Below are 97,348 nucleotides of genomic sequence, written 5' to 3'. Positions count from 1 at the left end.
ACCATCCAGATGAAATTATCTATGAAATCATAGAGTAATGCATTTTTTCTGTTACAAATTCGATCAATTATTTGTAGCAAAAAATTGCTACTATATTGCTACGCCATGCTACATTTCAAATGCTGAAAAAACACATCCCGAAATATACAAAAGAGGATGTCATGAGGAGTGGTCTGAGTTATCTGGTGTTGCTTATTTTTGTACGCCGCCATTTTTTGTAAAGAGTTCCTAATTTAAAATATTCTTATATAAAAAAGGAAAATGATAAAAAATGAAATAGCACGTGCATTTTATTTTTGGTTGCAATATGTAGCAAATAGTAGTGTCTATGTAGCATGGTTATTGCTACATATTTGTGGGGTATCTTGATGCAGGGATAGTGATATAATCCTTTTACACAGGCAACTTACAAGGCAATATAGATCTTTCATCAATAAGATGTAGCAAATGTAGCGATATATGGAAACCTCTCAGAGGTGATGCGCGATCAGCTAAATATTGAGTATCCATCAAAAGGGACATTGATAAACTAAGAAAAATTATTGATATCAGGATTATGAGTGAGAAAAAACATAAATTATTTAGGTTACAATAAAAATATATTCATCTTAATAATTGTATTGAGAAAAGAAAATACTATTCATTAATAGAACATGAAAGTTATCTGATAACAGAATGTAACTTAAAATTTATATGGTCAATAGCATGTCAACTAAGATTGAAACAGCTCGAATGATTTTGCGTTTAATTAACGAAGATGATTTAAAAGAGGTTGCTGAACTTAATTCTGATCCAGAAGTAAGGAAATTTTTTCCTGATGGAGTCCAAGACACAGATCAAACTGCGAAAAGAATAAAAGAATTCGTTAGTTTTTATAAAGAAAAAGGACTTCCTTGTTTTGTTATTTTTGATAATTCTTTAAAAGAGTTCATAGGACGTTGTGGATTTGGTCCAATTGAAACCGGAGAAATAGAAGTAGGTTATCTGTTGCATAAAAAATTTTGGGGGAAAGGATATGCTTCAGAGGCCTTGGAAGCACTATTGAAATGGGCTAGTACAAATATCGACTCAGAATATATTATTGCTTTTGCACCAGAAGGTCATATTGCGTCACAACGTGTTATGGAAAAGTGTGGTATGGAATATTACAAAGATGGGTATGGCCATGGTGTTATGTGCAAATTCTATCGTATGAAAAATAAATAGCATTATGCAGTACAAGAAATTGAGATTTACCAATAAGAGTTGATAGTTTATAGAACCTTATGGAATGTAAAAATATTGGATTCCTTCCTGCTAAAAGGTGGGGAAATGAAGAATAAAAATCGCAATGTAATTAAGGTATAATTTAATGGAATTAACACAGCAAAAACGGCTTCTATCGCATGTAATTTCTCCAGAAAAAATGGAACATATAATTCAAAAAATTACTGAGAGAATCAAATGCGAAGGAGATAAACCCTCGTTTTTGTTACTGAATTAATGTTTCATAAAAGAAGTAACAAAATGTCATTACAATAATAAATATGTATTTTTAAAAAATGACAAAAATTGATGTAATTACTAGTAGTTATGGGGAGTTATTCAAAAATGGCGTTTAGAATTAGGAATTTTATTGTTGGAGATGAAGTAGAAATTTATAAACTATTTCATGATGCAGTTCATTCTATTAACTCTAAAGATTATGATGAAGTGCAGCTAAATACATGGGCTCCGAAGGAAGCTGATTTGGAAAAATGGAGAGAGTCTTTAGAAAGAAATTATACTCTTGTGGCTGTAGAAGAACAAACAAACGTGATTGTTGGCTTTGCTGATTTAGAGAAAAATGGACATATTGACCGTGGATATGTTAATAAAGATTATCAAGCAAGAGGTGTTGGTCTTGCTCTTCTCAAAGCATTAGAACAAAAAGCTATTGAGTTAGGGATGAAAGAGCTATATGCGGATGTGAGCATCACGGCAAAGAAATTCTTGGAATTCAAAGGATATGTCACTGAAAAAGAACAAACTGTCTCTATAAACGGCGTAAAGTTTATTAATTATTTAATGAGGAAAAAACTATAAGCAAGTGATGGAAAAATGCAGATTCTTACCACCGCCGATGAGAGAAAAAAATATTTTTATTAATATTAATACTGACATGGTTAATTAAACTGAGATTTGATAACTTTTTACCAGGATCGGGGCCGTACCCCAACTTTAACCGATCATGTACGTAGTAGGTGTGGCGAAGTCAGAACACTTGGTGTTTCACCTCATTATAGAGGACAGGGTATTGGAAAGATCTTACTTCCCTATAGCTTAAATTATTTTTCAGATAAAAACTACCAAAACTGTTATCGGACTGTTGCGACACAAAATAATAGCGCGCTTCGTATCTATCAAAACCTTGGTTTTTCAATTGCAAAGCATTTTCAAGTTTACTGTTGGAAATTTCTTAACAATAGTTAAACCTCAGGTTTGGGGCTAGTCTAGCGAATTGTAAAAAGACCTAAAGAGAAATAGAAGTTTTTTAGTAAGTAATCGTTCATCATTGTTTATATCATCTCAACCCGAAACGCTTGATAAGAGGGTGATTCATAGGGATGAGCTTTCTTTAAGGCTGCAACAGCAGCTTTGATTTGCTCTTCAGTACAGATAATTTCTACTTTATATTCAGGCACTCTCTCAAGTTGATTGATTGTTCCAATAAAAGCATGGCTGCCAGGTAATGGCATAAACTGCCCCTCGCCTAATGTTTGCCACGCACAATGCTGATAATGATCCACACTTCCTGCCCCTGTATCAAAAATAGCATTTTTAACAATTTCTAAATGTGTTTCTGGAACACAAAAACAAAGCATGTACATGATATCACCTATGGGGAAATTAATTCTGTTTTCCAAGAGTTGCTTATCTTCGTATAACGAATTACCTCAGAAAAAGAAATGGAGCCGACTGTGTAAAAAATCCATGTTTTTGGGATGAAGCGGAAGCCAAAATAATCCTCACTCATAGGGATAGAAAGGCTTGCAAATTGATCACTCAATTCTTTTTTCCTTGTTTCCAATTGGCCTAAATCTTTAATGACAAGACCTGAAGTAGGGGCATAAGCAGAAAATCTTAATTGGCGTTCACGAGGAAGAGTTCTCCAAAAAGCTTCATTTTCTTCTTGGGAAATGGGTATTGCTGTTCCTTCTAAAATAACTTGTCGGCTCTGCATTGCAAATAAAAAATTTAAACAGGATTTAGGGTTATTTAATAATTCAGCAACCTTGCGTGTTTTTTGTTGAGTAAAAAATAATAGACTCTCGGTTTCAATTTCGCGAATGGCCACCACTCGACTATGAGGATCACCTAAGCTGCTACAAGTGCTTAAAACAGCACAGAAAGGATCCTCAATCCCTCGTTCTTTTTCCTTGTTCAACCATTCTTTTAGCATGTCAAAGGGCACAAATTTCTCCTGTTAATTGGTGTACTATGGTTAATGTATCAAGTTGAACTTATACTTTGAATGCACGAGGGTTCACTTCCACCATCGTTTTTGAACCTGATTTTACAATGCGTATTTGATTGTGTTCCACTAATAATTCAACTGCATGGTCGCGTTTTATTTTATCTCGCAACGGACTTAATTGTTGAATGGTTCGTAACGTTGTTGAACTAATATTCTTTTCAATAAACCAGCCCATAAGTTTTAGGGCATCGGAAAACTGCAAAGAAACGGTTTCGGTAGGCATAATTCGCCGTGCTTCTTGCAAATGCCAATTAATTATTTCAATAGCATTTTCGGTATGCTCTACACTAATATCCCCATCGCGTCCTTCAAAGAGATGAAAAAGTGCTGCAAGCCGCGCTGTATTTTCAGCCGCTTTTGATGCGAAATCAACGATATCGACCCACTGGCCTTGAGGTTTTAACCCTGCTTCTACCGCATTAAAAAATAAAATCCATTGTTGTTTTGCGGCCATACTCATTTTCAACAATGGAAGTTGAATACAACCTTGATGGCTTAATTGTTCTGACTGATTTAAGCAGGCAGTGACGCGTTGGTCATAATAGGTTAGAGAATGCAAAGAAGCAGGCGGTTCTTGGTAAAATCGATTTCCCATACTATTGGCAGGATAAGCCATGAGACAACGAGCTAAAAAACCGCTTTGTCGACTGATACCCGAAGCTTGCTTGGTAAGTTGTTGTAAGATAAGCGGTTGCATCATCAAGTTAAGTGTTAAGCGCCGATTTTCAATGGTAAATCCTTGCGTTGTTTTACGATGCGCGGTGAATGTCTTACCGTCCCACAAACGATTAAGCAAAGCTACAAAACGAGTCGGATTACCTTGCATGCTATGGCTACCTAAGATGATGCCTGCCTCATCAGACCAAAGGGAAGCGGAAGGCCAACCTTGAGCCAAATGAATGGCCAGTGCCTCTTGGGTCGCATCTTCAAAATAAAGAGTGGGTTGCAAAGGAATTTCCGGCTCTTGATGAATTAATTCATCAAGCATTTCTTTGGCATAATCAGAATCTTCCCCCGTATAAGTTGCACGTTTGATTTGAGAGAATAAACTATCTTTTTCCATTTGCCATACTTGATGTTGCGTTAGTGCTGATAACACTTCAGGCTCGCGCCTTTTACGAATCAATGTCTCCCAGTGACGCGCTGCTTTCGAAAAAACATTATCTGCAGCAGTTTTTCGGGTGCCAGAGCCGCTGGCAATTAAAAAATAAAGTGATACTGGACTAATTAAATAGTTGTCTCGCGCCACATTAGCAAGTGATTGGCATGATAGTGACATATTAGCCAAGGCGCTGCATGCAATCAAAGGCAGGGGTTGCTGTCCATATTGTTGATAGTCGATTACGGCTTTTCTTACAATTGGGGGAAGTGCCTCAACTGGATAAGGACAGTCAGGGGCTAAGATTGGAGAAAGTGGAATAGGTTGTCCCCATCCGACATTTTGGTGGACATTATTTTTGATCTCTAATTCATTCTGTTCAATAGTCATTGTGTTAGAAGATGAAGTTTTGGTTTCTGATTTTACCAGTAGCGTCTGTATGATGTAAAATTAGTGGCCTGGAATACAATATAGATGTCCTTTTATTATTGAGCATGAGATTTGAAGACGCTTTGATAAGTTTCTTTCCATTTTATCCTGGACAAAGTCGATTTTTTTGAGCAACCCAAACCGTTGCTTCTCCACACTCTGGGCCCCTAACGTTATGTACAAGGATTTTAAAATGGCACTCTAGAAGGATTTGAGTATATTCTTCGGAAGAAAGGGAGGCATGATATAAATCATATCCTCCATTATCACCCCAAACTTCTCCATACTCCGGTCCGGAAGTAAATATTAATAAACCATTTTGCTCCACTAAAGAGGCAAGGGATTTTAATGTTTTTCGTTGATCGTCATGAGGTAAGTGAAAGAAACTATGCCAGGCAATGACTGCATCGAATTTCTCTTGCAAATCTAAAGCCCTCATATCAGCAAGTAGCCATTTTGCATTTGGGAATCTTTTTTTGCATTGCTCAATCATTTTTTTACTTGCATCAATGCCTGTTACTTTATACCCTTGTTTCATTAAAAATTGGGCTATGGGTTCGCCCGTGCCACAGCCAACATCTAAAATAGTTCCTTTGGATGGAATCTGATTTTGTAGTAGTTCCAAATAAAATTGCTCCATTTTGAGCTCTTTATTGCGGTGACTATCAAACCACTCAGAAATTTCATCATAAATAAGGTAGACGTTGTTTTTATTTCTTTTCTTGATTGAGGGATTAGTTCGATATTTCAATTGAACAAAGCCACCGCCAATACATTTAGTTTCAATATGCTCCAGTTCGATGTCTTGTGCCAAAGGTCCAAATAACGAACGCCCAGAGCCGAGCAACACTGGTGCAATGGTTATTGTTAATTCATGTATTAAATGCGCGGCTATAAAATTCTGGACAGTTATACCGCCATCAATATAAAGATGTTTAAACCCTTCATCAGTTAAGCGCTTCACGAGCTCAATAGGTGTTTCGGAGGAGGTTGAAACATGTTTTAAATGAACAGGAATTTTTATGGGTTTGCTGCTCATCACTACAACTGGAAGCTCACCATAAGGCCAAGGATTAAATGATAATACTTTCTCAAAAGAATGCCTACCCATAATGAGTCCATCGACCGTAGATATGAACTCTTTATAACCACCATCCTCACCAGATGGCACAAGCTCATTTGCTTTGGTTAGCCAATCAATAGAACCATCATCTCTTGCAATAAAACCATTAAGACTTGTAGCAATAAAAACAGAACACTTAGCAAGCATAATCGTTTATCCTTTGTATACAGACTTATTGATTGAGTTCAGAGTCGATTCTTTTTGAAGTCAGATGAAGACTCTAGAAGTCCTAAACTTAAAGCTCCTGGAAAAACAGTATCATGATCCATATTATTTAGAACATTAAAAGCAGTGCTTAAATTCCTGTGAGGCTTGCTCATGATGGTTTCATTCAATAACTTTAAATCATCTATCATTTGGTAATCGCCTTTATTTTCTTGGTCGCCGATAATAAAGCAAACACGAGTATTTTCTTCAAGATTAAAATTTTGCTTTTTTTGAGCTGCTTTTAGCACCAAATGATTATCATACCAGAGAGAGGGGCTAACGATAATGTAACGATTAAATATTCCAGGATGGTGGACTAATAAATATACCCCAAATAATCCACCGTAAGAATGACCGACAAAAGTAGCGGTTTTATTAACTCTATATGTCTGGTGAAGATATGGAATAAGTTCTGAATGAATAAATCGATAAAATGATTCGGCACCACCCGAGTATTTTTGATATTCAGCTCCATATCCTCCTGATCCAACATAACTTGGTGTGTAATCTCTGGTTCTATTTTTCTTATACTCATTAGGATTTGCATAAGCTATCCCAACAATAATGGAGTCGTTGATTCTATTTCGGTCAGATAAATGCTCACTAATTTGTTTGGCTAATGCAAAGCTGTAATCAGCATCTAATAAGTAAATAGTTGGATAGTCTTTTTTGTTAGAATCATATTCTTTGGGGAGACTAATATATAAGTTATATTTGATTCCATTGATCTTTGAAGGAAACTCTTTGGTTAACGTATGATGTAAGCTAAATGTATTCGTGTATTTTTCCTCTAGCGGATTACTTTGTATCTTCGTCGATATGCTGGCTGCTGCCATAAGGCTTAAGGAAGATATTAAAATGAACAAGGTGAACATTTTTTTCATAAACTAGCCTCGCAAAGACTTTAAAATAAGAGCATTCATTTGTTTCTGAATTACCTCAGGCCCACGGTCACATAAATCAATATGTTTGGCTTCAGGTAGTGGAATAATTGTTATGGCTAATTGTTTTAACGACTCTTGAGAAGGCAGTACGCCTTCATCTGCCTTAGTATCATTTCCACGCAGCGATAAAATAGGTGTTAGCCCGGTACGTGGAAAAGGCATGCGCAAGCTATCCAATGATATAATTTTTTTCACAAATTGAGGATGGTTTCTTGCAAACAACATGGCAATATCACCACCATTCGAATGACCAATTAATGTCACTTTAGACAAGTTTAAACTGGGGTTGATCCGGCTAAGCTCTTTGATTACGTAAAGTATATTGGTACTTCCTCGTTCCCATAAGGGTTTGCGTCGCTCAAATAAATTGCCAGTTTGAGCTAATGGGGGATCTGATTTTAGATCATGCTGGATGCTTACAACAAAATAACCGTTTGCAGCAAGTGCATTGGCTAAGAATGAATATTCAGTATCGCGTACAGTGTATCCATGATTAATGATGGCAACGGGTAGTTTAATAATACCAGCATTTGCTTTCCCCTGTGATTCATTACTCACATAAATTTTAACTGGAATAAGTCGTTTGCGATCTTTATCATAAAATTTAATGGTCTTAGTTGAGATAAATGGATTGTTATCAGGCTCTGGATCCTGAGACCAATCAACCACTTTCCCGCGGGTAAAATCCCATCTATAAAGCCAAGAAACCCCAAAATGGGCATAGTAAGAATCAGCGGATAGATAGGCTTTATCCTGTAGTGCATCATCTAGGCTGATAAAATGATAACCGTATTCTTGGGCTATAGTTAAGAGTGATTCAATGGCTAATGAATTAACAAGATTGGCATGAAGTAGCCAAATCTGATTAATATTTCTACCAAACATTTGTTTAGATGCGCTTTCATAAAAGGCAAATTTAGCACGTGTATGTTTCAAGTAACTTTGAATGATTTTGTCTTTATTTTGAGGAAACTCATGTAATTGTTGGTTAAATTTCCAATCGTCAGTGTCTATAGTAACTGGAGCAACTAGGTATCCTTCATGTTTTAAAAACGACTCAAATTGAGAGCGAATCTTGAATGTTTCACCTGTATCAAGGTAGGGGTGCCTAAAGTAACGGTACTCTCTACCTGCACTTTGCATTAATTGTTTGGATATTTTAGAGCCATTAGTCACTTCGGCTTTAAATTGCTTGGTTGTGATGCTACTTAAGGACAGATGCGAATAAGTATGATTTCCCAAATCAAATCCGTTATCCACCCATAATTTTAGGAGATTTATTTTTTCTTGAGTTTCATTAGTGCGGTAGAGTTTCCCTTCATTCACAAATCCAATTGCAGGTACTCTATATTTGATAAGCGCATTTACTATTTGCTGATTTATTTGAGCTTGTTCCTCTATAGATTCTTCGATTGAAGCAGGTAAATCATCAAAAGTAATTGCTATTTCACTGGCGTAACCAAAAGCTTGATAGCAAAATAGGAATAGAGCTTGTGCTATTAATAAAGAAATGTTGGATTTCATGTATTATTTTTCCAATTCATTAATTAAGTAAAATAATTGATTCAGGGTCTCATTTTTCGCTCTGAAACTGGCGAAGGTTACATGTTTTTTACTATCTGCAATGTGTTTCGTAAAGGTAATCACACGACCATCTTTCTCAATCCAGCCGATGAACCATCCGTGTTGTAGTGATAGTTTTTGGCTTTTGTCTTTTGTTAACTGTCGACCATTCCCTGTTTTTCCATACAGTTTCCAACCACCCGCTAATTCTTGAATATATAGAATGTCTTTAGTCATAGTGAAAGCTTTGGGATTCACGGATAGTTTTTTATTGACTATTTTTTGCAGAAACTGAATTTGCTCACTTGGTGAGATGGCAAGCGAGCTTGATAGCCAGGAATGGGTTAATCCATTATTCTGACCTTTGTCGCCGGAAATATCCTGATTGCCATAGTGAAATGCATCAACATAATTCTTAAATCGAGTCATACCTAATTGTTGTGTTAGAACTTGTGAATACCAAACACAGGAATCTCTTATCCAGGTACGTGGATTATGAGGATATTTCCAAACATTAAGATAAAGTTCATATTCTTTTTTGTACGGCCATTCCGGATTGAGTGTGTCTTTTAATATTCCTGAATCAAAACCCATAAGACTCAAAGCAATTTTAAAGGTTGATTCTGGCGCAAAACGCTTATTGCAATCTTTACCCTCGTGCTTTAGCACAGTTTGATTTTCCTGTACCAAAAAGCAAGTACTTTGGGCCCAAATAGTTCCGCAATAAAATAGTGTCAACCATAGAAGTACGCTTAGTTTCTTCATAACAACTCCAACATCATGTGAATTTATATCGATATGGGTACGAGCTACACTGCTGTACCCACAGGTGATTTATAGCGTGGTATTACTTAGGCTATTTAGAGCAACCTTACGAAATACTGGAGCAGCCAATTCTCCACCGGAGGTTAAAGTCTTACCATTTTTTCTTGAATGACCGTCTTCTATTACAACCACCATGGCATAACGTGGCGCATCAACCGGTACAAAACCTGCAAACAAGGCAATATGCTCGCCTTCTGCAACATTAATATTTTCTGTAACAGTTCCTGTTTTACCCGCGACATGAACACCAGGAATCGCAGCAAGTTTTCCTGTGCCATTTATAACAACGTTCTCGAGGATATGATTTATTGAATTGGTTGTTGCTGCTGAAATGATAGGAGCCTCTTCTCCTTTGAATGGACGTCCAAAGTTTGCAAGAATGGCGTAGGATTTTGTTAATGAATCAATTGTGACCGGTATATTCTCCCCAAGAGAAACCATTGCAAGTTGCAAGTCATCACTTTGATTTGCTTGCCACCAAGTATTAATATCAAAACCAAATTCAGTGAGTTTTTTACGAATTACAGGTAGTCCAGTTTCTTGGGCGACTTTAATCATGCATACATTACTTGATCTTGCAACCGCTTGGGTCAATGAAGTAGGGCCTTGACTTACATAGTAATCTGTAAATGTTTTACCTTCTACGGAGTAAGGTGAGCGACAATCATATTTTTTGGTTTCAGAACTATTCCCAGCATCAATTGCTGCCGCCGCAATAAACGGTTTTATCGTAGAGCCAGGTGAAAAAACACGTGATTTCCAGCTATTCTGATTTTCATCATTACCGGACTCAGCAAAGGCAATGAGATTACCAGTTTGTGCATTGACGATTGCAATAACCCCCGATTTTGCATGATAGTTTTTTACCGCCATTTTAATTTCTTGCGCGGCAATTTGTTGCATTTTAGGATCTAAATGAGAGGTATCGATTTCTTGTGCCTTAGAACCGGTCAATGAACCGACTGCTGAATAGGCGACACAGATTGGTGCCAAAATAGAAACCCCCATAAATCCAACTGCTAACCATAATGATTTAGATGGTTTAAGTGGATAAGCTGATAACATTGAAATTCTCCTGATGATAAAAGTACAGTCTTCATTGTCTTTGCCCAAGGCCATACCTACCGTGCATGCAATTTCTAGGTCTGATGACAGAGAACATTGAGACACTGTCTGCACTACATGAAACAGACAGCTGCCATAGTCATGTGCCGAAATTTTTGGCTGGCCAACCAATACTTCATCACATGAACATTCTTGTAATTCGCTTAAAATACGACCCCATCGAATAACACCTGGATTACCCCAGAAAAGAATGCGCAGGGCTTCAATAAAATAGGCCCATAGACAATCACCATTACGATGATGTTGGCCCTCATGAGCAATGGCAATCTTCACATTTTTGGAGGAAGAAAATAGGGATACGGGTAATACGATATAAGCTTTGTTAAATAAAACGACGGAGAAAGGAATATGACAACGTCGAGAAACTTTAATGACCAATTTACCGGAAGTTCGATATGGAATTGCTTCAGCTAATAGTGCTCTTAAACTGCCCAAACTCAACAATACTTTATAACTGCGAAATAAGACGAGCAAACAAAATACGATATAAAAAATATGAAAATAACTCGTATTGCTTATTGAAAAAGAGGTTGCTGATTCAGGAGTCTCTTGGGAGTGTTTAGACTTTAAAATAGGTTGATTCACATACTCTTGCAAAGCATCAATGGATGCATAGTGATGCCGCTCCAATTTTTGATTGGTTTTAATACAATGAACCATTAATGGAGAAATCACACAGCTAATTAATAAAAAGCGAGCCAATTTGAGTTTAAATGATGGCTGATTTGAGAGCCAACGACCGCCAATAAACCATGAACTGACTAAAAGCAAGCAATGAATGCTCAATAAAATTTCCAGGAATAACATAATCATGCCTCTATTTTTTGTTCAGAGGTTACTAATTGTTTTAGTGCTTCCTCAATTGCTTGAATGTCATCATGTTGTAGCTTTTTGGCCATCAAGAGTCTTTGCACCAGTGCTACAGGTTCACCATCAAAAACATTAGTGACCATATGCTCAATGCACGTGCTTTCGTACTCAGCCTTGGTAACAATTGGAAGAAAAACATGGGCATAAGTATTTTTTTGGCATCCCAAAAATCCTTTTTGTTCAAGTACTTTTACTACAGTTGCCACAGTGGTATAAGCTAAAGGTCTTTCTTTGGGCAAATGTGAAACAATATCTTTAATGGTTACTTTATTAAGGCTCCAAATAATATTCATTAATTCAAGCTCTACCTCTGTAAGGAGGCGATCATGAGCAAAAGTGTTTTCCCCTCTTTTTATTGACATTTTTTCTCCAGAAACTAAGTAAAACATAATCTACTATATTTTTAGTAGATACTACTATAAAAATAGTAGCCTTGAAATAGTTTTGAAAGAAAATAAATTTGTTGAAGTTTTATTTAGTTAAGACATCTTATAGGGGCTCTGGGTGCAAACCCCAGAGCTCCTACTTAATGATCGACAAATTAAACGTATGCTGAACTATTGAATTGTGGTGGTTTGTACAAAACGCTGCGGTGCTTAGAACAGCCCTAAGTCAAAATGCTTTTGCTCTACCTCTTGTTGCCCTTTAGTAGCAACGCCTGTCGTTTTAATTTGTGTCTGCTCTTGTAAACGTGGGTTCATTTCTTGGGTGGGATTTTCTTTTAAACGCATATCAAGAGGCAATTCTTCTCGTATTGATAACCATTGCCCAATAGCACTTAGATCACCAACGATAGGCTCTGCAATTTCTCGAAAAACAGCGGGTCCATTCTCGCTATTAGTGAGACAAACAACTGCTTCATCAGTAGTAAGGTTGATCGCTGCTAAATTGCGTCCAGTTCCATTATCACCCCAATGAAAAGCGATACGGGTTCCATCGGTATTTTTCTGAATCCCAATTCCTAGACCCCAAGAGATTTGATCTAAAGTATCAGTAGAGACTCCTTGCTTCATTGCTTTAGTATCTTTATCTTTCAACGATGAAACAACCGGTTTAAACATTTCCCATCTAATATAGGGATCGTTAATACAGGCTTTTAGAAATTTTGCATAGTCAGAAGTCGTTGTATACAAGGATCCTGCCGGGTGAACCATATAAAATTTTTGCTTACGATTTACTGAGCCATCTTGATCATGGCCAATTGCTATTGTTGCAGCATGTTCTGGAGGATGACCAATAATTGTAGTCACAAGGGGTAACTCCCTTGCTTCAACAGGTATTGGCTTTGACCAAAAAAATGGTGGTATTTGAGCAAAGCGAGCTTTGATTTCTTGTAGGCTTTTTTCTTCAAGTTGGTTGGAATTTTTTTCAGTCATTTGTACGCTGCCGTCTACTGCCCTTTCAGCAACAAATAATTTATCCTTTTGTAGGATAATACTTAATTGACCATGTACATCTAAAGTATCTTTTAATAATTTTTTAATGCGTTCAGGAGTTGGTTCTTCCTCTTCATCTGGCAGTTTAATAAGACTGCAACCCGTTGGTGGCATGAAACTACTATCAGTCATACCTATCTTAGCAAACTCTTCTTGAGCTAAAGCTTCCAGTGATTTTGCAGTAATGTGTTCCACAATTTCACCTAGAAATTGATAAGCTACTCCTGAATAATCAAATTGTTTTCCTACTTCAGAGACATACTTTAGAGATTCTGGTGATGAAAATTCGTTAGGTAAGCCTGCTTGATGGGATAGGATCATACGGGCAGTTAATTTTTTATAATTTTTATCAGTTCGCATCTGTGGAGGACCAAAATCGCCGTATTCATGGAGTGGTTTGTCTAAATCAATGAGATCTTTTTGCGCTAGTTTCAATACAATATAAGCAAATACAGGTTTACTCAATGAAGCGGCTTCAAAAACAGTCGAACTAGTAACTTCTTCAGGTTTGCTGACATTAGTCACACCTACCTCTTCTGTAGTAACAACTCCGCGGTCAGAAATAATTGCTGTGGCAATACTTGGGATACTAGTTCTTTTTTGCAATTCACTTAAAGAACTTGTCCGTTCTTTAGATGGATTGGGTCTTGGAAGTGGATTGATGCCCCAATTATTAGTTTTACCCCCTAGCTCATCAATAGTTCTAGCAAAACCCCATTTTGGAAAAAAATAGTTCGAAGCCAGTTCTATTTGAATTGTCGAAGGGACAATTTGTTCCGCAAGAATATGTCCATTATGTGAATTAGCGAAAAATACCATGGCACTCTTATCCTTTAAATTGATTGCAACCCACGCTCTGCAATCATTCATGTCACCCGAATGATAGGCGGTAACAACCTCTTCTTTTTCATTGGTTTGTAACCCCCAACCTAAACCCCATGCAACATGGCTTAAAATGGAATCGCGTATCTTGTCTCTAGCAATTCCAATTGCTCCCGCCAAACCTCTATCGTGCGTCATGAAGGCATGCGGAATAAAAGGATTTTCAATCGAGCTGTCATGGCTTAGATGTTTGACAAACTGTGCATAATCTGATGCCGTAGTTCTTAGTGTATTGGCGGCACATGGTTTGGGTTCTTTACATCCATATTGTGAGACTACAGCTCCAATCAGCTCCGGATTGTTTGAAAGTTTACCTTTATCAGGTAACTGTTCAAGAATGCTTGAAACTACTCTTTCCGGAAAGGAGCGATTGACTATTTTTCCATTATCTAACCAATATGCTGTTAGTTGCTCATCTTCTTTTAGTATGACAATCTGACCAGGTTTCATTTCATCAAACAAGGGTTCTTTTTCAGCATGCAAAAGCGAGTGATAGGCCTTTAATGGCTCATAAGTGCTATGAGTCATGTCACAACGATCAAATACATGGTTTTTGGCCAATGTTTCTAGATTTGCTTCAGTCAATTTTTCAATCACTTGTTGTAAGTACACGATACCAACATTTGAGTATCCATGCATTTTTTCTTTAGAATCTTTTTCTTTAGGGTTAGGAATGAACTGAAACTTCATTTCACCATGAGCAAGGCCTGTTGTATGTGATAACACCATCCTTGCAGTGAGTGCTTTAGCACAGACAACAGCAGATTTGTCAGACATATCAAATTTCATTCCATCTATCTCAAATTCTTCTAATGGTAGAATATGAAAAAGAGGAGTATCTAAATCAAATTGACTCAGGTTGAATTTATCCAAATTAAATTTACCTGTCCCGCGCTTTGCTTGATTCGCCGCATTGGACTGCATCAATTTTTGTACTAAATAGGCAAATACGGGTTTGCTTAGCGAGGCTGCTCCAAAAACGGTTTCTGGTTGCACTTTTGTAGGTGGTGCAAGGCCTGTTAGAGTAGTTATTAATTCAGATTCTTGAGAATTGGCCAATTTATAAGTATCAGTACAACTTTCTCGTAACTTTTGATATGAGGATTGATTACTTTCATTTAACTGTATTTGATGAACGCTTTGTGTTGTTTGATTCACATAATAAAGTGTGTCGTCAAATAGAACTACAGCATCTTTAGTTCCTAATCCCAACTTATGAAAGGGATATTTGAGTGGATCAACAGGTATTGCAAAAAGGCCGCAACCATCTGTAAGCCCTTTTTCTTGAGTAGATATGATTCCATCACTGCTTATAAAGGCAATAGAAATTCCTGGAATTTGTGCTTTAGACATGACATCCAGCAAAAGTAATTCCGCCATTTTTGCATAAGACATACAATTGATCATAATAAAAACAAGTAAGTTAATTATACCCTATGCCGTAAAATTTATTCTCAATCAGTATTTTTTTACAAATTTTTAACATTGTCGGATGTTTAGATTAGCCGTTTTCTAGACGGAAAGAAGAACCTAAAATGGATTCCGTTGAGATTGGATCGGTAAAAACAAGACCGATCCAAAATTTATAGCTATTTTTTTACATGTTGTAAGCATCTACGATACTTTTGAGCCAAGTCTTTGCTTCTGGACTGACCTTTTCATCCTTCAAAGCAATATCACAAACAGCATATTTTCGTGAAGTTTCTTCGCCATACATATCATCTAATGCCTTATTCCAAAGCGTTAATATGTTGGAGTCTGGCGTTTTGCCTACTTGTTCAAGAATACCATAAAGCCTATGCTTCCAATAAGCGTCTAAAGCCTTCTCTAACCATGTCATAATCTCTGGTGTTAAACCAATTTCATCAAGACCTTTTCCTTCTCCAAATCCTTTTTCCCATTTTTTGGTTCTCAGATGGGCATATTTTTTACCGTATACGCTATTAACCCATTCCATGTAGTTTTTCCCTGTTTGGATACCTATAGTGGAATCAGGATCGTGTTTCATACTTTGTTTCAATTCATCTAAAAGTTGATGCCATTGTTTTTCAAACTCAGCCTTGTTATTTGTTTTCATTTCCTTTTCAAATGCTACGTATTGTTTGAGCTCATCAGGAGTAAATATTTCCTTAACCCAATCATGTTCAAGATGCTCTGCCATTTTATATACCTCAATCAGTTGTATAATGGTTTCCCATGGAATGGATTGATTGACATCAACAGAGTCTATAATGCTTCTTAAGGTTTTAGCTCCGGAAGTACATGCCAATGCTTTTTGTTCTAACACTTGAGCTTGGGCTTCAAAATGGTTTAGCGCGTGACGTTCTTCAGAGAGCAAGGTTTTGATTTGTGATAGCTCAAAACCAAAAAACTTTAAAGCAATAATCTGTTGTAATTTCAATAAATCCTTCTCGGAGTAAATACGATACCCATTGGACTGTCGTAATGAAGGTTTAAGTAAACCAATGCGATCATAATGATGCAATGTTTGCACCGAAACACCAGTTAATTTGCTTAAGTCTTTTACGAACCATTGAGTCATAGTATTACCTCCTTAAGAACAAAGGTAAGATATATAGTAACAATAGGGTCAAGCGGTTTTTTCATAAAATTGATATTTATTTTTTTATGCCTAACGTTTCAAGAACAAATTCACAGCGCTCTGTAATCGTTTTTTTAGGCATGAGCATGATTTCAAAACCAAACTCTTTATATACATCTATGTGAATTTGCTCAAAAATAAGGGCGTCTTCATAACTGATTTTGCGAGCTGAAGTTGGTTCAATAAACCCCAAGTTCTCAAAAAAGAATACTTTGCGTTGATAAATACTAGCTTTTAGGCAGTGGTCAACTTCAGCTAATAAGATAGGTGAGGGTGTAAAATCATTTTTATGCCAATGAGCGGAATAACGCCCCAATGCATAAGCACAAAATGGCGATCGGTCATAAAATTGCAACGCACCTTGAGCATTCAATTGCCTTAATTTTTGTGTTAAAACAATCTTATCTACAAAATCAGTCTCTTCCCATGGACGCATAATTCCCTTTGCCTGTTCCTCTGCAATGACATCTGTTGCAGACTCAGGAATCACTACATACCCTAATCTTTTCAATGCCAAAATAACAGAAGTTTTTCCACTGCCTGGGGTGCCAGTAAAGATAAAACGATTTGCTTGTTCTAATTTATTCATGTAATTCAAATCTTTTTTGGAGCTCACCATTTATCTCAATGTTTTCAAGGAACATTTTGAGAGGTCGAACCCATAGTTCAAAATCGCCGTAAAGCGCTCTGTAAACCACCATATCTTCTAAGCTTTCCGAATGCCTGGCAATATCAATCACTTCATACAGATTGCCTTTATAATGACGGTATATTCCTTTTTTAATAAAACTCATAGCACCTTCTTCATATAATAACGCTGATGACCTTTTGGACAGTCATCCAGAACCCCAAACTCTTCATAACCATGTTTGAGATAAAAATCTTTTGCTTGAAAATCAAAGGTATCGAGGTGAATTAAACTGACTCCTAATTCTTTTGCTTTCTCCTCAACTTTATTGAGTAAAAGGGTACCCAAACCTTGGTTCCGATATTTTTCCTCAACAAAAAAGACACTGATGTACAGGATATTCCATGTATAAACCTCCGAACAAATACCCGCTATTACCTCATCACCGTTTTTAATCGTAACGTTTATATCAATTAATTCCGGTTGTTGTGTTGCAGAGACACACAATTTATTAAACTCAAACAACTTTTGATCGATAATTTTAAATGAATCTTTGGCATTGAACTCCAATTTATATTTTGTGTTTGGTACATATACATCGCAGCTATCAGTTGTTTTTTTAGTTACAGTATCTCTTTCTACATGCAAATGTTTGGTTACTTTTTTGGTAAACCACAAAATTAAATCATCATCCAAGGGATATGTTTCCCCAGGAATGGTTGGTTTATAATGATAAGTTACCCCTAAACCATCAGGAATATAACCTCGGTTAGCATAAAGTCGTTGAGCTTGTCCATATCCGCCATCAGGACCACCATATAATCCAACACCAATTCCTACAACATCACACTGACTGGCTGCATTTTCTTCAGCAATAGTGAGCAAAGCACTGCCTATTCCACGCTTGCGGAAAGCAGGCAATACATTTAAGTCCATAATTTCTGGGATTCCTTTATGAGAAAAAGGTTTATAGTGTGAGGTCCATTTTAGAGTAACATAGCCCGCGATTTGGTCTTGAACATAGGCCACCCAAACGACTCGCTCAGACTGTTCTTGTTCTTGATAGTACCCTTCAAACAAAACGTAAGGTTTTTGCCAATTTGCTTTTTGAAACGCATCGACCAAAACGGGGATATCGCATAATTCTAGTGGCTTAATGGCAATTGACGATTGGTTTTCTGCTAAAGCTTCAAGCTGTTTCATCATGTACACCATATTCCACTCATATCCTGCTGGTTTTAAATCCAAAAGAGGGTTAAAACCAACGGACTGATAGAATCGGTAGGTTTTAAGGTAATTCTCTTCCAATTCAGAGGGGCTTAGGGTTTCAACGGTTATAGTTTTAGCACCTTGTGTTGCAGCAAAATGGCAAGCCGTTTTGATTAATTGCTTTCCTACACCTTGACGATGATAATCACGTTTTACAGCCATCCAGTAAATATTAGCATTATCAGGATAGGGAAAATCAATTGAAACAAGGCCAAACGTATTATCCCCATCTTTTGCCGCAAAATTAGTGCGTGTGGTCACACCTATTGCGTAGTGCTCGTTCGCTTCTGGCAAACCAAAGTATTCTGGCAAATCCTTTGTAATGGTTCGACATAAGGATTGAGCTAAATCTCCCGTTATTTTTTCGATTTGAATCATAGTATTTTCCCTACTGCAGTATCTCTCGCATCACCTTCATAGCCATCTGGATCATCAAATGGCATGTCGATGTAATCATTATTTCTATAAAATCTTAGCGCATCCGGTGAAGACTCCACGTGCAAGCTTTGATAGCCTTGTGTTTTTAGCCACTTTTCACATAACGCCAAGAATTGGCCACCATATTGGTGGTTTCTTTTTTCCTCATCAATCACAATGATGCGCAAAGCTGCTCTTTTGTGAGGCCATAATTGCAGATGGGCATAACCAATGATGTCGCTTCCTTGAGATAAAACAAAATGAACATGAGCTTCATGCTCAAAAGTCCAAGTATATGGATCAGAAAGCCCTGCCTTATCAAAAAAATAGAATTGTCTAAAATGGCGTACTTTATCCCATTCACGAGGTGTTAATGCCTTAACCACTCTTAATCCATTAAATCCTGCTTTTCTATCAATAGCTGCGATAAAATCCTCTTTACCCACGCAATAGGCAGTAATGTCATAGGGATGTTGATGTGCTAACTCTTGTTTTAAACGAGCATAGGCTACTCTATCTTCTGGATTTGCTCTCATCCAGTCCCTAAATTTTAAATGGCGCTCGATTTCTGGGTTTCCAAACTCAAAAATATGAGCATGATGAGTTCTTTGGTTATCTCCCTTTTGAAAATAGCGGCGAAATGGAATTCCGTATTCTCCTTTTGCTTCATAGCCCAGGGCTTTCATGGCAGCATTGGCACTATCTACTTTGCTTAGTTCCAAAACAACTGGAATCATATCGATGATTGGTTTTGCAGCCAAACCAGGTACTGAAGTGGAACCGATATGATGAATTTCAATGCAATTACTACCTAATGCTTTTTTAATTCGCTCTGCTTCCTGTTCAAATTGCATAGGCCAATTAGCATCATAAGAAACTACTTCGATAAGCCGTTGTTGTTGGTTGACTTCCATCATCTATTCTCTCTCTTGAATATGCTGAACCATTTCATCCACAAATGCGGTGACTTCTTGATAGGTTTCTTCGGTCAAGATATCGCTTGCATGATCTAGTTCCGCTTTAGTTAATGCTCGTTGAATTAAAGCTCGCCATTTTGGGAATTGATTTTTAGCCCACACTCCAGCTTTTAACTTAGAGCCTTGTTCCTGATGGTGGAGCACGTACAAAGCCCTGCACAGTGTTAATACAGCATAATATTGGTACCCTAAAGAATTTCTGGTATGAATAACCCAATCTTGCCATTCAATGCTCTGCTTTTTGACATGCTCTATAAACTCACTGCTTGATACAGGAGCAACAATCGACTTTGCTGATGGACCATATAGAATGAGGCTATTTGTTTGCAATAAATAATAATTAATAAGCCAGTCAGTTCCCGCCTGTTTGAGGTGAAACGGTTCTCCTGGGCTAATGACAGCAATTTGACCTTGCTCTGTCTTAAAATGTTGTAACATTCTATACGATGCATAAGCTACTTCAATTCGGTCATACCAATCTGGAAAATGCTGAACCAGATTGGTATGCAAATAATCTAAAGCCGCGAATTCTTCTGATGTCATTTCTTGGTTTAATGCCACAAGAACATCAATGTCGCTGGTTGTTTCATCAAAATCACCCCAGACGAATGAACCATACACGTAAACGCCCAGCAAATGTTCCTTTAAAATTGATTGCAAGCCGGACAGTAAGTCATTAAGCAAATGATTCACTTCCGAAAATTCTGTATGTAATTTACTCATCTAATACCCCGTTATTAACTGACTCTTCAGATTCTTCTTTTCGCTCATCAGGCAAGAATCCACCTACTTGCGCGTCCCACAGGGTTTTATACAAACCACCAAGATTCAACAGTTCAGTATGTGTGCCATCTTCAACAATATGGCCTTTATCAAATACTAAAATTCGGTCCATATGCAGCAGAGTCGATAAGCGATGCGCAACGACCAGGGTTGTTTTTCCCTGCATCAACTCCCAAAGACTGTCTTGAATGTTGGATTCTGTAATGGAGTCCAGCTGGGACGTGGCTTCGTCCAACATTAAAATGGGTGCATTTTTTAAAATCGCACGAGCAATGGCAATACGCTGGCGTTGCCCGCCTGAAAGCTTCACACCACGCTCACCGACCAATGTCTCATAGCCTTCTGGCAAAAGACTGATAAACTCATGCGCATGAGCCTTCTTGGAGGCTAAAATGACTTCCTCATCCGAGGCTTTTGTCCTACCATAACGAATATTATCCATTAAGCTTCGATGAAAAAGTGTAGGGTCTTGAGGAATCATAGCAATGGCTTGTCTTAAACTCTCTTGAGTCACTTCAGATAGGTTTTGATCATCGATTAGAATTTGTCCATCCACTACCTCATAAAGTCGCAAAATCAAATTAACAAAAGTGGACTTGCCGCTGCCTGAATAGCCCACTAACCCCACTTTTTGACCTGCTTCAATGGTTACCGACTTATTCTGGAACAAGGAGTAACCACCTTGGTAATGAAATTTTACCTTTGAAAATTCAATTTGCCCTTGCGTAACAATTAATTGGGATGCATTTTTTTTATCCTGTATCTCATGGGGGATGACCAATGCATTTAAACTTTGTCTTGCCTTGCCTAAGGCTTGGTTAAATTGGTCCACTTGGTACATGGTGTACCACATCATATGCCCCAATTCCATGGAAAGCCCAAGAATCAAAGCAAAATCACCAATGCTCACCAGTCCCTTGCCATACAAGTGAATTAAGGTAATCGATGCCAAACCCATCATTACCGCAATCATTCCACCTTGGGCGCAGCATAACAAAACAATAAACAGCTCTTTTCTTTGGAAAGCCCGTTGTACCGAGCGAAAAAAAGTATTCATACGCTCTACTTCAAAGCCTTTACGTGAAAAAATACGAATATTGGATTGATTCGCCAGGCTATCTACTAATTGCCCAGAAAGCTGCGATTCAGAATTTGCATGGTCATCCGATAACTGAACCAATCGCGCCGACATCCAAATACTAAATGAGGCAAAGGCAATGAACCATAAGAATAAAATATAAAAGAACAGGACATTAACAAAATAGGCTGTAATAAAGGAAACCAGCAACAATGAAGCACCACGTAGAAAATCGACAGATACGCGATGCAAAATAATCTCAAGATTATCAGCAAGAGTCGTAATTTGTGTGGCAATTCGCCCTGATAGGTTATCCTGAAAAAATTGCGTACTACTTCCCAACACATACTCAAACATTTGGCTAATAATTTGGTTTTTAATCACCGCTTCGTATTTATAGTTCAAGTACCCGATTGTTCGCCAGGTGATATTGTCAAAGATAATAAAGTTCAATACCAATAATCCAGCGATCCAATACAAAGCGGAGAGGTCTGTATTTGTCTTTGCCACTAAGGTATTAATGAAGGACTTAATCAATAAACTATTAAACGGTCCCCAAAATCCAGCCATTAAAGCAAGCAGGATAAATAAAAAAACCATGCGACGATACGGTTTTAAAAAATGCCACATAAAAGAGCTTATGTGGTTAGGCAAACGACTAGTCATGATGAACACCCTCTGCTTGTTCCCCATTGAAATGATGTATCTTCCCTTGATGAATGTGATACCTGGTTTCAATGTGAATGGATTCTAAAAAATCATGATCGTGAGAAATAACCAGTATCGCACCTGGAAATTCACGTAATACTCCGATGATATGATCGCGTGTTTCCAGATCTACATTGTTGGTTACCTCATCTAAAACAAGTAGTTTAGGCGGATTGGCAGCAATCAAGGCTAAAGAAAGCCTTGCCTTTTCACCACCAGAAAGATCTTTGACCTTTATTTCTACCTCTTCATTTTTGCGAAATAAAAAGTCATTTAAATGGGCACGAAGTTCAGCATGAGAAGCATGGGGCATCTGACTTTTCATCAAATCCAGAACTGTTTCGTCACAATCCAGATGTTGATAATGCTGATCGAGATACCCAACTGTATTGTACTGAGGAAGAGTCCACTCACCTGTTCTCTTAATGTGACTATCCTCCAAAATCGCTTTGGCAAAGGTGGACTTCCCTGATGCGTTGTCCCCATACAATGCCACTCGTTCGCAGCCATTTAAGTGAAAATGAATGTCTTCCAGAATCACAGCTCCTGATTCATAGGCAATAGAAGTGTCTTGAATCCTGATTAAGGGCTTATGGTGGTCAAGACCGTTTAATTTAAATTTGGGCTTAATCGTTTGCGGAAGGTTTAGAGAAGAAAGCTCTTCAAGCAAGTGTTCTTTTTTATGATTAATCTGACTTAATCGTTTATTTCCTGTTGTCATTGCATTGGCGAGCTTTGTATGAGACCGAATCGTTGGCCATTTGCGTTGGGCTATCTTTTTTTCACCTGAAACACGAGAACGTTTATTACGTTCTTGTTCTCTCATTAGAGCAAGATGTGATTCTTTCTTCTCACGTGCAATCCGTGATAATTCCTGTTCAATCGATGCTTTCTTGTTTTCAAGCATCTGCTGATACTCAAAATAAGCCCCTCTAAATAGAGTGAGCCTACCCAAATCAATATGCCATAGAGTATCTGCGACGGTATTGATGAGCTCCGTATCATGAGAAGCAATGACCAACGTCCCCGGATAATGCTCGAGCATCCGCATTAAAGAACGACGATTGCGTCTGTCCAGATGATTTGTGGGTTCATCTAACAACAAAACATTCGGATCTTCAGACAATATTTTGGTTAACGCCTGGTTTAATCGTTGACCACCACTTAAATCAGGACATTCTTCAATCAATTGGGGTAAGTAACCAAAACGAACATCCTGTGGCATTTGAATTTCGCCAGCAGAGGCTGAACAAAAACCAGCAAGCATTTTAAGTAAGGTAGATTTTCCCGAGCCATTTCTGCCAATCAGTGCAATACGCTCACCAAAATGGATTTCACCACTGAAGTTTTGAAAACAGATTTTATGCGAATAGATAAGACCTAGGTCTTTAAATTGAATCGGTTTATGGTGCATGATTTACTCTTAAGCATGTCTTTTAGGACAATAAAAAATAGAAAATCAACAATGATTTCCTCTATTCGCCCTATTAGATGGGCGTACTTAAGATGTAATTTTCATGGCGTTATAAACCTACGTTTTACGGTTTTTCATATTATTTCAAATTTTAATGCAAAATAGTTGCTGATGTCAATCTTTGTTTCGCTCTTTGGCCGCAAACCGAGTATTTAGAGTCTTTAAATCTTAAGCTAGAGAAAAAAGTTCATGAGCGAACACGAGCGCTTCATCGGGTTAATGAAACTTTTGAAGAAAGCGAAAAACGATTTCGTGCGGCTTTTGATTATGCAGACATCGGTATGGCTTTAGTTTCATTGGAAGGACGCTGGCTTAAGGTGAATAAATCGCTGTGCCAAATAACAGGTTACACAGAAGAAGAACTATTACAAATCGATTTTCAGCGGATAACCTATCCTGATGATTTGCAAACCGATTTAAATTATGTGCGCCAATTATTGAACGGCACAATAAGCTCCTACCAAATGGAAAAACGTTATATTTGTAAAAATGGCGCCATCGTTTGGATTTTATTGAGTGGTTCGTTAATTAGGGATGCACATAGTGCCCCGCTGTATTTTATTGCTCAAATTCAAAATATTGATGCTCAAAAAAAGGCTGAACATGAGTTGGTTAGGATGGCCTACCATGATGCATTGACAGGATTGGCAAACCGCAAGCAATTGGAGCAATCGTTTCTATTATTTATGGCGTATGCAAAGCGCCATCAATGCAGTATCGCCGTGCTGTTTATGGACTTGGATTACTTTAAGAAGATTAACGGTACGTTTGGCCATGATGCCGGTGATTTGTTATTAATAGAGGTTGCATCACGTCTAACAGCATCGGTGCGCTCTTCAGATATTGTGGGACGACAAGGTGGGGACGAATTCTTAATTATTCTTTCAGATATTGTTCATGAGGAAGAGGTACATACCGTGATTAATCATTTGTTTCATGCTATCCAACAGCCTATTCTTATAAAAGAACAGACCATTTCGATTTCGTTGAGTATCGGTGTGAGCCTTTATCCTCAAGATGGTTCTGATTTGGATACGTTGATTCAACATGCGGATGCCGCTTTATATCAAGTGAAATCCACAGGAAGAAATAATTTTAAGTTTTATACGCCTTTCCATTGAGTTGGGCTGTGATGGGTGAAATACTCTTATTTCACCTGAGTATTAGTGACAAGGAAACAAGGGATAGGTCATGGCAGCATTTACTAGTGTTACTCAAAACGAACTGCAGCAAATTATTTCACAACTAGAGCAAGCAATTTATAATCATCAACAATGGCACAATTCATTGATTAGAACCTTGATTTGCCGACTGCCTGGAGATAACAACGATTTGCAGCCTGACGCTCATACGCGTTGCCGATTTGGGCAATGGTATTACAGTGGCATCCCAAAAGAAATTCAAGAACATCCTGGAATCATTAATATAGGCGTGTCACACCAACGCATGCATCAATTAACCGCGCAGTTATTACAAAAGGCAAGTATGCCAGAAGGGATAGCCCCTATTGACTACAATCATTTTGCCAATGCCTTGGAGCAGATGCGACTTGAGCTCTCCGCTCTTAAAATGAGTTGGAATATCTGATTCACAGCCGAGATGCGTTGACTGGGGCACTGTCTCGCGTGACGATGCTGTCGACTTTGCGAGAGCAACAAGAAATTATTAAGCGCCAAGGGCAAAGTTGTTGCTTGGTTATGGTGGATTTAGATTACTTTAAAGAGATTAATGATCGGCACGGCCATCAGATGGGAGATCGTGTTTTGGCAACAGCTGTTCGTCTGTTTATTGAGAATCTAAGGGCCTATGATAAAGTTTTTCGTTATGGTGGTGAAGAATTTTTACTGTGTTTGCCATTTACCGATTTGGATATGGGGTTCGCAATGAGTGAACGTCTTCGGAAAGTGCTTGAGGCCATTACCATCGATGATGGCAAGGAGCACTTGATTCAAGTAACTGCCTCTTTTGGTCTGGCGCTGCTTGAGCCTAATAAACCGATAGAGGAGTCTATTGAACATGCAGACAAGGCATTGTATTTGGCTAAGTCCGAAGGACGAAACCGGGTGCGCGTTTGGAAATAGGTAATCCACTGGTTTTATTGAATTACTTAATGGAGAGCGTTAGGTTTAAAAGTTCCTTCCGGGTCACTTAAATCAACTCCATTTGGCATGGTTGCGCGTGGATTTTCAAGATGCAGGGCTTCTTTAATGACCATCGGATACCGTGGGGACATTAATGTATCAATTTATCTTTGGGGTTTTCAATTTAGCTTAATGTGCTTTCCAGATAATGGATAATTATTATCGCTTTTTCTTCACTGAATGGTTTTCTAAAACTACACAAGTGAGGGCTTCCCATTTCATTTTTTATCGGTGGATGTTCGCAGATTAGTGCAATCACTGGAGCTGTAGTAAATGGGTGGTGTTTTTTTATCAATGCAGTCCAATCATAGTCACCTTGTGAATAGTACAAGTAGCTATCAATTAAAAGCATATCATAGCTTTTAGATGTAATTTGCATCAGAGTGTCTTCAATTGAGGGAACGATATCCACGTGTTGTCCAAGCTGCATTAATTGATTTCGGATAATAATGCGAGCAGGAAAAGATGCTTCTGCAACAAGAAAACGAAAAGAATAATTCATTAGTCCTCTGTTCTTTGTTCAAATCCTATTAAAAAGTATAGTGTGTCCAAGGGGATGTTGCGATAATACAAGAAAAACAAGCCGCGTAGCGTCTTTACAAAGCGATTCAATACTTTTTTAGTGGGTCTTCACGCTCAATCTGCTGATTGGTCGATGCAAGACTTGCTAATAAACCTTCAATAAGAAAAGGGAGACATGCCGGCGGATAGTGCAATGAACCCGCCTTCTCCATAACCTGGTTTGCTCTCTTCTGCTGTTATGATGGTATCAATAGGAGCAAATAGTGTTTGATTAATTGCCTCTTCTGTAAAATGAATTTCATGAAGCAATTCAAGAATCTCGGATACTGAATAAAAGTGAGCATATTGAGAAAATGGGTTGTCTTGTTTTGTGGCTTCGTACTGCTGTCCAAGCATCGAATGTTTATCAATCATGCCTATGATAATCTTCCCATTAGGTTTTAAGACTCGTTTTGCTTCGAGAAGTGCTACTAACGGCAAGTCAACATAACATAACGCCGTATTGAATAAGACAAAATCAAATTGCTGTTCCTGGAAAGGCAATGATTCAGCAACCCCTTCGAATACATCAATACCTCTTAATTTAGCGAAATGACTTAATTGAACAGAAGGATCGATGCCTGTTTTTATACCCAATGCGGCAGCAAATCGTCCAGAACCAACGCCCACCTCAAGTCCTTCTCCTGATTGAGGGGTGACTTTCTTTAAGGCTTCAAGTTCCGATTGAAAAACACCTGGATGACTATCAAACCAACCATCATAATCTTCAGCCAATTGGTTAAACATTTTAACTGATTCAATTCCCATATTGACCCAATATTTTATGTTCACTCACGGTGTTGTTGCCCATCAAAAAACGTAAATCGTATGATTTACCTTATGAGCATAGCATTGACAAATAAATACGCAACACCAATATAAAATTTTTTTATTTGGACAGGAGGCAATCGATTGGTTGCTATGAAAAACACAGAACTCTATTTATAAAAAATCATGAAAATTCCGGAGGATATGAATGACCATGCATCACCAGAATCCTGATTAAAGAAAATGTTCTGCAGAATTGTATCGAACGACAACACCAAGTACACTTGGTTTTTAGTCACTTATACAATCAATTGATGAATAAATCGGATTCCTTTTATAACCTGGAAACTCTTGGTGGTATCCTATTATTTATTGCTGCAGTGCTTGCGATAATCGTTGCCAATTCCCCTTATCGTATTGGTTATGAGCATTTTTTGCATATTAATGGCAGTGTTTCTGTTGGGAATCTTTCCATAAAAAAACCGCTAATTCTATGGATCAATGATGGATTAATGGCTGTATATTTCTTATTGATTGGCCTTGAAATTAAACGGGAAATCAATCGGGGAATTTTGAGTAATAAAACCAATCTACTGGCTCCAGCCCTTACGGCATTAAGTGGCTTGCTCTTTCCCGCTTTAATCTTTGCTTTCTTTAATGCTCATAATCCAGTCTATCTAAAAGGATGGGCAATCCCTACCGCTACCGATATTGCATTTACTCTAGGAATCGTCTCTCTTTTAGGCTCACGTGTACCTTTTTCACTCAAAATTTTACTCACTGCCATCGCCATTTTTGATGATATGGCAGCCATTGTTATTATTGCGCTGTTTTATACTGCAAAGTTATCGCTTTTTTCTTTTTCACTGGCATTATTGTTTACCCTGATTTTGATTGGCTTAAATTATTTTAAATGTCGCCGCATTTCAGTATTCATGCTTTTTGGGGTAGCTCTGTGGATCGCCGTATTAAAATCTGGCGTTCATGCAACCCTTGCCGGGATTGTGATTGCCATGACCATCCCTGATGTAGGCAAGGAATCGATGCTGACGCGCCTAGAAGACGGTTTGCATCATTGGGTTGTCTTTTTCATTCTTCCCTTGTTTGCCTTTGCTAATGCAGGGATCACTTTTATAGGGCTTGATTTCTCAATATTTACCCACCCAGTGGTTTTAGGCGTTGGGCTAGGATTGTTTCTTGGAAAACAATTGGGTATTTTCTTATCTTTGGGCTATTTTGTTAAGTTCAAAAAACTTCTTAAGACAGATAAGGTGAATCTTGCTCAAGTTTATGGCATTGCACTTATTTGCGGCGTTGGCTTTACCATGAGTTTGTTTATTGGTTCTTTGGCTTACCAAAACAATGATTCAAGCTTAATGCCCATGGTTAAAATGGGCGTAGTGCTTGGTTCGTTTATATCAGGACTCACTGGATTTTTAATGTTAAAAATGGCCTCAATCAAACGATAACAAAGTATTTTTCTATAGGGACAAACCAATTTAATTAAGGAGAATAATCATGGAGAAAAAGATAGCAATTGTTACTGGTGGTACAGGAGGTATTGGTAGCGCTATTTGTCAACGATTAGCAACAGACTATTCTGTGATTGCCTGCTACTTCAAAAACGGCAATCATGAAGAAGCAATTCAATGGCAAAAAGAGCAACAACAAGCAGGATTTGAAATTGATATACTGTATGCGGATATTGCGCGGTTTAATGATTGTGAACAGCTGGTATCACTGGTTATGGAACGCTACGGTCGTATTGACGTATTGGTTAACAATGCAGGTGTGACTCAGGATTCCAGTTTAAAAAAGATGTCGCCAGAGCAATGGAAAAGTGTAGTGAATGCGAACCTCACCAGTGTATTTAACATGACGCGAAATACACTACCTGCCATGCTTGAGAAAGGGTATGGACGTATTATCTCTATTTCCTCAATTAATGGACGTAAGGGTCAGTTTGGGCAATGCAATTACGCAGCAACCAAGGCCGCATTGTTTGGCTTTACCAAAAGCCTGGCGCTTGAAGTAGCCAGCAAAGGCATTACGGTGAATACTATTTCGCCAGGCTATATTGAAACGCCCATGATTCGCAAAATGCGAGAAGACGTTTTAAATACTATAATTTCAGTCATACCGGTAGGGCGCTTGGGACTTCCGCAAGATGTTGCAGAGGCCGTTGCTTTTTTGGCATCCCCTGCATCGAGTTTTATCACTGGAGCTAATCTGGATGTCAATGGCGGCCAATACATGTAAAAAGCAAGGAGCAATTGCGGTTCAAATACGATTTTGAAACATTGCTCCAGCCCTTTCAAGGAGGAATAAGTAATGCACCGATTTCATAACATTTTATTCGTTAGCCATGGAATTAAGAACGAAACAGAAGCCTTACAGCTGGCGTTAAAATTAGCTTCTAAAAACGAGGCACAGCTTCATATTTTAATTACCTGCCCTCCTTTTCCTGATACGCTTAGTGAGTACAAAACTTCTTATGAAGCATCATTGATTGACAAAATGAACAAAGCCATTCAATTGGCCAAATCAGGGCTTGGGGTATCTAAAAAGAAAATTCCCATCGATATTGAAGTGGATTGTGGCACAACACCTGACATCCGAATCATTCGCCATGTCCTTAAAAATTCACATGATCTTCTCATCAAAGAAGCGGAAACACGAGAAGGTATGAAAGGCTTTAAAGCACTGGACATGGAACTATTGCGCAAATGCCCCTGTGCCTTGTTTCTTTATCGTCCGCTTAAGCACACGCAACAGGATATTCGCATTGCAGTGGCTATTGATCCCAAAGATGAAGAAGCAGAAGCCCTGGACCTTTCGCTTCGCTTATTAGAAGTTGCTCATTCATTAAACGTCCGTTATCAGGGTAAATTAAGTATTATTTCCTGTTGGGAATTTGCGCTGGAAAGTTACTTACGGGATAGTGTGTGGTTAAAAATATCTAAAGAAGAATTAGATAGAATAGTCGCTGAAGAAAAACATGTTCATGGATTGCTCTTGCAAGAGCTCATTAAACGGTCTCAAATTTCTGGAGCATACCAAATTGACCATCTGAAAGGACAACCAGAAGAGGTTATCCCCGCCATCATAACCCATAAAAGAATCGATATTTTGGTGATGGGCACCGTCGCACGCACCGGGATATCTGGATTTATGATTGGCAATACTGCGGAAAACATCTTGCAAGACATTGATTGCTCGTTACTGGCATTAAAACCACAAGGTTTTGTATCCCCAGTAAAAGCCTATTAATCAGGGAAAAGAGGACCATGGTGGAATCAAAAAACAACATCCCAGAGCTCTGCTGGCATGAGCAGTCAGCAGAAGCAATTCTCGCGACATTAAATACTACATCAGAATTCGGTTTAAGCGAGGACGAATCGAAAAACAGATTAAAACGTTATGACCTCAATTGTTTACCGGAACCTCAAAGAAAAAATGTTTATTTTCGCTTCTTGCTCCAGTTTCATAACATCCTCATCTATGTGTTACTAGGGGCTGCTCTGGTGACTTTACTCTTGCAACATTGGATAGATACTGGCGTTATTTTAGCAGTCGTCATCATCAATGCCCTAATCGGTTTTATCCAGGAAGGAAAAGCAGAAAAAGCACTGGACGCGATTCGGAAAATGCTGTCCCCTACGGCTACCGTATTACGGGATGGCGAACGACGGCGTATTGCTGGTGAGGAGCTTGTGCCAGGCGATATTGTTTTGCTGGAAGCAGGAGATAAAGTTCCTGCCGATGTACGCTTAATAAAATCTCATGGACTCACCATCCAGGAGGCCATCTTAACTGGTGAATCCATTCCGGTTGAAAAACACATTCATTCAGTCCCAAGAAATGCCGTATTAGGTGACAGGACTTGTATGGCATTTAGTGGGACCCTGGTAACCAATGGTCAGGGCAAAGGCATTGTGGTGGCCACAGGCTCATCCACTCAAATTGGACATATTAGTGGGCTATTGTCAAAAGTAGAGTCTTTAACCACACCCTTAGTCCTACAAATGGGGCTGTTTGCAAAATGGCTGACTTTGTTCATTTTATTGATTGCGGCACTCCTTCTTGCGTATGGGTATTTTGTTCAACATCACCCGTTTGTTGAATTGTTTATGGTCGTGGTTGGTTTATCGGTTGCGGCTATCCCGGAAGGTCTTCCTGCCGTTCTTTCAATTACCTTAGCTATTGGTGTGCAGGCTATGGCGCGACGACATACCATTGTACGTCGACTACCTGCCATTGAAACCTTAGGCGCGGTATCGGTTATCTGTACGGATAAAACAGGTACCCTCACTCTAAATGAGATGACCGTGTCTTCGGTTATAACCAGCAGCCACCTATTTACTCTCGACAGCACCGGTTACGAGCCGGTCGGTGCCCTGATGTTGAATGAACAAATCATTGATCATAACGAGCACCCTGTACTGAAAAAACTGGCCCATGCAGCAATTCTTTGCAATGACGCCATGCTTCGTGAACATGAAGGATGTTGGTCTGTGGATGGGGACCCTATGGAGGGCGCTTTGTTAACCTTTGCAGGTAAGACGGGACTTGTCCTTAAAGAGGAAAACGAATCCTGGAGGCGTACCGATATCATTCCTTTTGATGCCAAGCATCGCTTCATGGCAACTCTTCACCACGACCATTTCAATCATGCGATGGTCATGGTGAAGGGAGCTCCTGAGCAGATTTTGGGTATGTGTCAAGTTCAACAAACAGACTGGGGTGGAACAGAGCCATTAAATGAGTCTTACTGGAAAGAGCAGATGGAAATGATTGCAGCAAGTGGACAGCGCATCCTCGCTTTTGCTGTCAGAAAAATAAAGCCAGAACATATCGTTTTGGAGTTCGCTGATGTTGAAGGGAATCTCACGTTACTTGGGATGGTTGGACTGATTGATCCGCCCAGACCTGAAGCCATTGCAGCAGTGGCAGAATGCCATACAGCGGGCATTCAAGTAAAAATGATCACAGGCGATCATGCCAGTACAGCGGTTGCTATTGGCCGGCAAATAGGACTTAAAAATTTGGATAAGGTATTAACAGACATTGATTTGGATAACATGGATGACGCCGTACTCAGAAATGCTGTATTGCTAACCGATATTTTTGCCCGAACAAGTCCTGAACATAAACTAAGGCTGGTGATGGCATTGCAATCACATGGAATGACTGTGGCCATGACCGGCGATGGGGTCAATGATGCGCCTGCGTTAAAACGAGCAGATGCAGGAATTGCTATGGGGAGAAAAGGCAGTGAAGTCGCCAAAGAGGCGGCTGAATTTGTACTGGTGGATGATAATTTTGCTTCCATTGTAGCCGCTGTACGTGAAGGCCGTACTGTTTATGATAATCTTAAAAAAGTGATTAGCTGGACTTTACCCACCAATGCGGGTGAGTCAATGACGATTATCCTGGCTCTGCTGTTAGGTCTAAGCTTGCCGGTAACGCCGATTCAAATTTTATGGATCAACCTGATTACCGCAGTGACTCTTGGCATTGCCCTGGCCTTTGAGCCGACCGAAGAAGGGACCATGCAAAGACCACCACGCCCTCGAAACGAGCCTTTACTGACCGGCAGCTTGGTATGGCATATGCTTCTGGTTTCTATTCTCTTTATTTGTGGCGTCTTTGGACTCTATTTTTATGCGCTCGATCGCGGTTACTCGCTTGAGTTGGCACGCACAATCGCATTAAACACACTGGTTGTTCTTGAGATTTTTCATTTGTTTTATATTCGCAATATTTATGGAACATCACTCACATGGAACGCAGTACAAGGGACCAAAGTGGTTTGGATGGCGGTCATTGTGATTACTGTGGCACAGTTTGCAATCACCTATTTCGCTCCTTTACAAACCATATTTGTTACTGAAAGTATCCCCTTTGGGGATGGCGTACTCGTCGTTCTAACCGGCGCACTGTTTTTTGCTGTGCTTGAAATTGAAAAGCAACTGCGGTTAAAGCTGATTGCTGTTCGCAAGAGTTAGACTTAAAGAAAATCCATATGACTCATTTGCTTTTCTACAATATTTAATACATTAATAGTTGCTTTGATGTATTGACCATCGAGAAATGTTTTGTGTGCTTTATTAAAATCTGCAACAAACTCTCTTCCAAGACTTTTACATTCATCAAAGTTTGTTCGATTCATTGTCGCAGTTATTGTGCTATTAAAATCTTCTACATTATGACTAATGTATTTTTTGGTTAATTCTGCACATGCCGTGGAAATGTGAATAAAAATGAGTAAAGAAATAGTTAATATTCTGTCCATAGTGATCGTTATATACCCGAGTCATAACAGGGCGTGAATTATATACGAAGATGAACTGAATTCAGAGTATATTAAAGATTAAATATCCTTTACAGCGCATTCAACGGACTTTAGTAAAGCATGTTTCAATTCATTGGCGCAGATTGGGTTAATTTGTAGATGGCGGTAATAAATCATAGGTGACGTGGTCAAATCTATGAAACTACGTCATTTTTTATACATAATTTGCTTTAAAAAAGAGGATATTGAATGTCTACGGTGCCTATTTCGTTAATTAAATTATAATAGTTTTCATTTGTAGAGTATGTTAGCGTCAAGAAAGATGTATCTTGTTTGTGGTCTAAGCTAATTGTGGTATGTTCAAATCCTCCTGGAAATACAATTGAAGGTGTGTCTTTTTTTGTAAGTTTAGTATCGATTTCAAATCCAAGAAAAAGATAATAATTTTCATTTCCTTTTATAAAGGCATTTTCTATCATGACTCCCTTCAAGTCGGTGTCATTGTTTCTTTTAAAAAACATAACTGGTTCGCCTTTGGAATTGTATTCTCTTAAGTGTTGTTTTAAATAAGTATCATTGTACCAATATGCCGTAAACTTTAAATTTAAAAATTCAGGTATTTGGATGTCATAGAAAGTTTTTTTATCATTTGCATTGTGTGTGTCGATTGGTTTTTCTTAACTACGTGGGTATCAAGTACAGACTTATTATTTTAATCTAACAGAAGAATTAATTTTGGGAAAAATAGATGGTTTGGATTACATCTTAAGCAAATCAGCAACCCGCAATTCCTGCAAGTGGGGTTCGCCTATTGCCTCATAAGTGAATGTTACCGAAGGGTCTTTCGAATATCTAATTTTGAATATCTCATTTTATTAATATATTTTAAAATGGGCTATAATTGATTATTCGAAAGTTAAATTGAAATGACATTAGTATAATGAAAATTCAATCTTTTCAATACATCCAAAATCTGGGATGGAGCATTCAGAAATTTCCTGAACTGGACTCCGAAAGTACATTCGTTTTAGTTTTTGCCAGTCCAAACTTTAGAAATAATGCAAAACCAATTGAACAATTAGCCCAAGCTTATAAAAAATCAAAAATCATAGGTTGTTCCACCGCAGGGGAAATTTTGGGGCCTAATATTTTTGATAACAGTATTTCCGTTGCTGTGGTTCAATTTGAATCCACAAAACTACAGCTCGCAAAGGCTGAAGTAAAAAGAACTGAAGATTCTTACGAGGCCGGTGCCCAATTGGCAAAATTATTGCATCAACATCAGAAACCCAAGGGTATTTTTATTTTGTCTGACGGCTTACATGTTAATGGTTCCGAATTAATCAAGGGCTTAAACAAACACTCAGCTAAAGAAGTCATTATTACTGGAGGACTTGCTGGTGACGGTGCTGATTTTAAAAATACCTGGCTTATCTATGAAGGACAAATCGTTGACCACTGCATTGCAGCCATAGGGTTTTATGGCGAGCAAATCCACATAGGATATGGGTCGCAAGGCGGTTGGGATATTTTTGGTCCAGAAAGATTCATTACCCACTCTAAAGGAAATATTCTTTATGAATTAGACCATCAACCGGCATTAAAACTCTATAAAGCTTATCTTGGTGAGAGGGCTTCTGAATTACCGGCTTCTGGTTTGCTTTACCCACTTGCTATCCGTAATTATTTTGATCCAGATTCTCAGTATATTGTACGCACTATTTTGGGTATTGATGAAAACAGCCAATCCTTAGTTTTTGCTGGAGACGTACCTCAAGGATACCATGCTCGATTAATGCGTGCCAATTTTGATAGACTCATTGAAAGTGCGAATGATGCAAGTGAAAGCGCTAATAATCTTCTTTTTGAAAATAGGGACTTAAAAGAAGAGCCCGTTTTGGCAATTGATATTAGTTGTGTTGGCAGAAGACTACTATTAGGTGAGCGCACTGAGGAAGAAACAGAAACTACATTGCAATCAATGCCCAAGGGATCAACTCAAATTGGCTTTTACTCTTATGGTGAATTGTCACCATTGACCGTTGGCAATTGTGAATTACATAACCAAACAATGACCATTACTCTTTTATTAGAGAACCATAGGTAATGGACTATAAAAATATGTATCCAATTCCGCTTTTCAAAGCCATTTTGTTTGCTCACAATCAACGAAAGAGAAATGAGCCGCCTCACTCGCTGACAATAGAGGTAGCTGGCGAATTATTTTGTTTCAACAATAATACAAAAGGTAACATAATCAGAAAACTCCACATGATAAACGCGAATGTATTGATATAAGAGAGCATTAGCGATTGTTTACCTAGCTCATTCAATAATAAGGCAGCGGCTTGTGGATCCGTGGCTTTAAGATGCCAGGGGCGTAGGTATTCCATTAATGCTGGATTGTAGGGTTGAATTGAGCCTGCGATTTGATTCCAGGCCATTTGAGTGTGGCGACTTAAGAAGGTGATAGTAATGGAAATCCCTACAGAAGAGCCTATGGTACGTAATAGGCTGTACAGTCCAGCCGCTTCGGCACGAGAAGAAACCGGTAAGGTTGAAAATGCTACAGAGGATAATGGAACGAAAATCAAGCCCAATCCAAATCCTTGGAGTATTAATGGCCAAATGAGCCAGGCTAGACTAACCTCTTGGGAGTAATGAGTCGTGATATAAATCCCGGAAGCACTGAGTAACACTCCTATCGAAATTAACCAGCGAGGTTGAACTTGATTAATTAATTTACCAACAATCATCATGCTGAACATACTGGCAATCCCGCGGGGCGCCATGATTAATCCTGCGATTAAAACGGGATAATTCAGTAAACCTTGTAGCATTTGGGGTTGGATAACCATTGTTCCATACATACCCAATCCCAAGATGGCCAGTAATAGACTGGAAAGAACAAAATTACGATCTTGAAAAATAGAAAGGTCAAAGAGGGCATTGGATTTGTTTTTGATGCTGTACGCTATGAATCCACATAAACTGATGAGACCTAAAAATGTGGCAGTGCGAATATCCAAGGCGGCAAACCAATCCATTTGATTGCCGCGATCAAGAACATATTGAATGGAGCCTACTGCCAACGCAATGAGTATCATGCCAATCCAATCCATCTTGCGTTCCTTTTTAAGAGTATCCGGAACAAAATGGAATACCATCAGTGTTGCCGCAATCCCAAATGGAATATTGACATAAAATGTCCATCGCCAACTGGCAATGTCAGTAAGATACCCACCCAGCGACGGACCTAAGATAGGGCCTACCATGACGCCCATACCCCAAATGGCCATGGCTTTACCGCGTTCATTATCTGGAAAAATGTCAGTCAAAATGGCTTGGGATAAAGGAACCAACCCAGCACCAAAAATGCCTTGAAGCAATCTAAATACCACCATTTGTACGATAGAGGTTGCTGCACCACACAAAGCGGAGGTAAGGGTAAACCCTATAATTGATAAAAGAAGGTAGGCTTTTCGGCCAAACCTATCTGTAAAATAACCGGTTAAAGGCATGAAAATGGCAGAAGCTACTAAATAACTGGTTAAGGTCCAGGTTATTTCATCGGGGCTTGCGCCTAATGAACCCTGCATATGAGGCAGTGCGACATTAACTATGGTCGTGTCCAATACTTGCATCAGGGTAGCTGCCATGATGGCTACGGTAATTATCCAGCGTTGTGAGGCGGATAAAGAGTCCGAAGGATTATTCATGAGGTTTTACTCACTTGCTTGGACTGTAAATCGATGGATACCTTGGCTGAAGTGCCCAGGCGCAAAGGATATTGGGAGTCCGGTTTGATGATTTGCACGCGGACAGGGACGCGTTGTGTTACTTTGACCCAGTTTCCAGTGGCATTTTGTGGTGGCATTAATGAAAACGCCGTGCCGCTTCCACCGCTAATGCTGTTGACCACCCCAATGAATTGTTTATGGGGATACATGTCGATTTTAATGGTTGCTCGTTGATTTGGTTGGATGTGTTCCAGTTCTGTTTCTTTAAAATTAGCATCCACCCAAAAGGTGGTGTCATCAATCATCGCAAACAGGGGCTGGTTTTCTGAAACGACATTGCCCACCCTGAGAGACAGGTTGCTCACCCAACCACTTGTTGGAGCGAGCACACGGGCATAGGATAGTCTCAATTTGGCTTCTTTGAGTTTGGCTTCTGAAAGTCTCAAAGCTGCTTTGGCGCTTTTAAGTTTTGCTTTAACATCATCTCCGGCTTGACGAGACATCACTTCGCTTTTGACTAACTCTCGGGTTCGAATGGAAGTGGCTTCGGCATGTTGCAGATTGGTCTTATCAATGAGATATTGGGCCTCAGCTTGTTCCACTGCGACTTCAAAAGGCGTGCGGTCTAACTCAAACAGCAGTTGCCCTTTTTCAACAAATTGATTGTTCTCCACATAGAGGTGTTTTACCGGGCCGGTTACTCGGGATGCAATTTGGACTACATTTCCATTAATATAGGCATCTTCTGTACTGACATACCGTTGAGCAAGAGTCCAGAAATAAATGCTGGCTAAGGTGATTAATGTGAGACTTAAGACGATTAGAAAACGTTTCCATGAATGCGTTTTATTGCGCCACTTGTGCAGGATTGATTTCTTCAGAAGGGTTGGGTTATTCATAAGATTCCTCGGCGGTTTTCTTAATTTTTTGTAGTGTGGCAATACATGCTTCTAATTCTGCTTCAGATAAAGGAGCAAGTAATTCCTTAGAAAGTTCCTCTGCGGTATTTTGTATCTGGTCAAGAGTCAATGTGGCTTTTTCAGTAAGGCAGATGACTTTGACGCGGCGATCGTAGTCTGCATCTTGTCGAATCACCCATCCTTCTTTAGTGAGGCGATCGATTAAACCGACAATAGTCGGCGCCTCAATGCCTAGCTTTTTAGCAAGTTGGATTTGTGTCAATGGGTATTTCGTCATGGAGAGAAGGAGCAATGCCCGCCATTTTGCCTGGCTAAGGCCTAATGGTTTTAAGCGTTTATCAAGTAAATTTCGCCAAGTGGCTGCGGTTTCATATAATACCATAGGGAACGCGTTCATATTGTATAGCCCGTTGTTAACTAATGATTTGTAACTCATTTCATTTAATTCTAAAATTTTCTCTGACTTAGTTAAAAAAGGAAAAAGTATTTCAATTCATTCACAGAGCGAATGACCCCCATTTTTTGCACATTCCTTATTTTTGCTAGTTCATTAATCCACCTCATTGATTCCTAATAAACAAGGTGCACGAGGTTTAAGGATAGAGCCCTCCACCTAAAGCAAGATACAGTTGAATGGTGTCTTGATACCTTTGTGCTTGAGCATTGACATAGCCCAAACGCGATTGAGCATACAATCGTTCCGCATCAAGCACTTCTAAAACGCCAACCACGCCTGCAGTAAAGCTCAATCTGGCCACACGTAGAGACTCTTTGGCGGTCAGCACCGCTTTTTTCTGTAATGCAAGTTCCTCTGCATCGTGTTTTAAGGCATACAACAGGTCGCTCACTTGATAAAATGCTTTAAGTACTATGTGTTGGTATTGAGCCAAAACCGATTGGTAGGCATGGATGGAGGCTCGGCGTTGTGCACGCAATGTCCCTCCAGAAAAAACAGGAGTTGTTAAATTACTCAAAAGACTCCATGCATTAGGAGAAATACTTGATAGAGCGCTGGGAATTACTCCCTCCTGTAAGAGTGTGGCAGAAAGGGTGATGTTGGGATAAAGACGTGCCGTAGCGATTCCAACATCCGCACTGGCTGCATGCAAACTCGCTTCCGCAGCGAGGATATCCGGCCTTTTATGAGCAAGCGTTGATGGCAGTTCTAATGGCAGTTTTTTAGGCAAAGTAAAGTCTTTTAACTGAAAAACTAAATCCTTCTGTGAACGCGGTGGCAGTGTACCTAAAAGAACATTGAGTGTGTTTTGTGCAACACGAAGTTGTTGATAGAGAGAGGGCAATAAAGTTTCATCATTGGTTAACTGGCTTTGCGCGCTTAAAACATCACTTCGAGAAGACGAACCCACACTAAAGGATTTTTGAATCAGCTGTAGATTTTTCTTGTCATCCTGGATAATGTCCTTAAGTACATCGATGCGTGCTTTTATTGTCGCAAGGGTTAAAGACGTTGTGGCGATGTTACCGGTTAATGTCAAAAATGCGGCATCCAGCTCATGTTGTTGATATAAAGCTAATGCCTTTTGCTTTTCAATGGTGCGACGTGTTCCACCAAAGACATCGAGCGTATAAGAAGCATTAGGACCTATTTGATAATAGGAAAAGGGTTCAATTCGGAGATTAACGGGTCCAAATGTGGCAGGACCATATTGTTGCCTTCCGACGGTCGCATTGAGCCCGGCTTGAGGCCATAACTGGCCTTGGGAGGCCGCAACCAACTCTTTGGCTTGTGCCAAGGATTCTCGCATGGCCGCCAGAGAATAATTATGCTGGATGCCTTGCTCCATCAGGTGATTGAGCGCTGGGGAATGAAATTCTTTCCACCAGGTTCGTGACGTTTTATTCTTCAGTGCTACGTGTTGATTGCCCAATTGATATGTTGATTTAGAGGTGTAGGCTTGGTTTCTTAATGGTGAGGGTCTTACAAAATCAGGCCCAACAGTGCATGAGCATAAAGCCATTGCCCCTGTTAACCCAATCAACTTGTGGTAAGCGGATTTCATATGCTTCTCCATTTCAATCTGGAGGACACAGGGTGGATAGGGATTCTCTTACAATCAAGGGATGTTGCCCCAGCAGGTTTTAAGTACGATTTATTCATGACCTGCCCTACTCTGAGTCGCTTAATTGACGTCTCAAAGAGGGTAGGATGCTGCGTAAGGAGCAATGGATTTTTTACCCTTAAGAAGGGGAATAGCCAGGCTCGATGGGCCTGACCAAAATTCAACTGTTTTGAGATTGTATCGAGCAAATAGAGCCAACCAAGGCTAATTTCATGCACTAACAGAGTGAAGCGCCTCATTTCCAAAAACCAATTAACAAACTAATAATTAGCATGCTAACATAAATTAAAATCAAGCGATAGAGGATAAGCGCTTAAAATATTATCTCAATTAGTGAATTAGAGCGGATGGCTTCTTCTTTCTCCGCAAAGCTTTATTTATTTGGATTAAGTAAGCTATGATGCAAGGTGGCTGCGATTAGAGAATTTATTCACAAGTTGCAGTGATAGAACAAGAATTAACTCTTTATTTTCTCGAAAAGGCAACACCTAATTCCATTGCTGGAGCAACAAATTGAATATTTTTCTGGCCATAGGGCTCTTTATCATAGGACTTCTATTGGTGATTTGTTTTGCTGAGAAACTGGTGAAAGGAGCCGTGGGAACTTCGGCCAGTTTTGGAGTTTCTACTTTTTTCATCAGCGTTGTTTTTATTGGTTTCGACCCAGAAAACTTAGCCATTGGAGCCGTCGGTGCGTTTAACGAAATGGCAGGCATTGCCTTAGGTTCAATCATCGGTGCCACCATGGTCGCGATTGCACTAGCCTTTGGCATCACCGCATTAATTGCACCGATGACATTTAAGCAAACACCAAAACGTATTCTTATTTTACCTAACCTAGCTATTCTTCTATGGGGGCTATTCGCATTAGATGGGGAACTTTCGAGAATCGATGGCTTGATTTTATTTGTAAGCTTTATCCTTTCAGTCTTTTACCTCTTATGGCTCCATAAAAAAGGGTATGACATCAAGCCATCTCATGAACTTTCTGAAACCATAGACTCGGTCAAAAAAGAAGAACGGTGGAAATCTTTAGGATTACTTCTCTTCTCTCTAGTAGCCATTCTTGTGGGGAGTGAGCTCATCGTTATGGCATCTAAAACCATGATTCGATATTTTGGACTTTCCGGCACCTTTTTCGGAATGATTATTCTTGCTTTTTTAGTCAGTATTGAGGAAATAGCCAGGGAATTGCCTGCAGCACTTAAAGGAAGAGCGGAAATTAGTTTTGGTAATGTGGTCGGTTCAATTTTTGCATTTTTTTTATTTAATGCAGGTATTATTGCCATGATAAAACCCGTGAAGGTCAATCAGCAAACATTAATTTTCTATCTGCCTTTTTGCTTGTTCACCATGGTCATAATCTCTCTTTTTATGTTAACACAGCGGATATCACGATGGATGGGCGGCGTCTTGGTTTTTTTATATCTCATCTTCGCTGTAGGAGGATATTTTCTTTTTTAAATTTCTACTTGATTATTAATCAATGTTATTTGTCATGGGTTATCAGTCAAGAAATGAAGAGGTCATGTTGTCATCGACCCAAATGGTATTGCCATGATTTTTTTTAGCCTTGTAGCAGGCGTCGTCCGCTTTTTTTAGCACGCTATTGATGGATAACGAGTTCTTGGTTAATTGGGTGATGCCCACAGAACAACCAAGTGATGAATGATTAGGGAGTTTTTCTTTGGTAATCCGAGAAGTCGTTTGAATGATTTTCTGTCCGATAGACTTGGCTTTAGTTAAGGGGATGTTTTCAACCAATACCACAAATTCATCGCCACCATAGCGGGCAATGATGTCTTCTTCTCGAAGTTGTTGTTTTAATAATTGACCAAAGCGCTGTAAGATTTGGTCCCCGAAATCATGGCCATATTCATCATTGATTTTCTTAAACCCATCTAAATCAACAAACATGACCGTTAACTGTCCAGTGTTTAATTTGATTTTTCTAAAGCGATTGTCCAAAATTTCCATTAAATAATGACGATTGAAGCATCCGGTGAGTTTATCGTGTTCTGCATTATAACGAATTTTTTCATATTCTAACTTCAAATTATCCATGGTTTTGATTTTTTCAATCGTTTTTGAACTCAAATAACTCATCCAAAACACATAAAAACCCCCTAATAAAAAAAGGGTGGCGTAAAAATAATTCGTAAAAAACTCATTAATCAAAAGGGTGTAGACAATGGCAAAAAGAAAACTGCCTATAAAAAAACAAATAAGCACAAGATTGGCTATCCATTGGTAATGATAATACGATGCTTTTTTGATAAGCGGCCAAACCACGATGGCTCCTCCTAAAAGGAAAAAAATCCCTATAATAATCATAATGAGTGTAAAATACATTTGTCTTAAATCATTAAGTGAATTAATTTTAATATAGCAAAAATAACTTAAATCAGTTTTATGCCAAACAACGTGCGGACTTTGGAATGCACCTCATACCGGTACATTAAAAGAGATTATTGAAAATAAGGATGAACATGGCCGTCGGAAGGAAACAAAAATGGTTATGGGGAATTGTTATTGGCGGTTTATGCCTTATGCTAATACCCATTTTTTGGTATTATTATCACCCCAATCCAATGGGAGAAGGTTTTGCCAGTGGTAATGGGCGTATTGAAGCCGTAGAGATTGATATTGCAACCAAAATTCCTGGACGAATAGAAACCATCCTGGTGGATGAAGGTGACTTTGTAAAATCAGGTCAAGTTCTGGCTAAAATGGATACGGAAGTATTAGAAGCACAGCTTAGAGAAGCCAAAGCACAGAATAAAGAAGCCAAGAGCAAAGTCATTAGTGCCAAAAATCAGGTCATTCAACGAAAAAGTGAAAAAGAAGCCGCATTAGCTACCGTTGCTCAACGCGAAGCAGAGCTCGATTTGGCGCAAAAACGCCTTTCCCGTACTGAAAAATTGGTCACTAAAGGGGCTGCGTCACTGGATAGTCTTGATGAGGCCCGTGCTCATTTCTATAGCGCACAAGCCACTCTCCATGCTGCCAAAGCGCATGTTGCTTCCGCTGATGCATCGATTGCAACTGCTGAGGCAGAAGTTGTCGCCGTAGAGTCCTCTGTCGATGCGACCCAAGCGACCATCGAGCGTATATCAGCAGATATCAACGACAGCACTTTAATCGCTCCCTGTGATGGACGTATCCAGTTTCGGGTTGCGCAACCAGGAGAAGTGCTCAGCGCAGGAGGCAGAGTATTGAACATGGTTGACTTAAGTGATGTGTATATGGTTTTTTTTCTTCCAACAGAGCAAGCAGGTAAAGTACAAATCGGCGCACCAGTTCATTTAATTCTTGATGCGGCACCCAACTATGTGATACCGGCTAAGGTGACTTTTGTCGCCAGTGTGGCGCAATTCACACCTAAAGCCGTAGAAACGGCCAGTGAACGAGAAAAACTGATGTTCCGTGTTAAAGCCCGTATTGCACCTGAATTGCTGAAAAAATATATCGCCTTAGTCAAGACAGGGCTGCCAGGGATGGCTTATGTTCAATTAGATCCCAAAAGCAAATGGCCCGCGGCGTTGGAAGTTAAAATAAATGTCAAATAACAAGGCCTCCAATAATGGGGTTGAAAAACCGGTTTGTGAAATCAATAACCTGAGTTTGTGGTATGGTAAAACTTGTGCCCTGGATAACATTACTCTTAAACTGCCTTCTGGTTGTATTGTTGGCTTCATTGGGCCAGATGGTGTTGGAAAATCCAGTCTGTTTTCACTCATTGCTGGAGCCCGCGTCATTCAACGCGGACAAATTTTTGTTCTTGGTGGCAATATGGCGAGTAGCTCTCATCGTGAAGCCCTCTGCACGCGCATTGCTTATATGCCTCAAGGCTTGGGGAAAAATCTGTATCCTACCCTTTCAGTATTTGAAAACATCGATTTCTTTGGGAGTCTTTTTGGCCATAGCCGTGAAGTGCGACAATACTACATTACCCGTTTGTTGGATAGAACAGGGTTATTCCCTTTTCGAGACAGGCCAGCAGGTAAGCTGTCTGGAGGGATGAAGCAGAAACTTGGATTATGTTGTGCTCTGATTCACACTCCCGATCTGTTAATTCTGGATGAGCCTACGACAGGAGTGGATCCCCTTTCAAGGCGTCAATTCTGGGAGCTCATTGAGACGTTGCGTGCTGAAATGCCGAAAATGAGTGTTCTGGTGGCCACTGCATACATGGAGGAAGCGGCGTGTTTTGATTGGCTGGTTGCAATGAATGCTGGAAAAGTCTTGGCTTCAGGGACTATGAGTGACCTGTTGAGGCAAAGTCGTACTCATTCTCTGGAAGAAGCGTTTGTTGCCCTCTTACCCGAGCAGCAGCGACAAATGCACCCCATGGTAATAGAACCCCGCTCATCCACTCAAAAATCGGAAGTAGCTATTGAAGCAACCGGTTTGACCAAACGCTTTGGTGATTTTGTCGCAGTAGACCACGTCAATTTTTGTATAGAGCGTGGCGAAATTTTTGGGTTTCTTGGCTCGAATGGTTGTGGCAAAACAACGGTTATGAAAATATTAACCGGTCTGCTTCCTGCCAGCGAGGGTCAAGCTTCGCTATTTGGACAATCTGTTGATTCAAACGATCTGATGATACGTCAACGCATTGGCTATATGTCCCAATCTTTTTCGCTGTACACGGAATTAACGGTTCATCAAAATCTCATGTTGCATGCCAAATTGTTTCGTTTGCCCGCCCATAGCATTCCCAAACGCATCAAACAATTGCTCGAAAAATTCTCTTTGTCTGACTATGAAAATGAACGGCCTGACTCATTACCACTAGGTCTTCGTCAAAGGCTTTCTCTTGCTGTAGCCATTATCCATCAACCCGATATACTCATTCTTGATGAACCGACTTCTGGTGTTGATCCGGTTGCTCGCGATATATTTTGGCAATTAATGCTTGATTTATCCCGACAGGATAAAGTAACCATTTTTATTTCTACCCATTTCATGAATGAGGCAGAACGTTGCGATCGCATTTCGCTGATGCATGCCGGTAAAGTATTGGTTAGTGAAAATCCAGTCAAACTCATCCAACAAAGACAAGCCTCTTCGCTAGAAGAAGCCTTTATCAGCTATCTAGAAGAGGCCATGAAGAAGAAGGAGGTGAATCCTTCAGGGCAACATCCTGCAAAACCAATCATGAGCTCTTTATCTGAACACCCCAAAATCATTCCTGCAAAAAAATATTTCAACATCAGACGCATGTTCAGCTACAGCCGTCGTGAAGCGCTCGAACTGATACGCGATCCAATTCGTGCAACTCTTGCGCTTTTGGGAAGCATTCTACTGATGATCATTATGAGTTATGGAGTTACTCTGGATATCGAACAGTTAACCTTTGCAGTTCTTGATCGGGATCAAACGAATGCCAGCCACGCTTATGTTCTTAATATAGCCAGCTCGCACTATTTTAAAGAACTCCCTCCCATCTTGGATTATAAAGAAATGGATCAACGTATGCGAAGCGGAAAATTAAGCTTGGCATTGGAAATCCCAAGTGGGTTTGCCCGTGACATCAATAAAGAGACTCCCGTACAAGTTGGGGCATGGATTGATGGAGCAATGCCTACCCGTGCAGAAACCATTCAGAGTTATGTGTATGGAATGCATCAGCATTGGTTAGTGAATAGTTGGCCTTATTTGACTCATCAAAAATCGGAGGAGTTCTTCAATATTGAGCCTCGTTTTCGTTATAACCCGGATGTGAAAAGTTTACCTGCCATGGTTCCAGCCGTCATTCCTATCCTATTGATGTTAATCCCGGCGATGTTGATGGCACTTTCTGTGGTGCGAGAAAAAGAGCTGGGATCCATCGTTAATTTATACGTGACGCCCATTACTAAACTTGAGTTTCTTTTGGGAAAATTGATACCTTATGTGATTTTGGCCGTATTTAATTTTCTATTGCTAATCGCCTTGTCCATTTATTTATTTGATGTACCGATCAAAGGAAGTTTTTCCATCCTTTTCTTTAGTGCTTTAATCTACGTTACTCTTTCCACTTCGATGGGATTTCTAATCTCCACTTTTATGAAAAGCCAAGTGGCGGCATTGTTTGGAACTGCAATACTGACGCTTCTTCCAGCCACCCAGTTTTCTGGCATGATAGAGCCGGTATCCTCTTTGGAAGGATTGGGAGCAATGATAGGCCAAATCTATCCGGTAACGCATTTTCTTACGATTTCGCGAGGTACTTTTTCCAAGGCACTGAGTTTTCAAGATTTGCTCCATCCTTTTTTATATTTACTCATCACCTTGCCGGTATTGCTTGGGTGTTGTCTTTTATTTTTAAAAAAACAGGAGCGCTAAGTGACAATAAGTAATATTGTGCAACTTGGGTTTAAGGAATATCGAAGTTTGCTTCGTGACCCAATTATGATAGCACTGATCGTCTTTGCATTTACTGTACAAATCTATACAACAGCCACAGCCATGCCCGAAATGCTGCACAAAGCACCGATTGTCATTGTTGATCTCGATCAATCCGCTGTTTCACAACGTATCAGGGATGCTTTTTATCCCCCACAATTTATAAAATACGTGACCACCTCACAAGCAAAGATGGATTCGGGCATGGATGAAGGCTTATATACCTTTGGTTTAAATATCCCGCCTGATTTTCAACGGAATCTTTTGTCCGGGCGAAAGCCAACCCTTCAACTGAATATTGATGCTACACGCATGAGTCAGGCGTTCACAGGAACAGCCTACATTCAAACTATTATTGAGAGGGAGATCAATGAATTTGTCGAACATTATCGTTCTGTGGAAACTCCGCCTGTTGATCTTGCAGTCCGCGTTCGATTTAACCCGACATTAACTAAGATCTGGTTTGGTGCCTTAATGGAGTTGATTAATAATGTAACGATGTTATCCATTGTGCTAACGGGTGCCGCATTACTTCGGGAGCGCGAACATGGAACAATTGAACATTTATTAGTGATGCCAGTCACGCCATTTGAAATCATGGCCAGCAAAATTTGGGCAATGGCTTCCATTGTACTCATCGTTTGTGCTGTTTCGCTTATTACAGTGGTACAAGGGTTACTCTCTGCCCCCATTGAGGGTTCAATTCTTCTGTTTTTGCTTGGTGCGGCAATCAATTTGTTCGCTACAACGTCAATAGGTATTTTTATGGGAACCATCACCCGCTCCATGCCTCAATTTGGTATCTTATTGATTCTGGTACTTCTCCCGCTAGAAATGCTTTCAGGTGGATTGACCCCTCGTGAGAGCATGCCTGAATTTGTCCAGACCATGATGCTGGTTGCGCCTAACACTCACTTTGTGATGCTTGCTCAATCGATTTTATTTAGAGGGGCAGGGTTTGGTATCGTGTGGCCGCAATTTCTGACGCTTGCAATAATAGGCTCTATTTTTTTCATGACCACATTAATGTATTTTCGCAAAAGGATTGTCCTTCTTTCTACATGAAATAACATTGCATTTTTTCCAATAAAAATTTGGGTTAATGCCATGTCCTAAGGACAATCCGCGCTTGCGCGCCATGGTTATTGGTCCATGATTGCCTTCTTTGAAATAACAATCAATGAAATTTGATAATTCGATTTTTTACATCTCCTGACATACAGCTGTATCAATACTACCTGTTCCGATGGTAACTAAAGCAACTTACTCGTCCATTTCTTCCTACTTGATTATTTCAAATGATAAAAAATAGATTTATTCACCACAAGGCTTGAATATTTTCATGTCTATTGGCCAATTAGAAACCCTGAGACAAACACCTGCTAACCAAATCAAATATAATGTTACAGGCGAAACTCGACTTGAAGCTAACCAAAGATTCCCTCAAGAATTACAAAGAAACGGGTATAATGTTGAGTTAATATCACTACCAAGTGGGCATAATGAATTATCAACAATTCATGTTATAACTAACCAGGCACTTCCATTTGTTTGCGCTGATAAACCATACAATAAAGATGAGCAAAGTCAGTTGTCATCGGTTACACTGCAACCATCAGAGGAAGAATTATTAGCAGCACGTGAAAGAATGCAAAATTTTAAAACAACAATGCGACATAACGCTCTTGATCTTACTGCAAATCAGGAGGAAATGAAAAAAGATGATAGTTCTACCCCATTGACAATCACACCAAAGCCACCATGGGAGCAGTAATAGTTTACTCTAATTTTTATCTTAAAAACCATTTCTATGGCAAAAGGCTACAACCCATACACGGCAAGGGTTATGGGTCTCTATAAAAATGAAGTGACCCATTTTGCACACGTATCCTGACTTACCCCATACTGCATTCTCAATCAATCTGCGAGCTCTTGACTGGTTTGTTAAACCGCCGATTCCTTGACGAATATCTGATTAAACAAATAGGACAAGCAAAACGTATCAAAACATCTCAACGAGCACCCCAACTAGGCTATAATTTATAATAAGATTTTGCTTAAAAGAAGGTCTTTCAAGATGAAATTGTGAAATGGATTTATTGAGCAATATCTTGAATGGAGAATGAGATATGAATCAACAATATACCGCACGAATTTATTCCAATGAGAAAATAATACAATATAAGTCTGGCGATGATATTGAGAAATTATATATTTGGATGTTAGCCGAAGTTAGTGATACACCCGGCGACATTAGAGGCGAAATAATTGACAATGCGACGACAAAGGTAGTTCGACATTTTAAAAAAGCACCCGTAGAATAATGAACAAATGCCTATAGTCGCCTCAAAATACGCCACATTTGATCTTTCCTCGAAAAAACAGGACACCAACATTATGCAACCAACCCAAAGTCATTCGGGGTCTGAAACCCTAAAGTTGAATGGATGCGCTGACGATTGTAAAACACTTCAATGTAATCGAATAGAGCTAATCGAGCATCCTTTCTAGTTTTATATTGTTCCCCATAAATCATTTCGACTTTCAAAGTATGATAGAAACTTTCCATAACTGCATTGTCATAACAGTTACCCGAGCCACTCATGGAGCAAATAAAATCATGTTCTTTGAGAAGCGATTGATAAGCATTACTGCAATATTGAGATCCTATATCAGAATGATGAATAACGCCATTAGGTGGGTTATTGCGGTGAATCGCCATGATAAGAGCATCTTCAATAAGGCTTGTAACCAACCGAGTTCCCATGCTCCAACCGACAATCTGTCGATTGAATAAATCTATGCTAGATAAAGCCAGCCCTCATCAGTTTGAATGTAGGTTATATCAGACGCCCAAACGGTGTTAATAGCAACAGGATTAAATGGTCTTCCCAAGATATTTTCGGCCACATGCTTTGAGTGGCGACTATCTGTTGTCACTTTAAAACGCCTTGCCGCTTTAGGTTTGAGTTCTTCCTGCTGCATTAAGCGTTTGATCCTCGCTTTCCCATGATATTTACCCAACTTACGCAATGCCTGTTGTAATCGCTACTGGATACGCCTAATGCCTAACAAAGCTTTTGTACACGATGAAAAGCCGATTGTTCTTTTATTACCGCATATTTCGCTGGCCTTCCTTGGCGAAAAACGCTGCCGCCTTTTTTAAGATTTCTCGCTCTTCTTCCAGCTCCGCTACACGCGCTTTCAATCGCTTTAATTCTAAGTCTTTTTCATTTAATTGAGATTGATTTGGGAATACTTTCTCTTGTTTGAGAAGGTATTGTTTGCGCCAGTTATATAGGTTATTTTCTGCTACAACAAGCTCTCTGGCTACTTGTCTTAAGGGCTTATTACTTGATTCCAGTAGTTCAATAGCTTTAATTTTGAACTCTTTTGTATAAACTTGTCTTACCATGATTACTCCTTGTTGATGAGATTATATCTCTTAAACAAGGTGTCCGGCTATTCGAGAGAAGATCACTTTCACTCTTAGTGATCATAACATTCACTCAGAAGTACAAGCATATTAAAAATAAATCAGGGGCTTCTAAAATATCAATATGATGTGGGAAGTTATTTAGAAGTCCTTAAAAATAAGTTCATAAAATAATTTAAATTTTTTAATATTATTTGTATATCGTATTAGATATCACATGGAAAATAAAAAGAACTTATTGGCCTTCGCATAATTAATTCTGCAACAGTTAATAAATAAAAATCTCTCAAATACATCAATAAATATAAGAAAAGTAAGGTAATTGAGTTTCTTGTTCTTTTCTGATGATGTTTTCTTTGAGATTTGTTGATTTCTAGATCAATAAGGAAGAAAGGATAATTTCTCTTTATAAGGAAATTCTTATGAGCAATACAAATCATGCAATCATTGAACGCATTGGCAATGAAAAAAAATAAATGTCAATTTTCTAAATAAAAACCAAGACGTCGATGAAAAAAGCAAATATATGTATACTGCACTGGAAGAAGAGGAGTATGATGTAATCCGCTCAAGGTGTTGCCCTGTTAGCTACAGGGCCAATAGACTACGCTTTTTCTACTTTGATATCACGAGTACTTTTTTTAGCCTCTTCTTTTTTCGGCAACTCAATGCAAAGTGTTCCTTTTTTAAAAGTTGCCTTAGCCTTATCAACATCTATTGTTGAAGGCAATGAAATAGAACGCTCATACTTCCCATAGCTAATTTCTCGAGAAAGATATTTTTTGTCTTCATTCTTTTTAGAAGTCGACTTTTCACCAGAAATGGTCAATATATTATCCGCTAAAGAAACCTTGATATCTTTTTCATCCATACCGGGCATCTCAAGCTCAATACTGTAATGATCTTTATCTTCCACAACATCCATTGATGGGGCAAGATTTAGATTATCAAATTCCCAATTGAATCGAGAGGGCGAAAAAAAATCATTAAAATCATGAAATACACGATCTATTTCATTTTGAAGTCTTAAGAACGGATTATGTGTATGCTCAATGGCAATCGGGGTTTCTTTTTTCCATTTTATTAATTTACTCATCGTTTCACTCCTTAAATTGATACGTTTGTCATTTCTGACTGATTATAAAGTTGGACTCACAACCTCATTTTGTCAAGTCAATTACATTACAAAACAATCATCTGCAAAATCGATATGTGGCGTTACAACGCTTAAAATCTCAATCCCTTAGAGTATTGAAGATGTCGAAAGTGATTTTTTAAATGTCACAATTAAATTTGAATCTTTCACTTTTGAGCTCATAGAATTGGGATCATAGCCCTGTGGTAATTGGAATGTTTGACTGTAATTACTCTGAGAATAGCTTACACTTTTACTATTATCCTGTTCACGAGTGATTTTTTGCGTTATATTTGAACTAACCACTAATTGTCCCTCTTTAACAGAAACATCAACTTTACTATCCCCACCTTTAGGTAATTTTATTTTATAAACAAGCTCATTTTTACTTTCTTTAATTTCAACATTATTTGTATTACCAAAGAGCATTTGATTGGGTTGTTTTAGAAGGTTAGTGTGCATTTGTGAGAATTGACTCTTCATAAACTGGTCCATAGCCTGTTGCATTTTTTCCATTTGCTTCAAAACATCATAAGGTGATTGAAAAAAGGGATCGTTATCAAATGGATCTAAGGCTAATAAATCTTTACTCTTTTGTACTTGATTATTTTGTTTCGCTTCAAGTGCTATGGCTCCTGCTGACATCATAGTGATAAGAGGAACAGAGATTAAAATAGGAAGTAGTTTCTTTTTCATCTAAATCTCCTTTCAAGATTGGCTTATCAAAAACTCTAGTCACCGTTTTACACAAAGTTTCATAGCTCTAATTTTATTACTTAATAGCCAATATCGGGGCAAATTACGCAGTTTTCAAGGCGCTTCGCTCAGAGCCAAATGCGTTGGCAGGGGTAAAGAAGCATTGGAGTTCTAATCATCATAAGACCGTAAATTATTATTCATCTCTCAGCGCAATAAAATCCTTCTTTAGAATTCATTACAAAATGACATTATAAAACTGTTCATACAAAGGATGCTTTTTAATTGCTTCATTGAACTCATCAGGATCAATAAACCCACATAATCCGATGTTTACGAGCCGTCTTATTTTTTCATGACAACATTAGCTTGTGACTTGCAAACGCCCTATAGAATCATAACCAGTCCAGGTATAAGATGCAAAGTCATCACCAAAGTCTATTTTACATATGGAGCAGCGCCCTTGATTTTTTGCATGGAGTTTATCGATTTGCTTTTGTGGTTTCTTTTGAGTCTTCATTATAGAGCGATTAAGGATAGATAGATGAATGATTATATCAGGATAATTTATTAAGAGGTTGGCCTTTGTAAATGCTTTATGCTGTAAGTAAAAAAGAGTTGGACTGCGAACAAAAGAGAAGCCTGAAGGACTTGTTGCTCAAAGATAACTCCTGGTATCACTATTTCCAGAAGTATAAAGACACGCTACGCCATGAGGTTTTGGAAACAATCTCGAACATTTTAAGTTGCGGGAGCACCTTGCGAGGATTTTCCTGTTATGACTGCCCCAACCCTAAATGCACTCATAGCAAAAAAGTTGCGTTTACCTGCCATAATCGGTTTTGCTCGAAGTGTGGGAAGAAAGCCACCGAGAATTGGATAAGCAAACAAATTCATCTGTTACCCAGTTGTGACTGGCAGCATATTACGTTTACGATGCCACGGGAATTATGGAGGTTTTTCAAAGAAAACTGGATTTTGTTAGGTTGGCTGCTGCCAGTAGCAGCTTCTATTTTGCTGCGGTTAGCGAGTCATAAAGGAGTCTTACCCGGAATGTTTGCAGCGCTTCATAGCTTTGGCTGAGATTTAAAGTTCAATCCGCACGTGCATATCTCGACTACCCAAGGAGGGATAAATGATAAAGAGACACGTTTTGTCACGTTCTACTTCAAAAAGAAAGTGATTATGGAGATGTGGCGTTATCGTGTGATACAGATGTTGAAAAAAGCCTATAGAGAAGGAGTTCTTGTTCTTCCTGAAGTATTAAATGCCCTATGCCCGACACAGGGTCATTTTAGCGCTTGGCTCAATCGTAGACTCAACAAACCGTGGATAGTTCATGTGGCCAAACCACAAAAAAACCCACAGGCGTCAATTAATTATCTTGGGCGTTATATTCGTAGGCCACCGATTGGCCACAGCAGGTTACGGCATTACAATGGCCAAAATGTAACCTTTAACTTCCTGAATCATAAGACGAATCAACACGAAGATTTTCACTGCTCTACGGAGGAGTTTATCCGTAGACTGGTACAACATATCCCTAAAAAGCATTTCAGGATGTTGCGCTATTATGGATTTCTTGTAAATAGAGTACGGAGAGAGAAATTACCATTAGTTCGTGCTTTATTGGGGTAAGAACCTGAGCCCAAAACCTACAATCTCAAATACCCATAGTTGATGCAAAAGACCTTTGGGATTAATCCTAAGGAATGCATTCTATGTCATAGCGAAATGGAACTTGCTTATCGCAAAATTGGTGCTAACGCTGCGTTTTTTATGAAAATCACGAGAAACTGGCACAAAGAAAAAGGCTGGTTGCATAGGCGTTCCCAGGATAGATCTATCTAAAATTTGGAATTATTTTATAACTTTAAGCGTATTGACTTAATTTAATCCGACATAGTGTGTCTCGAAATAGCATCCAGTGTCACCTTAGCACCTTGGTTGTTTATATTTTACCAACACTCCTGTCCCGATTTAACATTGAGATTCCTAAGTATGAACAACAATTTGATTTTGTCTTATTCAATACAGTATTGTGTTTTTTGAATTTACCTTTAGTAGCACTTCTTGAAGCAAAACGGGTTTTAAAGCCCAATGGTAAGCTTATTATTGGTATGATTGATAAACATTCGATGATTGGACAGCAATATGAGGCCACCAAGCAAGATAATCTGTTTTATCGATACGCTCATTTTTATTCGGTACAGGAGGTCTTTGAATTGCTTCATGAAATTAATTTTAAAGAAGAAGCAATTTATCAAACTTTATTCTCTCCTGTTGATACTATATTAACGCCAGAGGAGAGTAAACCAGGCTATGGGGAAGGAGGGTTTGTTGTTCTTTCTGCTTATGTTAAACCCAATCGATTTTCCTATTTAGATTTTATTTGATAGACGTTCTAGTTAAATCAAGTAAGCCGATAATTGAGCAAACTATTTAAAATTTAATTACTCTGTATATTAAGATTGATTTTCTTAACAGTTACACTAGGAAAACTCTAATTTGCAGTGGCGTTGAGATAAATTACCTATTTTTTAAATTGCCTGATTGCTTGATGAGTTCTCCCGACTTGCTATCAATTTTTCTTGGATTCAAGATGTGCTTTATGAGTTTCACCCAGAATTTCAAATGTTTCTTTTATTACATACAGAGCACCTTTCTATCTGCTCCGATAGCAGCTTGATAGCATTCGCAACCCATGTCATTTCCTTTTAAGTGGTTGCTTAGAATCCTTATCAGTCTCTCTGGTATTGGTGCAAGGTTATTTTATGAGTTCATGACAGAATAACGGCGTAACATTAAAGGTTTGGAGTAGATTAAGTTTTAATCAAAGGCATAAAACTTGTCGTAACCCATCATCCAAGGCATTTAAATCTTTATCTGAAAGGTTTCCTGCCACTTTTTTTAAACGACTTTTATCAATCGTTCTTATTTGATCACAAACTGCGGTAACTTGTTTGCCAAGACAAGAAACAGTGATGGTAATTGGTGGTCTGGCTGTAGCAGAGCTTGAAAGAGGAACGACGACAACAGTGCGTCTTGCTTGATTAATCGGTGTTGCTCCAACTAAAACGCAAGGTCTGAGTTTGTTGATTTCAGAGCCTGTAGTAGGGTCGAGGTTTACCCAATATACATCACCACGATTCATCAGTTAATCCATCTTGAACCGTTATATCCCAATCGTTCATTTCATTTTGTAAACCATGATCATTTTCAACAGCTAAAGCGCATTCATAGAGCGCTTTTTCACGTCGTTCAATTTCTTTTTCAATAAGATGAGCAATCACCTTGCTGCGTTGTCGCTGAGGTATTGCTGCTCTCATTCTAGAAGCGATTTGATCGGGTATTGATATTAAAACTTTATTCATCATTATCTCCATCTATATATAATATAATATATCCTATATCTAAAGACAAATTATTCTGATTGTGGAAAATAATTATTCTCTTTTTTTATAATTGGAAGGTGGTACTCGTTAAAAAATAAGCAGCATTTGCTGAGAGTCCTGAGATTGGGATTGAATGGTTGAGTTTTGATTCAGCAATGATCGAACTTGCTTTTTCCGAGGTCTCTTTTTCATAGGTGCTGGATCCTCCATAAAGCAGGCCCATGGTAGTATTTGTTGGTATAGAACATCATGGGTTTGATAAGAGATCAGATAATAACCGCGTTGGTTTCGTTCTTTCACCATGACGCAAAAGTGCTTCAAGGCATCAGAAAAACTTGCAAAGGCAATAATATGGCTTTGCCCAAATCTGGACTTGATACGTCCATTGGATGCGCAGAGTGTCCAGTCACCCAATAAATCCTGTTCCAGGCGAATGACGTAATAGCGCGTTGCCTTTTCAAAACGGACGGCATGATAACATTCCTTGGGTTTAAAATTAAGGTAATGAACCCATGGCAGGGTGGTGAACCAGGGGAATCATCACCAAGATTTACCGGTTGCAGGTTCCGTGATACTCATTTCTGTAAATCCATTGCGACAGCCGGCAATCGATTCGGCTTCATGCATTAAGTCATAGATAGTTTCATCCAGATCCTTATCACTGGTATAGGGAATTTTAAGACTGTATTCCCATCCATCCTTGTCTTTTTTCACCATATCAAAGGCTGAAAAGCAGTATTGCTCGATTTGCCGCCTGGATTCATTTTTTCCACGCACAAACTTATTGTTGTTTTCTACGCGCAGCCAAACTTCAACCACGGCAATTTTTTGAGTTCCCTGGCTGCCTGGAATTGATTTTTCTGGATTATCCTGTCGTTGGGTTTTAAGAATACGATAAACACTGGCAATACCCATATTAAGTTTTTTAGCAATAGCGGTGCGTGTGTATCCCTGATTGATTAACTCCATGACCTCATTAGTTTTTGAGCGTGCTGTGGGTTTTCTCCCTTTGTATTTGCCTTCGCGTTTTGCGCGCTCAATACCTTCCAGTTGCCGCTCACGGCGAAGGTTGGTTTCAAACTCAGCAAAGACACCCAGCATATCCAAAAAGAATTTACCTGAGGCATTAGAGGTATCCACAGGTTGCTCCAATGCTTTTAGGTGGATCTCTTTCTCTTTTAAATAATGCAGTAAAGTCTGTAAATCCAGAATACTGCGGGTTAAGCGGTCAATTCGTGTAACTACCAAGGTATCGCCTTCACGAATATACTCCATGCATTCATCCAGTGCGGTTCGGTTTTTTTTTGAAGTACCACTTTTTTTCTCGGAAAAGATCTTTTTACATCCAGCGCATTTTAAAGCATCAAGTTGAATGTCCAAATTTTGGTCAATTGTAGATACGCGGGCATAACCAACAAGCGCCATGAATTTTCCTATCAATAATATTTAAAATTAGTGATAGTACATTATCATAAATAAAAATCAGATTCTATTGATATGAAAAACAAGGGATTTAAAGGCAAGGCAAAATTTATCACAAGGGTGTACTTTATTGATAGCCCATATAAAATAGAAAAATTGAAAATGTAATGCATTTGTTATACAATTAAAATATCAGTATTTTGGGAGTTACTAAGATGAATAAGGCGGCAACAATTAATGCTCGTATTGAGCCTGCTCTTAAAATGCAGGCAGAAGCGATTTTGCATAAGGTAGGCTTATCTACAGCCGAGGCGATTCGACTGTTCTATAGCCAGGTCTGTCTCCAAAATGGCCTGCCTTTTGAGGTAAAAATACCGAACAAAGAGACAAGAGAGGCCATGGCAGAGCTGGAATCAGGAAAAGGCGAGCGATTTAAAACAATGAAGGATGTATGGGATTCTGTAGATAATGCTTGAATTAGAGTTGGCGACACAGTTTAAGCGTGATTTGAAAAAGATTACGAAGCAAGGGAAAAGAAGGACGCTCTTAGACTCTATTGTAGAGCAATTGCAAAAGGAAGAACCCCTGGATCCAAAGCATAAGGATCACAGTCTTTCCGTAAATTGGGATGGTTATCGTGAATGTCACATTACCCCCGATTGGTTATTAATTTATAAGACCATTAAAGATGATCGCATACAATTGCTGCGATTATCACGAACAGGATCACATAGTGATTTGTTTGGGTGAGTTCTAAAGGTGTTACTCTCTGTCGCAATACCGATCTCTATGGAATACGAATTAATCGAGATGATCTTTATTTTGAGATAAGCCGATACTTGTTCAACCAATTCAAAGGTTAGTAAAATAATCCCAACAAGTATTCTATCGAAATGCTGATTTTTATCTTTTTACCTAGTATGTAGTGCTCAGGTTTTTTTTGTTTTAAAAGCAGTTGTATAGTTGGCGATAATATCATTAGCCTCTAACTTGTATTGTGCCAGATGTTGTTTGACAGCTTGACTGTCTTCAAACTTATTTTCAGTGGCTATAGATCGTATAAATTTACGGGCGTTATTAACTAGCTTTTCTAATAAGCTCTTATTTATTATTTTTATATTGTTACTTGGAGGACACGCATACTCAAAACAAGTAGATAAATGAATCATAATAGGTACACATTTAGCACCATTGCCATAATTATTATTAAACCAAATTTCAGAACCATTCAGCTGATTACAATCGTGTTTGCAAATAAAATCGGTGGTTGCACCATTTTTACATTCAATAACTAAAAATTTTAAATCATCCAACAGCCAGAGATTATCTGGTCCTTTTCCATAATCATTTTCGGGGCGTTGGCCTATAAAGCCAAGAAGGTATGCTAACTCGTTAAAAGCATCCTCAAATATATTTGCAGTACCTTCACTAAATATAAGTTTTGAAAATACTCCCTCTGTATAGATAATAAGTTTGTTTCCATCTTTAAATTTGTCTTTTAAATAGGTAGAACATCGTATTGCTTGTGATCCTGTATGGGTTTTTAATGGTTTATAACTGATGCCTTCGATTGGTTTAAGAACTCTCAAATTATCAGAAATAGCGGATAGTTGGGTTTTTTGCGATTCCACCTTATCGTACTTGTTTATATACTCCGACATGTATTGTTTTAATACGCCTTTTAATAAAAGATCATCGGTTGAGTTATTGATTTCATGTAAAATTCTGTTTGCTGCTTCTTGTGGTTTCCCTGAGCGATCTAAATCGTAAGCTTCTCTTAAAGCGATTTTTATTGAGTCAGATGTATTTTTATTGGAGTAATTTAGGTTAGCCATAATACCTCTACTTAACTCAACCCATTGCGGGTCTCTTTTTAGACAGTAGTTTATTACGGATCTAATTTCCTCAACTCCTTTATCTTTTATTTGATCTGCTACCCTTTCTGACAATTCTAGTTGAGCCTTTGTCGCCGGTGAAAATAGTTCTAAAGTTTCGCCCGTATAAAGCTGAGAAGTAAGATCTTTTCCCATAAGAAAAATGACGCAATAATCATCATTAGATCTAACACCTCTCCCCATCCCCTGTTCTACTTTATGAACGATTTGATTTACTTTGTTCGAACTACCCGCAAGCTCGCTCTGGCGAATTTTATCAATATTATTTCGAGCGGCTGGTAATCCATCTATAACTAACAATCGACAAGCATTTTCGGGCAAATCAATCCCATCATATTTGTTAACTAAAATTGTTAAGCCAATATGAGTTGTTTTAAGTTGTTCAACTCCTTGAAGGATAGTGTCTTTTTTTAAAATGAGATCAGCTGCATCCTCCCAAAACTCCAATCGTTTGTTAGATGGGACAATAACTACCACGTTATATTCTTTGGATAATTTCAAACATAATTCTTTAACATCACTATCAAACATATTTGTGTTGAGAGCTTGTGGTAATAGGATTAATCGATCACCTACATCTCCCGCTGAATCTGGAGTGATAGGGTTATTAAGATATTGAGAGCTAACACCAAAATGGGTCGTTAAGACGCTATCGTCTGATAATGTCGCGGTCATAAATATTTTTCTTGATGCATTACTAATAGAAGGAATCACATCAATTGGAATACAATTACTAGTAATTTCAATGGAATGCTTACTAATAACGCAACTGCATCGCTCTAAATTTTCTTTTATTAATGGCCATTTAAATTTTATGTCTTCATGATTTTTGTTTTCAATTAAAACCTGCATTACCTTACTTAGATTTTCTTGCCAGTTCCAATATGGGATCAGAATGTAAGCAAAGGGGTCTCCCGCTTCAATCTCCAAATATTTTGCTTCCGACTGCCTTTTCATTGCTTCTTCAAAAAGACTAAATAATTTTTTATATGCTGGGTTAGATGATGACACGTTCAAAGTGAATTGTTCTTCGACTGTGTTTACGCACGCATGAGCATCATCAATAAGGAGTGTCTTAATGGGTATTTTTGCTCCCTCATCGCCAACACCAAATACTGATTTCCCGTTAATTAATTTATATATATTAGTTACTAGAATTGCTTTTCCTTTTAAAAAACTCTCATTTTCAGGGTTATCAACGGCATTTAATCCAAGATCTTTGGCTTCGGATAACACTTGTTCTACTAAAAAATTATCTGGAACTATATAAACTACAGGCCCTTTCTTCTCATTCAAGCAACTTTTTAAAATTAAAAGGCCAACCACTGTTTTACCGCCACCAGTATTCATTTTTATAACCAGGTTGCGTTCTTCTTTGCGGTCAAACCATTTGCTCCATACTTGAGATTGCACATCGCGGGGGTAATGGAATTTGTTTGGTTTTTTATTTGGTAAGGCGCTAAAAATTTCTCTTGGCTTTAAGACTGTATCAACAGTTTGTCCTGTACTCAGTTTGGAAAAATCTAATGCCATTTTATATCCTTTAAAAAGTACTGTTATTTGATGTTGGCCAAATGTTTATTAGGCTTGTAATTGCAATTTTAAGTGCATGTTGAGCGCATCAGCGACCTTTACCAACGTTTCTAATGAGGGAATAAAGGAGCTATTGCCGCTTTCAAGACGAGAAATAACCGATTGCTTGGTTCCAATTTTATTGGCCAACTCGGATTGAGTCATATGCCGCTTTTTACGGGCATTCACAATCATGACGGCAATGTTATTAATGATTTGCTCACGCTCATAGTGCTTGGCAAATTCTTCGTCCTTATTGATTTTGTCGTCAATAAACTCATTTAAGGTAAGTGCTTTCATGGTCGTATACCTCCATCATTCGTTTTTCAGCCAGTTCAATTTCTTGCTTTGGCGCTTTTTGTGACTGCTTTTTGTAAGCATGTAAAAGAACAATGATTTCCTTTTGAATACACACATAAAAAAAACGATAACCACTGCGTGATGTTTTAATCTTAATTTCCCAAAGCGAGCCTTTTATTTGCCTGAATTGTACCCTTGGGCTATCAAAACCAAGCTCTTCAACATTCTTTAAACAACCGGCAAGTCGCGCGATTTCATCGGATGGCAAATCATTTAGGAATTCCGCCACAGGGTTTTTGCCTGATTGTTTTTGGTAAAATTTTATTCTCATAGTAATTTATAGCATAAATGTGATATTTTGGAAAGTCTTTAACTAAAGTCTGTCATGGAATTTAGTTTGCTGCTTAACATTTCGGAGTTATTCAAAGACCCTAATTTATCGAGTAATTCCTTGATTGGCCTATTATTTTTTAGTGAAGGAGTCGCCCACAAAAACAAGATATCGTTATCAGATAATATTTTTTGCACAATATCTGGTTTTTCTTCCAGTAAAATCTCTATGGCACAAGATACTAACCATTTGGAGGTTGATAAATCACCTTTTGCGATTTCTTCAATGGTTTTCGGAGAAATACTTTTATCTTTATTAAAAAGGACTATGGATTTTTGGTGCAGTTTTTCTGATTTATTATGAATGGACAATAATTCAGAGAATACCGCTTGTATTTTTAAGGAAACATCCGATTTTACATTTTCAGATAGTCCGAGTTGATTAAGGAGCATCAGGGCTTGCTGCTTTTTGTCATCAGGAAGGCTTGCTGTCTTGATTTTAAGCTGCCCAATGGCTGCACTAATCATGGCATCATAAACATTTAAGTTGATGTCTTCCTCAGAGCATAGCTTGCTTATTTCATCTATAGTACCTATAAAACTGTTGGGTAATTTGATTCTAAAATCTTTTTGTTCGGACAGAGCCTTTGTAGAAAAGTAATGCTCAATAGCCGACATATTGTTCATATAATGCTTTAATTCAATGGTTTCTTCTGGGCTTAATTTATTCCAGGCATCAAATTCATCACAGTTATTGGCTTGAAATGAACCATAGGTTGTTTTTTTATCTGCTGATTGCACATGAACTCTAGGGGGTTTATTCATGTTTGCCTTAACGGCAAATGATAATTTTTTCATTAAATCACCTCAAATGATTTCTAGCCCCCAGCGATTGGAGGCTGGATAAGGTTTAATATTTATAGTTTGGTATTCTTTCGATTATATTATCAATGAACTCAACGAGTTGATCGCAATAAACCCCTTCTATCGCCTCATATGCAGAAACAGGATGCTTAAGCATCTCTGGAACTGTTTTATTTGAATAAAAAGTAATGTTATACAAATCATGTGCCTCATCCAATGTGATGCATACAAACCCATTGAGGCGGTGTGCATGAACTCGTATTGCAAGCATTGTATTGGATACTTTATACCATTTGGACACACCCCACGACCAGACGATCGCTTTATTTGTGTGCAGTAATTGGCGTTGGATAATTTCTGGAATAGTCATGCTGTTCTCCTATGTTTTTACTATTGGTCACTAAGACAAGAACAGTATAACAAGTGCATCTTAAAATATCAACATTTGTAATAAATAAAGTTTATAAAGAAAATTTATAAATAATTTTGACCTTGGGTCGGTTTTTTGCGATACTGTATTTGTTCCTTGAGAACAATAGTAAAAACATAGGAGAACAACATGTTACCAGTATTATCAAAAGATAAATTATTCAAATTAGCGCCATCCATATTCACACAAGCCAGCTCTTATAAAACGAGTACCAAGTACTCGCCCATTTCAACCGAGCAAATCATTGATAAATTAATGTCAGAAGGTTTTTTCCCCACTTGGGCAACCCAGACCAAAAGCCAGAACCAAGAAGCGAAAGTATTTGCAAAACACATGCTCCGTTTTCAACGCCATGATGTCCTGCAAAATAATCAGGGGCTTTATCCCGAATTGGTTCTTATTAACTCTCATGATGGTTTGTCTTCTTATCGCTTAATGGCGGGTCTTTTTCGGGTTGTGTGCAGTAATGGAATGATCGCTGGACAAGCGTATAACGAAATTAGAATTAAACATCAGGGGGATGTTCTTGGGAATGTCATTGAAGGCACCTACAAAGTGATTGAGACAGCAAATAACATGCTTGATGTATCCGATGATATGGCTTCCATTCACTTGAATGACGATGAAAAAATGATTTTTGCAGAAGCTGCTCACTCACTAAAATTCTCTGATACAGAGGGGGGTATTATCGTTAATCCTAAGAGTTTATTGCAACCAAGGCGTTATGTAGATCAAAAAGATAATGATTTGTTTACCGTGTTTAATGTCCTGCAAGAAAACTTAATTAAAGGTGGGATCCGTGGCCATCGTTTAAATAAATACGGTTACACCACTCGAACCAAAACCAGAGAAGTAAAAGCCATTGATCAAAATGTGAAATTAAATCGTGCGTTATGGACTCTTACTGAAAAAATGATGGAAATAAAAAGATAAGCAGGCATTGATGAGCAAAGGAGTATTCCTTTGTTCATCATTCTACGGATGACAAGCAAATCAATCAATTTTAAAGGACAATTATGAAATTAAGATTATATCATGGACGCAATACCCCAGAACAAGAAATGGATGATTGGGGATTTGAAGGCGCAACCCTTAATGATGTTGATGTGATTATATGGACTTATGGAGTACCAAGGATCTTTTTTGTTACTGAGAGCGCATTGAAGGAGGCCATGGATTTAACGGGGTGGGATGAATTAGGGAATGGTTTAGAAATGTGCGTTTATGAGGATTTAATCAAAACCAAAGAGGGATACTTTGGAGATTGGGAATTACTTTGAATTGCAAGAGGTGTTTTTTGCTAGTCTTTATGCCTCATCTTGTTAGTTTTATACCTTGAATATGCTTTGATAATTAATAGAATGTTGATTGATAAGATCACCAAATAATAAAAAATTTGGTGATCTAAAATAAGAACATCCAATTTGTTAATGATTACAGTTAAAGAGCTCTTTATGTAAGAAAAAATAGCTTTACTATTTATCAGAAAAACAATGAATAAAAGAAACGCCAACTTCCGTTTAATTAAAGAAAAACATAAGACTATAGAATGTGCTTTTATTTGAAGAGATCGAATATTCATTTTTAGGATAATACCCTACCTGACACAAGTGCGACTGCTTCTAAAGGTATGATTTTCGACTCATCATCAGCACACTTTATCTCGCTAATTTTTGCGACTATTTTCCCTGATTTATAATCAGTTTTTAAAATGGAATCAGAGATTGCGGTGCACGAAATGGGGTTGATATTTATTTTAAACTGTAATTGATTAGGACTATCAGAATCATGAAAGGGAGCGATGACAAATGCACTAAAAATTTTGCCCATAGGTATGGATTTTGATTCCTTAATCTCCGGTGTTGAAAATTTAAATTTTTTGATGACTACAACTTCCCCCATCTTGCTTGATGGCACATAAATTTTTTTTGATTCTGAGGTAATTTCTTTTTTATGTTCAGACAGTAATTTGAGATATTCATTCTTATTAATAAAAGCGACAGGGATGAGCCAATCCATAATAGCAATTACTGCCTTATCCAGAAAAGTTGGCTCAACACCTCGATTTTTCGCGGCAAGTTCGGATAACTCTTTTATAGTAATATAGGTTTGTTTTTCTTTCTGCTCTAGTTTTGATTGGACTGAATAAGAGTGAAAAACAAATATGCTAATAATAGCTATGGGTACTATGTATTTACACGTTTTTTTAATACTGTTTTTCACTTGAATATCCTTTTTTAAATTGATTATGCTAAAGTTAATTTTTTCTCTTTTCTGTATTGCTTCCATTCTTTGTCTTTAGAGAAAATCATCGTAGATGATTCTTCAAAAAAATGGCTAATGTTATCAATACCAGCCCATAAGCAGTATTCTTTTATTTCTGAGTAAATATCTTTACTGATTTCGATCTTAATTTTTTCAGTTTCAGGTGCTTTTCTTGCGCTGATTAAAGCCATAATAAATCCTCAATTTAATATAAAAATTAGTGTCTTTTAATAACGATTGTTAAATGGATCATAATTGCTGCTATTGTACGTTGAATAATGATGATAATCATTATTCCAATAATTGTCTCTATCGGATGCACTGGAACCAAAAGAATTTCCCATGCTGTCTAAAGCTCCAATCATTGGTAATCCTGTAGCAGGATTAATTTCTGTATTATTTGATTTGGAGCAAGAACGAAAAGAATTCTGTTTAGCATACTTTGCTTTTTCATTTTCAGTCCATTCGCTATATGGTCGAAAATGAATGATTTTAGCAATTTTTTTCAGAATTTTTTTTAATATGCCCATGATATAAATATCCCTGTTCAGTGACACGATTATAGATAAGAGAATCCGTGAATCACAAGTACGCAATTATTATGCGCTTCCCAAAATATTAATTTAAATAAACTATACTAAAATGGCCAGTGAAACACACACAAAAAAAGCAAAACCAAATAAAAAAGAACACACCCCTCGCAATGTTTATTGCTTAAAACATTTTATTATTATTCAGTAGCTTACGTGCGGATTGGCATTTTAAGATCTGCTAACACCCCTATTTTATATAGGTGTGCATCCACTCTTTAATAATAATCAATAAGTTATAAAATATCAACACCTAATCCACACCTATTGAATGAGTAAAAAATATCTATTGAACGAATATACACACCTATTCGACACCCATTATTAAATGATACAATTATTCTAAACCAGGTAAAAACAATGCACAGAACCTGCATTATAAATTTAAAAGAGGATTGTATGCCCAAGGCTTATTGTTATCTAAATCAAAGAATCATTGATCAGCTCGAAACAATTAAAAAAGATGAAGGACATGATTCATCATCCCAAACCATGAAAGAAATGATCGAATTAGGAATTAAGGTATACCTACACAATAAAGATAATCCAGTAATCAGCGAAGATGAAAAAAGACGCTTAGAAAAAGAGGAGGAATTGAATCGTCAACACACGACTCATCTTTTAAGATTACTGGGAATAAGTGCTGATATTTTTCGCTGTGTTTATGATAAAAATAAACTTTCAGGTGAATCAAATAATGCCGAAGAACATATCGCAGAACTTAAGAAGAAAGTAGATAATTTCATTGAAGGATATATCAATAATTAAGTTAGTATTAATGGTATTTACCAGTTAAATTTAAAAATAATATGGCTTATTTTAAGCTTCAAATTTTACTCTGAATAAGTCATTAATTGTTTCATCTGGAAATATGTTGTCAATCCAATTAAAGCAAATGCCACTAATGAAATAGCCAAACTACCATAATAAAATAGTTCATTCCCTTTAGGAAAATGAACTATTCGATCAATGTATATGATAAACATAAAATACAAGAACCAGATTAAAAATAAACATAAAGTCAATCCATTTTTTACATTAAAATAATAGCAATGAATACGACTTAATATTGCTAAAACCATAAAAATTGGAAACGATATAAAGTAAAAAATCATTTGCATTCCAGATGGCTCATAAGCAACCTGAAGCAGGTTATTCACTTTGGTGGAGCACGCTATTGAAACATAGAGATAAATGAGGTAGACCGATGATCCATTTATCAATAAAAGAGAAATTACTCCAAACATTTTTTTCATATAAAATTCCTAGATGCACTGCGTTCAAGTAATTAATATATTTCCATTTCTCCTCGCTGCAGGGTTTTCAGTTTCTCAATTGGATTATTTTTATTTTCAGGAAGTTCGAGATTCATTTGTCGAGAAATGCTCTCAAGACACTTCTTAATTTGATCTTGATTCATATCTATTTTATTAGGGCAGCCAATAAATTTATCGACATTCGTTGCTTTATTTAATATATCTACCACTCCTTGAACCCCACTGCTTTTATTCACATCATTAAAGTCTTTTTGATGTAACGGAATGGCAATTTCTACAGTTTTTCCATGCTGTTTTAATCGTTCAATGGTTTGAATGATTACCTTATCTTCTTTAATTGATTTGCCATCATTATCCATACAAATGACTATTTTATCTGTAAGTAATGCCATATCGATATTTACAAAATTTTCTTTCCCAAGAGTCGCTATAACCCGTTCATTTTGAACTGCATCTCTAACGCTTAATCCGGTTTCCACCCCTTCTGTAATGTAGGTGACACTTTCATGTCCTTTACCCTCGCTTAAAACGACGCCAACGCCTGCTTTTGAGCCATAAGATTTCTTGGGTTTTATCTTCATTATTGCTTTATTTGCTGTTTCATTATCCAGGTATACCACTTCAACGCAGGCCACTTTATTGTCTTTGTCTCGTGCAATATTTAACAGTGCTGGCCTGTAGCGTACTTCCTCAGTATCTTTGGTATAGACATTAGGATGAAATCGAATATTTTCCCCAGATACATTATGTATCTTTCTAATTTCTTTTAAATACCTTTCTGCTATAGTGCCTGATATAGGTTTGGATTCTCGCACCAATTGCAAACCATAATCTGATGTTTTTCTTTTCTTATCAGTGTCTTTCACTTGAAAATTATTGGGGTTTTTGTTTGCTATTTTAATACGTTCCTTTAGGTCATCACCTGTTAATTTGGCGGCATATTCAAGGCTTTCTTTAAAATTTAGATTCAATGTTTTTTGGATCAAATGAAGCATGTTTCCTTTTTCTTGTGTTTCAAAGTTATGCCAAACTCCTCTTTTTTCTCCGCTTAAACAGAGGCTTAAGCTGCCGTGAGTACCATATCGATATTCTGTTTTGGAAGAAAGCGCTTGATTAGGCTGCCCTAGCAATGATTCTATTACCAGCTCTGCCTGCTCGGATAAGTGTTGTGACAGCATATTCGCATCATAACGAGGCTCCTGGTTCTTCATTATGGGCATTCTTTGCGCTGCTTTGAGTGATGTTGATGGTGCATTGGGTATTGGGGGCTTTGTTTGGACATTCAGATGGTTAAGTGATTCCAATGCAGAAGTTTTCTCAGGAGTAACGCGAAGTTGTTTTTGCAGCTTTTTATGATCGTCTGTATAAATCATTGCCTGCAAGGAGCCTCGCGTTACCATAATATAAAACGACCGCAGGTGATTTACTTGCGCATTTTTAGTCTCAGCAACCCCAATAACAAATGGGGATGAAGCTCCTTGAATTGAATAGCTGGTAGCCGTATAACTATAATCCCAATGGGAGTCGCTCATCAATTTTTTTTGCAGCACGTGTTCCACACCACTACTGTCTTTTACGGTAAATGACTCATTATTTACCGCCGTCACCTGTACCCTTTCATTAGCGAATCGACCTAGAGTCTTATCGGATTTTTTAAAATGAATTTTTTCACCAACTGAAACCCTTCCTGGCATCGATTGAAACAATTCAATTTTCCAGTCTTTATTTTCTTTTTCAGGAACAAAGAGGCATTTATTTCCTTTCGCATCGTTTAATACTACCACTTTCGCTGATTCATCTACTGAAACCACTTTGAAATAGTGCTCCGCTTTCTTTAAAAAATACTCCTCTTGCTTTTTTAAGCAATCCCGATATGTTTCGCAATAATAAAGCTCTGCAGTAGTGTAATTAGTGCTTAACAGTCTCGGAAATTCTTTGTTTTCGGAGCCTAAAGTAGATTCTTTCATAAGGGCATCTCTTATCAAACCATTTGCAACTTCCCGTTTTTTATTTTCATGAATGATAACAATCGTGTTATCACGGCATGATGGTGTACGAGATAAATAATCTCCTACAGCCATTTCGATGGGGTTCTTTTGCTTTAATTCTTCCTGGAATGGATCTATTGATTGCTGTTGTGTGTTTTCCAGTTGCAGGTAGTCTTTGGTCGAATCGCCTGTTTCAATAATTGAAGAGGTAATGCTATGGTAAGGACTATCCGCTTTAGTGCGGGTGATTGAGTCTAAGGGTTGATTGGCTAACTGAGCTAAGGCCTTGTCAATATCACCGGCGATTAATGTTTCGATTGCTTTTTTGTATTCGATAACTTGTTGTCTTACCAAATCATCCATACAGGCCACCCTGATGCTTCCCTCTTGAATTAATATCTTACTTGGCTTACCGCTTTCAATACTTTGATGTTGGCTAATATCGCCAAGCATTGCACAACGAGCGCCAGAATGATGAATTTTTTGCATGAGGTTTGCGCAATCTCGATTAGAGACCATGGATGATTCATCGATAAGAACAAGTGTTTTTTTGCTTAATGTCGATTCCTGTTCTTGTTCAATAAGGAAACTCTTTAATGTTTGGGCTTCAATTCCCAGAGCCCTCATTTCTTTTACAGCCTGGTGAGTGGGCGCAACCGCAATTAGTTCAACCTCTTCATGAGTCATTGATTGGGCATGCTTGATGGTATCAATAGCACTGCGAGTCATGGTTGTTTTTCCAGTTCCTGCATACCCCTGAATCATAATAAACTGATCGGATGTAGTCGTGATTAACTCACAAGCTTCTTTTTGGCCTTTGGTAAGATCTGTCAGTTCTAGTTGTTTTTGCGCTTCATCACTGCTCATCAATGGCTTAAGAATGTTAATACCCGCTTTAACATTCTTTATAATCGATTCTTCAAATGCCACCGCTTCTTTGGTGGTCAAAAACTCGTTCCCTCCAGATATTAAGTCGCCACTGTTTATGGCATTACCCAGGACGTTATCTATTTCATTAAGACCTGCTTTTCCAATAGCCTGATGAACGGCCACTTCAAGTAAATCTGATCGAGTAAAGGCTGCCTCTCGTTCTGAAAGGTGAGCAATTGCAAAGTGCAGCGCTTTTTCCGCATCACTTTTTTGGGGTTTTTTAGCGGTTAATAGGGTTAAGGCCTGCTCTAGTGAACTGAGTAGATCACTCGTGGTTCTATGGTCAATAATCTGTGCACCATGATTTGTTTTGGCGGCATCCAAAGTCAGCGATATCGCGGAGGATTTTGTCGCACTTTTCATGGCAAATCGATTTGCCTTGTCCACATTATCCGTAATAATCATTACGTTTTCTTTACTGGATTCGCATAAAAGCGACATGGTATTTTGTTTGAGCGCATAGGCTGGCAGTGTCATAATGGTTTGTTTCACGGGTTTAAGATCATCGGAATACATGGTTTTGGCATAGGCATGGCTCAATGGGAAATGCTTTTCGTTACTCGTGATAAGATGAATGCTTCTTTTCCCATCTCTTATTTTTATTCCATGTCGGGTAAATGCAGTAACCTCATATTGGTTTCCTATTTTTAATCCTTCAAAGGATAAACTGGCAGTGGCCACTAATTGATCCCCGATTCCTACCGATAAAGGTGTTTGTTCATAAATCTGCATGGAATCTGTAATATTTTTAGCAGCAAGTAGTGATCTTGCCCCATTGGAATTACGAACAATCAATTGATTGTCTTTTTCATTAATACCGAGTACCGTGAATTTTTTTGATTCCGTACGGGTGTTATGGATTAATATCCAATTGGACTGATAACTTTTAGCCAGTTTTTTTTCACTGAGGGTCAAGGGAATACGGGTTAATGTATTTATAGTCTTTTCATCTGATGAAATCTCTCCCTGCTCTTTTAACTGAGTACGGATTGCTTCATTGACTTCTTTAGCTTCGAGCTTTGAGACAGTAAAGACTTTTGTATTTTGCCTCTGGATTACTGGCAAGTTACAGTACATTTGCGCTGTTTTAAGAATACGTCCCTCAACGGTTTGGGCTTCTATAAGATTGATGCTGGTGGCCGGCACCTTTCTGTCATCAACCTCAAATGATTTTATACAGGCTTTATCAAGCAAGTCGGGAATATCGGATTTAAAGCCAGACAGAGATTGTGATTTTTCCAGAAAAATGACCTTGGCACATCGCTTATCGGCAATAGATAATAAAGTATTCATCTCGTCAGGAGCCAGGCGCTGTGCTTCATCCACAATCAGTACTTCGCGCTCCTTTTTACTATGAAAAAAGGGCAATTTATGTTCTGAACCATGACGATAATTAAAGCCTGCTACTGTTTCACACAAATCCTGTTTCCCAATAGATAAAATCCATTGCCACAGTGTAGGCGCTGATTTGGCCATATCCTTATTGATTGTATTGGCAGAAAAAGCAGAGGGACAAAGGATACGAATTATTTTGGAATCCTGTGAATAATCAATTAAAGTACTTAAAAGCTCACGCGAGGTAGCGCTTTGCTGCTTGATGCGTACAACTCCATCTTTATTAAATAAGGCTTGAGTTACTGCCTTTTGAATGGACTCATTATCGGTGAGTTTGCACACTTTATCCATATTTCGTTCGATGCCTTTTTTTTGGTGTGTGAAGTTCACGATTTTTTTTATGAGCTCTTGTTCTTTGTTAATGAGCTTACTCGTTGTAAAAGAGGAGTTTTCTGCATTAAGAGCAATCAGATTTTGTGCATCAATTTCTTGATCAATCCGTGACATCAGCGCTTCAAAGCCCTGTTCACCTAAGGAAAAATAGAGACTTGTCTGTAACACTTCCTGATAGGTAAATGTAAGTTTTTTCTCTTCTAAATGCGCAATTGCATCAAGAACACTTCTATCGAGTTCTTGATTATTGGACATGGCTTCTTTAGGCGTATGCGATTCTTTGGTTTTATCCTTTAAAGTGGCCAGATAGGTGGCAGGATTTACTCCCAGCGCTTCACTTTCTGCTTTCCATCGCATGCGTAATTCCTCTGGGGAAACCACTTCCTTTGACTTTCTTGAATCCAGAGTTGCTCTGTCATATGCTTTTAACGAATTTGAGTGCATCCCTTTAATGTGTTCTTCAACCTGGGTACGGCGTTTAGACATTCGTTCCAGCAATGTCTTATCAAAATGTTTGATTTCAAATAAACCATGGGCATCGCCTGTATGTTCTATTTCGAGCCCCATTTCTTTTAAACCAAGAGCAATTTCAGACCGGTACACAAGCCCTAAAAAGATTTGGTTGTCCATAATCCATTCCATAGTGCCGTGATTACGACTGATATCAGAGGCTAAAGCACGCCACTTGCCATCAAGACGTTCAGTAAAATTCATCAAAAGTGCATGCACATGGAGCTGAGGATCAAGCTCTCGGGAGGTGTCATGGAGGATGGTCGCAAAACACAGATTGCCAGTCTTTTCATACTCCATACCCTCTTTTCCTGATTTGCGTGCTTCGGCAGCTTCCTTCTCAATGAGTTTTAATACCGTTTTTACGGCATTTAAATGCAAATCAATAAACTCTTTATGGCCACAAACCAAACCAAGATAGGACACCGATTTAGGCGCGGAGAAGGTCAGATCATATCCGCCACGATGCTTGATTTCGCCGGATTGGGTTTTGAGGCCAATGACATCGCCGCTCGGTAATGCACCACGAACAACGGCCTCAAGGGATAGTACGTTAACCTCTCCAGAAAGGTTTTGTCGCTCAGCACTTAACCCCACCCATTCGGTGGTCAATTGATTTGAAAAGTAATAATTTTCCTTATCAAAATAATAACCTGGCATTTTAATCGGTTTAACTCGCAGACTTAACATAATTTATTCCTCTATCAAAAAATAGATTCAATCTCGTATTCACCTTGGAAACGCTTGGAATTAGTCGACTCTTGCGCATTAAAGCGACTGTCTGAGGACTCATTAACAACAGGCACATGTTTAATGCTGGTATTAGAAACAGGAAGAGACGGTATGGCACGAGGTAGAAAACCTGAAGCCTTCGCGCTTCTTTTTTGATAATGAAGCTCCAATTTTGTTATAGGATATTGACCTGGCAATCGCAGATAACAAGTAAGCGGATCAAGCCCCATAATTTCAGGATAAGTCACCAAGGGTCGTGTAATACGGTTTTTTCCTAAGGAAATCCCATCACGAATGGAGTTAGCTCCATAAGAATAATTTTCTCGGGTATCATCAATTTCCTCATCCCCAAGTTCCTTACTGACAAGTTGCGCCATTTCATGACTTGGACTTGCAAAAAAGGCTCGGGTATTCAGCAAGTCAAAAATTTCAGCCGCCCCACTACGCCCATATACCTTCTCCAATTGACTAAAGCTCTGCATTCCCAGCAGAAAACAGCCGCCAAATTTCCTGACTTCAGCAATGGTTTCACCCAATAAGGGTAATTTGTGCAGGCTTGGTAATTCATCACAAATAAACCAAATTCGCCTGTTCGCATCTTCTGGCAAGCTCAAAAGTGTCAGGGATGCCATGGCAATCCACATCGAAATCAATGGTTTTAAAGATTTATGCTGTTCCCCATTGCTTGATATAAAAAGCCAGCCCTCCAAATCTTTATTTAACAGATAATCACGAATGGAAAAGGAAGGCTTACCAGATTCATCAAGCCCACTTAACGACTGCATTGATTTAAGGTAGGTTGTGATGACGGAGCGAATGGAGATGGCTGTTTTTTCTATTTTATTACTGACCAAAGTCGCTGCAGCCGTGCCGTTGAGATAAGGTTCCAACTCACTAAACTCGCCCGTTACCAGTAACCCTAACAGCTTGGATAGGGAACGTTCCTTATCCTCACGCATTTGACTTGCAAGACAGGCAAACACGGTGCGTGCTGCATTAACCCAAAATGGATCGTTTTCTCCATGCATGGGGATGAGGCTTTCTGCCATGTTTTCCAGTAATTCATCTTTTGGGGCTTCCAGCCATAAATCCCAATTAGCACAGCGTGCATCAAAAGGATTAAGTAAAACATCATGATCTTCCTGAAAATAAGCCTGAGTAAACGTGCATCCCTTGTCATAGACAATGACTCGGTCGCCTCGTGCACGTAAACAATCCATCAATTTCATAATGAACTGACTTTTCCCCATCCCAACCGTGCCATGAACCAATAAATGCTGCACCTCTGCACCTTGCAACAGGGGAAATCCATCAAGATGTAAATCAGATGCTTTTCTTTGCTTTATGATCTGTTTTTTAAGTGTTTCTGATGGGACTAAACTAGCCCCTCGTATAAATTGGTTTTGTGTTTGTACCTTTCCTCGATAAATGAAATATCGGCTCACCAAAAGTGCCACAATCAACGATAGGGGAAAACTCCATAGAGTTGACTGTAACAGGAGTGTCAGTAAACGATCGGAGGTAGCAGAAAAATAGTGATTGTGGAGAAGCTGTTCGACAGTTTGTGATGCATACCCCCCTTTAACAGGGATAGAAAATACATGTGGCACCCCTGCCAGGTGATAAAAATGAGCCGCATGATAGGACACAGTCTGTCTTATCATTCCATGTGGCGCAAAGATACAGGTCATTACAATGCTTAACCCTGCCCAAATGAATAAGTAAACATGAAAGAGCGCTTTGTTAATCTGAAACCACATCCGCAGATTATGGAATGAGATCTGGCCGCCCCGTGTATAATGTTTGTAATTGGATTCATGGCGCATTATATCTTCCTCCAGCTTGTTTTGGGCAAAGCAGCGGCTTCCACTGCTTGTATTTGTGGTTAAAAATTATTCTTTTTGATGTGTTTTGTTTATTTTAAGGGTATTGCCGCACTGGCATTTTTGTCCTTATCAAAATAATTCTTTATGAGAGTAAACAGCACGCTGATGCCTATCCTATTGAGCTCCATTTCAACAAGGATGCTCGTTAAAATCCCGCTGATGAAAAACGCGCCAAAGGATATGAAGAAGGCAGCACTGGGAAACAAGAACAGTGAAGGAATCAAAACAATCCCCGCAAATATTCGATAGGCTATAGTTCCAGCCCTTCTTATTTGTTTTACAATCAATGAGCCTGTTCTTAGTTTGTGTTTCAATTGATAGTCAATCAAAATGTATTGATTTAATGTGCTGTAAATGAATAGAAAAACAAAAAGGCATAGTCCTAGAGCCATTAATGGCAGCCAGAAAAACATGTAGATGAGCTCGTGCGTTGAAATCTCCACCATCAATACGTTCCAATAAAAAGGGAGTGGAAGTAAAAATCCTAGAAGTATTGTTCCATATAGTTTAAAAAAAACATGCAAAAACAAACGCCTGTTCGCCTGGTAATACTCCTTGGCCGGCATAATATCCACGTCCAATGTTTTTAATGTTTCTATATCCAAGGCGATGGCCTCTTTTAATTCTTGTGAATTCATTTCTTCATTATTCATGGATAAGCTCCTTCTTTGGGGCTGATTTATCATGATGATCAACCCATTTAGTAAAATAGGCGAGGTATAACTGCGTTGACGTTACTTTGCCCCAGTTTTTTCCCCTCGCCTACATCGTTGTTCGTTGTTTCAACCGCTTGCTGGTATTGACTCTTTAAACGCCCTCCTCCACTGCTTGTTTTATTTACCGCCGCATCGACCTGATTATTAATTTTTTGCTGCATGCTTTCGGCTCTTGATGCATCCATGCCAACTCCCAGAGTCCTTCCAGAATCCTCCAATGCATTACTGTTTTTGTGGTAGTCCGCTCTCATTTGTGACTCTTTGGTACTTAATGGATTTGCTGCATCCTGATAAAAGGAGTCAATCCGAGCATTTTTAGAAGCATTGCCGTATCGTGCGATTAAACCTTCTCGTTGTTCACTGATAAACTCATTAGCTAGCATTTGTAATTGTTTTAATGAAGCCAGATCTGAAGGATTAGAATACAATTCATCTCGTGCCTTTTCTCCAATGCGGTGTGCCACAAAGCCAGGAAATGCCTGATTAAGATCGGTTGTAATCTGATCGGAGTTTGATTCCACATAACTCCTGGCCGTGCTAATGCGAGCGGCTTTAGACATCGAGGCATCGTAGTTTTGACTTGCCGTTTGTGCTTCCCGCAAGTCAGTACCCATTTGATTCGAAAGGCTTGCCCCTTCCGAATGGCTGTTATCAAAATGATGGTTTTGTGCAAACTGGCTCACGTAATTAAGCGCCTGATTAAAGTCTTCTGCTTCCTTCGCTGACATGCTGCTGTCCGTACCCTCATGGTAACGATCACTACTCGTTGATGACCTATCGAACTTGGCATGACTATCAGCACCTCCTGTTGCTCCAAAAGCAAATCGCCCAATACTTCCCAGCATACTTTTTTCACTTGCGACTCCGACGTGGGCATTTAATCCAGCTGAGGTCATATGAGCCAGCGCATCCTCTTGGCTTATCCCTTCGCGCTTAGCTACATCCGAGGCAATATGCGTCATGGTCGATAAGGCCTGGCTGTATTGACCGGATTCGCTTTCAGATACTCCATCGCCTAAACGCATATCATGTCCCTGCATTTTCGATAATTGTACGGCACTGTGCGCAAAACTGGATAAGGACGTTTGATAATGCTGGCTTTCATTGGCTGCAGCCTGCCTGGATTCCTCAAAAGCCTGATTTAAAGAGCCACTTAAGGCCTTTGTATCTGAAATGTGTACGGGTCCTCGTGACATCCCAGGACTTACATCAAAAACAGCATCTCCATGGCCTGTGGTCGTCTTAAGCACTCCACTTCCCAATTGTTCCGTGTGCATCCCATGCATGTTCGTCCAATTGGTATCGTGCTTGTTAGCCGAAACATTATTGGCGCTGGTATTTTCATAGTTCATATTCCAACCGCTGTAACTTGCCATTGAGATGTTACCTGCAGCTGCAGATTGTGCTTCACTGACTGACAAAGATTGTGCCATACCACCAAAATGCTGGGAGGAGGTACTTAAAATCTGTCCCAATCCTTTCGTGATGTACAGGGCAATAACAGGAACACTTGCCGCCAATGCGCCTGCCGTATAGGCGAAATTACTGTGCATGCTCGCTAATGAATCGATATTAGAGAAGGTCACACCTCCGGTTTTTTGACCAAACAAAGTAATGGTAGTACTTGAGGCCATAGAAACAAACCAATGAAAAATAATAAACATCGGCGGCCATGACCAAAGGTAGATTTGAGATTGTACCCACAAGAAATAAGCGTTACTCAGGGTCGGGAAAAATGAAATTAAAACAACTAATGGAAAAATACACAGCGTTAGCATCCACATCACGGTCATATAGTAAGGCAGGCGAAATCCTGCAAGCCAAAAGCTATTGGCTTCGGCAATGTGCATTTTTTGAGTGCTGTCCGTATTGGTGTAATTCATGAGTGCCGCATCAGCTCCTGAAAAAGCAAAAGCATCGGCAGCAGCATCTCGGGTCGCATTAATTAAGATATTCTGCGTAAGTGTTTCAGCCGCATCTTCGGTAATGTTCATGTAATATTTGTGAGCAGCTTGCAGCCGGTCACCAAAAGTCTTTTCGCCTGGTAAAGAACTGCTGTCCGTGTTGCGTGATCCTAAAGCACCTGTGGTTACCAGATGATTAAGACGCTCCAACTCTAATTTGGCTGCAACGGGCAATCGAGTTTTTAAATTGGCTGCTGCATCAGCACAACTTAAATTGTCTCCATTGTGCAGAATCACCCGATAAATAGGCGATGGGCTCTCAAAATAGGTTTTAGATAGATGAGCACTTTGGGTAAGCTCCTGAGGGCTTAATTGGTGACTTGCCAAAAGTTTTGCCGTAAACACGCATTGACGGATATAGGACGATAGGTCTTGTGCCAAATCAGGCGACATGGAGAGCCTTGTCTGGGTTGCCGCAAGCCAGGTTCTTGCACCAAAAATCATTCCGGTTTTGTTGTACTCCAGGCTATCTGGCATGTGAAATACATCACTAAAAGCAGTTGTTATTCCGTACCCCATGCCACTAATGACTGCTGCAGGTAATGCAACACCTAAAGGCACATGATCAACTGTTAAGGCCTCTCCTGCTCCTTCGGCTGTCTGCATGTCAATTATAGCCACAGGCACTTTAATGCCTAGCACGCAATACATGACTAAAAAGGTGGTCAGCACAAAGCGAGTTAATGATTCGAGCTTTTTCCCCATCACGTACTGATAACCGACCATACCAACGGATAGAATCATGATAATGTCACACGCCGTACTAAAGGTAGATTCAGTAAGCAAAGCGGCCATACCATCAAGCAACTCTTTTAAATAAATCCCATTTTGTGGGGTGTAGATTAATAATGGGCTCATTGTGCCCCTCCGGTATATGATTTTCTTAAGATGGGATTAAGGGCATTAAGCGCCTGCTTCACGTTGTTTTGAACCAATTGATTGGTGGTCAGTGCGGCATTAAAACGTGCTCGTGATTCGCTATTAAAATTATCTACAAATTGTTGGGCTACCTGCAGGTTTTTAAATAATTTCTCTTCATGATCACTACCTAAATCACGCCCTGCAAGGGATGCTCGAATCACTTCAAGTGAATTTGCAAGATACTGGGCAAGCAAATCCGTTGCTACACTCTGAGCAAGTTCATAACTGCTTTGTATGCCGATATTCTGTTGTGCACTGGCTGAAATGAGCTGAAATACAGACGGCTGGGTTAGTTCAATTAACCCTTTTTGTTGTGGCGTTAAGGCCGTCCCTGATTTGATATTCTCATAAACTCCCTGCAGGATGGCTTGTACCTGAGAAACCAGAGCATCTTTGCTGCTGATCTCCTGGCTTCCTTTCACATTGATGGCAACACATTTTATGGGTTTGTTTGAATCAGTGCACTTATAGCTGGGTAATTTGCCTCCATAGAGCAAGGCTTTTACAAAATCCTGATTAGTCGCTAAAGAGGGATACGTTTGCATCCCTCCTTTGGCATCAAATACCAGTGTTCCTGAAATCGACATATAGACTTCTGAAATTTCTGTATCTGATTTGATGAATTCATTCAGTTGTAATGCATCCCAAACTACGTTGGTATTCAAAAGAGCCCTGTCTTTATATTCTGAATCGTTTTTTGCCTGTTCCAATCGCTTTTCAATCTCCCCTCCTGTCGAACATTTATGTCGGGCTTCTGCCCAATCGGTGTATACATTACGATTACGCCCGATGTCCTCACACAAACGCTGATGTGCCGCTCTATTTTTGGGATAAAGCGCTGCAGTCAGGTTTTCTCCCATCTCACACGAATTAAAATTTGTCCCATTAATGTCATTTGCCAGCTTTTGCATGTATTGCATGGCATGAGCAATTTCAGGCAGCTCGGTCTCCAGTGCAAGGTTCATTGCATAGCCTGCCCCGTTACTTAAAATATTCTGCATGAAGGAAACAATCTGCTCTGATTTAATAAAGGAAAAACCACCTGCAAAAATATCAATTCCGCCACATCCTGAGCGAAACCCAGGTACATCAACGTGAGCTATCTGAATGGAACGCACCTGATTTCTGGCATAGACAGAGCCTAATGATGCAAATCCTGCTGCCTGTGATTCATAGGAATGGCTACCCGTGACATTCGCAGAATAACCAAGATTATTAAAAAAATGATTTAAATCGGCACTGGCTGATGCATGAACACCATTTCCTGTCACGCAAGTAAAAGACGCAACAACGGTTAGCACAAGAGCTCTAATCATTAAATTTCTCCTCAATGTGTTGCTTTAATTCATGTACTCTTTGTGCCAGCTGATAAGGAGTTGCTTCTCCAAACAAGACAGCGTAGGCCTCCAGGGTATGTCGATTGACTAAAAACAAGGCGGGAACCGTAGGCTTATACCCTCCTGATACATAGAATGTTTGAAAAAGCTCAGGTGTTAATGGTGTGGTATCGAGTCCATCCAGGGACTCTCCATCCAGGCTAAAAGCACGAACCTTAATATGGAATGTTTCTGAAAAATCCTTTAAAACAGGGGAGAATTTTTTACAATGTGGGCAGGTGCTTCGATAAATAAATGCAAAATAATAATTTTGGGATAAATCTTTAGCTTCAGCTGATTCCTTCTGTGCAAAAGCTTTAGGGGCTTGCTTTTTCAATAACAGTGCATTGAGTTCTTCAACTGCCACATTGGCGTGCAATGGATTAATTACAGAACAAAGCAGTAAAAAAATGATGCGGACAATCATGCTTCAAACCCCTCATAGCTGTATCGTTTGTAATGAGTCGCCACATCCAGCAGGCGTTCTTTTAACTCGGTTGTGGAGACGAAACCATAAGATAAAGGCGACATTTTTTGTGTTTTTAAATCAACAAGAAACAGTGCGGGCATGTAGCGTGACTGTAAATTCATTGTTTTTTGTATTTCATGAAGAGGTATGTTTTTAGGATTAGGCAAACCTTCAATGGGTTGTCCATCTGTTGTGACCGAAATCATTGAAAAGTGGGTCTGATTGACGAATGGCACAAGATGAGTGATGAATTTTTGCGAAATGGAACTGTTCCCTTTGTAAAAAAGGATTAATCCATAACGTTTAGCCCCTTCTCGGACTACCCTCTCCATTAAAAGATTCATTGAATCATTGCGAATGGCCACAGCCGTATTGTCAGTTGGAAAATTTAAGGAATGATCCAGCTCAGGATGAGACAACAGCACCTGTTGCCAGTACTGGACAAATTTCTGATTGTTTTTGGCATACACCTGCTGGGCTTTCATGTACTCATAGGTTGCATCAAATGATGGGGCAATTAATGCCGTTGCGAGCTTATTCATGGTGGCTTTGCGGACTTCCATGAGCTCTTCATATGGAGTCAGCGCAGGCTTTGACACCTTTGGAATTTGAACAGGTTTCATCTGAGGTTCTTTGTTTTCTGTACTGTACCAATGAAACCCATGAGCAGGTGGACTTACTAAATCAGCCATGGCCGGCATGGAAAGTAACATTAAAATAATAGTAAATAATCTCATTTTTGTTCTGCCTTTTTCTGGACTCGCCGTTTGATTTCATCCATTGCTTTTGAAGCGTCGGGGCTATTTAAAACGACATCGCCTACAATTCCTGCTTCTTTTGTTGGTTGTCCTTGGGGAAATGGATAGACAGGGTTTAAAAAATCGATGCGCCCCATGTCAAGGCTTTGTAATTCATTCACACTGAGCCCCGCGCAGCGTGTATGCTCCGCATCTCCTAAAGCATTGGGATTTAATTGTCTTAAACGTCCTTCGGCCTGGATAATGCGCGCCATTTTGCTGTCAAAGACACAATAGGTGCGTTTGTGCTCCAGACAGGTGCCAAAAATGGGATCTTTCTGACTGCAGAATTCGCCTACGTAATGAGCCAGATAATTGAGTTTGGCTTTGCCTAAAGCCTTATCTTCTTCACGACACAAATCGATATGGAGTTTGTCAGCCCAGCCTTCATTCGAACAACAATCAATAATGTCCCAAACCCAGATTTTGCACTGAACGGGATGGCCTGAAAATAAGGTGGCCTGCGTTTTACCAAACTCAGCGCCAGCAGCTCCTGCAACGGCCATGGGTGCCATGGCCTCTCCAAAACCATCATTCTGAGTCGCAGCATGTTCCGTGCAGTCTCCATCGGCACAAAAGAGATCACGCACACAAGCCACAGGCTGTGGGCAGACTGTCTCATCGCAACGATATACCTGCTCATAGAGTGAACAGGCATTATTGTTCATTAATGTACAGCGCGAGCTTGCCTGTAAGCATCCTTTTTCACGTTGCGTTTTACATTCATCAGCTGCAGCGGATGCGCATTGATATCGTGCATTAAGCTCCCAGCAATCGCGGGTGACGGGCAGGCCATTAATGACACGGGTTGGATTGGAATCAGTACACTGCTCTTGTGTTTTTTGACATAGGTTGTTTGTCTCAAGAGCAGCGCATTCATTATCCCAGTGCTCTTCTTCCACATAGGATTTAGAATGAGCATTAATCGTCAATGCCACTTGAATTGGGTAATAGCGACTGAACTTATCTGAAATATACAGGGTGATTACTCCTCCATTCTGGCAGGTTGGAAGTCCCACAACACGCACCCAATGAGCAGAACCACCATTATTTAGAATGGAGTGTACTGTGGCTTTCATCTCCTCGCAGGGATGATTTAATTTAACAGGATTGGTTAAATGTCCTCCTGCGCTATTGGTCATCGCACCCGTTATAAGATTAACCGCTATGAGTCCAGTCCATTTTTTATGAACCCATACCTCAAAGTCAGCTCTTTGACTCCATCGTTCTGTGTTCACGGTTACTTTGCGTTTTTTTAAACACTGTTGTTCTGGTAATTGCCTTGATGTATGACAGATTTCCTCATGCGACTTAATCTCACAAGCCTGTGGCTTTTCATCGCATTTAATCCGCTCATTAGATTGTCCATGGGTAATCGCATAACTTTCTTCTTCAATTAATTTGGCGTTTTTAATCGCTTCATTTTTAGTATTGATTTCAAACTGGCGCTGACCAAAATGCTCGGTCACAGTATGTCCACCGGCATCATTTTTTAAGGCATTCGCAGCCAAGGTACTTAAATCCGTTTTTTCAGTTTCAACCCCCTGATAATGAAGCGATTGCGAGGGATTTTCCGTATAGTCTTTGAAGGTATTCTGGGGCTTAAATTCATTCATGGCGCTCAGTGGCTGATTCCCCAAAGATTTTGCGTATTCTTTTAATTTCTGAAAGTCCTGCGCTGTTGTATTGGCAGCTGAGAACGTGCCAAATCCAAAAATACAGACGATGGCCAACATGCATCTAAACATGGCCTTTCTCCAATATGGTGGCCGCTAATGTGGCTCCTGCATCTCCTTTCTGGGCGATGAGCTCCAGTCCTTTTTTTATGCTTGCATTGCCATAGACTACATCAAAGGGTTGATTGGCACAGAACTGCCCTGAACCGCAAGACTTGGAGGGCTCTGTGACTACAAGCGCTGGAACCGTTGTAATGTGGAATTGACTAAACCAGACCGGATCAATAGAAATTCCCTTAAAGTTTAAATGCTGCTTTTGAGCTTCGCTATTAAGGCGTTTAAATGTTTCTATGGTTTGTTTAAAATCACCATCCACTAAGCCATTAATGACCACGGGAATATGAAACCGTGCTGCTTCATCGCTCAATGCAAATAGAAGTGAGTCGGGCATGGAAAAGGATACAAATAAAATGGCACCTTCTACTCTCTGCGGTTTTTGATTGCTTTGTAAACCGTCCGCGCTGCGTTGCATGAGTGTATCAATCAATGATTGGTGCTCTGATTGATTCCGTGAGGACGTACGATTTAGCATTTCGATTGTCTTACTCGAAATGGTTGATACTTGGTGAGCCCCCTCCTCTTGATACTGCCTTAATTCATCATTAGTGTTTGCAAAACATCCGCCAATCCCGGTCAGAAACAGGATAATGATTTTAATGTAGTGCGCCATTAAAGGCCTCCTTATAAAAAACAACAATTTCTCTTGCGCCAAATCATGAAGCCAAAATTATCCCCATCTCCAGGGTAGGTATGTCCGGCCTCCCAGGTAATGACTGAACGGCCAAAGGGCTGGCAGCGTTTCGCATCAGGTAATGTATTGACTAACTGGTAGCGATACCGGCTTTTAGGCAAAATGGAAGAGTGATAGGTGCGACAAAGTGCAGGCCAATCTTTACCGACCGAATCTTTAATTGCTCCAAGGCGATGAAGCTTAAAGTCGGTGCGTTCTGCCAGGAGCGTTGCGGCACTGATGGGACTTGCCTGATTTGCCACAAAACCATTGAGCGGATAGGTAGATCCTTGAGCGCCCTGGCACCAGAATAGAGAATCCATGGCCGTTCCTGCCAATGCTTTGGTTGCATCTGCTGCACAAGACGCCCGTACTGGCGATGTGGTAAATAAGGTGGCCTCTGGATTAAGAACAAAAGCAAACTCAGAGTCATTCCATGTTGGATCAAGTTCACTCAAATACATCACATCAAAATCTTCTGTCTCCATACAGCCGATGGATGTAAGTACCTGCAGCCAATACATCAGAGGGTATTTGTACCAATGCACGTAATAAAATGCGCCTCGCCCATCCGTATCGGGCATTTGTGAACCACCAAGACCCTGGTCTTTAATATGTAGTTGCACCCCAAGATTCACCATGCAATATGGCTTTCGTGTCACATCGACTAACGCAAAGGGTTCCCAATAACCTATAGTAACTCCTAAAAGTTGTAATTTGTTTGGGCAGGAACAGATAGGGTTCCCAGGATTTTTAGTATCAGGATACTGGCTTTTTACTACTTCGGAGGAACCAATGGTTAAAGGGAACAAACAATCCCAGCAAATGTCGGTAATAGGATTGACAAAATGCCCTTTACACTGCGATGCGTGCAATGAACAGATGAAGAATAAGCCTGCAGCAATTGAACAGAAAAGTCGTTTATTCATCATTCACTCCAATTTCTTTAATTTGCCAATCAAGACCTACCTGACTGACTATGCTTGGAACGTGTTGAAGCTGCAGCCGAGATGAAATGATGCCGTTCACATCAAAATAAATTCGACCAAAAAGCTCTGCAGCAACTCGAACATCACCACCGGTTAAAATGAACTTAACGTGCTTAAAATCGGTGTAATGGTTCTTAACCCAGGCAACCTGTCTTGCATCATCCGCATTAAAGAAAATCAGGGTTTTGAGGAAGTGAACGCGCTCAAATGGGTTTATCCGCGTTCCTGCTTTTGCAATTAAATACCCATCAGGAGTCCAGATATCATGAGATACAGTCACTGCCGGTGAGATGCGAAACGTCTTAGGCGTGCGAGTCGTGCTCAATGCCAAAGGGTGTGGTCTCATCGCCTGACGCGCTGCTTTCTGCTCTAAATCACGCTGAACATGCTCTAAATCACCACTTTGCTGTAATGCATTGAGTTTGTTCATAATGACTTTTCTTATATCCTCTTCTCTAACAGGGAATGTCTGGCCATACTGACCAATATTTTTTGCATGACTTACAGGCTCTAATAAGAAGGCCAGACCAAGAATCAGGGCTAAAAACCGTTTGTTAGTGCGCTTCATGCTTTATCCTTGCTATGGTCAAAGCAATGAGCTCGTCTGTTACATCCACTTGGGAGGGTTTGTAACCAGTCAATACAGGTGCACTGACTAAGGTTACCCGGTGAGACCTTCCATAGTCCTTGATGACTTCTGGAAGGGCTCGTGAAAAGCGATCCATAATGTTTAATTGTTCTTCATGAGTCAGTTTAGAACGGGCAAGCAGCACCGAAGGTGCCTCTATGGCACGATTCATATCAACCACCAAAAGAGGTAACGGCTTAGGCCACATCATAAACATACCCGCCAGGACTCCAATGAACCCACAAACTCCTGCAATGACCCAATATGTGGTGTTTAAGCGATTAAATGGCATAACCCCTCCCATAATGCAGTTCTGCGACATGCGATACCGCATCAAGAAATGCAATCCCTTGTGCCACATAATTAATGACCGCCTGATAATCATCTCCATCAGAAGATAAAAGCACGCGAGTAAATGGATCAACGAACAAGCGATGAAAGGAGGAAATACCGTTGGCGCGCAACAAAACTTGCGAAAAACCAGCTTCTTTCGCTATTGGGAATGATTTCAGAATAGTCATCTCGTAGTCCGAAAAAGTCTCATGCTTTTTTTGATGCTCTAAAAGCGGTGATTCTTCTTGTAAAAAAACAAGCTTTAAAGCGGAGTTCTCCCATGCGGCACGAGCTTCTGAAAATTCAAAATAATCCTCAATCCCCTGAGTAATCGTGACAAATGATGCTTTATGCCGCCGACCAGTACGAAAGCCTTTGGTAATAAAGTTCACTGCAATTAAATCCCCTGTAAAAAAAGACCAGGCTTCATCAATGATGCACATCTTTTGTTTGTTCCTGTCCGAGTTGAACATACGTCTTTGAAACTGAGAAATAACGGACAGGAGAACCGGTGCGCGAATGCTTTGATTGTCTTCAATTTCCTTCAAATCAACTACAATTATGCGGGCATCAGGCGATAACTGGGATGGTTCATTAAACGCCTTTCCATGCTCTGAGGCAGAACAGTAACGCTGAAGGTTTTTAGACAAAATGCGCGCTGTAGGATAGGTTTCGCGGTCGTGCTCGTACAATGACAATAAGACTCCTGCAACCTCATCAATGCGCGTTTGATTCTGAGTTGTTCCAAAAGCGGTTAAAATGGCTTCTCTTAAAGTGCCTCTGTCGTCATCTGTAGCACCGCTGGTCGGGCAAGTTAATAATTCAAACAAGGCAATAATGTCATCAATCTCTCGTAAAATGTCCGTAACATGGGTAAAGGGATTCATCGCCAAATTGCTGTATTCAAGATAAGTCCCACCAAGCGCCTCACACAGTTTTCTGTAGCTTCCACCTACATCAATAATAAAAATATCCCCGCCATTAAATAAAATATTGAGCATCAGCATCTGAATGAAAAAACTTTTACCACCGCCCGATGTTCCGGTTACAGCCATATTGTAATTGCTGCCAAATGCACCCGAGAAAGGATCGATGCAGGCAAACTGATCGCGCATGGTGGGCAACAAAATACCCTTGCCCACCCCGCGCCAGTCAGAAAGAATTGGCATGTATTGGGTTGCATTCCATGAAGAAATTGGCCACATCATGGTTGGAAGAGAAAAATCCTTAGCCAGATTTCCTGTGAAAAAAAACGGCATCGAGACTAAAAAATACGGACATTGCATACGTTTACACAATGCCAATTTAATGTCATTGAACGCAAATACCGTGCGAGCAGCCTCCACATCACGCTCTTTTTCATGAGGTCTTGAAAAAAGAACCACGTTATAAAGCATCTTTACAGAACGAGTCTTCTGTGAGGATAAATCATCTCGAAAAGTACGCCATACTCTTGCCTGCTCCTCAGTTCCCGCTACATTCAAGGCATAATCACTTTTAGATTTTTTATCCAAATCACGGGTCTTGCGGTTCGCTCTACCCTGAGCACGTCCCTGCTCTTCAACCAGATAGATGACCGAGATGATGTGATTACAGGATATTCTTTTATCAGGATGAAAAATGTTGCTGGTATTATTGATGTTCTCCCATAAACAATACTGACGAGGGAGGCGATCAATGGTCAGAACAGATACAGCTGTTTCATAAGCATGTCCAGTTTCATTAGCCCCTTGAATTACTACTTCATTGTTTTTAATTTCAATATCAAAGTCATGAGACAGTGCCTGCTCTTTAAGTAATTTGGTTTTGTCGTATATAACAGGGCGTGGGGTAATTGCATCAGGGCAATTATCCAGATAAAACTGAAGCAAATGCAAAAAATCAGTCGCATCTGCTTGCTTAAATCCAATTTTTGCAGCACTTAAGGATGCTTCAAATGAAACGCGAAACTGGCCAAAACAGGCTTTTAAATCGTTCTCAGATTCTTTTTTGATTTTATCAATGACGATATAGCAATCCGTATGCGTTAATCGAGGTGCAAGCATCGTGTTGGTTTTAAAACCGTGTATGGCGGCTTTTTGATAAAATGCCTTAAGGTTCTCTCCTAACAGGCTTAAATTTTCAAATTCGCTTTTTGTGAACTGCGAAGTAAATGCCTCAATATCTTTCCCTACCTGATTGTGTTTGACGCAAATCAACTGCAAGGTGAACTCATGAGACACTTTAGATTGAAGCAGCGCATCCAGCTGCTCTGCTATGTGTTCATTCGCACCCGTTAAAGGGACAATGCGATAAATTAAACCCGCATTGTGTTCATTAAAAAACAGCTTCGATTCCTCATCAAAATATTGATAAGGTAATAGCTCCTCAGTAAAAGAAGGATATTGATGCGCCTTGAGGTCAAAAGCGGCTCCGTTATCGGCTAGCCCTTTGTCATTCCAGGTCTCCTTTAGCAACTGATAAGTATCTTGAACCCATTCTATAGCGTTTGTAAGCATTGCTTCTCTCCTGTATTCGTGCCAGCGCCTATTTATAATCTGAATACAGATCTTGAATTCTTGCCTGCTGCACGAATTGACCATCGGGTGTATAGCGTTTTTCCTGCACCATACGATTCACCATTTCCATACTTTGACAACCACCCCTGTCAGAAAAAGGACATCTTGCATCCTGATTGTCGAGGATGGATTTCGAGCAGGCACATAACTGCGACACTAAGAAAAGGGTACTCAATAAAAATAGAGGTTTAGTCATGAAGTGGCTCCTCATTTTGTACGGTTGAAAATAATGGGGTAGAGGGTTGTCCTGGTTGATTTAAGAGGGGATTCTCAACAGGATTAACGGTTTGAACCATGGGCTCTTGATTATTGGACTGCATCAATGAAGCGCCATTCACAGGGTGTGTATTTAATTCATAGGCACGGCTTACAGTGGTTGTAACCCCAGACTCGTTTTGGGCATGTCCTTCATTGATAGCGCGTCCTGACTCGTACACCTGATGTTCTTTGTCTATCCAAAAGCCTTTAGTAAATAAAACGGACACACGACGACCAGCACGTGCCACAACCAGTGGATGATAAATATCAGCAATGCGCATTACATAGTCTGAAATACGATTGGCAGGATTACTAAGCGCACCACCAGCAGCCGATTGAGCAAGGGTTGATGCCTGCCCGTAGGTCGTAATGGTGCCAGCCCCCGGATTGATTGTTTGAGCGGTATTTAAATTCTTTAAGCCATCACCAAATCCTGCCAGCATGCCTGCCGCTGCCGAATAGGTTAAGAGCGGCTTTGTTTTTAGAATGGATGTTCCGCGTAAATCCTGCATGGCATCCAAATCAAATACAGAGCCGTAGGCCTTTTGTTCAAAATTGATGTTGTTTCCTGCGCAAGACAGTGTTTCTAAATGCATCACCACGGAACTTCCTGATAAATCACCATAAGTGGATACCAGGGCGACACAGTCTTCCAGATGAGAACGCTGATTGTTGGGCATGATTCCTCCGCTGGTAAGGCGGATTAAAGCAGTTCCCATGTTTTTTGAGCCGTTTATTCCTGCATCACCTAAAACCCCAGTCAGCAACACCCCTTCAACAAAGGTTCCCGCCCAAACATAATTTTTAGAGGTTCGCACTTCCTTGTTTTTTTTCTTCCGGTTGTTAAATTGCACTGTTTCCAGTCCTGATTTTGCGAGCAGTTCGCGCTCTGCCTGATGCTTTTTCTTTTGCTGTGCTTCCATTTCTTCACGAGTTGGCGGCCTAACGGTGACCAGGCTTGCCTGACGGGTAGAAACCAGTGCAACCTGTAATTGTTCGTTCATTTTTTTATTTTCTTCTTCAAGGTGTGAAAGCTGTTCTTTCATGGCCTGGATCAAAGCTTTTGTTTCCGAATTTTCTGTTTTCACAGGTGCTGCTTCCTGCTGTTTTTTATGATGTTCTGCCACTAACTCTTTTAAAGAATCAATTTGTTGCTGCTGTTGCAGAAGGAGTGCTTCGTCACTGCCCTGATTAAAAGTACTTTCAAAAATACTCTCGAACGGAGCTTCTTCCTGGTGGACTGGTTTTTTTTTCTCAGCTGATGAGTAACAATAAAATCCATAGGATGCCCCACCCACCAGTAATAAAATGGCTGCGTGCTTCAATTGTTCCTTTTTGGCCAGTTTATTGGCGTTTTGAGGTTTTAGCGTCAACCATTGTTTTATTTTTTTAAACATTACCTACTCTCCTTCCAACTCATTTTAAGCAGCTTCTGGTTTATCCCTGATTGCTGTATAACCCATATAAATAAGCGATTTTTTTAGGTGGGAGCGCCTCATCACTTAATGACAGGGATTCTGCGTCCTTATGGGCAAATAAGGCGGTTGTAAGCGCCAGCTCATGATTTGATGTATTTTCTAACCGATAGATAAAGCCGGTGAAACGCTTCCCCTGATATTGTTTTTCAAGAGTTACCTTAATGTTTTTTTTAATGTAAAAAGAACGTGGAGTAATTCGTTTCTCATTAAATTCTTTGGGGGTCTCCCCTGCTTTCATGGCAGCGATTGCCTCATCTACTTCACTGGCATCAGGGGTATCCAGTTTCACAAATTTCAATTTTGTTTGAGCGCGCGGCACAAGCCTTAAGGTTTTTCCAACCGATTCATCAGGTGTCAGGGTAAGTGATACGTGATGTCCTTTATCTGTAGTTAGGAACAGGGTAATGGGAACTTGAAAATTGGGCTTTATATACACCGAAGAATCCGTGCTTTCAGGGTTATCCATCTCACTTTTATCTACTGTAATAGCATGCTCTGGGTAACTTAATTTAGTGATCGATTCCCCTTCAACAAACACACGATTAAAGTTAATACTCGATAAGGTCAGATTAAACTGCTCTCCTTCTTCAAAAGCGATGACCGAAGGAGCTGTGCTTGCACAAACAATTCCTGAGCACAAACAACTTATAAGAAGAATGTTTTTTTTAACTTGATCATAAATTGAGTTAGTCATGGTGTATCTCCTGAATGGACACAAGATTTAAAAGGCCTGATTGATGTGAAAACTGCACTCGATACATTTTGTGTTGTGGCTTTAATTGAAGCCCATGGCTTGTGCGATACAATTGCCCTTCGATTTGACCTTGATTTTTAGAGACATCCACGGATACTTTTTCAACATAAAAAACTGAGCTTACATTTTTTTCATGTACTGTTTTTCGCTCGGCATCCAATAGTTTGGAAAACGATTCCTGGTATTTCGCTGGAATCAGATGAGACAGCATGGTGTAGCGTGCATCAATGGTCTCAGGATTGTAGGTCAGGCGTAAGTCAGCAGCTTTCTGCGTCATTTCTTTCAGGTATTCGGGTGAATAGCCTTTATCACCAATGCTAAACTCTAGACCAGTACACACTGGAAGCCAGTGAACCTGCTTATGCAGTAAGGTATAAAAATTTAAGGCGCAAAGGACAATAATTGCAAACGTACTCGATAGCGCCCAAATCAGTGTCAGCTTGAATAACAGTCTGTTTTTTGCAATCGCATTATCACGAAATGAAGTATCCATTAAATCACCTGATATAAATTCGGTTGGCAGAATCGGGAAAAGCTCGAAATACAAGGGACGTTAACCTGTGAGGCAGCGACCAGTATACGATGGCAAACAGACTCCGCAGAGGCAGTCCTCCATACTTGATATGCATCGCAACGCTTAGGGCTGCGCCTATCATAAAAAGCTGATAGGCAAGTCCTGTTAAAAGCCCAATTCCCGTGAGTAAAAAAATGGGCAGGCCTGTGGTAACAGGAATACCCGCAATTTTAGGCTCATCAGAGAGCATAAAGGTTTGGTAGTTGCGAGCCATTATTTCAATGCCCAGTGAGTAAACACCATCAATACAGGAACACCCGCAAGGACTGCGATATTTTTGGTTTTGATGTAGGCATAAGCCCCTGCAAGCCCTTCTGCTAACAAAAGAAAATAAGGGAGATCTGAATCCGCTCCAAAGGTTGCCTTTACTTCCTCTTTTAATCCAGAAAGCCGATTCTCAGCAGCAAAACAGGAGTCTGGCATCAAACACAACAGTGCCAAACCAATCATTAAAAAAGGGAGCAGCTGCCTGGCATACAGATATCCTTTAATGCTCAAATCGTTCATTGCTGTTCTATAGTTCATCACATTCTCCTTTTTTGGTTAAAAAAATCCCCCTGAGCCCCAATTTGTGCTCATTTTTTATTCTTTTTATTTAATGAATCGTGTTTTTGTGGTTTTATAAAGAGCGCTTATCCATCCATGGTTACTCCTTTATCAAGCATGCTTTGACTTAATAGGTGGTTGTTCTTTTTAAGTTCAACTAAAATTTGCGTCAGTAGGTGATTTGCAGAATCCAGTTTTTTGAACAAAGCCACATACTCAACTGCTTTTGCTATGTCAGGAACCTCCTTATCCATTGCTAGCAAAAGCGTAAAAAGCGCTCCACTGGAAAGAATGTGTTTAAAATATTCGACATCCTGTTCATCATTTTCAGTTGAAACGGCAGTCAGATTCTGATTAATCTTAAAATTGTTTTCAGGCAGTGTTGTGGGCTCTGCATGAATAACTCCACTCACAACGATGAGGGTCATCGACAGCATGAGTGTTTTAATTGGGTTCATTGAGCGCTCCTTTTATTTTTGTTATGAACTTAAGCTTTTAAAATTAGTCCGATGTTTGGTCTGTTTCTGGTATGTTGATGTTCTCAAGTTCACTTTTCATCACAATAACTCGTGCAAGATAGGGTTTTACCTTCGGTGATAAATGTGTACAGTAGCTTCTTACATTGCTGATTGCTTTTAATTCATTGTATCCATAAGCCATAGAAACAACTGCACTGTCTTTTTTATGATGCTGCAATTGGGCTCCTGCTGATTCCAGGTAGGCTGCAGCAATTGCGACATCTCCAGAACATAAATCGGAATTGTTTTCTTTGGCAATCTGGTTGAGTTGATAAGACGTATCAAAAATTGGTCTTTCTAAATCGTAGTGATTCGAACTGGTTGCAACAGCACAGGGTGAACCCAGTGCGGTGATGATAAGTCCTGCTATTACATTGATTCTCATTACTATTCCCTCTTTAACTCATTATTGTTTTTTAAATCCTATGCACTTTTTTCATGAAGCTCTAATCAGGCTGCATCAAAAAATGCCCGCTAATGTTTTTACCAGACCTTGTTCCAATGCGGGTCGTGCTTCTGCAAAACTCAGATTGACTTTATCGGCATTGGATACCACCCGCGTTCTATAGCGTTGGTAATCACTGTGTTTGCTCAATGTCTGTGTGGTTCCAGATGCAGTGCCATTTTGAAGGTTGGAATTAAACTGCTCATGAACAGTACCTTTTCCAACGCGCTCAGAAATTTGTACATCGGTAATCATCGTGTAATTCACTGCCTTGACTAGAGAATCTGCAGCCAAACCAATAATTCCCCCACCAATACCTGCACCAATCATGGTGCTTGAATGACCGCTTAATGCACCCAGTGCAGTTCCTGTTGCTGCCCCTGCCAATGCACTGCCATACCCGCCACCTAGCGCGGATTGGCTTGCAGACGCGCTCATTTTTCCCACCTTAAGAATATTGGCCTGCAGCAGGTAATGGGCTTTGGATGGATTTCCAACCACTTTATAGCCATGTTCTTCTAATGCCTGCTTTAGTGACTTATCAATGGATAATGACTCTTGAGAAGTATTCTTAATTGTGATGTAAATCGTTTTTTGACTTTGAGCCACAGGATCAAGAAAAATCGTTTGGCTGAGTTTTGTATCTGTTTCTAAGTTACGATGTTCGATCACTGTTGATGTTGCAGCACAGCTCACCAACAGGGCAAAAGATCCAGTTAAAGCTAAAGTGGTAATTGCCTTTTGTATCTGGTTAATGCATGGTTTCATATTATTCCCTTAACTCGTTAGTATGGTGATTTGAATGGTTAATGAGTCTGTACGCCCCGTGCTTCCTTCCACTGACCAGGCTTATTTAAAAACAGAGATTGTTCTTTTTTAATTTTTTGATGTATTTCCTGACGATGAATAATTACATCTTGTGGTGCATCGAACCCTAAGCGGACTTGATTACCCTTAACACCGAGCACGGTGATATAAATGTCATCATTGATTAGTACGGTTTCGCCTATTCTACGTGTAAGTATTAACATGCTGTGTTCCTTTTATTGGTTAGTGAATTGAATATTCTTTTTTTTGTGAATCAATCTCGAATCGAAGCGCTTCGCATGCCAATCGTGCCTCCATTGCAATGTGCCAGAAATCGCATTCAGGGATTTCCTGATAGGCCAGAGCTAATGACTCAGAGCAGGCGTTTAAAAGACAGTACAGCTCTTCCTTTGTAAACAGTTTTAAACATGGAATTTGTTTCATCATGCAACTCCCAATAACTGGCGAATTTTCGCAAGGTGTGTTGTTGCAATGTCTTTTGATTGAGGCAAAGTGCACAGCACCTTCTCTTTAATTTCCGGGATCTGGTGTCCTTGTCTCATTAAATGACATACCCGTTCATATGCCTCTTTAAATACTGCAAAAGAATGGCCTTCATTATCAATTTCCAGAAATTTAAGCCCCAGTCTTTTGGCAGTAAATTTAACCACTGCATGACTCCAGTTTGGGTTCGTTGAATAAGCGCTGTTTAAAACCTCCCTATGCGCCTCGGCAGCAGAAGGCAGGCGCAAATCACTATAAAAGCCAAGACACAAAGCTCGAAACTGCAGGCAATTGGGTGGAAATTCACAAAACTTGTCGCCTTTACTCAATGTCATTAATCGCTCCACACCACTGTCTAATGCTTTTGGAGTTAAATCTTTAAGTGCAGCAAACCAAACTCCTGTATCATTCACTCCATGCTTACTGATAAAAAGTTGCCCGTATATTGCAGTCAGCTTCATCCAGAGGCTGGACAAGTGTTCCTTCGATAAATGAACCGGAGTTGAGTTCATTGCCTGAGGTGTCCCAGAGTGAGTCGATTGAAATGCCATGATGTTCGCTGACTCGCTCAAGTGCTGTTTGGTTAAGAGTGCTTTGATTTGTACCACGCTCATTGTGATGACTCCTTAATTGTCCTTGTGCCTTTTGTAGTTGTTTTTGCATGTATTGGGCATCTCGCTCAAGCCAGTTAATGAATACTGGATTAAAGTCAGCCCATAGAGTGTTTTGTTTTTTGTTGTGCTTGATAAACGCCTGAATTTCTTCTTTGTCAGTTACTTTGGTTAGTCCCATGGAAAATGCCATTTCGATGGTTTTTGTGTTTGGGTAAAAGTCATCGCAAATTGGTTTTTTGCTGCAACAAAAATCATTGCTCGCAATTTCAGTTTGTTTGTTTGAGTTAGTTATATTAAATATATTAATATTCTTTGCAGAGCTCTTTAGTGTGTTAGCTTCTCTGTTAACTTCTATGTTAGATTTTCCCTCTGAATCTCCTTCTCTATCAGAATCTATAAGGGATTTAGGTGAATTAAGATCTGTGTTAACTTCTTTCTTTATAATCAATTGATTATAGATCTTAGGGACCTCTGGGAATATAAATTTTAAATTTTGCCCTTCAGTTATAACTTGAAAGTATTCGCTACACTCATGTTCTATAGACTTTATGAAATTTCTGATGGTTTGCTTAGATGGAACACCACTGTTGATTCGACCTGGAGCGGTTTTAATCTCTAAGGATCTTGATAGATCACGATAACTAATGTCAGATACAATTCCCGTAAGAGGATTTGCAAGATTTAATAGTTCATAAATAATTAATCTAGGACCATAGGGTAATAATTGAAACTTTTTTTCTATTTGTTTCCTAGCATTAATGTATAACTCAACATCAAACTTCATCAACAAATCCTTTTATTTATCTAATTTATTAGATAAGACTATCAGCCAATGGTAAAAATTACAATAATTTTTTTACCATTAAGGTAAATTTATAATGATTTGTCATACCTAATATGCTATAACGCATTGTATTTTGATGTTTTTTATACTATTTTTTTGGTAAATTCTTACGAAGATTTATTAACCATTTTGGTATATCATAGAATAAACATGCACCTGACTGAATTATTTAAATATGAGCAATCCTGTAATAGACAATGTTTCATCCCCCGAGTCTCGGGGCAAGAGAATAAGATTCATACGCGAGCATCTCCTGTCTTTTACACGAGAAGATTTTTGTCGCGATTCTAATTTTACTGCTCAATCATTAAAAGGATGGGAATTAGCATGGGGAGGAGGTTTATCCCAGCAGGGGGCTGTAAAAATCGTTAAACGAGCTAAAGAGTTAAATATTTATTGCACAGAATCATGGTTAATGCATGGCATTGGTAAAAATGCCACAAAAATCACAAAAGATTTAGATATCCAAGAGGGTGACGAAAGCCACATAGCTAAAGAATTACTACTATTCAGAGAACTACAACACTCTATTGACACCGTTATAAAAGATGATGGCATGATCCCTCTCTTATACCCTGGGAATTATGTTGGCGGTATAATAGTCAACAACATTGAGAGTGCCATTGGTAAAGATTGTATTATTATTGCGGACAATGATGAAGTATTTGTCAGGATCTTAAGGCATGGACAAGAACCAGCTCGCTATGACTTAGTTTGTTTAAATGAAAAAACTACATTAGTGAAAAAAGAAATAAAAAATACCGCCATTAAATTTGCAGCCCCAATTGTATGGATCCGCAGAATATTTCGAGAAAATAATTACTAATGAAAGCTTACAAAAAAGATATTTTGCCACATCAAGAATTTTATATAATCAGATTTACTAAAAGCTCGAGTCTACCTTATGCTCTTTTCATTCATGGTGGCCCTGGTCTCAATTGTGGAACCATAGAGTATCTTATTGATCATCATAATTTATTTAATTCTCTCCAGTGCAATATTATTCTGTATGATCAACGAAATTGCGGTAAATCTAATAAAATTAAAAAGTTAGTATTACAGCAAGATAATATAAATGATTTGCAAAAAATAATTCTATACCTTGATGACCATTTTAATCTTAACATCCATGCTTTGATTGGACATAGTTATGGTGCAAAACTTCTTTTTGATTACTACAAAAATTATGAGTCTACCATCCCTGGCGTTTTTGTTTCTACCGCTCAATCAATACTAACACCTCGTTTGAATAATTTAATGCTAGACCTATCCTATCTGAAAAAAAGTAATTTAGAGCTATATAACAAAATATTAAATGAAATTAATAATCTTGACCTTAATAAAATCTGGGAACTATCAGAACAATTAACTCCAGTTTTCCAAGAAAATAAAGACAGACCTTATTTATATTGGGCCAATTTAGAATATTATAATTTGGTTCAAAATGCACAGAAAAAGATCAATCTACCATTGGATATGAACACGTTTATCAGTGTAAGAAAAGATCTTTATTCAAAAGAAGCCAATTTTTCTGTTAATATTAATGAGCTTAAAATACGTAAATTATGGATAAATGGTTTTCACGATTTTGTCATGAACGGACACCAAATAGCATTGTCGAACATTCATGAAATTATAACTTTCAATAAATCGTCTCACTACCCACATCTAGAAGAGAATGATCGTTTTAGTGAGCTTTTAAATGAATTTATTAAATAGCTCTAAGGCAATCATCTTATTGTTTTCTATACTAATATCCCCTGTTGTTCACGCACAATCTAAAATTAAAATATGTTTGACCGGTAGGATTGTAGAAAATTTAAAATCATATGGTCAGTCTTTTTTAAATGCAGCATATCTTGCCAAAGAAGAAAATGATCTCTCTAACAAAGTTGTGATTAAGAGTTATTTTTATAATAACAGACCATTGGAGCCAATGCATATTTATAATCAAATGGTAAATGACTCTTGCTCTGCAATTATTGGGTTTGAATATCTATCAGACTTGTTATTAGCTGTAAAAGAACAGAAAAATGACACCATTCCTATTTTTACTTCCTACGCTAGCACCACCAACTCTGATCAATTACCTAAGAATATTTTTATCTTTATGCCAAGCTATAATTACCAAGCTGAAAAAATGATGAGCTACTTACATGAGCGCTATAAAAATATAAACAACGTGTTGCTTATAACGGAAATTAACCGTGATGAGATGCTAAAGTATAAGGAAGTGTATTCCAGCATTCTAAAAAAGGAACACGTACAATATTCTACATTTGATTTTCTAGAAAATGACAGCGATATAGAGGGAAAATTGAGCATTTTTTTGAATGAACGAAAATATCAATATGTTTTTTTATTGTCAGGTGCAATAGCATCAGCAAAAATTGCCAATATTATGAATAACCATAGCACTGTTTTTATTGGCACAGAAAACTTTGGTTCTTCAGTTAGTCAAACATTTTTTATGCGACTAAATGATAAAGTAATTCACTCTCATTTTATCCGCAATTTAGATTTTATACAGCCCTATGATGCTTTAACTAAATTTGAAAATATTTATATTCAAAAATT

Annotated in this window: 100 protein-coding genes and 1 pseudogene; 28 read left to right on the top strand and 73 right to left on the bottom strand. The window is 39.1% G+C overall.

Annotated features, from left to right (window positions below; genetic code table 11):
* Nucleotides 1–705 precede the first annotated feature (705 nt).
* From Lani_RS16240 to Lani_RS21220, 3 genes are all read left to right on the top strand, one after another.
* Nucleotides 706–1,206 (top strand): GNAT family N-acetyltransferase, encoded by a 501-nt coding sequence (locus tag Lani_RS16240; RefSeq protein ID WP_014845068.1) that lies wholly within the window; start codon nucleotides 706–708, stop codon nucleotides 1,204–1,206.
* Nucleotides 1,207–1,590: 384 nt separating this feature from the next.
* On the top strand, nucleotides 1,591–2,064 hold the full coding sequence (locus Lani_RS16235; protein ID WP_014845069.1) for a GNAT family N-acetyltransferase: 474 nt from the start codon (nucleotides 1,591–1,593) through the stop codon (nucleotides 2,062–2,064).
* 96 nt (nucleotides 2,065–2,160) lie between these two features.
* Nucleotides 2,161–2,451, top strand: a complete 291-nt coding sequence (locus Lani_RS21220) for a GNAT family N-acetyltransferase (RefSeq protein ID WP_076547508.1) — start codon at nucleotides 2,161–2,163, stop codon at nucleotides 2,449–2,451.
* An 86-nt stretch (nucleotides 2,452–2,537) separates the two neighbouring features.
* Here Lani_RS21220 and Lani_RS16230 read toward each other — a convergent pair whose 3' ends face one another.
* From Lani_RS16230 to Lani_RS16140, 18 genes are all read right to left on the bottom strand, one after another.
* On the bottom strand, nucleotides 2,538–2,849 hold the full coding sequence (locus Lani_RS16230; RefSeq protein ID WP_019350456.1) for a YqfO family protein: 312 nt from the start codon (nucleotides 2,847–2,849) through the stop codon (nucleotides 2,538–2,540).
* Between the two features lie 8 nt (nucleotides 2,850–2,857).
* Nucleotides 2,858–3,433: a pyridoxamine 5'-phosphate oxidase family protein gene (locus Lani_RS16225; protein WP_014845071.1), complete on the bottom strand. Its 576-nt coding sequence runs from the start codon at nucleotides 3,431–3,433 to the stop codon at nucleotides 2,858–2,860.
* Nucleotides 3,434–3,482: 49 nt separating this feature from the next.
* Nucleotides 3,483–4,985, bottom strand: coding sequence for a YfjI family protein (locus Lani_RS16220; protein WP_014845072.1), 1,503 nt, complete (start codon nucleotides 4,983–4,985; stop codon nucleotides 3,483–3,485).
* Nucleotides 4,986–5,127: 142 nt separating this feature from the next.
* Nucleotides 5,128–6,294, bottom strand: a complete 1,167-nt coding sequence (locus Lani_RS19920; protein WP_014845073.1) for a methyltransferase domain-containing protein — start codon at nucleotides 6,292–6,294, stop codon at nucleotides 5,128–5,130.
* Nucleotides 6,295–6,332: 38 nt separating this feature from the next.
* Nucleotides 6,333–7,238: an alpha/beta hydrolase gene (locus Lani_RS16205; RefSeq protein WP_014845074.1), complete on the bottom strand. Its 906-nt coding sequence runs from the start codon at nucleotides 7,236–7,238 to the stop codon at nucleotides 6,333–6,335.
* Between the two features lie 3 nt (nucleotides 7,239–7,241).
* Complete coding sequence (locus Lani_RS16200) at nucleotides 7,242–8,822, bottom strand: alpha/beta fold hydrolase (protein WP_014845075.1); 1,581 nt, start codon at nucleotides 8,820–8,822, stop codon at nucleotides 7,242–7,244.
* A 3-nt stretch (nucleotides 8,823–8,825) separates the two neighbouring features.
* Nucleotides 8,826–9,626, bottom strand: coding sequence for an oxacillin-hydrolyzing class D beta-lactamase OXA-29 (locus Lani_RS16195; RefSeq protein ID WP_014845076.1), 801 nt, complete (start codon nucleotides 9,624–9,626; stop codon nucleotides 8,826–8,828).
* 69 nt (nucleotides 9,627–9,695) lie between these two features.
* A complete protein-coding gene (locus tag Lani_RS16190; RefSeq protein WP_019350454.1) occupies nucleotides 9,696–11,618 on the bottom strand; it encodes a M56 family metallopeptidase in 1,923 nt (640 codons plus the stop codon).
* A gap of 2 nt (nucleotides 11,619–11,620) precedes the next feature.
* The gene (locus tag Lani_RS16185) at nucleotides 11,621–12,043 is read right to left on the bottom strand and encodes a BlaI/MecI/CopY family transcriptional regulator (protein WP_014845078.1); all 423 of its coding nucleotides are present in this window, start codon (nucleotides 12,041–12,043) and stop codon (nucleotides 11,621–11,623) included.
* 234 nt (nucleotides 12,044–12,277) lie between these two features.
* On the bottom strand, nucleotides 12,278–15,394 hold the full coding sequence (locus Lani_RS16180; protein ID WP_014845079.1) for a serine hydrolase domain-containing protein: 3,117 nt from the start codon (nucleotides 15,392–15,394) through the stop codon (nucleotides 12,278–12,280).
* Nucleotides 15,395–15,596: 202 nt separating this feature from the next.
* Complete coding sequence (locus Lani_RS16175) at nucleotides 15,597–16,541, bottom strand: MerR family transcriptional regulator (protein WP_014845080.1); 945 nt, start codon at nucleotides 16,539–16,541, stop codon at nucleotides 15,597–15,599.
* A 76-nt stretch (nucleotides 16,542–16,617) separates the two neighbouring features.
* Complete coding sequence (locus Lani_RS16170; protein WP_014845081.1) at nucleotides 16,618–17,190, bottom strand: AAA family ATPase; 573 nt, start codon at nucleotides 17,188–17,190, stop codon at nucleotides 16,618–16,620.
* Entirely contained in the window at nucleotides 17,183–17,395 is a 213-nt protein-coding gene (locus tag Lani_RS16165) for a DUF1653 domain-containing protein (RefSeq protein ID WP_014845082.1), read from the bottom strand. The genes Lani_RS16170 and Lani_RS16165 overlap by 8 nt, the downstream gene beginning before the upstream one ends.
* On the bottom strand, nucleotides 17,392–18,876 hold the full coding sequence (locus tag Lani_RS16160; protein WP_014845083.1) for a GNAT family N-acetyltransferase: 1,485 nt from the start codon (nucleotides 18,874–18,876) through the stop codon (nucleotides 17,392–17,394). Before Lani_RS16160 ends, Lani_RS16165 begins: the two co-directional genes overlap by 4 nt.
* Nucleotides 18,873–19,829 (bottom strand): bifunctional GrpB family protein/GNAT family N-acetyltransferase, encoded by a 957-nt coding sequence (locus Lani_RS16155; RefSeq protein WP_029489092.1) that lies wholly within the window; start codon nucleotides 19,827–19,829, stop codon nucleotides 18,873–18,875. The genes Lani_RS16160 and Lani_RS16155 overlap by 4 nt, the downstream gene beginning before the upstream one ends.
* Nucleotides 19,830–19,832: 3 nt before the next feature.
* Nucleotides 19,833–20,615: a nucleotidyltransferase domain-containing protein gene (locus Lani_RS16150; RefSeq protein WP_014845085.1), complete on the bottom strand. Its 783-nt coding sequence runs from the start codon at nucleotides 20,613–20,615 to the stop codon at nucleotides 19,833–19,835.
* Complete coding sequence (locus Lani_RS16145) at nucleotides 20,608–22,419, bottom strand: ABC transporter ATP-binding protein (RefSeq protein WP_014845086.1); 1,812 nt, start codon at nucleotides 22,417–22,419, stop codon at nucleotides 20,608–20,610. The genes Lani_RS16150 and Lani_RS16145 overlap by 8 nt, the downstream gene beginning before the upstream one ends.
* Nucleotides 22,412–23,875 carry an ABC-F family ATP-binding cassette domain-containing protein gene (locus Lani_RS16140; RefSeq protein WP_014845087.1) on the bottom strand — a complete coding sequence of 488 codons (1,464 nt, stop codon included), beginning with the start codon at nucleotides 23,873–23,875 and terminating at the stop codon, nucleotides 22,412–22,414. Before Lani_RS16140 ends, Lani_RS16145 begins: the two co-directional genes overlap by 8 nt.
* Before the next feature lie 341 nt (nucleotides 23,876–24,216).
* On the opposite strand from Lani_RS16140, the gene Lani_RS16135 reads away from it, so the two are divergent.
* The 3 genes from Lani_RS16135 to Lani_RS16125 all read left to right on the top strand — a co-directional run bounded on the left by Lani_RS16135 (nucleotide 24,217) and on the right by Lani_RS16125 (nucleotide 26,016).
* A complete protein-coding gene (locus Lani_RS16135; RefSeq protein ID WP_014845088.1) occupies nucleotides 24,217–25,056 on the top strand; it encodes a GGDEF domain-containing protein in 840 nt (279 codons plus the stop codon).
* A gap of 70 nt (nucleotides 25,057–25,126) precedes the next feature.
* Nucleotides 25,127–25,522 (top strand): CZB domain-containing protein, encoded by a 396-nt coding sequence (locus Lani_RS16130; protein WP_014845089.1) that lies wholly within the window; start codon nucleotides 25,127–25,129, stop codon nucleotides 25,520–25,522.
* 44 nt (nucleotides 25,523–25,566) lie between these two features.
* Nucleotides 25,567–26,016 (top strand): GGDEF domain-containing protein, encoded by a 450-nt coding sequence (locus Lani_RS16125; RefSeq protein ID WP_019350453.1) that lies wholly within the window; start codon nucleotides 25,567–25,569, stop codon nucleotides 26,014–26,016.
* Nucleotides 26,017–26,042: 26 nt separating this feature from the next.
* Here the strand turns inward: Lani_RS16125 and Lani_RS21060 are convergent, their stop codons facing one another.
* From Lani_RS21060 to Lani_RS16115, 3 genes are all read right to left on the bottom strand, one after another.
* Nucleotides 26,043–26,168: a hypothetical protein gene (locus Lani_RS21060; RefSeq protein WP_019350452.1), complete on the bottom strand. Its 126-nt coding sequence runs from the start codon at nucleotides 26,166–26,168 to the stop codon at nucleotides 26,043–26,045.
* A gap of 32 nt (nucleotides 26,169–26,200) precedes the next feature.
* Nucleotides 26,201–26,578 carry a response regulator gene (locus Lani_RS16120; RefSeq protein ID WP_014845091.1) on the bottom strand — a complete coding sequence of 126 codons (378 nt, stop codon included), beginning with the start codon at nucleotides 26,576–26,578 and terminating at the stop codon, nucleotides 26,201–26,203.
* A 176-nt stretch (nucleotides 26,579–26,754) separates the two neighbouring features.
* Entirely contained in the window at nucleotides 26,755–27,405 is a 651-nt protein-coding gene (locus tag Lani_RS16115; protein WP_014845092.1) for a class I SAM-dependent methyltransferase, read from the bottom strand.
* A gap of 314 nt (nucleotides 27,406–27,719) precedes the next feature.
* Here Lani_RS16115 and nhaA point away from each other — a divergent pair, with 314 nt between their 5' ends.
* The 4 genes from nhaA (at nucleotide 27,720) to Lani_RS16095 (ending at nucleotide 33,413) form a co-directional block, all read left to right on the top strand.
* Entirely contained in the window at nucleotides 27,720–28,874 is a 1,155-nt protein-coding gene (gene nhaA, locus Lani_RS16110; RefSeq protein WP_014845093.1) for a Na+/H+ antiporter NhaA, read from the top strand.
* 49 nt (nucleotides 28,875–28,923) lie between these two features.
* Nucleotides 28,924–29,664 (top strand): acetoacetyl-CoA reductase, encoded by a 741-nt coding sequence (phbB, locus tag Lani_RS16105; protein ID WP_014845094.1) that lies wholly within the window; start codon nucleotides 28,924–28,926, stop codon nucleotides 29,662–29,664.
* Between the two features lie 72 nt (nucleotides 29,665–29,736).
* The gene (locus Lani_RS16100) at nucleotides 29,737–30,675 is read left to right on the top strand and encodes a universal stress protein (RefSeq protein WP_019350451.1); all 939 of its coding nucleotides are present in this window, start codon (nucleotides 29,737–29,739) and stop codon (nucleotides 30,673–30,675) included.
* A 17-nt stretch (nucleotides 30,676–30,692) separates the two neighbouring features.
* Nucleotides 30,693–33,413: a cation-transporting P-type ATPase gene (locus Lani_RS16095; RefSeq protein WP_014845097.1), complete on the top strand. Its 2,721-nt coding sequence runs from the start codon at nucleotides 30,693–30,695 to the stop codon at nucleotides 33,411–33,413.
* Between the two features lie 2 nt (nucleotides 33,414–33,415).
* Here Lani_RS16095 and Lani_RS16090 read toward each other — a convergent pair whose 3' ends face one another.
* Entirely contained in the window at nucleotides 33,416–33,700 is a 285-nt protein-coding gene (locus Lani_RS16090; RefSeq protein ID WP_014845098.1) for a hypothetical protein, read from the bottom strand.
* A 230-nt stretch (nucleotides 33,701–33,930) separates the two neighbouring features.
* Nucleotides 33,931–34,221 carry a hypothetical protein gene (locus Lani_RS16085; RefSeq protein ID WP_014845099.1) on the bottom strand — a complete coding sequence of 97 codons (291 nt, stop codon included), beginning with the start codon at nucleotides 34,219–34,221 and terminating at the stop codon, nucleotides 33,931–33,933.
* Nucleotides 34,222–34,640: 419 nt separating this feature from the next.
* On the opposite strand from Lani_RS16085, the gene Lani_RS16080 reads away from it, so the two are divergent.
* Entirely contained in the window at nucleotides 34,641–35,807 is a 1,167-nt protein-coding gene (locus Lani_RS16080) for an FIST signal transduction protein (RefSeq protein ID WP_014845100.1), read from the top strand.
* 82 nt (nucleotides 35,808–35,889) lie between these two features.
* Here the strand turns inward: Lani_RS16080 and Lani_RS16075 are convergent, their stop codons facing one another.
* The 4 genes from Lani_RS16075 to Lani_RS16060 form a co-directional block, all read right to left on the bottom strand.
* Nucleotides 35,890–37,419 (bottom strand): DHA2 family efflux MFS transporter permease subunit, encoded by a 1,530-nt coding sequence (locus tag Lani_RS16075; RefSeq protein ID WP_014845101.1) that lies wholly within the window; start codon nucleotides 37,417–37,419, stop codon nucleotides 35,890–35,892.
* Nucleotides 37,416–38,339, bottom strand: a complete 924-nt coding sequence (locus Lani_RS16070) for an HlyD family secretion protein (RefSeq protein ID WP_014845102.1) — start codon at nucleotides 38,337–38,339, stop codon at nucleotides 37,416–37,418. The genes Lani_RS16075 and Lani_RS16070 overlap by 4 nt, the downstream gene beginning before the upstream one ends.
* On the bottom strand, nucleotides 38,332–38,757 hold the full coding sequence (locus tag Lani_RS16065; protein WP_014845103.1) for a MarR family winged helix-turn-helix transcriptional regulator: 426 nt from the start codon (nucleotides 38,755–38,757) through the stop codon (nucleotides 38,332–38,334). Before Lani_RS16065 ends, Lani_RS16070 begins: the two co-directional genes overlap by 8 nt.
* Before the next feature lie 196 nt (nucleotides 38,758–38,953).
* Entirely contained in the window at nucleotides 38,954–40,381 is a 1,428-nt protein-coding gene (locus tag Lani_RS16060; RefSeq protein WP_014845104.1) for an efflux transporter outer membrane subunit, read from the bottom strand.
* A gap of 573 nt (nucleotides 40,382–40,954) precedes the next feature.
* On the opposite strand from Lani_RS16060, the gene Lani_RS16050 reads away from it, so the two are divergent.
* On the top strand, nucleotides 40,955–41,905 hold the full coding sequence (locus Lani_RS16050) for a sodium:calcium antiporter (RefSeq protein ID WP_014845105.1): 951 nt from the start codon (nucleotides 40,955–40,957) through the stop codon (nucleotides 41,903–41,905).
* A gap of 42 nt (nucleotides 41,906–41,947) precedes the next feature.
* Here the strand turns inward: Lani_RS16050 and Lani_RS16045 are convergent, their stop codons facing one another.
* Entirely contained in the window at nucleotides 41,948–42,793 is an 846-nt protein-coding gene (locus Lani_RS16045; protein ID WP_058388711.1) for a GGDEF domain-containing protein, read from the bottom strand.
* Between the two features lie 137 nt (nucleotides 42,794–42,930).
* Here Lani_RS16045 and Lani_RS16040 point away from each other — a divergent pair, with 137 nt between their 5' ends.
* The 5 genes from Lani_RS16040 (at nucleotide 42,931) to Lani_RS16020 (ending at nucleotide 49,155) form a co-directional block, all read left to right on the top strand.
* Nucleotides 42,931–44,010: an HlyD family secretion protein gene (locus Lani_RS16040; RefSeq protein WP_019350448.1), complete on the top strand. Its 1,080-nt coding sequence runs from the start codon at nucleotides 42,931–42,933 to the stop codon at nucleotides 44,008–44,010.
* Complete coding sequence (gene rbbA / locus Lani_RS16035; protein ID WP_014845108.1) at nucleotides 44,000–46,771, top strand: ribosome-associated ATPase/putative transporter RbbA; 2,772 nt, start codon at nucleotides 44,000–44,002, stop codon at nucleotides 46,769–46,771. The genes Lani_RS16040 and rbbA overlap by 11 nt, the downstream gene beginning before the upstream one ends.
* On the top strand, nucleotides 46,772–47,896 hold the full coding sequence (locus Lani_RS16030; protein ID WP_019350447.1) for an ABC transporter permease: 1,125 nt from the start codon (nucleotides 46,772–46,774) through the stop codon (nucleotides 47,894–47,896).
* Between the two features lie 277 nt (nucleotides 47,897–48,173).
* The gene (locus tag Lani_RS16025; protein ID WP_014845110.1) at nucleotides 48,174–48,605 is read left to right on the top strand and encodes a hypothetical protein; all 432 of its coding nucleotides are present in this window, start codon (nucleotides 48,174–48,176) and stop codon (nucleotides 48,603–48,605) included.
* A gap of 355 nt (nucleotides 48,606–48,960) precedes the next feature.
* Complete coding sequence (locus Lani_RS16020) at nucleotides 48,961–49,155, top strand: hypothetical protein (protein ID WP_014845111.1); 195 nt, start codon at nucleotides 48,961–48,963, stop codon at nucleotides 49,153–49,155.
* 71 nt (nucleotides 49,156–49,226) lie between these two features.
* Here the strand turns inward: Lani_RS16020 and Lani_RS20325 are convergent, their stop codons facing one another.
* From Lani_RS20325 to Lani_RS20315, 6 genes are all read right to left on the bottom strand, one after another.
* On the bottom strand, nucleotides 49,227–49,598 hold the full coding sequence (locus tag Lani_RS20325) for an IS3 family transposase (protein ID WP_019350446.1): 372 nt from the start codon (nucleotides 49,596–49,598) through the stop codon (nucleotides 49,227–49,229).
* Nucleotides 49,599–49,630: 32 nt separating this feature from the next.
* Nucleotides 49,631–49,816, bottom strand: a complete 186-nt coding sequence (locus tag Lani_RS20320; protein ID WP_019350445.1) for an IS3 family transposase — start codon at nucleotides 49,814–49,816, stop codon at nucleotides 49,631–49,633.
* A gap of 127 nt (nucleotides 49,817–49,943) precedes the next feature.
* Nucleotides 49,944–50,246, bottom strand: a complete 303-nt coding sequence (locus Lani_RS16010; protein ID WP_014845112.1) for a transposase — start codon at nucleotides 50,244–50,246, stop codon at nucleotides 49,944–49,946.
* Between the two features lie 625 nt (nucleotides 50,247–50,871).
* Complete coding sequence (locus tag Lani_RS16005) at nucleotides 50,872–51,363, bottom strand: Hsp20/alpha crystallin family protein (RefSeq protein ID WP_014845113.1); 492 nt, start codon at nucleotides 51,361–51,363, stop codon at nucleotides 50,872–50,874.
* Nucleotides 51,364–51,510: 147 nt separating this feature from the next.
* Nucleotides 51,511–52,098 (bottom strand): Hsp20/alpha crystallin family protein, encoded by a 588-nt coding sequence (locus Lani_RS16000; protein ID WP_014845114.1) that lies wholly within the window; start codon nucleotides 52,096–52,098, stop codon nucleotides 51,511–51,513.
* Nucleotides 52,099–52,462: 364 nt separating this feature from the next.
* Nucleotides 52,463–52,618: a hypothetical protein gene (locus Lani_RS20315; protein ID WP_154080667.1), complete on the bottom strand. Its 156-nt coding sequence runs from the start codon at nucleotides 52,616–52,618 to the stop codon at nucleotides 52,463–52,465.
* 71 nt (nucleotides 52,619–52,689) lie between these two features.
* On the opposite strand from Lani_RS20315, the gene Lani_RS19915 reads away from it, so the two are divergent.
* The 3 genes and pseudogenes from Lani_RS19915 to Lani_RS15990 all read left to right on the top strand — a co-directional run bounded on the left by Lani_RS19915 (nucleotide 52,690) and on the right by Lani_RS15990 (nucleotide 54,494).
* Nucleotides 52,690–53,181: an IS91 family transposase gene (locus Lani_RS19915; RefSeq protein WP_051009158.1), complete on the top strand. Its 492-nt coding sequence runs from the start codon at nucleotides 52,690–52,692 to the stop codon at nucleotides 53,179–53,181.
* Nucleotides 53,182–53,193: 12 nt separating this feature from the next.
* Nucleotides 53,194–53,736, top strand: a pseudogene (locus Lani_RS15995) (IS91 family transposase); the annotation flags it as partial.
* 269 nt (nucleotides 53,737–54,005) lie between these two features.
* On the top strand, nucleotides 54,006–54,494 hold the full coding sequence (locus Lani_RS15990; protein ID WP_014845116.1) for a class I SAM-dependent methyltransferase: 489 nt from the start codon (nucleotides 54,006–54,008) through the stop codon (nucleotides 54,492–54,494).
* Between the two features lie 437 nt (nucleotides 54,495–54,931).
* Here the strand turns inward: Lani_RS15990 and Lani_RS15985 are convergent, their stop codons facing one another.
* The 4 genes from Lani_RS15985 to Lani_RS15970 all read right to left on the bottom strand — a co-directional run bounded on the left by Lani_RS15985 (nucleotide 54,932) and on the right by Lani_RS15970 (nucleotide 56,918).
* A complete protein-coding gene (locus tag Lani_RS15985; protein WP_014845117.1) occupies nucleotides 54,932–55,252 on the bottom strand; it encodes a type II toxin-antitoxin system PemK/MazF family toxin in 321 nt (106 codons plus the stop codon).
* A complete protein-coding gene (locus Lani_RS15980; RefSeq protein ID WP_223499713.1) occupies nucleotides 55,239–55,475 on the bottom strand; it encodes a hypothetical protein in 237 nt (78 codons plus the stop codon). The genes Lani_RS15985 and Lani_RS15980 overlap by 14 nt, the downstream gene beginning before the upstream one ends.
* Nucleotides 55,476–55,580: 105 nt before the next feature.
* Complete coding sequence (locus Lani_RS15975; protein WP_014845119.1) at nucleotides 55,581–55,907, bottom strand: hypothetical protein; 327 nt, start codon at nucleotides 55,905–55,907, stop codon at nucleotides 55,581–55,583.
* A 126-nt stretch (nucleotides 55,908–56,033) separates the two neighbouring features.
* Nucleotides 56,034–56,918: a recombinase family protein gene (locus Lani_RS15970; RefSeq protein ID WP_014845120.1), complete on the bottom strand. Its 885-nt coding sequence runs from the start codon at nucleotides 56,916–56,918 to the stop codon at nucleotides 56,034–56,036.
* Between the two features lie 212 nt (nucleotides 56,919–57,130).
* Here Lani_RS15970 and Lani_RS15965 point away from each other — a divergent pair, with 212 nt between their 5' ends.
* Complete coding sequence (locus Lani_RS15965; protein WP_014845121.1) at nucleotides 57,131–57,391, top strand: type II toxin-antitoxin system RelB/DinJ family antitoxin; 261 nt, start codon at nucleotides 57,131–57,133, stop codon at nucleotides 57,389–57,391.
* Entirely contained in the window at nucleotides 57,384–57,665 is a 282-nt protein-coding gene (locus Lani_RS15960) for a type II toxin-antitoxin system RelE/ParE family toxin (RefSeq protein ID WP_014845122.1), read from the top strand. Before Lani_RS15965 ends, Lani_RS15960 begins: the two co-directional genes overlap by 8 nt.
* A 179-nt stretch (nucleotides 57,666–57,844) precedes the next feature.
* On the opposite strand, the gene Lani_RS15955 is transcribed toward Lani_RS15960, so the two are convergent.
* The 5 genes from Lani_RS15955 to Lani_RS15935 form a co-directional block, all read right to left on the bottom strand.
* A complete protein-coding gene (locus tag Lani_RS15955) occupies nucleotides 57,845–60,343 on the bottom strand; it encodes a DEAD/DEAH box helicase family protein (protein ID WP_014845123.1) in 2,499 nt (832 codons plus the stop codon).
* Between the two features lie 48 nt (nucleotides 60,344–60,391).
* Nucleotides 60,392–60,682: a helix-turn-helix domain-containing protein gene (locus Lani_RS15950; RefSeq protein ID WP_014845124.1), complete on the bottom strand. Its 291-nt coding sequence runs from the start codon at nucleotides 60,680–60,682 to the stop codon at nucleotides 60,392–60,394.
* On the bottom strand, nucleotides 60,660–60,971 hold the full coding sequence (locus Lani_RS15945) for a type II toxin-antitoxin system RelE/ParE family toxin (protein ID WP_230304840.1): 312 nt from the start codon (nucleotides 60,969–60,971) through the stop codon (nucleotides 60,660–60,662). Before Lani_RS15945 ends, Lani_RS15950 begins: the two co-directional genes overlap by 23 nt.
* Before the next feature lie 80 nt (nucleotides 60,972–61,051).
* Nucleotides 61,052–61,870 carry a hypothetical protein gene (locus Lani_RS15940; RefSeq protein WP_014845126.1) on the bottom strand — a complete coding sequence of 273 codons (819 nt, stop codon included), beginning with the start codon at nucleotides 61,868–61,870 and terminating at the stop codon, nucleotides 61,052–61,054.
* 52 nt (nucleotides 61,871–61,922) lie between these two features.
* Nucleotides 61,923–62,246 carry a hypothetical protein gene (locus Lani_RS15935; protein WP_014845127.1) on the bottom strand — a complete coding sequence of 108 codons (324 nt, stop codon included), beginning with the start codon at nucleotides 62,244–62,246 and terminating at the stop codon, nucleotides 61,923–61,925.
* A gap of 189 nt (nucleotides 62,247–62,435) precedes the next feature.
* On the opposite strand from Lani_RS15935, the gene Lani_RS15930 reads away from it, so the two are divergent.
* Together Lani_RS15930 and Lani_RS15925 are read left to right on the top strand one after the other, a co-directional pair.
* Complete coding sequence (locus tag Lani_RS15930) at nucleotides 62,436–63,239, top strand: DUF932 domain-containing protein (RefSeq protein ID WP_014845128.1); 804 nt, start codon at nucleotides 62,436–62,438, stop codon at nucleotides 63,237–63,239.
* Nucleotides 63,240–63,322: 83 nt separating this feature from the next.
* Nucleotides 63,323–63,586, top strand: coding sequence for a hypothetical protein (locus Lani_RS15925; RefSeq protein WP_014845129.1), 264 nt, complete (start codon nucleotides 63,323–63,325; stop codon nucleotides 63,584–63,586).
* A 304-nt stretch (nucleotides 63,587–63,890) separates the two neighbouring features.
* On the opposite strand, the gene Lani_RS15920 is transcribed toward Lani_RS15925, so the two are convergent.
* The 3 genes from Lani_RS15920 to Lani_RS15910 are packed head-to-tail and all read right to left on the bottom strand — an operon-like array spanning nucleotide 63,891 to nucleotide 65,167.
* Entirely contained in the window at nucleotides 63,891–64,529 is a 639-nt protein-coding gene (locus tag Lani_RS15920; RefSeq protein WP_014845130.1) for a hypothetical protein, read from the bottom strand.
* A 23-nt stretch (nucleotides 64,530–64,552) separates the two neighbouring features.
* The gene (locus tag Lani_RS15915) at nucleotides 64,553–64,762 is read right to left on the bottom strand and encodes a hypothetical protein (protein ID WP_014845131.1); all 210 of its coding nucleotides are present in this window, start codon (nucleotides 64,760–64,762) and stop codon (nucleotides 64,553–64,555) included.
* Nucleotides 64,763–64,798: 36 nt separating this feature from the next.
* Nucleotides 64,799–65,167, bottom strand: a complete 369-nt coding sequence (locus Lani_RS15910; protein WP_255464430.1) for a hypothetical protein — start codon at nucleotides 65,165–65,167, stop codon at nucleotides 64,799–64,801.
* Between the two features lie 393 nt (nucleotides 65,168–65,560).
* Here Lani_RS15910 and Lani_RS15905 point away from each other — a divergent pair, with 393 nt between their 5' ends.
* Complete coding sequence (locus Lani_RS15905; protein WP_014845133.1) at nucleotides 65,561–65,929, top strand: hypothetical protein; 369 nt, start codon at nucleotides 65,561–65,563, stop codon at nucleotides 65,927–65,929.
* A 65-nt stretch (nucleotides 65,930–65,994) separates the two neighbouring features.
* Here Lani_RS15905 and Lani_RS15900 read toward each other — a convergent pair whose 3' ends face one another.
* The 27 genes from Lani_RS15900 to Lani_RS15770 all read right to left on the bottom strand — a co-directional run bounded on the left by Lani_RS15900 (nucleotide 65,995) and on the right by Lani_RS15770 (nucleotide 94,711).
* Entirely contained in the window at nucleotides 65,995–66,417 is a 423-nt protein-coding gene (locus Lani_RS15900) for a hypothetical protein (protein ID WP_019350439.1), read from the bottom strand.
* Nucleotides 66,418–66,449: 32 nt separating this feature from the next.
* Nucleotides 66,450–72,284, bottom strand: coding sequence for a conjugative transfer relaxase/helicase TraI (gene traI, locus Lani_RS15895; protein WP_014845134.1), 5,835 nt, complete (start codon nucleotides 72,282–72,284; stop codon nucleotides 66,450–66,452).
* 14 nt (nucleotides 72,285–72,298) lie between these two features.
* Complete coding sequence (traD, locus tag Lani_RS15890) at nucleotides 72,299–74,152, bottom strand: type IV conjugative transfer system coupling protein TraD (RefSeq protein WP_014845135.1); 1,854 nt, start codon at nucleotides 74,150–74,152, stop codon at nucleotides 72,299–72,301.
* Nucleotides 74,153–74,241: 89 nt separating this feature from the next.
* Nucleotides 74,242–74,865, bottom strand: a complete 624-nt coding sequence (locus tag Lani_RS15885; RefSeq protein WP_014845136.1) for a hypothetical protein — start codon at nucleotides 74,863–74,865, stop codon at nucleotides 74,242–74,244.
* A 47-nt stretch (nucleotides 74,866–74,912) separates the two neighbouring features.
* The gene (locus Lani_RS15880) at nucleotides 74,913–77,750 is read right to left on the bottom strand and encodes a conjugal transfer protein TraG N-terminal domain-containing protein (RefSeq protein WP_014845137.1); all 2,838 of its coding nucleotides are present in this window, start codon (nucleotides 77,748–77,750) and stop codon (nucleotides 74,913–74,915) included.
* A complete protein-coding gene (locus Lani_RS15875; RefSeq protein ID WP_014845138.1) occupies nucleotides 77,747–79,129 on the bottom strand; it encodes a conjugal transfer protein TraH in 1,383 nt (460 codons plus the stop codon). Before Lani_RS15875 ends, Lani_RS15880 begins: the two co-directional genes overlap by 4 nt.
* Entirely contained in the window at nucleotides 79,122–79,616 is a 495-nt protein-coding gene (gene trbB / locus Lani_RS15870; protein WP_014845139.1) for a type-F conjugative transfer system pilin assembly thiol-disulfide isomerase TrbB, read from the bottom strand. The genes Lani_RS15875 and trbB overlap by 8 nt, the downstream gene beginning before the upstream one ends.
* Nucleotides 79,613–80,395 carry a type-F conjugative transfer system pilin assembly protein TraF gene (gene traF / locus Lani_RS15865; protein ID WP_014845140.1) on the bottom strand — a complete coding sequence of 261 codons (783 nt, stop codon included), beginning with the start codon at nucleotides 80,393–80,395 and terminating at the stop codon, nucleotides 79,613–79,615. Before traF ends, trbB begins: the two co-directional genes overlap by 4 nt.
* Nucleotides 80,392–82,203, bottom strand: a complete 1,812-nt coding sequence (gene traN / locus Lani_RS15860) for a type-F conjugative transfer system mating-pair stabilization protein TraN (RefSeq protein WP_014845141.1) — start codon at nucleotides 82,201–82,203, stop codon at nucleotides 80,392–80,394. The genes traF and traN overlap by 4 nt, the downstream gene beginning before the upstream one ends.
* A complete protein-coding gene (gene trbC / locus Lani_RS15855; protein WP_101901819.1) occupies nucleotides 82,196–82,861 on the bottom strand; it encodes a type-F conjugative transfer system pilin assembly protein TrbC in 666 nt (221 codons plus the stop codon). The genes traN and trbC overlap by 8 nt, the downstream gene beginning before the upstream one ends.
* Before the next feature lie 11 nt (nucleotides 82,862–82,872).
* Nucleotides 82,873–83,850 (bottom strand): conjugal transfer pilus assembly protein TraU, encoded by a 978-nt coding sequence (gene traU, locus Lani_RS15850; protein ID WP_014845143.1) that lies wholly within the window; start codon nucleotides 83,848–83,850, stop codon nucleotides 82,873–82,875.
* Nucleotides 83,843–84,478 carry a type-F conjugative transfer system protein TraW gene (gene traW, locus Lani_RS15845; RefSeq protein WP_014845144.1) on the bottom strand — a complete coding sequence of 212 codons (636 nt, stop codon included), beginning with the start codon at nucleotides 84,476–84,478 and terminating at the stop codon, nucleotides 83,843–83,845. Before traW ends, traU begins: the two co-directional genes overlap by 8 nt.
* The gene (locus Lani_RS15840) at nucleotides 84,465–84,830 is read right to left on the bottom strand and encodes a TrbI F-type domain-containing protein (protein WP_014845145.1); all 366 of its coding nucleotides are present in this window, start codon (nucleotides 84,828–84,830) and stop codon (nucleotides 84,465–84,467) included. The genes traW and Lani_RS15840 overlap by 14 nt, the downstream gene beginning before the upstream one ends.
* Nucleotides 84,820–87,369 carry a type IV secretion system protein TraC gene (traC, locus tag Lani_RS15835; RefSeq protein ID WP_014845146.1) on the bottom strand — a complete coding sequence of 850 codons (2,550 nt, stop codon included), beginning with the start codon at nucleotides 87,367–87,369 and terminating at the stop codon, nucleotides 84,820–84,822. Before traC ends, Lani_RS15840 begins: the two co-directional genes overlap by 11 nt.
* Nucleotides 87,370–87,397: 28 nt before the next feature.
* A complete protein-coding gene (locus tag Lani_RS15830; RefSeq protein ID WP_014845147.1) occupies nucleotides 87,398–87,625 on the bottom strand; it encodes a hypothetical protein in 228 nt (75 codons plus the stop codon).
* Nucleotides 87,618–89,084 carry a TraB/VirB10 family protein gene (locus Lani_RS15825; RefSeq protein WP_014845148.1) on the bottom strand — a complete coding sequence of 489 codons (1,467 nt, stop codon included), beginning with the start codon at nucleotides 89,082–89,084 and terminating at the stop codon, nucleotides 87,618–87,620. Before Lani_RS15825 ends, Lani_RS15830 begins: the two co-directional genes overlap by 8 nt.
* Nucleotides 89,085–89,124: 40 nt before the next feature.
* Nucleotides 89,125–89,859 (bottom strand): type-F conjugative transfer system secretin TraK, encoded by a 735-nt coding sequence (gene traK / locus Lani_RS15820; protein ID WP_014845149.1) that lies wholly within the window; start codon nucleotides 89,857–89,859, stop codon nucleotides 89,125–89,127.
* A complete protein-coding gene (locus Lani_RS15815) occupies nucleotides 89,852–90,412 on the bottom strand; it encodes a TraE/TraK family type IV conjugative transfer system protein (RefSeq protein WP_041174155.1) in 561 nt (186 codons plus the stop codon). The genes traK and Lani_RS15815 overlap by 8 nt, the downstream gene beginning before the upstream one ends.
* A 4-nt stretch (nucleotides 90,413–90,416) precedes the next feature.
* The gene (gene traL / locus Lani_RS15810; RefSeq protein WP_014845151.1) at nucleotides 90,417–90,707 is read right to left on the bottom strand and encodes a type IV conjugative transfer system protein TraL; all 291 of its coding nucleotides are present in this window, start codon (nucleotides 90,705–90,707) and stop codon (nucleotides 90,417–90,419) included.
* Nucleotides 90,707–91,018: a type IV conjugative transfer system pilin TraA gene (locus Lani_RS15805; protein WP_014845152.1), complete on the bottom strand. Its 312-nt coding sequence runs from the start codon at nucleotides 91,016–91,018 to the stop codon at nucleotides 90,707–90,709. Before Lani_RS15805 ends, traL begins: the two co-directional genes overlap by 1 nt.
* A 107-nt stretch (nucleotides 91,019–91,125) precedes the next feature.
* Entirely contained in the window at nucleotides 91,126–91,497 is a 372-nt protein-coding gene (locus tag Lani_RS15800) for a hypothetical protein (RefSeq protein ID WP_014845153.1), read from the bottom strand.
* 43 nt (nucleotides 91,498–91,540) lie between these two features.
* Nucleotides 91,541–91,942: a hypothetical protein gene (locus Lani_RS15795; RefSeq protein ID WP_014845154.1), complete on the bottom strand. Its 402-nt coding sequence runs from the start codon at nucleotides 91,940–91,942 to the stop codon at nucleotides 91,541–91,543.
* 75 nt (nucleotides 91,943–92,017) lie between these two features.
* Nucleotides 92,018–92,770 (bottom strand): complement resistance protein TraT, encoded by a 753-nt coding sequence (locus Lani_RS15790; RefSeq protein WP_014845155.1) that lies wholly within the window; start codon nucleotides 92,768–92,770, stop codon nucleotides 92,018–92,020.
* Between the two features lie 38 nt (nucleotides 92,771–92,808).
* Nucleotides 92,809–93,033 carry a carbon storage regulator CsrA gene (csrA, locus tag Lani_RS15785; RefSeq protein ID WP_014845156.1) on the bottom strand — a complete coding sequence of 75 codons (225 nt, stop codon included), beginning with the start codon at nucleotides 93,031–93,033 and terminating at the stop codon, nucleotides 92,809–92,811.
* A 19-nt stretch (nucleotides 93,034–93,052) separates the two neighbouring features.
* Nucleotides 93,053–93,256 carry a hypothetical protein gene (locus Lani_RS15780; protein ID WP_014845157.1) on the bottom strand — a complete coding sequence of 68 codons (204 nt, stop codon included), beginning with the start codon at nucleotides 93,254–93,256 and terminating at the stop codon, nucleotides 93,053–93,055.
* Complete coding sequence (locus tag Lani_RS15775) at nucleotides 93,253–93,726, bottom strand: hypothetical protein (RefSeq protein WP_223499707.1); 474 nt, start codon at nucleotides 93,724–93,726, stop codon at nucleotides 93,253–93,255. Before Lani_RS15775 ends, Lani_RS15780 begins: the two co-directional genes overlap by 4 nt.
* A 7-nt stretch (nucleotides 93,727–93,733) precedes the next feature.
* The gene (locus tag Lani_RS15770; RefSeq protein ID WP_014845159.1) at nucleotides 93,734–94,711 is read right to left on the bottom strand and encodes a hypothetical protein; all 978 of its coding nucleotides are present in this window, start codon (nucleotides 94,709–94,711) and stop codon (nucleotides 93,734–93,736) included.
* A gap of 235 nt (nucleotides 94,712–94,946) precedes the next feature.
* On the opposite strand from Lani_RS15770, the gene Lani_RS15765 reads away from it, so the two are divergent.
* From Lani_RS15765 to Lani_RS15755, 3 genes are all read left to right on the top strand, one after another.
* The gene (locus Lani_RS15765) at nucleotides 94,947–95,597 is read left to right on the top strand and encodes a helix-turn-helix domain-containing protein (RefSeq protein ID WP_014845160.1); all 651 of its coding nucleotides are present in this window, start codon (nucleotides 94,947–94,949) and stop codon (nucleotides 95,595–95,597) included.
* A complete protein-coding gene (locus tag Lani_RS15760) occupies nucleotides 95,597–96,490 on the top strand; it encodes an alpha/beta fold hydrolase (RefSeq protein ID WP_014845161.1) in 894 nt (297 codons plus the stop codon). Before Lani_RS15765 ends, Lani_RS15760 begins: the two co-directional genes overlap by 1 nt.
* On the top strand, nucleotides 96,474–97,348 hold an 875-nt coding region (locus Lani_RS15755; RefSeq protein WP_238585195.1), incomplete at its 3' end, for an ABC transporter substrate-binding protein. The genes Lani_RS15760 and Lani_RS15755, both read left to right, overlap by 17 nt.

This window comes from Legionella anisa (assembly GCF_001467525.1).
GTDB classification, from domain to species: Bacteria; Pseudomonadota; Gammaproteobacteria; order Legionellales; family Legionellaceae; genus Legionella; species Legionella anisa.
This window is presented reverse-complemented; position numbering and strand designations above follow the sequence as displayed.

Bases quoted from the DNA above. Each gene is read 5' to 3' on its own strand.
- Lani_RS16240 (WP_014845068.1), top strand. From the start codon at position 706: ATGTCAACTAAGATTGAAACAGCTCGAATGATTTTGCGTTTAATTAAC.
- Lani_RS16235 (WP_014845069.1), top strand. From the start codon at position 1,591: ATGGCGTTTAGAATTAGGAATTTTATTGTTGGAGATGAAGTAGAAATT.
- Lani_RS16230 (WP_019350456.1), bottom strand. From the start codon at position 2,849: ATGTACATGCTTTGTTTTTGTGTTCCAGAAACACATTTAGAAATTGTT.
- Lani_RS16220 (WP_014845072.1), bottom strand. From the start codon at position 4,985: ATGACTATTGAACAGAATGAATTAGAGATCAAAAATAATGTCCACCAA.
- Lani_RS19920 (WP_014845073.1), bottom strand. From the start codon at position 6,294: ATGCTTGCTAAGTGTTCTGTTTTTATTGCTACAAGTCTTAATGGTTTT.
- Lani_RS16205 (WP_014845074.1), bottom strand. From the start codon at position 7,238: ATGAAAAAAATGTTCACCTTGTTCATTTTAATATCTTCCTTAAGCCTT.
- Lani_RS16200 (WP_014845075.1), bottom strand. From the start codon at position 8,822: ATGAAATCCAACATTTCTTTATTAATAGCACAAGCTCTATTCCTATTT.
- Lani_RS16195 (WP_014845076.1), bottom strand. From the start codon at position 9,626: ATGAAGAAACTAAGCGTACTTCTATGGTTGACACTATTTTATTGCGGA.
- Lani_RS16190 (WP_019350454.1), bottom strand. From the start codon at position 11,618: ATGTTATTCCTGGAAATTTTATTGAGCATTCATTGCTTGCTTTTAGTC.
- Lani_RS16185 (WP_014845078.1), bottom strand. From the start codon at position 12,043: ATGTCAATAAAAAGAGGGGAAAACACTTTTGCTCATGATCGCCTCCTT.
- Lani_RS16180 (WP_014845079.1), bottom strand. From the start codon at position 15,394: ATGTCTTATGCAAAAATGGCGGAATTACTTTTGCTGGATGTCATGTCT.
- Lani_RS16175 (WP_014845080.1), bottom strand. From the start codon at position 16,541: ATGACTCAATGGTTCGTAAAAGACTTAAGCAAATTAACTGGTGTTTCG.
- Lani_RS16170 (WP_014845081.1), bottom strand. From the start codon at position 17,190: ATGAATAAATTAGAACAAGCAAATCGTTTTATCTTTACTGGCACCCCA.
- Lani_RS16165 (WP_014845082.1), bottom strand. From the start codon at position 17,395: ATGAGTTTTATTAAAAAAGGAATATACCGTCATTATAAAGGCAATCTG.
- Lani_RS16160 (WP_014845083.1), bottom strand. From the start codon at position 18,876: ATGATTCAAATCGAAAAAATAACGGGAGATTTAGCTCAATCCTTATGT.
- Lani_RS16155 (WP_029489092.1), bottom strand. From the start codon at position 19,829: ATGGAAGTCAACCAACAACAACGGCTTATCGAAGTAGTTTCTTATGAT.
- Lani_RS16150 (WP_014845085.1), bottom strand. From the start codon at position 20,615: ATGAGTAAATTACATACAGAATTTTCGGAAGTGAATCATTTGCTTAAT.
- Lani_RS16145 (WP_014845086.1), bottom strand. From the start codon at position 22,419: ATGACTAGTCGTTTGCCTAACCACATAAGCTCTTTTATGTGGCATTTT.
- Lani_RS16140 (WP_014845087.1), bottom strand. From the start codon at position 23,875: ATGCACCATAAACCGATTCAATTTAAAGACCTAGGTCTTATCTATTCG.
- Lani_RS16135 (WP_014845088.1), top strand. From the start codon at position 24,217: ATGGCTTTAGTTTCATTGGAAGGACGCTGGCTTAAGGTGAATAAATCG.
- Lani_RS16130 (WP_014845089.1), top strand. From the start codon at position 25,127: ATGGCAGCATTTACTAGTGTTACTCAAAACGAACTGCAGCAAATTATT.
- Lani_RS16125 (WP_019350453.1), top strand. From the start codon at position 25,567: ATGCTGTCGACTTTGCGAGAGCAACAAGAAATTATTAAGCGCCAAGGG.
- Lani_RS21060 (WP_019350452.1), bottom strand. From the start codon at position 26,168: ATGTCCCCACGGTATCCGATGGTCATTAAAGAAGCCCTGCATCTTGAA.
- Lani_RS16120 (WP_014845091.1), bottom strand. From the start codon at position 26,578: ATGAATTATTCTTTTCGTTTTCTTGTTGCAGAAGCATCTTTTCCTGCT.
- Lani_RS16115 (WP_014845092.1), bottom strand. From the start codon at position 27,405: ATGGGAATTGAATCAGTTAAAATGTTTAACCAATTGGCTGAAGATTAT.
- nhaA (WP_014845093.1), top strand. From the start codon at position 27,720: ATGAATAAATCGGATTCCTTTTATAACCTGGAAACTCTTGGTGGTATC.
- phbB (WP_014845094.1), top strand. From the start codon at position 28,924: ATGGAGAAAAAGATAGCAATTGTTACTGGTGGTACAGGAGGTATTGGT.
- Lani_RS16100 (WP_019350451.1), top strand. From the start codon at position 29,737: ATGCACCGATTTCATAACATTTTATTCGTTAGCCATGGAATTAAGAAC.
- Lani_RS16095 (WP_014845097.1), top strand. From the start codon at position 30,693: ATGGTGGAATCAAAAAACAACATCCCAGAGCTCTGCTGGCATGAGCAG.
- Lani_RS16090 (WP_014845098.1), bottom strand. From the start codon at position 33,700: ATGGACAGAATATTAACTATTTCTTTACTCATTTTTATTCACATTTCC.
- Lani_RS16085 (WP_014845099.1), bottom strand. From the start codon at position 34,221: ATGTTTTTTAAAAGAAACAATGACACCGACTTGAAGGGAGTCATGATA.
- Lani_RS16080 (WP_014845100.1), top strand. From the start codon at position 34,641: ATGAAAATTCAATCTTTTCAATACATCCAAAATCTGGGATGGAGCATT.
- Lani_RS16075 (WP_014845101.1), bottom strand. From the start codon at position 37,419: ATGAATAATCCTTCGGACTCTTTATCCGCCTCACAACGCTGGATAATT.
- Lani_RS16070 (WP_014845102.1), bottom strand. From the start codon at position 38,339: ATGAATAACCCAACCCTTCTGAAGAAATCAATCCTGCACAAGTGGCGC.
- Lani_RS16065 (WP_014845103.1), bottom strand. From the start codon at position 38,757: ATGAACGCGTTCCCTATGGTATTATATGAAACCGCAGCCACTTGGCGA.
- Lani_RS16060 (WP_014845104.1), bottom strand. From the start codon at position 40,381: ATGAAATCCGCTTACCACAAGTTGATTGGGTTAACAGGGGCAATGGCT.
- Lani_RS16045 (WP_058388711.1), bottom strand. From the start codon at position 42,793: ATGTATTTTACACTCATTATGATTATTATAGGGATTTTTTTCCTTTTA.
- Lani_RS16040 (WP_019350448.1), top strand. From the start codon at position 42,931: ATGGCCGTCGGAAGGAAACAAAAATGGTTATGGGGAATTGTTATTGGC.
- rbbA (WP_014845108.1), top strand. From the start codon at position 44,000: ATGTCAAATAACAAGGCCTCCAATAATGGGGTTGAAAAACCGGTTTGT.
- Lani_RS16025 (WP_014845110.1), top strand. From the start codon at position 48,174: ATGTCTATTGGCCAATTAGAAACCCTGAGACAAACACCTGCTAACCAA.
- Lani_RS16020 (WP_014845111.1), top strand. From the start codon at position 48,961: ATGAATCAACAATATACCGCACGAATTTATTCCAATGAGAAAATAATA.
- Lani_RS20325 (WP_019350446.1), bottom strand. From the start codon at position 49,598: ATGGGAACTCGGTTGGTTACAAGCCTTATTGAAGATGCTCTTATCATG.
- Lani_RS20320 (WP_019350445.1), bottom strand. From the start codon at position 49,816: ATGCAGCAGGAAGAACTCAAACCTAAAGCGGCAAGGCGTTTTAAAGTG.
- Lani_RS16010 (WP_014845112.1), bottom strand. From the start codon at position 50,246: ATGGTAAGACAAGTTTATACAAAAGAGTTCAAAATTAAAGCTATTGAA.
- Lani_RS16005 (WP_014845113.1), bottom strand. From the start codon at position 51,363: ATGAGTAAATTAATAAAATGGAAAAAAGAAACCCCGATTGCCATTGAG.
- Lani_RS16000 (WP_014845114.1), bottom strand. From the start codon at position 52,098: ATGAAAAAGAAACTACTTCCTATTTTAATCTCTGTTCCTCTTATCACT.
- Lani_RS20315 (WP_154080667.1), bottom strand. From the start codon at position 52,618: ATGAAGACTCAAAAGAAACCACAAAAGCAAATCGATAAACTCCATGCA.
- Lani_RS19915 (WP_051009158.1), top strand. From the start codon at position 52,690: ATGCTTTATGCTGTAAGTAAAAAAGAGTTGGACTGCGAACAAAAGAGA.
- Lani_RS15985 (WP_014845117.1), bottom strand. From the start codon at position 55,252: ATGAATCGTGGTGATGTATATTGGGTAAACCTCGACCCTACTACAGGC.
- Lani_RS15980 (WP_223499713.1), bottom strand. From the start codon at position 55,475: ATGATGAATAAAGTTTTAATATCAATACCCGATCAAATCGCTTCTAGA.
- Lani_RS15970 (WP_014845120.1), bottom strand. From the start codon at position 56,918: ATGGCGCTTGTTGGTTATGCCCGCGTATCTACAATTGACCAAAATTTG.
- Lani_RS15965 (WP_014845121.1), top strand. From the start codon at position 57,131: ATGAATAAGGCGGCAACAATTAATGCTCGTATTGAGCCTGCTCTTAAA.
- Lani_RS15960 (WP_014845122.1), top strand. From the start codon at position 57,384: ATGCTTGAATTAGAGTTGGCGACACAGTTTAAGCGTGATTTGAAAAAG.
- Lani_RS15955 (WP_014845123.1), bottom strand. From the start codon at position 60,343: ATGGCATTAGATTTTTCCAAACTGAGTACAGGACAAACTGTTGATACA.
- Lani_RS15950 (WP_014845124.1), bottom strand. From the start codon at position 60,682: ATGAAAGCACTTACCTTAAATGAGTTTATTGACGACAAAATCAATAAG.
- Lani_RS15940 (WP_014845126.1), bottom strand. From the start codon at position 61,870: ATGAAAAAATTATCATTTGCCGTTAAGGCAAACATGAATAAACCCCCT.
- Lani_RS15935 (WP_014845127.1), bottom strand. From the start codon at position 62,246: ATGACTATTCCAGAAATTATCCAACGCCAATTACTGCACACAAATAAA.
- Lani_RS15930 (WP_014845128.1), top strand. From the start codon at position 62,436: ATGTTACCAGTATTATCAAAAGATAAATTATTCAAATTAGCGCCATCC.
- Lani_RS15925 (WP_014845129.1), top strand. From the start codon at position 63,323: ATGAAATTAAGATTATATCATGGACGCAATACCCCAGAACAAGAAATG.
- Lani_RS15915 (WP_014845131.1), bottom strand. From the start codon at position 64,762: ATGGCTTTAATCAGCGCAAGAAAAGCACCTGAAACTGAAAAAATTAAG.
- Lani_RS15905 (WP_014845133.1), top strand. From the start codon at position 65,561: ATGCCCAAGGCTTATTGTTATCTAAATCAAAGAATCATTGATCAGCTC.
- Lani_RS15900 (WP_019350439.1), bottom strand. From the start codon at position 66,417: ATGAAAAAAATGTTTGGAGTAATTTCTCTTTTATTGATAAATGGATCA.
- traI (WP_014845134.1), bottom strand. From the start codon at position 72,284: ATGTTAAGTCTGCGAGTTAAACCGATTAAAATGCCAGGTTATTATTTT.
- traD (WP_014845135.1), bottom strand. From the start codon at position 74,152: ATGCGCCATGAATCCAATTACAAACATTATACACGGGGCGGCCAGATC.
- Lani_RS15885 (WP_014845136.1), bottom strand. From the start codon at position 74,865: ATGAATAATGAAGAAATGAATTCACAAGAATTAAAAGAGGCCATCGCC.
- Lani_RS15880 (WP_014845137.1), bottom strand. From the start codon at position 77,750: ATGAGCCCATTATTAATCTACACCCCACAAAATGGGATTTATTTAAAA.
- Lani_RS15875 (WP_014845138.1), bottom strand. From the start codon at position 79,129: ATGATTAGAGCTCTTGTGCTAACCGTTGTTGCGTCTTTTACTTGCGTG.
- trbB (WP_014845139.1), bottom strand. From the start codon at position 79,616: ATGATTGTCCGCATCATTTTTTTACTGCTTTGTTCTGTAATTAATCCA.
- traF (WP_014845140.1), bottom strand. From the start codon at position 80,395: ATGAGATTATTTACTATTATTTTAATGTTACTTTCCATGCCGGCCATG.
- traN (WP_014845141.1), bottom strand. From the start codon at position 82,203: ATGTTTAGATGCATGTTGGCCATCGTCTGTATTTTTGGATTTGGCACG.
- trbC (WP_101901819.1), bottom strand. From the start codon at position 82,861: ATGGCGCACTACATTAAAATCATTATCCTGTTTCTGACCGGGATTGGC.
- traU (WP_014845143.1), bottom strand. From the start codon at position 83,850: ATGAATAAACGACTTTTCTGTTCAATTGCTGCAGGCTTATTCTTCATC.
- traW (WP_014845144.1), bottom strand. From the start codon at position 84,478: ATGAAGCGCACTAACAAACGGTTTTTAGCCCTGATTCTTGGTCTGGCC.
- Lani_RS15840 (WP_014845145.1), bottom strand. From the start codon at position 84,830: ATGCCATTTAATCGCTTAAACACCACATATTGGGTCATTGCAGGAGTT.
- traC (WP_014845146.1), bottom strand. From the start codon at position 87,369: ATGCTTACAAACGCTATAGAATGGGTTCAAGATACTTATCAGTTGCTA.
- Lani_RS15830 (WP_014845147.1), bottom strand. From the start codon at position 87,625: ATGACTAAACCTCTATTTTTATTGAGTACCCTTTTCTTAGTGTCGCAG.
- Lani_RS15825 (WP_014845148.1), bottom strand. From the start codon at position 89,084: ATGTTTAAAAAAATAAAACAATGGTTGACGCTAAAACCTCAAAACGCC.
- traK (WP_014845149.1), bottom strand. From the start codon at position 89,859: ATGACTAACTCAATTTATGATCAAGTTAAAAAAAACATTCTTCTTATA.
- Lani_RS15815 (WP_041174155.1), bottom strand. From the start codon at position 90,412: ATGGATACTTCATTTCGTGATAATGCGATTGCAAAAAACAGACTGTTA.
- traL (WP_014845151.1), bottom strand. From the start codon at position 90,707: ATGGCTCGCAACTACCAAACCTTTATGCTCTCTGATGAGCCTAAAATT.
- Lani_RS15805 (WP_014845152.1), bottom strand. From the start codon at position 91,018: ATGAACTATAGAACAGCAATGAACGATTTGAGCATTAAAGGATATCTG.
- Lani_RS15800 (WP_014845153.1), bottom strand. From the start codon at position 91,497: ATGAACCCAATTAAAACACTCATGCTGTCGATGACCCTCATCGTTGTG.
- Lani_RS15795 (WP_014845154.1), bottom strand. From the start codon at position 91,942: ATGAGAATCAATGTAATAGCAGGACTTATCATCACCGCACTGGGTTCA.
- Lani_RS15790 (WP_014845155.1), bottom strand. From the start codon at position 92,770: ATGAAACCATGCATTAACCAGATACAAAAGGCAATTACCACTTTAGCT.
- csrA (WP_014845156.1), bottom strand. From the start codon at position 93,033: ATGTTAATACTTACACGTAGAATAGGCGAAACCGTACTAATCAATGAT.
- Lani_RS15780 (WP_014845157.1), bottom strand. From the start codon at position 93,256: ATGATGAAACAAATTCCATGTTTAAAACTGTTTACAAAGGAAGAGCTG.
- Lani_RS15770 (WP_014845159.1), bottom strand. From the start codon at position 94,711: ATGAAGTTTGATGTTGAGTTATACATTAATGCTAGGAAACAAATAGAA.
- Lani_RS15765 (WP_014845160.1), top strand. From the start codon at position 94,947: ATGAGCAATCCTGTAATAGACAATGTTTCATCCCCCGAGTCTCGGGGC.
- Lani_RS15760 (WP_014845161.1), top strand. From the start codon at position 95,597: ATGAAAGCTTACAAAAAAGATATTTTGCCACATCAAGAATTTTATATA.